The organism is Collimonas antrihumi (assembly GCF_018304965.1).
In the GTDB taxonomy this organism is placed as follows: domain Bacteria; phylum Pseudomonadota; class Gammaproteobacteria; order Burkholderiales; family Burkholderiaceae_D; genus Collimonas; species Collimonas antrihumi.
The window spans coordinates 1-114,135 of sequence record NZ_JAGQED010000001.1 but is presented as its reverse complement, the minus strand read 5'-3'; the positions used below and the strand labels follow the sequence as shown (position 1 = coordinate 114,135).

Here is a 114,135-nt window from a genome sequence, read left to right as displayed (position 1 = left end):
GAAAAGCGCGATGCGGCCATCTTTCAGCAATGCAAATGAACTCACATGTTTTGGCCGGTTGGCTTCGCGCTCTTTTTGTTCGGCGTCGATAATTTCCGCCAACGCATTTCGCTCGGCGTCGGTCAGCCATTTCGCGTCACGCGGGTGGGAATCGAGCCTGAACCAGACTACAAGGCACAAGACAATCGATGCCAGGCCTTCGATAATGAACATCCATTGCCACCCGTGAAATCCGCCGCCTTCGATCTGCAGCAGTGCACCGGACAGAGGACCGGAAATCACGGAAGCTAAAGCCGAGCCGCTCAGGAAAATCGCCATTGCTTTCCCGCGTTCGCCGTTCGGCAGCCACTGGGTGAAGTAATACACTACGCCAGGAAAGAAACCAGCTTCTGCGACTCCCAACAACAGGCGCATTACATAGAACGATGTTTCGCCGGTAATGAACGCCATGCCCGTAGCCACGACTCCCCACGTGAACATGATGCGCGTCAGCCAGGCTTTGGCCCCGAAACGCTGCTGCAGGATATTCGACGGTACCTCAAATATCGCATAGGCCACAAAAAACAGGCCGGCTCCAAGTCCGAATGCCGCGGCGCCTATGCCGAGATCGGTTTGCAAATGGGAGCGGACGAAGCCGATATTGACGCGATCTATGTAGTTTGCGATGAACATGACGACGAATAAAGGCAATATCCGCCATTTCACCTTACTGATCGCAACGTCCAATACGCTTCGGGCATTGCTGTTAGTTGCGGCGCCACCTTCAGCGCCGGTTGTTAGAAGTGTACTCATGCTGCTGTCTCCTTGAATTCGATTTGCCGGACCTGTTATTTTTTTAGCGGACCATGCACGGCATTTTGTTATTGAATTTCCAGCCTGGAATGAGATATTGCATCGCTATCGCATCGTCTCGCGCACCTAGTCCCATGTTTCGATAAAGTTGATGCGCTGCTTCGATCTCGACCATATCGATCTCGATCCCCAGGCCGGGCTTTTTAGGAACCTGAACCAGTCCGCCTTCTATCTTCAAAGGCTCTTTTGTCAGCCGCTGTCCGTCCTGCCAGATCCAGTGGGTGTCAATCGCGGTAATTTTTCCCGGTGCAGCTGCAGCGACATGGGTGAACATCGCCAGGGAAATGTCGAAGTGGTTATTCGAGTGAGAGCCCCATGTAAGGTCCCATTCGTTGCACATTTGCGCTACGCGTACAGAACCTTGCATGGTCCAGAAATGCGGATCAGCCAAAGGTATATCAACTGACTGCAGCTGAATCGCATGACGCATCTCGCGCCAGTCGGTGGCGATCATGTTTGTCGCCGTCAGCAGGCCGGTGGCCCGACGGAATTCCGCCATTACTTCGCGACCCGAATAGCCGTTTTCCGCTCCACACGGATCTTCTGCATAGGCCAGCACGTCGTGCTTGTCACGGCACAGGCGGATTGCATCTTTAAGCAACCAGCCGCCATTCGGATCCAGCGTAATGCGGGCTTCGGCGAACTCCTCCGACAGAGCGGTCGCGGCTTCCATTTCATCCTCACCGCGCAATACGCCGCCTTTCAGCTTGAAGTCGTTGAAACCGTATCGATCATGGGCGGCGCGCGCCAGCTCGACAATAGCCTCGGTATTCATTGCGGGCTCATGACGCAGGCGTAGCCAGTCATCAGGTTCGTCGCTGGCAGAGGCATACGGCAAGTCCGTGTTTTTGCGGTCACCGATATAGAACAGGTAGCCGAGCATTTCCACCGCGTCGCGCTGCTGCCCTTCGCCCAGCAGTGCTGCTACAGGTACCTTCAAGAATTTGCCCAGCAGGTCAAGTAACGCAGCTTCCAGTGCCGTGACCGCGTGTACCGCGATACGCAAGTCGAAAGTTTGCAAGCCGCGGCCGCCGGCATCTCTGCCCTGGAAAGCCTGGCGTGCCTGGTTAAGGATATTGTTGTAATCGCCGATAGACTGGCCGACAACCAGTTGTCTTGCATCTTCCAGTGCCTGCCTGATTTTCTCGCCGCCCGGTACTTCGCCAACGCCTGTCTCGCCAGAACTGTCGGTCAGGATGACGATGTTGCGCGTGAAGTAAGGGCCGTGAGCGCCGCTCAGGTTGAGCAGCATGCTGTCTCGGCCTGCGACCGGTATTACCTGCAAGGAAACGATACGCGGCGTTTCATTGACAGGTAGAGGATTGTTTATGTTCGACATGGTTGTCTCCACTTTCAAACGTTAGTGTTAAGCCTGGCGCTGAACTTGCGCGCCTGTCCGCTCTGTAGTCATTAAGCCGGTATGCGGCAAATCCTGATATATGCGGATGCGCGCCACGGCGCGGAACCGGGCGCGCAAATAATTCGAGTTATCGAAGAAACCTACTGCGGACCAAGGGATTTGATCAGCGCATCAAGCCGTTCGCATTCTTGTGGTGTCATATCCGTCAACGGCGTCCGCACCGGGCCAGCAGTGTGGCCGACCAAGGTTGCGCCGGCTTTCACGATACTGACGGCATAACCGTGCTTCCGGTTTCTGATTGCAAGGTAGGGCAAGAAGAAATCGTCGATCAGGCGGTTAGTCGTCGCGAAATCATCAGTGCGCAACGCTTCGTAAAAATCAATTGCCGTTTTCGGGATGAAATTGAACACTGCCGAGGAATATACCGGCACGCCTAATGCCTTATAGGCGGCGGCATACACTTCTGCGGTAGGCAAGCCGCCCAGGTAAGTGAAACGATCGCCGAGCTTGCGCCGGATCGTGACCATCAATTCGATTTCGCCGATGCCATCCTTAAAACCGATCAGGTTCGGACAACGGTCAGCCAGTTGCAGCAGCGAATCGGCATCCAGGCGGCAGACGTTGCGGTTGTACACAACCACCCCGAATTTAACGGATTTGCAGACTGCCTCGATGTGCGCTACCAAGCCGTCCTGGCTGGCTTCCGTAAGATAGTGCGGCATCAACAGTACGCCATGCGCCCCCAGCTTTTCCGCTTCTTGCGCATAGGCAATTGCGGTACGGGTCGGGCCGCCGGCGCCAGCCAGGATAGGCACTTTGCCGCGGCAAGTTTCAACCGCGACCTTTACAACCTTCGTGTAATCCTCCGGAGTCAGGGAGAAAAATTCACCTGTTCCACCGGCAACAAATAACGCGGTCGCACCATACGGCGCAAGCCATTCCAGACGATCTGCATACGGCTTGGCGACAAAATCGCCGCCTGCATCGAAGTCCGTAATCGGGAAAGAAAGCAAGCCGGACGAGAGGATTTGTTTCAGGTCTTGTGGTGTGAACATGATGGTTGCTGATGAAAGATTGATAAAAGCGGATTTTTCCTACGGCATTTAACTTTATTTGATGTCGGTCATCGTACAACTAAAAATATCGCTTCGCAAGATTTGTTTGAAAATATTCTTCAAAAAAATAAAGCCGGGCTGACTTCGTTGGTATCGCTAGCGCCAAATGAGCGACATGGATGCGTAACTTGTGGCTCCACCTGACTGCGTCGGGAGTCATTACACCATATTGTCTGTTGTCCTATAAGTTGCTTATTTGACTTTATATCGATAGCGGTGGTACTGGCACTTGCTGTATCAGTCTGATCCAAATACCATTGTCGGCCGGACATCCGGACCATCCTGATGTGCAAATGCCCATTTCGGTCAGCTTCATCTTAGCGGCCCGCCTCCACACAAAGAACCGCCATGCAACCCATCCATATCTTGCTAGCCTTGTTGACCGTTACGATCTGGGGTTTGAATTTTGTCGTGATCAAGATCGGCCTGGCAGGTTTGCCGCCACTGCTGTTTTCAGCGCTGCGCTTTGTGTTCGCCGCGCTGCCGCTGGTGTTTTTCATCAAGCGGCCGGCGATTCCCTGGCGCTACCTGATCGGTTTCGGCCTGTTCCAGTTCGCGCTGCAGTTTTCCCTGCTTTTCTCGGGCATGCAACTGGGCATCGGCGCAGGCCTGGCTTCGCTGGTGATCCAGCTCCAGGCGTTTTTCACTATCGGCCTGGCGGTGCTGCTGCTTGGCGAACGCCCGCTGATGACGCAATTACTTGGAGCGCTGGTGGCGCTGGCCGGGATTGTGCTGGTCGCAGCCCACCTGGAAGCGAAAGCCACCGTGATCGGTTTCCTGCTGGTCATCGGCGCCGGACTCAGCTGGGCCAGCGCCAATATCGTCACCAAGAGAATCGGCAAAGTCAATCCGCTGGCGCTGATGGCATGGGGTTCGCTGATTGCATCGCCGCCTTTGCTGCTGGCTTCAGCCATGTTCGAAGGCCCCGCCGCCTGGCACAGCGCCTTTACGCACTTTGGCTGGGTCTCGGTGGCCGCGGTGTTTTATCAATCCTATCCCAACACCATCATCGGCTACGGCATCTGGACCATCCTGATGCGCAAATACCCGGCCGCCACGGTGGCGCCTTTCTCGCTACTGGTGCCGCTGGTGGGCATGCTGAGCGCCGCCATCGTGCTGGATGAATCGCTGCAATGGTGGAAAATCGTTGCGGGGTTGCTGGTGCTGGGTGGGCTTGCTTTGAATTTGTTTGGCGGGCGGTTGTTGTTGGCGCTGAAGGCCAGAGCATGAGGCAACGCAAATTTGCACCAGAACCCTTTGTTGGACATTGACGTTCGCTTGACACATAGCGACTGGTCTATATACTGGTCTACTACTATTTGGCCGGAGCGAAATCATGAAGATCGAAATTGGGTCTTACGAAGCAAAAACAAAATTGCCGGAACTCTTGCGTGGAGTGCAATTGGGCAACCGTTACACGATCACGCTCAGAGGCGAAGCTATCGCCGACTTGATTCCAGCGGATACATCGCAAAAAACCGACATTGCAGCTGGGGTGGCCCACATGCAGCAGTTGATGGCATCGTACCCGCCATTGCTCGGAATTGACACCAAGGCGCTGATCGACGAAGGGCGCGACTAATGCGATTTGTTCTTGATAATTCTGTCACGATGCGCTGGTTGTTCGGCGATGGTTCGCCAAGTGACAAGGCGTACGCCAAACAGGTACTGGCCTCGATCTCTGAGGCCCGCGTATCTGTGCCGGGTGTTTGGAGCCTGGAAGTCGCCAACGTGATTACCAGAGCGGAAAAGAAATTCGGACTGACGGAAGCGCGGAGCGCGGAATTTGTGCATGCGCTACAGCAGATGCATATTCAGGTTGACCCGGAAACAAACACTCATGCTTTGGGAGATACCTTGCAATTGGCGCGGCGCTATAATTTATCGGCGTACGACGCTGCGTATCTGGAGCTCGCTCTGAGGGAAGGATTAGCGCTCGCCACGCTGGACGAAGGCTTGATAAAAGCTGTCAAGAAAGCCGGTGCCAAGCGATTTATTTCGAAATCTCAATAGCAGTGCATATCCGCAAAAAAAGCGCACCGAAGTGCTAATGCCGTTCAGTTAAGACGCCAGAGATATCTCCCTCATGCGTCGTTCCCGCGAACGCAGGAATCCATTTTCATTGTTTCACTCGGTAATTTGGATCCCCGCGTTCGCGGGGATGACGGAGCCGCCGTGGCGGCTGGCCACGTCATATCACTTAACTGAACAACATTGGCACCGAAGTGCGCTTTTTCACAAACCCGTGCAACCGTACCAATTACGCCGCAACGGATTTCTTGTAAGCCTCAACGCCTGCCAGGATTTCCTTGCGCGCTTCATCCGGACCGAACCAGCCGTCGATCTTGACCCATTTGCCCTTTTCCAGATCCTTGTAGTGCTCGAAGAAATGCTGGATCTGCTTCAGGCGCAGTTCATTCATGTCTTCCGGCTTTTGCCAGTGGGTGTAGATGCTCAGCACCTTGTCGACCGGTACCGCCAGCAACTTGGCGTCCTGGCCGGCTTCGTCCGACATCTTCAACACGCCGACCGGGCGGCAACGCACAACCACGCCTGGGAACAGCGGGAACGGGGTGATCACCAACACGTCGACCGGATCGCCGTCTTCCGACAAAGTTTGCGGGATATAACCGTAGTTGCAAGGGTAATGCATTGCAGTACCCATGAAGCGGTCAACAAAAATCGCGCCGGACTCCTTGTCGACTTCGTACTTGATCGGATCGGCATTCATCGGGATTTCGATGATGACGTTGAAATCGTTTGGCAAATCGCGCCCGGCCGATACTTGATTCAGACTCATGGTGTGCTCTCGTCAATAATTAAAAAATTTGCTGCGAAATCCTCTTAGCCCGAAATTATAACGGCTCAACGCCCTATCGTGCGATGCAACATCGACTTAGTTGCAGTTAAATCGCCCTTTTGCCACTACTTCAGTGCCACCTCCTTCCTGCTTCGTTACAGCGCGATCATCAATCCACCCGAATGAATAACCATAAAGCAACAATCTTGCATATATTCCTGTTTTAACTTATATTTCAGTAATTACTGAAAATTCAAAACATCATGCCAACTGCTCAAGTCCCCAATGCCCCAGGTGCAAGCGCCCCGCTTACCCCCCTCACACCGCTAACCCAGCGCTTCATCTCGCACTTCGGCGAAATGGGCAGCCGCTGGGGTATCAACCGCACGGTCGGCCAGATTTATGCCTTGCTGTATGTGCTTGGCCAGCCCTTGAACGCCGACCAGATTGCGGAGTACCTGACTTTTTCGCGCTCGAACGTCAGCATGGGCTTGAAAGAATTGCAATCCTGGCGCTTGGTCAAGCTATTGCACCAGCCAGGCGACCGCCGTGAATACTTCGAACCGCCCAAGGATATCTGGGATATTTTCAAGACTTTGCTTGAAGAGCGCCGCCGGCGCGAGATTGAGCCGACTTTGTCGATGCTGCGCGACGCCTTGCTGGAGAATCCCGCCAACGAGATCGATAAACAAGCGCAACAACGGATGCGCGAGATGTACAATCTGATCGAATTATCCAGTTCCTGGTTCGACGATGTGCAACGCTTGTCTCCGGAAACCTTGGCCTCTCTGATGAAAATGGGATCCAAGGTCAAGAAATTGCTGGACGTGCGCGACAAATTCCGCAGCACATCGAGCAGCAGCAAAACTCATGGCGATCACCCTGACGTGCAACTGACGGTCCAGCTAAAGGATTAGACGCATGCAGTCTTTCTCCGCAAAAAAAAGATTTACGCGATTACCGCTGGCGGTCGAGATCACACTGATCCTGATCGTCAAGATCGCCCTGCTGACGCTGCTGTGGAAAGCTTTCTTCTCCGAGCCGCAAACCAAGAAAATGCGTATGCCGACCGAACTGGTCGAGCAGCATTTCCTTAGCCAGCCTCCTGCAGCACTCCCTTCTCACCTTTCCCCTTCGGAGACCCGCCAATGATTCCCATTGATGAAGTCGTCGCCTTATCTCGCCTGCAGTTCGCAGCGACTGCGATGTTCCACTTCCTGTTCGTACCGCTCACGCTGGGGCTGGCATGGATCCTGGTCATCATGGAGTCGGTCTATGTGATGACCGGCAGCCCGATCTACAAAGACATGACCCGCTTCTGGGGTAAATTGTTCGGGATTAACTTCGCGATGGGAATCGCCACCGGTATCACGCTGGAGTTCCAGTTCGGCACCAACTGGTCTTACTACTCGCACTACGTCGGCGATATCTTCGGCACGCCGCTGGCGATCGAGGGGATGATGGCGTTCTTCCTCGAGTCGACTTTCGTCGGCCTGTTCTTCTTTGGCTGGGATCGCTTGTCGCGGGTCCAGCATTTGCTGATTACTTTCCTGGTAGCGCTGGGCTCCAGCCTGTCGGCGCTGTGGATCCTGATCGCCAACGGCTGGATGAACAATCCGGTCGGCGCCGAGTTCAATTATGAAACCATGCGCATGGAGCTGACCAGCATCGTCGATGTCATCTTCAATCCGGTGGCGCAGGTCAAATTCGTCCACACGCTGTCCGCCGGCTACGTCGCCGCCTCGATGTTCGTGCTTGGCATCTCCGCCTACTACCTGCTGAAAGGACGCGACACCGCGTTTGCCCTGCGTTCGTTTGCGATTGCCGCCGGCTTCGGCCTGGCGTCGACCTTGTCGGTGATCGTACTCGGCGACGAATCCGGTTACACCGCCGGTGAAGTCAACAAGGTCAAGATGGCGGCGATGGAAGCCGAATGGCATACCGAACCGGCGCCGGCCGGCATCACCGTGTTCGGCTGGCCGAACGACAAGGAGCAACGCACCGATTACGCCTTCAAGATCCCCTACGTGCTGGGCTTGATCGGCACGCGGTCGGCAGACAAGCAGATCACCGGCATCCACGATCTGAAAAAAGAGCATGAAGTACGCATCCGCAACGGCATGCTGGCGTATGCCGCTCTGACCCGCCTCAAAGGCGGCGATAAATCACCGGAAGCGATTGCCGATTTCGACAAGTTGAAACACGATCTCGGCTACGGACTGCTGTTGAAGAAATACACGCCGAATGTGGTCGACGCCACGCCCGAACAAATTGCGATGGCGGTCAATGACACCTTCCCGAAAATCGCACCGATGTTCTGGTCGTTCCGGCTGATGGTCGGGCTGGGAATCCTGTTCCTGTTCATATTCTCTTGTTCCTTCTACTTCCTGATCCGCAAGCAACTGGCGAAACAACGCTGGCTGCTGCGCCTGGCGGTATACAGCATCCCGTTGCCATGGGTGGCGATCGAACTGGGCTGGGTGCTGGCCGAATACGGCCGCCAACCGTGGACCATCTCGGGCGTGTTGCCAACGCACTTATCGGCATCGACCTTGCAACCTGGCAGCTTGTATTTCAGCCTGGCCGGATTCCTCGGTTTCTACACTTTCCTGTTCGTGATCGAAATGATTTTGATGGTGAAGTACGCCCGGCGCGGCCCGAGCAGCCTGCATACCGGCAAGTATCACTGGGAGCAACCGGACCAGCCAAGCGCCGGTCACCTCAGCCACGACAGCACAGCCAAGGCATAAGGAGAACGCCATGATCTTTGACTACGAAACATTAAAGGTAATCTGGTGGGGCTTCGTTGGCGTGCTGCTGATCGGCTTCGCGCTGACCGACGGCTTCGATTTCGGCGTCGGCATGCTGCTGCCGTTCATCGGGAAGACCGACGCCGAACGCCGCGTCATCATCAATTCGATAGGCAGCACCTGGGAAGGCAATCAAACCTGGTTCATCACCGCCGGCGGCGCGATTTTCGCCGCCTGGCCGCTCGTGTATGGCGCCGCGTTTTCCGGCTTTTATGTGGCGCTGATGTTGCTGCTGTTCTCGCTATTCTTCCGCCCGGTCGGCTTCGATTACCGCAGCAAGGTGGCCGATACCCGCTGGCGCAATGCCTGGGACTGGGGCCTGTTCGCCGGCGGTTTCGTGCCGCCGCTGATTTTCGGCGTGGCGTTCGGCAACCTGTTCCTCGGCGTGCCGTTCCATTATGACGACACCATGCGGGTTGAATATACCGGCAACTTCTTTCAGTTATTGAATCCGTTCGGGTTGCTGGCTGGTTTGCTCAGCGTCGCCATGCTGGTGATGCATGGCGCTGCTTACCTGCAAGTCAAGACCGATGCGCTGATCGCTCAACGCGCCCGCAGCGTGGCCAAGGTTGCAGGCCTGGTGACGATACTGCTATTCGTAGCTGGCGGTTTCTGGATTGCGCTTGGGATCCACGGCTATCGCATCACCGGCATGCCGGACCCGAACAGCGCCTTCATGCCGATCGTCAAAACCGTCGCCACGGTCAATGGCGCCTGGTTCGACAACTATGCGCGCTGGCCGGCCATCTGGGCCTTGCCGATCATTGCTATCGCCGGGGCCTTGCTGTGCGTGGTATTCAGTGCCGCCAACAAGGCAATGGCAGCATTCCTGTCCAGCGGCTTCAGCGTGACCGGCATCATCCTGACGGCGGGCGCCTCTTTGTTCCCGTTCATCATGCCCTCCTCGCTCGCTCCCAACAGCAGCCTCACCATCTGGGATGCGGTATCCAGCCACAAGACGTTGGGCATCATGTTCTGGGTGGTGGTCATCATGCTGCCGATCATCATGCTGTACACCACCTGGGTGTACCGGGTCATGCGCGGCAAGGTCACCTTGCAGCATATTGAAGACAACGAGCACACTGCTTACTAATTACTAATTACTAATAGATACAGATACATTAATCAGCACATTCGCCGAACAGGAGAAACTTATGTGGTATTTCGCATGGATATTGGGAGTCGGCCTGGCGCTGGCTTTCGGCATCATCAACGTCATGTGGCTGGAGGCGAATTACGCCTTCGGCAGCCGCGATGAAGAAACCACCCGCGAGCGCTTTGAAAGCGCCGCGGCCGAGCATGAAGCCAAAGCACGCAAGAAATGAACATTTAGGCGCTTTGCACTTCGCTTCCGACTTCAACTCCCGCCACCGCCATTGTCCCGTCAGCACGGCCGTCTTCACCGTCACCGGTGCTGATGGCAATGGCCACCTGCTCCAGCTTGGTAACCGCCACATTCAGCGAGTCATTAACCTGCGCCATAGTGTGCTGGGGCATGGTTTCCGCTATTTGCGCCACCGCTCCTGCCAAATCGATTACCGCCAGCGTCAGATTGGCAATCAGGTCGCGCTCATTAGTCATCGTTCAAGGTCCAGTATCATACGGGGACGGCATTATTACATTTCACGGCCGAATGCTAAACCGGTCGACCGTAGAAAAAAGCAAAAAAACTCATTACTGTTGGAATTTGAATCTTGAATCATCACAAAACACAAACATCGCTGGCATTGTTTTGCAAAGTCGTTGATAACTTTGGCGACATAGGTATCTGCTGGCGTCTGGCACGTCAACTGGAACAGGAACATGGCATCGCCGTGACTTTGTGGGTCGACGATTTGCGCAGCTTTCAGCGAATTTGCCCGGAAATCTCTGTCGACAGCGAGATACAACAGATTGGCACCGTGACGGTGCGCCACTGGCGCGATCAAGACGGTGCGTTTACGGCCGCCGACGTGGCCGACATCGTGATCGAGTTTTTTGCCTGCGACATACCGCCTGCTTATATTGCGGCGATGGCAGAGCGCACACCGCATCCGGTGTGGCTGAACCTGGAAGGTCTTAGCGCCGAAGAATGGGTGGAAGGTTGCCATGCGCTGCCGTCGCCGCAATCGCGATCTTTGACAAAATATTTCTTCTTTCCCGGCTTCACCGGCAAAACCGGCGGCTTGCTGCGTGAATCAGGGTTGGAGCAACAGCGTCAGGCGTTTCAACAAGATGCGACTGCGGTGGCATCTTTTCTCAGCCAGTTTGGCGTCACACCGGCAGAGATGGCGTCTCTAAAGGTCTCCTTGTTTTGCTATCCGCAAGCGCCGGTTTCGGCGCTATTTGATGTTTGGCAAAACGGTGGCAAAGCAATTACCTGCCTGGTGCCCGAAGGCGTCGCCGCCGAAGCCGTCGAAAAATTCCTCGGGCGAGCGGCGCAAGCCGGGGCAACCGCCAGCCGCGGCGCATTGACCGTGCGGGTGCTGCCTTTTATCCCTCAGCCCGACTACGACAAATTATTGTGGGCATGCGACCTCAATTTTGTACGAGGAGAAGACTCCTTCGTCCGCGCCCAATGGGCCGACAAGCCTTTTATCTGGCATATCTACCCGCAAGACGAAGACTTGCATCACGTTAAATTGAATGCGTTCCTGGAACGCTACACGGCTACAACAGAGAGCCTGAGCGAATTCTCGTTGAGCTGGAATGAAGCCACAAAACAGGCGGTGGACTGGGCCGCAATATGGGCGCTATTTGAAGCCGACATGCAAAAAATTGCCATCATGTCCACAGATTGGCAGCATCAAATGGGGGAAAATGGCGACTTGACCTCCAATTTACTGAAGTTTGCCGAAACAGTTCGGTAAGAGATATTCAAAAATGGGTTAAAATATACGGCTAATTTTTGATGCATTTAAAAATTCAATCATACGTGGGCTTGCGGCGCTTTTTGCCAGTGGGCTACAGATGATTTTTATGTAACCTACTTTTTTACCTATATTCGCTATGAAACCAGCAAAAGAAATTCGTGTCGGCAATATCATTATGGTTGACAGTAAGCCAATGATCGTTTTGCGCTCTGATGTCAACGGTTCGAGCCGCACGGGCTTCACCTACAAGTGGAAGATGAAGAATCTTCTGACAAACAGCCCACAGGAAAACGTGTTCCGTGGCGATGACAAGTTTGACGTAGTTGTACTCGACAAGAAGCCTGTTACCTATTCGTATTTCGCCGATCCGTTGTTCGTGTTCATGGATGCCGATTACGAACAGTATGAAATCGAAGAAGAAAACCTGGGTGATGCATTGCACTACCTGAAAGACGGCATGGAATGCGAAGCCGTGTTTTACGACGGCAAGGCAATTTCGGTCGAACTGCCAACCACTATCGTGCGCCAGGTTGTTTACTCGGAGCCAGCAGTTAAAGGCAACACTTCGGGCAACGTCCTGAAAGAAGCCAAGATCGAAAACGCGATTGAAGCAAATCAGCACATCGTCATGGTGCCGTTGTTTGTCAGCTCGGACGACTTGATCGAAATCGACACACGTACCAACGAGTTCAAGAAGCGCGGTTAATACGGGTTACTTACCCTTCCCGCTTACAAAAAAACGCTGCCGGTAATCGGCAGCGTTTTTTTTCGCCGGTCTTGTAGGGTGGGCATGTATGCCCACCCTTCGAACAGCGAGTTATTGGCTTAATATCTCGCCCAGCTTCTTGTTATTGAAGCCGAAACTGGAGATCACCGCCAGACCGGCCAGCGCCAGGGCGCCGCCTAGCCACAAGGTGGACGGGATGCCGAGCGAATCGACCACCACGCCGCCGGTGGATGAACCCACTGCGATCGCTACCTGCACAATGCTGACGAACAGCGCAGAACCGGCTTCCGGCAGATCCGGCGAAGACAGTTGCAGCCAGATGCTAAGGCATAACGGGATAGCGCCGAATGCAACGCCCCACGCCAATATCATCACCACTACCCCGGCTTGGGAAGAGTGCAACGACGGCAGTGCCAGCAGGGACACCATCAGTATCGCCACCACGGCAAACAAGGACAGCTGCAAATTGCGGCTGACGGTGGTCGAGATCACAAAATTCGACACGAAACCGACAAAGCCGAAGCCCAGCAATACCGTAGTAATCGCAGGCAGGCTGAATCCTGCGCTTTGCACCAGGAATGGCGTGACATAGGTGTAGGCCGAAAAGTGAGCGCCAAACACCAGCGCCACCATCAGCAAACTTTTACGGGTATTGGCGCGGCTTAGCAAAGCGCGCAGATCGCTCAAGCGTATCGCCGCTTTCGACGGCAACGATGGCAACAGCAGCGCCTGCGCAGCCAGCGCTACCGCAGCCAGCACGCCGGTGGCGACAAACGATGCGCGCCAGGAAGCCAGGGTACTGATGAAGGTTCCGAGCGGCACGCCAATCACCGTGGCGAAGGTAACCCCGGTCAGTATCATCGCGGTTGCCTTGGCCGCGTGCTGCTCCTGCACCAGCCGCGCTGAAGTCGCCAGCGCCAGCGTCCAGAAACCGCCAAGGGCCGCGCCCAGCAAGGCCCGTCCCAGCAACATCGTGCCGAAGCCGGGAGCCATCGCCGACACCAGGTTGGAAGCCAGCAGCAAGACCGACAAAGCCAGCAAGATCAAACGGCGGTTGATGCGCCCCGCTCCCAACATCAGAGTCGGAGCCGAGATCGCGGCGATAACCCCGGGCGTGGTCACCATCAAACCAGCCGTGCCGGGTGAGACGCCAAGATCGCGGGCGATTTGCGGCAGCAGGCCGACCGGCAGGAATTCTGTCGTCACAAAAGCGAAAGCGCCTATCGCCACCGCCACCACCGACAACCAGGAACGCAACGGCGATGGCGTGCTGTTGGCATGGATGCGCTGATCCGGCAGAGGCATGTCGAGAAGACTGTCGTTTTGCGCGCTGATCGCCGCTAGATTTTTTTCCATGTGAAACTCCTGTATTGTCTGGCCTCGATTAAACTGTATTATTTTTAACTACAGTTAAAAATATAAAAATGGGATCAAAATCGATCCCGCCACCGAATTAACTGTATAAATATTAAATACAGTTAATGATAAAAAAAACCACTACATTCCAGCTTGGGCCATCGCTTTAGTCTTGTCGGCGATCTTGTTGACCAGTTCGCACAATTTTCTGCCCTTCAAAATCTCCAGCATGGCGTCCTCCACTTCCGACACTACCGGATCAAGCACCATATCCATGCCGCAGCTAACCGGACAGCAAAGGTCTTTGGAGCGTGTATTGTGCTTCAGCACCGGCCCCTCCTCCACCGCCTGATAGATCTCGGCCAGGTTGATGGCCGAGGCCGGCCGCGCCAGCTGTACACCCCCGCCCTTGCCTTCCTTGGTCACCACCAGGCCGGCCTTGCTCAACTTGCGCAACAGCTCTCGCACAAAAACCGGATTAGTATTGACGCTGGCAGCAATGGCGGTGGAGGGGAAATACACTTCCCCACCCCTGGTAGCGTATTCAACGCTGACCAAAATATGTGCCGCCACGGCAAATCGACTGGATTTCATACTGTCACTATATTCAATACAGATAATCCGGTCAACTAATTTTGTTGCATAAGCTTATATGGATGTTGCGCCCGGACAATTCCATTACTGCGCATCGATAGCGCGGAAAGCCCTGCCGGTGTCACAATGCGTCGATAACTATTTACATCAACTCACATCAATTAAATTGACAGGGTAAAAATGCAATTGACCTGGCTTGAGGATTTTGTCGAGTTAGCTCGGACACGCAGTTTTTCCCGCGCTGCGGAAAACCGCTTTGTCACACATCCGGCCTTCGGCCGCCGCATCCACGCATTGGAGCAATGGGTGGGTGCGGAACTGGTTGCCCGCACCCAGCCGTTGTCCCTGACGCCAGCTGGTTTTCTGTTTCTCGATGCCGCAACGCATACGATCGACGTCTTGCACGCGGTCCGGGCGCAATTGCAAGATACGGCCCAGCATCCCGAGGAAGTCTTGCGTGTCGCCACCGGCCGTACCCTGGCACGCACCTTTTTCCCCGGCTGGTATGAAACGATCAACCAACGCTTCGGCCCCTTCCCCGTCTCCGTCAGCACGGGCGGCGCGCAAGAGGTCATCTTGCGCTTGTCGAGTGGCGATGTCGATTTGCTGGTGATCTATTCCAGCCCTACCACGCGCTTGTTGATCGATCCACAGCGTTACGAATCCGTCACACTGGCGCGCGAGGTGCTATTGCCGGTCAGTGCATCGGATGCCAAGGGACTTCCCAAATTCCGGTTGCCCGCCAGCGACACGACAACACCGATTCCCTGGCTGGCTTTTTCCCAGTCGCTGACGCTACGCGGCGTGCTCGCCAAGCACCTGGCCAGCTTGCCGCAAAAATTATCGCTACGCATGGTCTACCAGGCCGATTCCTATGAGTCGATTCTGGAAATGGCCAAGCGCGGCGCCGGCCTGGCATGGCTGCCGCAACGGCTGGTGCAGGAAGATTTGAAGCAGGGCAACCTGTTGCTGGTTGGCGATGCCGACATGCGCGTCAGTTTCGATATTTCTCTCTATCGCATGCGGGGTAACACCAATGCGCTAGTCAATGCGATCTGGGAAGGTGTTTCTGCAGATGTCATCGATGACGAATAGCAAGCTGCGCTCGCCGCTGTAGCAATGATGATGACAAGCACGATACCGCAATCAAAATAAAAAGCACAAACTTGTGCCGAAACGGCAATTGGTGCTGCGGCACGCTCCCTATACTTCCACAAATTTTCAAAAATAAAGCGTCCCGTCGTGCAATTTCTGCAACCGACGAAGCGCAATAACTACAATTCTGGAGCTATCGCATGTCATCACAACCACGAACATCGGGAGCACGCAGCTTGCCGATCAGCAAACCGCACAATCCCTGGAAAGAAATTTGCGCCGCCAGCATCGGCAACGCACTCGAATTTTATGATTTGCTGATCTATGGCTATTTCGCGATTGTGATCGGCAAGACGTTCTTCCCGGCGGCGAACGAAACCACTTCCTTGCTGCTGAGCGTCGGCACCTTCGGGATTTCATTCATCATGCGCCCTCTCGGCGCCATCATCCTTGGCTCGTATGCCGACCGGGCCGGACGCAAAGCATCGCTGACAGCGTCAATCTTCATCATGATGATCGGCACGGCAATGATTGTATTTGCCCCGACCTATGCACAAATCGGCATTGCGTCGCCGCTGATCGTGATCGTGGCCCGCATGCTGCAAGGCTTTTCCACCGGCGGCGAATTCGGCGCAGCGACCGCATTCATGGTCGAACATGCAGATGCCAAACGAAGGGGTTTCTTTGCCAGCTGGCAGTTATCGACACAGGGGCTGGCAACCGTATTTGCCGCCGGCGTCAGTGCGCTTTTAAGCTACACGCTGACAGATAGCCAAGTCAATGACTGGGGCTGGCGGATCGCATTCGGCATCGGTTTGTTGATCGGACCGGTCGGTATGTACATACGCAGCCAGATCGACGAGACCCCGGAGTTCAAGAAAATTGCTGCAGTCAAGCCTGAGAAATCGCCATTGAAAGTTGTGCTGGTGCGTGACCGCATCAATCTGCTGCTGGGCATAGGCGTTGTCTCGGGCGCGACCGCGTTCAACTACGTTCACAAATTGTACATGCCGACTTACGCACTGAAACAATTGCATATCCCGGCTACCTCTTCATTTCTCAGTGCGATGGTGACCGGGCTTGTCCTGATGGTCAGCGCGCCGGTGTTTGGTGCGCTGTCGGATCGCTACGGCCGTTTCCGCGTCCTGTCGATTGCGATGCTGACGATAGCTTGTACTTCCTATCCCTTGTTCCTGCTATTGATAACCTGGCCGTCGGTCGGTACCTTGATGTTGGTCCAGGGCCTGGTGGGTCTGCTGATTGCGGCATGCCTCGGACCGATCCCTGCGATGTTGTCGGACATCTTTCCGACCAGCACCCGCGGCACCGGACTCGCCCTCAGCTATAACTTTTCGGTCACCTTGTTTGGCGGCTTTGCACCGTTGATCGTCACCTGGATGATTGCCTTCAGCGGAAGCAAGCTGGCGCCTAGTTTTTATGTGATGGCAACGGCTTTGATCAGCATTGTGGCCGTACTGGCGCTCGGCCGCCGGATGGCGCGACGCGGTCCGGTCTGAACCTCCCCTCTTTCAATTCATGAAATCCATTTGGATTTTCGAACAGGAGCAACGTTAATGAAAACCCTGGAACAGATTCGTGCAAAGTTGCCGGAATATCCGATCGAGGTAAATTTTCCCGATATCGGAGAATGGCAAGCCGGAAACACGGGCGTCGATTACATCCACACCTTCGACAGCGGTGTGGCCGGCCCGCATGCCATGATCCTGGCGCTAACCCACGGCAACGAAGTGAGCGGCGCCATTACCGTGGACCGGTTCCTGCGATCGGGCATACGTCCGGTTAAAGGCCGCCTCACGCTTGGTTTCGCAAATGTAGAGGCCTATCGTCGTTTCGATAGCAGCAACCCGGATGCAAGCCGCTTCATCGATGAAGACATGAACCGCGTCTGGTCCGCAGCACGGCTGGATTGCAGCGACGACTCGCAGGAACTGCGCCGGGCACGCGCTTTACGGCCGATTATCGACAGTGTCGATTTCTTGTTGGACTTGCACTCCATGCACGAAGAAGCCCCGCCGCTGATGTTAAGCGGGCCATTGGCCAAAGGTATCCAGTTTGCTGTCGATGTCGGTGTCCCCGAACACGTGATCGTCGACGCCGGCCATGCAAACGGCACGCGGCTGCGCGACTATGGCGACTTCGGCGATGCGGCCAGCCCGAAGAACGCCTTGCTGATCGAGACCGGGCAGCATTTTTCACTTCGCAGCAAGGACGTCGCGCTGGATGCAGCATCTCGCTTCCTGATCACGACCGGTGTGGTCGCAGCAACAGATTTAACGGAGTTCATGAAGCAAGCAAAACCTGCGGCGCAACAGGTCCTGCAGGTAACGCAAGCGGTGCTGGCAGACACGATGGATCTCGAATTCACGCAGGATTTCCGGGGATTGGAACTGATTGAACGCGCCGGCACCGTCATCGCGCGTGATGGCGAGCGCGAAGTTGTAACGCCTTATGACGACTGCGTGATCATCATGCCGTCATTACGTCACCTCGGTCCGGGTGTAACCGTGATGCGCCTGGCTCGCGTACTGGACAGCTGGTAATGAAAAGCGCTGCGCCTTGCCGTGACAATCGCGTACGGCAGGGCGCAACGCCCGGTCAAAATTCAGCTCATTTGGCTTGCTCAGCCTTAGCCAGCATATTGAAAATACTGGAAAAATCCAGCCCGCCGGCGCCGCTCTTGCTGTGGATGTCGTACAGATTGCGAGCCAGTGCGCCTAGCGGCACGCTGCTGCCGGTGGACAGGGAATTTTCCACTGCCAGCCCCAAATCCTTCAACATCAGATCGACACCGAAACCGCCACTGTAACCCTTGGATGCCGGCGCATTTTCCATCACGCCGGGACAAGGGTTATACACCTCCAAAGCCCAGTTGCGGCCTGAGCTTTTCGCCATGATTTCCGACAATACCTTAGGATCCATGCCGTTCGCCATGCCCAGCCTGATCGCTTCGGATGTGCCGATCATCAGAATCCCCAGCAGCATGTTGTTGCATACCTTGACGGTTTGACCGCTGCCATTGTCGCCGGCATGGAAAATCGCCTTGCCCATCTTTTCCAGATAAGGCTTGGCCAATGCAAAACCTTCATCCGAGCCGCCGACCATGAAGGTCAGCGTGCCGGCTGCAGCGCCCGCAGTGCCGCCCGAAACCGGCGCATCGAGCATGACAAAGCCTTTATCGCGCGCCGCGGCCGCCACCTTGCGGGCAGCGTCGGGAGCGATAGTCGAGCAATCGATCAGCAAGGCATCCGGCGCAGCCTGCGCCAGGATGCCGCTGCCCCCCAGATAAGCCCCTTCGACATGACGGCTGGCCGGCAGCATCGTGATGATGACCTTGGCGGCGCCAAGTGCAGCCGCCAGATCGTTGCCGGTATTGCCGCCACCGGCGACGAACTGCTCGACGCTGGCGGCCACCAGATCATGGCCGCTGACCCGGCAGCCGGCTTTCACCAGATTCAGCGCCATCGGCAAACCCATATGGCCGAGGCCGATAAAAACGATTTCGCTACTCATATCAATATCTCCCGTGACTTACCTGTAATCCGATCTGCAACCCGATCTGCACCCCGGCATCACTTCATGGAAATCGTCGTGTTGATTTCGCCGCCATCCGCATCCGGTGCAAACCACCGCGCAGTCACGGTCTTGGTCTGGGTCCAGAATTGCACCGCCTGTTTGCCGTTAGGGCCGAGGTCGCCCAGCTTGGAGGCGCGCGAACCGGTAAAGCTGAAATACGCTACCGGTACCGGGATCGGCACATTGATGCCGACCTGGCCGACATCGATCTCGTTCTGGAACTTGCGTGCGGCCCAGCCAGACGAAGTGAAGATCGAAGTGCCGTTACCGTTCGGATTGGCGTTAATGAAAGCAATCGCCTCGTCCAGCGTTTCCAGCTCGACAACGCACATGGCCGGTCCGAAAATCTCTTGCTTATAGATATCCATTTCAGCGGTGACGCCGGCAAAAACGGTGGGGCCGACGAAATTGCCGTCGGGGTAACCGTCCACCTGGCAGTTGCGGCCATCCAGCAGCAACTGCGCGCCCTGCTCCACGCCGGTTCCGATCAGGCGCTCGGTACGTGTCTTGGCAGCCTTCGACACCATCGGCCCGAGGTCCGCCTTACGATCACTGCCCGGGCCGATTTTCAGGCCGCGTGAACGTTCGACGATTTCCGGCAGCCAAGAGCGCGCCTTACCGACCAGCAGCACCATCGAGTTAGCCATGCAGCGTTGGCCGGCCGCGCCAAACGCCGCGCCCAGCAAATTGTTGATCGCTTGATCCTTGTTAGCGTCAGGCAGCACGATGCAATGGTTTTTCGCTCCCATCATGCATTGCGCACGCTTGCCAGCCTCGCTGGCGCGGCGGTAAATATGGGTGCCGACGCCGGTCGAACCGATGAAGGAAATCGCCTTGATGTCAGGATGATCGCAGAGCATGTTGGCGACATCAGGGCCGCCATGCACCACGTTCAACACACCCGGTGGCAAGCCCGCCTGTTGCGCCAGTTCTACCAGGAACAGCGACGATGAAGGATCTTGTTCGGATGGCTTCAAGATGAACGTATTGCCGCAAGCTACCGCCACCGGGAACATGAAGCACGGCAGCATCACCGGGAAATTGAACGCCGTGATACCGGCGCCGACGCCGATCGGCTGGTTGATGGTGTAGACATCCACGCCGGTAGCCGCGTTTTCCGCCAGCTCGCCCAGTTGCAGCGAAGTGATGGAACAGGCGTGCTCGACTACTTCCAGGCCACGCATGACTTCGCCCTCGGCATCCGGCAAGGTCTTGCCGTGCTCACGGGTAATCAGCTCGGCCAGCGGCGCCATGTTCTCGCGCAACAGCTGCTGGAACTTGAGCATGATGCGCATGCGCTGCGCCAGCGATGTATTGCGCCAGCTGGCAAACGCTTGCTTGGCATTGGCCACCGCATGATCGACTTCTGCCTTGGTGGCGAACGGCACCCGCGCCACTACTTCCTGGGTTGCCGGATTGAGGACATCGCGCCATTCGGTGCTGGTGGACTGGACGGTTTTGCCGCCGATGTACAGAGGAACATTCGGAATATTAGTAGCTGACATGATGACTTCCTTCAACAATGACAATTGCAATTAAAAGATAAACGGTGTTCTTGCCGACTCTATTTACAGCATAGGACACCCTGCCGTGTTTGCCTTACTTAACCAAAGAACAGGAAGCATCCATCGGTTTGAAAGCCTGCTGCGCCGGAATCGTCGATAGCAGCTTCAGGTAATCCCAAGGCGCTTTCGATTCGGCCGGCGTTTTAACCTGGTACAGATACATGTCATGGATCACGCGGCCATCCGGACGGATAGAGGCATTGCGCATGACGGCGTCGTGGATAGGGATTTCACGCATTTTCTGAGTCACAACTTTCCAATCGTGCGATTTGGTAGCGGCCGCCGCTTTCAGGTAGTGATAGACGCTGGAATAGACGCCGGCATGCACCATGGTCGGCTTGTTGCCTTTATAGAGTGTTTCGAAACGCTTGGAAAAAGCGCGCGTATCGTTATCGTAATCCCAATAGAAACCATCGGTATAGACCAGGCCTTGCGCATCGTTCAGGCCGAGTGCATGCACATCCGACAAGAACACCAGCAACGCCGCCAGGCGCTGGTTCTTGGTACCGACGCCAAACGAACGTGCCTGCTTGATCGCATTGACAGTGTCCTGGCCGCCATTGGCCAGGCCGATTACTTGCGCCTTCGAACTCTGTGCCTGCAGCAGGAATGACGACAGATCGCTGGCGTTCAAGGGATGGCGAATCGATCCGACCACGGTACCGCCCAGGCTCTTGACGACATCGCCGGCATCTTTTTCCAGCGACTGGCCGAAGGCGTAATCGACGGTGACAAAGTACCAGGATTTCTGTCCCATCTTGGTCAATGCGGCTGCCGCCCCGGCTGCTTGCGAGTACGTATCGAACATCCAATGGAAGCCGCCAGGCGCGCATTCCGCATTGGTCAGCACGGTAGTTGCCGGGCCGCTGTACATGGCGATGCCGCCCTTGTCGCGGACTAGGCGTTGCACAGCAAGTGCCACTGAAGAATTGGTCAGGTCGGCGATGGCGTCGACCTTGTCGCGGTCGATCCATTCACGTGCCTTGGAGGCGCCGATGTCAGCCTTGTTTTGATGGTCTGCAGTAAGCAATTCGATTTTCATGCCCTTGCATTCTGCCTTCATGCAATCCTCGATCGCCATCTTGGCCGCCACCACCGAACCCGGCCCGCCCATCGCCGAATACGGCCCTGACATGTCGGTCAGGATGCCAACCTTGTAGACGTCGCTGTCTTGGGCCAAGGCATTGCCTCCAGCCAGCAAACCCATTAACGAAAAGATCACGGCAGAACATGGTGCAAGCAGCTGGTGGCGCCTTATCAACATCGTCGTCTCCTGTTTTGTAGGGTGGGCATGCGTGCCCACCCTACATCGATTTTTATGAAATTTCCTGTAGGGACATTCTGCATGTGCATTATTATTGGAACAATAGGTAATATTCCACAATAGCTTTGCATTTATGCACAGCATGGAGGCACAAATGAAATCGGTGAAATCGGCAAACGCCTTGCTGGATTGGGATAATCTGCGCGTCTTCCTGGAGCTGACGCGCAGCCAGGGGCTGGTCGAAGCGGCCAAAAAACTCGGCATCGACCACTCGACCGTCTCGCGCCGCATGCGCCGCTTTGAAGAACAAGTGGGCAGCCAGCTGTTCGAACGCAATAACCAGGGTTACACGCTGACCGCCGAGGGCCACCGCCTGATCGAATATGCGGAACGGGTTGAAAGTACGGTGTATGCCGCCGCTGAAGAACTGAGCGGCCACAACCGCCTGCTGTCGGGACAAGTCCGGCTCGGCGCCACCGAAGGTTTCGGCACTTTTGTGCTGGCGCCGCATCTGGCGCATTTTTGCGCACGGCATCCGCATATCACCGTCGACCTGCTGCCGGTGCCGCGCTTCGTCAACCTGTCCAAGCGCGAAGCAGACATCGGCGTCACCATCGAACGTCCGCAAAGCGGCAATTACGTGGTCACCAAACTGACTGATTATCTGCTGAAGCTGTACGCCACGCCGTCTTACCTGGCAAATCACGCGCCGATCAAGACGGTGCAGGATCTAAACAGCCATGCCTTCATCGGCTACGTTGACGATCTGGTGTTCAGCGAAGAACTGCGCTACAAGGACAATGTCGCGCCGGCGGCATTCCGCGCCTTTCGCAGCACCAGCGTGATTGCCCAATACACCGCCGCCCGCAGCGGCCGGGGGCTGGCGATCCTGCCCTGCTTTCTGGCCCAGCAAAGCGACGATCTGGTGCCAGTGCTGGATGGCCAGGTCGATATCCAACGTGCGTTCTGGCTGGTAGCCGCCACCGAAACCCGCAATGTAGCGCGGGTTGCTGCACTCTGGCGTTACCTGCGTGAAGTGATTGAACCTAACCGCGCGTTCTTGATGGGGGAGTCGCGGCAAATGATCTACTCGGATACATCAGATACTATTACCCACACTTGATTTCACGACGCCAGCTGCACGCTCGCCGGCTTCAGCGTGGCTTACACCAAATCGACATTTATCAAGTCTCGTTGATTTCTACCGCAATGCCCTCAGACTGCACTGTGATCGCACCGGGCTCAAAGGTCTTCCCGCTTAAACGCAGCTCGTCGCTGGTAAACGTATGGATCGGATAATCCTTCAATACCTGTTCCGCCACGGCGGCGCCGATCTGGCTCAGCTGCGGTTTGTATTGCGCGGGGATACCGTTGAAATCGATATTATCGACTGTCGGATTATCCAGCAGGATAGCGCGGGTCGCCTTGTCATATTTGAGGGCGCTACTCAAAGTAATAGTGCCATTCAACGGCGCGGCCAGCAGCAGCGGACTAACCACGCTGACATTCACCCGCGTGAGCACACGGTTTTGCGCCGGATTGAGGGTCAGGTGCGGATTCCTCAGGCCGACATTGAACACCTCCGCATAGCGCAGCTGTTGCGGAAATCTGCTGTCGATAGCGGTCTGCAGTTGCTTTTGCGAAAACGTATATTCATTGGACCAGATGTTGTAACCTGCCCAGGCGGTAGTTGCAACAACCAGCGCGCCAATGGCCAATAAGGATTTCATCAGTTTACGTCGTTTCATATGCTTTATTTCCTGTCGCTTGCAGGTTGTGGCTTACGGCGATGGCAGTTGCCCACAGACCAACAGCAGTTGTATTACTCAAGCTTGTAGTATAGATGGATATCTTCGGGTTCAAGCCGAATCAGCTCAGGATCAGGTTCATGCAGCAACTTGCAGCCAAGCCGCGAGTTGTTAAATCATTCTTCATCCGAGACGTTCAGATAATGGAGGCAATGGGCAACGCCTGCTCAACCTTTCATCTTCGCCGATGAGCAATGTTTTGGGGTTGCCAGCGAGTTGGCGGGTCAACGTCGATTATAGAAATTTCGAGCTATCAGTCTGCAGCCGTGCATCAGTTCCATCAATGTGATCCAGTCCCCAAGCCTTGATCTGAGCCATCAACTCACGGAGCGAACGTCCTTTCTCAGTCAATCGATACGCCTCCCTGCCGGCAATATCGCTGGACGAATAGCGTTCGACAAGACCGTTGGCAGAAAGCCGGGCAAGTCGCTCGGCCAGGATATTAGTCGCGATTCTCTCCGGTGACGCGAGGAAATCCTTGAAATGCGACTTGCCGTGCATCAAATCCCGAACTACAAGCAGAGTCCACTTGTCGCCAAAAAGGTCCAAGGTGCACGCGATCGGGCATACCGAGCGACGATTCTCGTTTTGATCCGAACTCGCGTTGTTTCGATGAGGGGTAGCACCCTGCTTAGCGCGCGGCACAGAAGCTCCTGCGTAACGGTGGTTGAGACGGCATCGGATTTTTGCTATTCATTCCTTGACTTTATCGAAAATACTTGCAAAATGCAAGTCTACACTTGCATTTTGCAAGTGAAAATTTGATTGGAGGTTTGTATGGAGCCCGTCAGAAACCTGGCAACGTTACTTCCCTTTGCGGCGAGCATTGCCTTCAGCTTGCTCGCGTGGGGAGCAGTTTTCCTTAACTATGTCTGGCCGCGCACACGCGAACTCCCGTTGCACGCGGCGGTACGTCCGATTCTGCATCTGCACTTGTTCCGGTTCATAGGTTTGGCGTTCACCGTGCCGGGCGTCGTCGGTCCAAGTCTTGCGGCGGGGTTCAGCGCCCCCGCGGCGTATGGCGATCTCGTCGCGATGGCGTTGGCGTGGGTGGCTTTGTTGATGGGATCAGGCCGCTATTCGCGCGTCGCGATCTGGGCGTTCAACTTGTGGGGGTTTGCCGACCTTTTGTTCGCGTTCTACCAAGGCGTGATCGGCGTGGGCATCGAACCGGGTTCGCTCGGCGCCGCCTGGTTTATCCCGACTGTCGGCGTTCCTCTCTTGCTCTGGAGCCATGTGTTGGTATTCGCGATCTTGCTGCGTACTTCCCGGTCCGCTAGTTTCCTGGCCCGTGCAGCATAGGTATCGTGGCGGAAAAAATAATTGTCGTATGCTGCCGCATGAGATTTTGCCAAACAATATGCTGCTATAGTGCCATGTTGCCATCATCGGCATGCCCCCGTCTTCAATCGACAATTCCAAATTCCACGAGAGACACATGAAGAAAAAATACCTGATATCGCTGGTTGCCGCCCTGTGCTGCACCACGTCCGCCGTTTCCTTTGCTCAAACCGCCCAGGCTGACCACGCCCTGCTGCAGGCCGCGCAAAAGCGCAAGGATGTCCTGGTCAAGGATCTGGCAACGCTGGTCAATATCGATTCCGGCACCGACGACGCCAAGGGGCTGGCGCAGGTCGAAGCCGTGCTGGCCCAGCGCCTGAAGGAAGTCGGCGCCAGCGTCGAGATCGTTGCCGCGCCGCCGGCTGCCGGCAAAATGGTGATCGGCAAGTTGCAAGGCACAGGCACCAAGAACATCATGCTGATGATCCATTACGATACCGTGTTCGGCATCGGCGAAGCTGCCAAGCGCCCGTTCAAGATCGTCGGCAACAGGGCCTTCGGTCCGGGCGTGGCCGATGCCAAGGGCGGCGCGCTGCTGATCGTCTATGCGCTGGATATCGCGCGCGAACGGGGCTTCAAGGATTACAAGACGCTCACCGTGCTGTTCAATCCGGACGAAGAAAAAAGCTCGCTCGGTTCGCGCGACATGATCGCCAAACTGTCGTCTGACCAAGACTACGTGTTGGTGTTTGAGCCGCCTGAAGCCGACGTGGTGACAGTGGCCACAAACGGCATCGCTTACGTCCACCTCGACGTCAAGGGCCGCGCATCGCATGCCGGTTCGGCGCCGGAAGCCGGCCGCAACGCCGCTGTCGAATTGTCCAACCAGATTATCCAGCTCAAGGATCTCGGCAGCGCGGCCAAGGGTACGACCGTCAACTGGACCGTGATCCAGTCAGGCGACCGCGTCAATATCATTCCTGAAAAAGCCAGCGCCACCGCCGACATGCGCATGTCCGACGTCAGCGAGATCCAGCGTGTGCAGGCCGATGCCGACAAGATTGTCCAGAAAAAACTGATCCCCGAAACAGAAGTCAGCGTCAAAGTGGAAAACCGCCGTCCGCCGTTCAGCAAGAACGCCGACAGCGACCATCTGGCAGCTACCGCCGATAGCATCTACAAGGAACTCGGCAAGTCGATCACACCGGTCTCCATGCGCTACGGCACCGACGCCGGCTTCGCCTACAATTCCAAGACCGGCAAGCCGGTGGTGCTGGACGGCATGGGCATCGTCGGCGACCGCATTCATTCGTCGGACGAATGGGCCGATCTGGACAGCGTGGTGCCACGCCTGTATCTGACGGTGCGGATGATGGAAGCGATGGCTAAAGGAAAATAAAGCTGAATAGATAGCCGGCAATGACGAAGGCGACTACGGCTAATGTACGCTTTAGTACGATTTGGTAAAATTTATCGTGCAATCTTCTGCAGTAGCATCGCCTTCACTTCCGGCCATTCGGAATCGATGATACCGAAGCGTACCGAGTTACGCTTCCGTCCATCCGGCATGATGCGCTCGTGCCGGACGATTCCTTCCTGTTTTGCGCCAATGCGTAGAATCGCAGCGCGCGATTTTTCGTTAAGTTCGTCCGTAGTGAATTGCACGCGGACAGCCTGCATGACCTCGCATGCGTAAGCCAAAAGAAGGTACTTCGCTTCAGTGTTAGTACCTGACCGCAGGGCAGAACTGCCCACGGATTAGCGAGAAGTAATAAACAGAATCACATTATTCAAATGACAATTCGCCCGCGCAATCTTTGCAGGCATGTCGATTCAGACGATCCCCGTTCGACTAGGTATCAAGTACTCCCTGAATCCTGCGGCTCGACGATATCTTCTTGTGGAGTCCATCATCTTTGGAAAGAGCAGATATGACTAACAATTCCATCGCCACCACAGCCGGAGATCGCGACGGACGCTGGCTGGCGCTGATCGTGCTGTGCCTGGGCGTGCTGATGATCGTGCTCGACACCACGATCGTGAATGTGGCGCTGCCATCGATCAAGACCGATCTGCGATTTTCCGATACCTCGCTGGCCTGGGTGGTGAACGCCTATATGCTGACTTTCGGCGGCTTCTTGCTGCTAGGCGGCCGGCTGGGGGATTTGTACGGACACCGGCGGCTGTTCCTGCTAGGTATCGCGCTATTTACATTGGCGTCTCTGGCCTGCGGATTGTCGACCACGCAAGGTTTTCTGCTGGTAGCACGTGCGGTACAAGGATTGGCCGGCGCCGTAGTGACGGCGGTGGCGTTGTCGCTGATCATGGATCTGTTCATCGAGCCGGGCGAGCGCGCCAAGGCAATGGGAGTCTACGGCTTTGTCTGCGCCGGCGGCGGCAGTCTCGGCGCGATGCTGGGCGGATTGCTGACCGACACCCTGAGCTGGCACTGGATTTTCCTGGTCAATCTGCCGATCGGCCTCGCCGTGATCGCGCTCTCGTTGCGATTGCTGCCAGCAGTGCACAGCCAGTTGCGATCCCGGCATCTGGATGTGTTCGGCGCGATCACTGTTACTGCCGCGCTGATGCTTGCCGTGTTTGCGATCGTGAATGGCAACGAAGCCGGCTGGACCTCGCCGCGCACGTTGAGCCAGTTCGCCGTGGCCGCCGGATTGCTGGCGGCGTTCCTGGTGATCGAGACACGGGTGCGAGTACCGCTGATGCCGTTGCGGCTGTTCCAGTTGCGTAATGTAGCGGTCGCCAATGTGGTGGGCGTATTGTGGGCTGCCGCGATGTTTGCCTGGTTCTTCCTCTCCGCGTTATATTTGCAATTGGTACTTGGCTACACGCCGCTGCAAGTCGGCCTGGCCTTCCTCCCGGCCAACCTGATCATGGCGGTCTTTTCGCTGGGGATCTCGGCCAGGCTGGTGATGCGCTTCGGGATCCGGCGGCCGCTGGCGGCTGGCTTGTTGCTGGCGGCATGCGGACTGCTGCTGTTTGCCCGCGCACCGGTCGACGGTAACTTTGTTGTCGATGTATTGCCCGGCATGATCCTGCTCGGCCTGGGCGCGGGGATTGCGTTCAACCCGGTGCTACTGGCCGCAATGAGCGATGTCGCGCCGTCCGAATCCGGGCTCGCATCGGGTGTGGTCAACACCTCTTTCATGATGGGCGGCGCGTTAGGTCTCGCGGTGCTTGCCAGCCTGGCGGCTTTGCACACCGAGAATCTGCTGGCCGCCGGCACGCAGCCGCTGGCCGCGCTCAACAACGGTTATCAGGCGGCTTTCCTGGTGGGAGCCTGCTTTGCCGGTTTGGGAGCCGCACTTGGCGCCCTGCTCTTGCGTACCAGGACGATGGAGGGCGCCGTACCTGCCTGACCACCCATTACCGTATAGTTATTTACTCTGTCGGGACAAGCCTATGTTTGAGAAGGAAATAGAGGACGAAGCATGGAAAGGACCAGATTCAGAACTGATCAGCGAGGCTGAGTACGATGCGATCGTGGCTGAATTCGACCTGCTATGGACTCGCACGACGACGCCGCAGGAACAGTCACGCATGGAGTGCATGATCCGGCTGATCGAGGCCTTTGAAAATAACCGGAATAGCCATCGCAAAAATTAATTTGCATTCAGGATTAGAATGCACGGCTAGGCACATACGTCACCTGCATTCATACTGATCGGACGGCTCATGCAAAATGTCATTTCCATAGTAAATCTTTCCAAGACCTACGCCTCCGGCTACCGGGCGCTCAACAACATCAATCTCGACATCCGCCGTGGCGAAATCCTGGCATTGCTAGGGCCGAACGGCGCCGGAAAAACCACCCTGATCAGCTGCATCTGCGGGATCCTGAACATTTCCGAGGGATCGGTACGGGTGGATGGCCACGACATCGTCAAGGATTTCCGCCCTGCCCGATCGCTGATCGGCCTGGTGCCGCAGGAACTGACCACCGATGCTTTCGAAACGGTATGGGCCACTGTATCTTTCAGCCGCGGGCTATTCGGCAAGCCGGCCAATCCTGCTTACATCGAGAAGGTGCTAAGGGATTTATCATTGTGGGACAAGAAGGACAACAAGATCATGACACTGTCCGGTGGCATGAAGCGTCGCGTGCTGATCGCCAAGGCTTTGTCGCATGAGCCGCAAATCCTGTTTCTCGACGAGCCGACCGCCGGTGTCGACGTCAACCTGCGGCACGACATGTGGGAACTGGTCCGCTCGTTAAGGGAAAGCGGCGTGACCATCATCCTGACCACCCACTACATCGACGAGGCTGAAGACATGGCCGACAGGATCGGCGTGATCAACAAGGGTGAGATCATCTTGATCGAAGAGAAAAAAGAACTGATGCGCAAGCTCGGCAAAAAATTGCTGACGCTGCAGCTGGAGAAACCGCTAGACCATGTTCCACCCGAGCTTGCGGCCTACAACCTGAGCTTGTCCAGCGACGGCAGCCAGCTGGTCCATACCTATGAGAATGATGGTGAGCGCATAACCATCATTTCGCTGCTGAACGCCCTGAGCGAAGAAGGCATCCAGTTCAAGGATATCCAGACCACGCAGAGTTCGCTTGAAAATATTTTCGTCAACCTGATCAAGGACGAGCAATGAATTTCCACGCAATCCGCGCAATTTACATGTTCGAAATGGCGCGCACCGGGCGCACCCTGCTGCAAAGCATCGTCGCCCCTGTGATCTCGACCTCACTGTATTTTGTCGTCTTCGGCGCCGCGATCGGTTCGCGCATCGCCCAGATCGACGGCGTCAGCTACGGCGCATTCATCGTCCCCGGACTGGTCATGCTGTCGCTGCTTACGCAAAGCATCTCGAACGCCTCGTTTGGCATCTACTTTCCCAAATTCACCGGCACGATTTATGAACTGCTGTCGGCGCCGGTTTCGTACAGGGAGATCGTGGTGAGTTATGTCGGCGCCGCTGCCACCAAGTCGATATTGCTGGGCCTGATCATCCTGGCCACGGCGGGATTGTTCGTGCCGCTGCATATCGCGCATCCGTTCTGGATGATCCTGTTCCTGGTGCTGACAGCTGTAACCTTCAGCCTGTTCGGTTTCATCATCGGTATCTGGGCCGATAATTTTGAAAAACTTCAGCTGGTGCCGTTGCTGATCATCACGCCGCTGACCTTTCTCGGCGGCAGCTTCTACTCCATCAAGATGCTGCCACCAGTCTGGCACACCATCAGCCTGTTCAATCCGGTGGTCTACCTGATCAGCGGCTTCCGCTGGAGCTTCTATGACAATGCCGATGTGAGCATCACCATCAGCCTGACGATGACCATCGTGTTTCTGGCTGTCTTCCTGGCAATCGTGGCCTGGATTTTCAAGACCGGGTATCGGCTCAAGTACTAGGCTCAAGTACTAGGCTCAAGTATTAAATTCAAGTATTAAATTCAAGGAAACGATCCATCAACTTTGAAAGCAATCATGCCTGCGGCAAGCCCTCTCTCTATAGTTCAAGCGCAGCTTGACGCCTACAACGCCAAAGACATCGACGTTCTGCTGATGACCTACGCAACAGATGCCGAGCAATACCAGCTGCATGGCGAAATGCTCGCACGCGGGCATGAACAAATACGAGCCCGGTTCCTGGTCCGATTCGCCGAACCGGATCTGCACGCCGCCCTGATTTCACGTACGATCATGGAGAATGTGGTGATTGACCATGAAGTCGTGACCCGCAATTTTCCTGATGGCGTGGGCAGCGTCGAAATACTTTGCGTTTACGAAACTGAGAATGGCCGCATCCAGAAAGCTTCGTTTGCTACTGGCAAGACCAAATTGAATGTGCCATTCCATGCCAAGGCTTAGGTGAAAGCAGGATCGAGGAAACTCCTACCCGATGAATTGACAGGATATGCGCAACAGACTTTCAAGCCTCCAGCTGTCCCTGTATGTGATCGCTGATGCCGTTCAGTTAAGACGCCAGAGATATCTCCCTCATGCGTCGTTCCCGCGAACGCGGGAATCCATTTTCATTGTTTCACTCGGTAATTTGGATCCCCGCGTTCGCGGGGATGACGGAGCCGCCGTAGCGGCTGGCCACGTCATATCACTTAACTGAACGGCATTGCCGGCTACGCTGGGTTATGATCGCTGTTATTTCCTGCAGAGTGAGCCATCCATGTACAGTCTATCTTCCCAGTCGCCCGAGCGGGACTGGTCGTCCTGGTGGAAACCAGCCTTGTTCGTACTGGTGGCCGTGGTTGGCCTCTACTACGTCAAATGGTCGCCCTACTACCTCAAATCCTTCCTGGCGGCGGACAAGCACAGCATCGGCGCCTCCATCCTCAACGATAACCAGGGATCGCCTCTCGCCGCAGCGCTGACCTATGCCAAGGTATATTTCCTGGCAATCTGGAAAGCCGCGGTACTGGCGGTGATCCTCGGTTCACTGCTGCAAGTGTTGATCCCGCGCGACTGGCTGCTGCGCCTGTTCGGCCGCGCCGGCTTTAGTTCAGTCTTGCGCGGCGGCTTGTTCGCGCTGCCTGGCATGATGTGTTCTTGCTGCGCCGCTCCGGTAGTCGCGGGGATGCGCCGCCAGCAAGTCTCGGTGGGCGCGGCACTCGCCTTCTGGATCGCCAATCCGGTGCTTAACCCGGCCACGCTGGTGTTCATGGGTTTCGTGTTGGGCTGGGGCTTCACCGCCCTGCGCCTGGTGGCTGGCCTGGTGCTGGTATTGGGTGTCTCGCTGATTGCGCAGCGCGTTTCGGGCCCAGAGAAAACTCCTGAGCCAGCGCAGGAAGCAGTTGCCGAGGCCGCCGCTCCTGATTCGCAAAACTTCCTGGGACGTTGGTCGCGCAGTTTATGGCAGCTGTTCTGGAGCACTATCCCGATCTATATCCTGGCGGTACTGGCGCTGGGAGCAGCCCGGGTCTGGCTATTCCCCCATGTCGACGGCGCCATGGGCAACAGCCTGCTCTGGCTGGTGCCCATGGCCATCGCCGGGACACTGTTCGTGATTCCCACGGCAGCCGAAATTCCTATAGTGCAAACCATGATGTCGCTGGGCCTGGGCACGGCGCCGGCAGTGGCATTGCTGATGACCTTGCCAAGCATCAGCCTGCCATCGCTGCTGATGCTGCGCAAGAGCTTCGACACCAGGGTATTGGTTACCGTCGCATTGCTGACGATACTGGTCGGCGTAGTCAGCGGGCTGGTGGGAACGTTGGTGCTATAAGCGCCGGCAATCCGTGATTGCATGCCGATCGGATCCTCACATCTGAACGTCTCCGATGAAGAGAGCAAAATGCGTTTGCGTCGCCGCAATGAAGACGGTTCGCATCGATTCACGACGATAGCGCATCGGCGTCACGCGGCGCAGGTGTGTACGGTGCGTGCGGCGCGAAAGTCGCTATCTCGATCATGAACGGAGTGCCGGCCGCCTGTCTGATGAAGCCTGCCGCCAGGTCGGAAAGGACGTCCGCCATCGAGCGTGTCCTTGGATGCAGATAGAAAGGGGCCGGCGAGAACGTATGCGGCCAGCCGGTTGCTAGCAGGAAATTTTCGGCTTGGTCAGTTGTTCGGGCCCCGAGTGAGGCATCACACAAGCCGGTCTCGCGGGAGCGTCTGGCGGCGAGCGTATCGCCTCCTGGTTCATTGGGCTACAATCATTCATCTGGCGCTTCCTGGTGCAAGTCATTACCTGGCTGAGCGTCGGCAATGAGCGTTGCATTGATAACCGTTCAGCCACGCTCCAGGCAGATATGCGGTGCACAATGGTCCGGTCGCAGCCGGCCATGGGTGACGGCACAGCAAAGGAGGATCGATGCGTTCGCAAGTGAGATCCGACGTGCGCTTGAAACGCAATGCCATCGCGGTTGCGGTTGTCGTCGTCGGCCTGATCGTCATCGGGCGCTTCACTGGCGTCCTGGTCGACTGGCTGTGGTTTTCTTCGATCGGCTATATCGACGTTTTTTGGACGGTCCTCTCCGCTCGGGCGTTCCTGTTTTGCGCCGTGTTCGCTGTCTCGGCGGGCGCTATATGGGTGTCGAGTTTCCTGGCGCATCGTTACGCGAGGAGAGTCGGTGCCTTGCACGCGGTAGCCGCCTCTTCGCGCGGCACGCCGCAGGTCATAAGCGACCTGGCCGGCCTGGTCGCGCCGCGCATTGCCTGGCGCTCCAGCATTGCTGGCGGCGCAGTCCTGTTGGGGTTGCTTTTCGCCGCCGTCGAAGTCTCGCGCTGGGACATGGCGCTTCGCTTCATTTATCAAGTACCCTTTGGCGAGCGCGATCCGATCTTCGGCAAGGACATCAGCTTCTATCTCTTCTCGTTGCCCGTCTATGTTGCGCTCAAGAATTGGCTGCTGCAGTTGCTCTTTTGCAGCGCAACCGTTGCCGGCGTTGTCTACGGCGTGCGCGGCGACATCGCGCTCGGGCCGTCGCCGCCGCCTGGGCTCTCACCCGCCGCCGTCGCGCATGGCTCGGCATTGCTCGGTTTGTTCTTTGTGCTGAAGGCCTGGTCCTACTGGCTCGACCGCTTTCTGCTGCTCTACGGCGACAACGGCGTCGTGGTCGGCGCCGGCTATACCGATATCCACGTCGAGCTGCCGGTCTTGTGGCTGCTGGTCTGCCTGGCCACTGCCGCAGCTGTCGCCTCGTGGGTCAATATGCGCCTGCGCAGCTATCGAATTCCTGCCGCCTCGGCGCTGCTGGTGTTAGGCGGTTCGCTTGTGTTGGCCTTGATCTACCCGGCGCTGTTCCAGCGCTTCTATGTCAAGCCGAGCGAGCTGAAGCTGGAGGCGCCCTATATCGAGCACAATATCGCGCTGACACGGCAGGCCTACGGCCTGAAGCAGATCGCGGTAAAACCGTTTCCGGCCGAACAGGGGCTGAATCTCGCCTCGCTCGAGGCCAATCGCGCCACCATCGACAACGTCCGCCTGTGGGATGTGCAGCCGCTGATGGATACCTACGCGCAGTTGCAGGAGATCAGGACCTACTACAAATTCCTCTCCGTGGACATCGACCGTTACCGGCTTGACGCCGGCTACCGGCAGGTGATGCTGTCGGCACGCGAACTGGAGCCGGCGATGCTGCCGGCGAATGCCCAGACCTGGGTAAATTTGCATCTCCTGTTTACCCACGGCAACGGCGTCGTGATGTCGCCGGTCACCGAGAAATCCACGGAAGGCTTGCCTTCCCTCTATCTGCAGGATATTCCGCCCTTCGCCAACGGCGGCCCGGCCATCCACGAACCGCGCCTCTATTTCGGTGCTGGCGGTCATGGCTACGTCATCGTCAAGGGCAGCGTACCCGAATTCGACTACCCCATGGGAAAGGACAACATCTACACCACTTACAGCGGGCGCGACGGCGTCGCCATCGGCAGCCTTGCGCGACGCGGCCTCTTCGCCTGGCAGTTCGACGATCCCAACATCCTGCTTACCAGCTATATCACGGACCAGAGCCGGATCCTGCTGCACCGAAACATTCAGGACCGGGTACGCACGATCGCCCCGTTCCTCAAGCTCGACCATGATCCCTATATCGTCGCCAGCGAAGGGCGTCTTTTCTGGATACAGGACGCCTATACCACCAGCCGCTGGTTCCCCTACGCCCAGCCGAGCATCGGCGACGGCGCCAATTACATCCGCAACGCGGTCAAGGTGGTGATCGATGCGTATAACGGCACGGTCGACTTCTATGTCAGCGATCCCGCCGATCCAATCTTGCGGACCTATCAGCGCATCTTCCCGGGCCTATTCAAGCCCTTGGAGGCGATGCCACAAGACCTGCAGCAGCATATCCGCTACCCCGAGGATCTGTTCCTGATCCAGGCGAAACTCTACCGCGCCTACCATATGGATGCGCCGGAAGTTTTCTACAATCGCGAGGATCTCTGGCAGTTCCCTCGGGGATCGGCCGGCATCGATGGCGGGAATGCCCCCGCTACTCCGATGACGCCTTACTACATGATCATGCGGCTCCCTGGAGAGCCGCGCGCCGAGTTCGTCCTCATGCTGCCGATGGTGCCCAGCCAGCGCGAGAATATGATCGCCTGGCTGGCAGCGCGTTGCGATCCGCCCGAGTATGGCAAGCTCATCGTCTACACTTTCCCCAAGGACAAGCTGGTCTTTGGGCCGTTCCAGATCGAGGCGCGCATCCAGCAGAATACCGAGATCTCGCAGCAGATTTCGCTGTGGAACCAGATGGGCTCGCGCGTCATCCGCGGCCATCTTCTGGTGGTGCCGATCGAGAACTCGATCCTTTACGTCTCCCCGCTCTACTTGCGCGCGGCGTCCGGTCAGTTGCCCGAGTTGAAGCGCGTGATCGCCGCCTATGGCGACCATGTGGTGATGGAGGAGACCTTGGGAGAAGCCTTGGCGGCGCTCTTCAAGGAGGCAGCCCAAGTGGCATCGCCACCTCGAGGCATGGCGGGTGCGCCCGCGCGCGAAGCACTCGCCCATTATGACCGCGCCATCGAGCGATTGAAGGCGGGGGATTGGAGCGGCTTCGGCTCGGAGCTCGATGCTCTCCGGCCGCTGCTCGAGACGCTCGGCGCCGACCGTCCCGAGGATCGGAGGTGAGTCGAGACTCCTAAAAGGAAGCATGTTTGAATGATTGCTCCCCCTGACCGAGATAACAGTTTCGGATCGAAACGTTCTGGCGATGCACGTCACCGATTTCGTGCAGGCAGAAATTGACCGTATCGTCTATTGTTCGTCCGACCTTTTCATTGTCAGCCTTGCCCAGCCGCCCCTTGGCAATACACCAATTCATGACCACGGTTTCTGGGCCGCAATCGGGATTGCAGAAGGCTGTGAGAAAAACGCGTTTTATGAACGCAGCGGCGCAGGATTGGTTGGTCAATCGAATCGGGTTCGCCAAATTCACTTACTTGCCGGACATGGGTTTCCTTATGCATAATGGCTGCTTGAATATTCGGTCCGCCTGATAACAGTCCGGCGTCATGCACGATCCCATCAAGAGGCCATTTTCCATGAGTGACATTCAAGAACGAATCGCAGTCAGCTTCAAATCGCAAGGCCTTATGGCCACCCTCGGCGCACAGCTTGTCTCGGTCGCAGAGCGCGAGGTCCAAATAGAGTTGCCATTTTCCGCGCAGCTCTCGCAACAGCACGGCTACATTCACGCCGGCGCAATAACGAGTGTTGTTGATAGTGCATGCGGGTACGCAGCGTTGACCAAGGCGCCACTCGAGAGCGATGTTGTCACAGCCGAGTTCAAGATCAACTTCGTGCGACCTGCGATTGGTGAACGATTCCTGGCAATCGGAAAGGTACAGACTTCGGGTAAGCTACTCACCGTCTGTACGGGAGAAGTCCGGGCCCTATCGGGAACCACCTGGAAAGTGGTTGCCATCATGCAGGCAACGATCGTCAATGTCCGTGCCTGACACCTGGCCGCGTCTCAATTTCCCGCACTCAGAATAATGAGCGATCTGAAAGCTGTATCAATTTCCCCGGATTCGAACGTCGACGACACTTCCGTCCGTCGCCGTTCCCTGATAGCGGCCTGCAGCGCCCACGCAGTACATGATGGCCTGACCGACGTCATCTATGTTCTGCTGCCTATCTGGGGGCGCGCATCGGCATGATGAAAACGGTGTGGATAACGGAGTCCGCCACATCGCTGTTGATCTTGCTGGCGGTGTGGTTACCGCTTGCCGGAATGATAGCGATGCTGCTGTTCACATTGCCATTGTCGTGGCTGGTACACAGTGAGTCAACTTTTATTTAATTGACGCGTGTTGCGGAGACTCTACGCATGGAAGCACTTGTTGGCTTTGTCTCATCGATTTTCAGGTATTTGATTTTTAGTTTCATTTTCTTTTGGTTCGGATATTTGGTTATCAAGATTGCGACATTTGGCCGCTATCCACGTACCATCAATCCAAAAAGAGCCGATTGCGCTGACTACCAGCTTGTATCTGCGCTTGGATTACTGACTGCAGTCGGTATGGTGATACTGGCTTTCAAAATCTGGCCATAGCCTAATGTCAGCAAACACCGATGACTCGATATTAGAGCGAGCACCAACCTTCGCTTTCGGTCGAAAGTCGACAATCCGCAATCGGCCAACATCAATCAGACATACAGCCACCATAAAACAACCAGCGGCACTCCCCAAAATTGTTCCAGTGTTATATTTCAGCATTCCGCTGTTCAGGCTTAATTCAAAAGGAATACGATCATGGCAAACATCGCTTTTCTCGGTACCGGGTTGCTCGGAAGTGCATTTGCGGAGGCCGCCTCAAAACGCGGCGATTCGGTCACTGCGTGGAATCGCTCACAGGACAAGGTTCTGGCCCTTGCGCAGTTCGGCGTGAAGGCGGCTTCGACACCTGCCGAAGCGGTGCGATCGGCCTCACGAGTGCATATCGTGCTGAAAGACGACGCAGTGGTCGAGGAAGTCATTGCGGCGGCGCGTGGCGGACTTTCCCCTGACGCGATCCTGATCGATCACACCACGACATTGCCGACGCTCACTGCCGAGCGCGCCGAACGGTTGCGTGCGGCCGGCGTGAAGTATCTGCACTGTCCCGTCTTTATGGGACCGGCGGCCGCTCGCAACGCTCAGGGTTCGATGATGGTCGCCGGGCCGAAGGCGCTGTTTGAATCGGTCCAGGCGGATCTCGCCAAAATGACAGGGCGTCTCGAATATATGGGTAATCGCACCGACCTTGCCGCGGCAAACAAATTGTTTGGAAATGCCATGATCATCGGCCTTTCCGCGGTGATGGCTGACATCCTTACCCTGGCGCAGGCGAGCGACGTTAGCGGTGAGGACGCCGTCAAGTTGCTTGGGCTGTTTGATTTGAATACGATGGTGGCGGGCCGAGGGCTGAACATGGCAAAGGGTAACTTCACCCCGAGCTTCGAGTTGGCGATGGCGCGCAAAGACGTGCGACTGATGTTGGAAACCACAGGTAATCGACCGATGGCGGCGTTGCCCTCAATCGCCGCCAGGATGGATCAGCTCATTTCTGCAGGACATGGCGCCGACGATGCCAGCATCATTGGTATCGACGCGGTGCCACGGCCTTGATTCCTTAAGCCCTTAGGATGTTCACGAAAATATGCGCAGCGGATTATTGTCCGCTGCGTGCCTCCGAAAGCGCAATCGTCAGGTGTTGCACCTTCTTTTTCAATTGATCGCGCTCTTCGGTGAGTTCAGCAAGCAATGATGTCAAACGGTGAATTTCGATTTGATCGGGTGTGGCGTCGCTCGGCAGTGGTTCCCGCTCGGGCTTGGGCGGCAGCCGGGCCTCACGCACCTGCCTCGCTGCCTGGCGCAATTCCTTCTTGCCGCCGGCAACAGCAGCTACCTGCTCCTCGCTAGGCAAGGAAGCTACGGCAGCGGCGGCATTGATGGAAATGATGCCCGACTTTACGGCGCCAACCAGTTCGGGCGCAGCCGTCTTCTGGATTTTTTCAATCTGCCCCAAGGTCGCACTGCTCATCCGTGCGGCACGCGCAACGGCCTCCCGAGTCCATGGGGGTTCACTCTCGGATTGAGCGGAGACATCGCTTCCCGCAGGCTCTGCGGGCGGACGCTGGGCTTGCGCCTGTGCCTGGCGCGCCGATACGATCTCTTTCTTGCGCAGTGCCAGCACGCCCCGCTGAAAGTCCGACACGCTGCGCCGCCCCAGGTGATTATCGATCATCCACAGGTGCACATCTTCCATGGATTGAAATGTCTGGTTCTGCATGGTCTTGAAAGGGATTTCGTGCTTCTGGCAGATGCCGTAACGGTTATGTCCGTCCACCAGGAGATCGCCCCACAACACCAGCGCATCGCGGCAGCCTTCTGACAGCAAGCTGCGTTCTAGCGCAAGGAATTCGTCTTCGGTCAACGGATCGATGTAGGCGCGGAGGTCTTCGTTGATAGTGATGGTGTTGGTCATTAATAAAAAAATAAAATGATGGCGCAGATAGTGTACGTACCGCTGCAATTCTACGCTACGCGGGTAGGGTGGGCTCGCTTTTGTGCCAACGCGAACTCACACCATGCACTTGCCGATTTCCGCGCCGTGGAGTCCCTTGCTCCGGTTATCGCGGTCACGCGTGGGCAAAAAACCTTGCCCGCCCTACGTCCTTCCTATTTTTACCGTTGTCGTTGTTTATCGGTAATCCGTGAAGAAGCATTTTTTTGCCTGTTAAAAGCTACCAGACAAAAGGCAGCAAACGATACCGGACCTTCCGGCAATAATCTGCATACCCTGCCAGTAGTCGATGGTCCCCGCGGACATGAAAAGAAGTGCCGCCATGGCGATGGCGCCAAGCAAGCTCGATCGAAATGCGCGAAAGTTCAGCCTGTTCATTCTGCAATAGTTCATTCCGGCCGGCCCCACTGGACAGAAGTATTATCGTTATGGATTATTCCGCAATGATATTCGACATACGAACTCACTACTGCAGCCGCTATCAAGGCGACGGCTATCGCGCTCCAAAGTGTAGACTTCATATCCGCCACTCTTTGGTCCTGCCGGAAATACCATATTACGCTTCTTGGTCAAATACGCGCAGCAGGTAGCAGTAAGCAACCATTCCCCTGCCCTGCAAATTTCAAAATTGCTTTGCGAAGCTATCCGTGGCACGATCCAACACGATCGACTTCGGGTATTGATGACTGCCCTCCTCTACAATTTATACAATTGATAGCCCGACAATCCGAATGACCATACCGACCACACGCCATGACTCGCAGCGAATGGGAATCCGGCCATGGACAGGCTTGAAGCGATGCGTCTGTTTACCCAGATCGTTGATCTGAGCAATTTCACCAAGGCCGCGGGATTGCTGGAGATGCCGCGGGCCGGCTAGAGCCGATGTCACACGCAGTATACTGTCTTATTTTTACGACTACTGCCATCCCGAAGGACGATATCATGAACGCTTTACCACCATGCCCGAAGTGCAGTTCCGAATTTACCTACGAAGACGGCGGCCTCTTCATCTGCCCGGAATGCGCCCATGAATGGTCGGCTCAGGCTGCCGCAGAATCAGGCACGGACGGCGCCAAGGTTTATCGCGACGCAGTGGGTAACATATTGCAGGATGGCGATACCATCACAGTGATCAAAGACCTGAAGTTGAAAGGTTCCGGCGGCGTGGTTAAAGTGGGCACAAAGGTAAAGAATATCCGCCTGGTCGACAGCGATCACGATATCGACTGCAAAATCGACGGCTTCGGTGCCATGAGCCTGAAATCGGAGTTCGTCAAGAAGGTATAGTTGTGCAGGGCCGGTAGCCCTGCCCCAAGAGATAATCGGGTTTTCGAGTCGTCTAACAAAGCGTCGCCTGCACACCCCATGCCCAGACAAAATCCAGCACTGCATCGCATACAAAAAGCCCCCATGACCGCGAAGCGCCTGCGGCTTCTCATCCTTGGCGCAGCAGTGTTGGTTGCGGCACTGGGCTGGGGCCTGGTGATCATGCTCAAACCCGCGATCCAGCGCACGATTGTCATCACCGCCGGCGCCGACAAAGGCATCTATAACAGTTTTGCATTGCGCTACGCGCCACTCTTGAAGCGCGAAGGCATTACCCTGGATATCCGTAGTTCCTCCGGCTCGGTGGAAAACTATCAACGCCTGAAAGACCCCGATAGCGAATACGAAGTAGGTTTTATCCAGTCCGGCACCACGACCCCGACGGAAAACGACCGGTTGCAGACCATCGCTGCCGTTTCATATGAACCGATCTGGGTGTTTTATCGCGGCGACGCCGTCATCACCCGGCTGGCGCAACTAAACGGAAAACGGATTTCCATCGGCGTGCCGGGCAGCGGCTTGCTGAAAGTCGCACGGGTTCTGCTGGGTCACAGCGGTATCAACGCCGATAACGCTACGCTGCTGGAGATGGATGCCTACAAGGCCTATCAGAATCTCGAAAGCGGCCAGCTGGACGCCGCATTTTTTATCGGCCGGCCGGACGCCGTCATGCAGCAGACGCTGCTGAACAGCGATTTGAAGTTAATGAGCTTTGCCCAGGCAGACGCCCTGGTGCTGAAATTCCCTTCGCTCTCCAAGATCATCTTCCCGCGCGCCTCGACCAGCGTTGCCAACGATTTACCGCAAGCCGACGTTACACTGCTGGCCGCCACTGCGCTGCTGGTTTCCAAGGATACCCTGCACCCTGCCCTGACTTACCTGTTGCTGGAGGCTGCAAATTCGGCCCATGCCCGTGAAGATTACTTTACCCCGCGGGGTTCGTTCCCCAACCTGAATTCGGATGATTTTCCGATTTCCGACGAGAGCATTCGTTATTTCAAATCCGGCCGTCCCTTCCTGCAACGTTACCTGCCGTTCTGGCTGGCCAGCTTCGTCGAAAGACGCTTGCTGATCCTGCTGCCTTTCATGGCACTGTTGTTCGGCCTGCTGCAGGCGTTGCCGCGCATGGTGGAAGCGCGCATGAAAAACCGTCTGGTGGTCTGGTATCGCGAGATCAAATCGCTGGAAGATGAAATATGGGCATCCAAAAATCCTACCAAGGAGCAAATTACCCAATGGCGCGATGACATCGAGAGCATTGACGCCAATGCCAGCCAGATACGCATTCCACAGCGCTATTTCCAGGATGTGTATGCGCTCAAACAAGCTATCCGGGTGGTGCGGGAGCGGATTATCCAGGTGGCTCAGCAGGTTGAGAAATAAGTTGAATAATAAGGCGAACGTTGCCGAAGGGAGCGGCCGGCCCTCGCTGATTTTACTTACTCCAACTTCCACACATACTGCATCCGTGTCGTAGACTGCACCGGCTGGCCATCAGCCATGGCAGGTGTGAAATGACAGAGGCTCCAGGCTTTCAAGGTTGCTCTGTCCAGCTCTTTGAAACCGCTGCTTTTTTCAATCGCAGCATCCACCACGCTGCCGTCGGCGCCGATGGTCAGTTTCACATTCACACTGCCCTGCTCCTCATTGCGCAAGGAAGTTCTCGGATATTCCGGTTTTTCGCAATTCCCGGCGACCCTGGCGCTGGTATGCGCCGGCGCGGCTGGCGCTTGCGTCACTGCGGCAGACGGCTGCGCTACAGACGTAGGCAGATCGTTGGTCGGCGGCTTGACATTGGTTACTGCCGCAATCACGTTTTCCTGAGGCTGCGGCTGTACCTTGACCTCCGGAGGCGGCACGTAGGGCGGCGGTGGCGCAGCGGTTTTCGGTGCTGGCGGAGTCGGTTTGTCTGGCGGCGGTGGGGGTGGCGGCGGCGGTTTGATTTCTTCGATGATCTTGGTGATCACCGGTTCCTGGATGACATCGACGACTTTCCGGGCCAAGCCGGTCACCAGTGCATACACAACCGCTATATGCATCAGAACAACGATACTGACGCCAACCCATTTCCTGCCAGGGTCGGCCCTTTCAAACGTGAAATCCATTTAAGGACTCCTGTCTATCCGTCCGCTCATTCGCTTTTACGGCAACCATCTTATCGGCGGCAACGCACTATCCGCCGACACGCTAATTTCTTATCGGATTGCCTAGTTTCATATTAGCAGCTTAGTGGCAACAGTAAAGATATCTGCTAAAAAACTTGCGGCCCGATACGTCGCTCAGTCGACCACGAACAGTTTCGCGCCGGTCGTGGTAAAAGACCTGTGCGGCTCGGCCTCGTCTGCAACCTGATAACTCATTCCAGCTTGCAGAAAAAACCTGCGGCCATCTTCCAGTTCGGTGTGCAGTTCGCCTTCAAGGCAAAACAGTATATGTCCCTTGGTGCACCAATGGTCGGCCAGATAACCTGCCGTGTACTCGACCATGCGAACCCGAATCCCGCCGAAGTGACAGGTGCGCCAATACGCCATCCCGGTTTCGCCCTTGTGCTCGGTGCGCTCAACCGTCTCCCAGTCCGTGGTGCCGAACGGAATATCAGTCATTTTCATGTTTTTCTCCTTGGCGCCTGGCTAATTTATCCCGCTACCCTGTCAATCAAGGCCGCTCGACCATCCGTAGATCACTGGCGCCGTTAGCACCGTTGGCACCAACAGCACAACTCGATGGCGACACAGTCACGCTGCCGCGATTGCGCAACATTACCAGTTCGGCCAGCACCGATACCGCAATCTCTGCCGGTGAACGGCTTAGGATAGACAAGCCTATCGGTGCATGCAAGCGTTCAATTTGCGCGGGGCTCAAATCCAGCGTCAGCAGCCGTTCCTTGCGCGCCTCGGTGCTTGCCATCGAACCGATTGCGCCGACATAGAAAGCGTCCGTCTTGAGCGCTTCCATCAGCGCCATATCGTCGACTTTCGGATCATGGCTGAGCGTGACGATCACGGTGCGGCGGTCGGGCTTGAAAGCCAGCACGGCGTCGTCCGGCATGCCATCCAGCCAGATCACGCCGTCGGCCTGCCAGTTGCGGCGCTGCTCTTCGCGCGGGTCGTTCAGATAGACTGAAAAATCCAGCGCAGGCGCCATCTGCGCCAGATATTCGGAGACCTGGCCGGCGCCGATGATCAGCAGGCGCCAGCGCGGGCCGAAGACCTGCACCAGTTCTTCTTCATCGAAACGCAATGCAAAATCGGCATCGCTGGCTTCGATGCTGGCCTGGCCGCTGCGCATGTTCAGGCGGCGCTGCACCAGGTGGCGCCCGGCCACGGCTTCGAGCAGCGGTGTCAGCGAGGCGGCGTCGGTCAGCGGCTCAATCACCAGCTCCAGCGTACCGCCACACGGCAGGCCGAAGCGGCGCATCTGCTCGGCGCTGATGCCGTAGCGGACTAGTTCGATCTGGTTCGGGAATGCTGCGGAAAAGCGCTGCATCAGGTCATCTTCGATGCAGCCGCCCGAGACCGAGCCGGTAAAATCGCCGTCATCCGTTATCGCAAACAGCGAACCAAGCGGACGCGGCGCAGAACCCCAGTTGCGCACTACTGTCACCATGGCTACCCGCTTCCCTTGCTGCAGCCAGCTGACAGCGCTTTTCAATACTTGATAATCGACTGCGTTCATGGCTTATTTGATCCTTGCCTGATTCTATTCGGATTTTTATCAGTGTAATGAAAAACAGGATCGGCCGCTTGCACGGTCGATCCTGCTCTGAAACTACTCTATGGCGCTTAATGCGCCGTCGTCAGACGCATCGCCTTGATACGGTCCGGCGTGATGTCGGCCGCCTGCCCACCCCAGGTAGCGCGCAGGAAATTGGTCAGTTGCGCCAGTTCCTTGTCGCTCAACTGACCGCTGAAAGCGGGCATGTCTTGCAGGCTTTCAGTGCCGGGGAATTTCTGCGCTTCAATCCCGTCCAGCATGGTTACGATCAAGTTGTGCGGATCGGCATTGCGTACCGTCGAATTACCCTTCATCGCCACCGCAACGTGTGCCTTGCCGTCGCCCTGGAAGCCATGGCAACCGGCACAGACCGCGGTGTACAAACGCTTGCCGGCATCCAGTTCAGTCGCATCGGCGGTGATGGTCTTGACTGGTTCCGGCGGTAGCGGCTTGTCGCCCATCAGATAAGTGATGACAGCGTTCAGATCGTCCTTGCTCAGGTATTGCGTACTCAGATGCACGACAGGGAACATCTCGCCGTAGGCAGATCCCTGAGGCGCGATACCGGTCGAGAAAAAGGTCTGCAAATCCGCGGCAGTCCAGCCCACCGCCGCCAAACCGGCAGGCGTGATATTCGGCGCGGCAACGCGGCCGAGGGCAGCTCCAGTCAGCGGCTTGGACAAATCAAGCTGGCCGAAAACGCCGCGCGGCGAATGACACTCTGCGCAGTGGCCGAGTGCATTGCTCAGATACTGACCACGCAACCAGGCCGGGGACTGGCCGGTTGAAGCATCAGTCAGCGAATTCTTCAGGAACGGCACATTCCAGAACATCATCCCGAAGCGCATGTTGTACGGGAATTTCAAGTCCGCCTCCTTGCTTGGCACGGCGACTGGCTTCTGCTGCATCAGGTAGGCGTAGATGGCGTCGCTATCCGCGCGCGTCATCGAGCGATACGAGGTGTACGGCATGGCCGGATACAGGTGTTTGTCCGGCGTTACGCCATCATGCAAAGCCTTGTAAAACTGGTCGGCGCTCCATTTGCCGATGCCGTGCTGCTTGTCCGGCGTGATGTTGGAACCGTAGAATTTGCCGAACGGCGAAGCCAACTCGACCCCGCCGGCGAACGCTGCACCAGTGGCGGTGGTGTGGCAGGCGGCGCAATCGGCAGCATTGGTCAGGTAACGCCCGAGGGCCAACTGATCGGCGCTGCCTGGCTTGACTGCGCTTTGGCTGGCGGCCTGGGCGGCTGAACTGCTGCTGCCATCGCAAGCCGCCAACAACGCGGCCGCCAGCAGCGGAGCCGCCGCAATGCGCAATGCATTGCGGAGATATCGGACCTTAGTCATCACTTGGCATCCTTTACCAGTCCAGGCGTTGTCAGCGCCACTTCCTTGACCGCTTCGAAGTAGCGCACGTAGCCGGTGCAACGGCAGATATGATCGTTCAATCCGTCAGTAATGGCTTGATCGAGCTGGTCCTTGCCGACCGGCTGGCGTTTCAGTTTTTCCAGCAACACCGTGGCGGCATTGACGAAGCCCGGGGTACAGTAGCCGCACTGGAAGCTGTAATGTTCAAGGAATTTTTGCTGGATCGGCGACAACGCTACCACTTCGCCCTGCTCGTTGCGCTGGGCGTGACCCTCCACGGTACGCACTTTCTTGCCTTCGAAAAAATGCGCGCCGGTGATGCAGGAACGCACTTCTTCGCTGGTGCCGTCCGGCTTGTCGAGAATCACCACGCAAGCGCGGCAAACACCCTGGCCGCAACCCAGGCGCGAGCCGGTCAGGTCCAGGTATTCGTGCAGGAAATCGATCATCATGATGCCGTCCGGCACCGGCACCGGGCCGACCGGCTTGCCGTTGATATGCATGGTGATGGGGTGGGTAGTCATGCTCATGCCAGAGCCTCCTGAATTTTTTGTTGAGTTACCGGCAGATCGGTGAAGCGATGGCCGATGGCGTGGGCGATGCCGTTGACGATGGCGCCAACTACCGGAATCATCACCACTTCGGCGATGCCCTTGGGCGGATCGGTCTCGGTCAGCGGCGGCAGCACCTCGCCGGTTTGGGTCCATACCGCGACATCCTTGGCGCGCGGCAGCTCATAGCGATTGAAGTTCCAGCTGCCGTTACCCGGTCCGTCTTCATAGAGCGGCAGATATTCGTGCAGGGCGTGGCCGATGCCCATCGCCAAACCGCCCTGCAGCTGCCCGGAAACCAGTTGCGGCGATAGCTGATTGCCGCATTCCATGATCGAGTGATGCGTCAGCAACTCGACCTTGCCGCTGGCTTCGTGCACCGCCAGTTCGACCAGTGTGCCGACTGCGCTGTAGTAAGTCACGGCAGCGTTATTGCGCTGGGTCGGCGGGATGAATACTTTCTTGCGATTGAGTACTTCGTAACCGCCGGCGGTGCTCATCTTGGCTTTGCGTGCCTTGTCGGCGCCGTCGCCATAATGCACCGATAAACCGTCAAGCGGGATCCGCACCACATTGCCGAGAATCTCGAACTCGGCTTCAGCCCATTGCCAGCGATTGAAGACATGCACGGTGGCGCCGGTCACCAGCCCAAGCTCATGGGCTTTCTTCACCAATTGGTCATAAGGCAACGCTTCCAGGCCGGCGGCGGACAACTTGCCGTCGACCCAGCGCGCATCTTCAACCCGCACTACCAGCGGTGCAGCCTGGCCACCGCCGATGCCGGTGCTCCAGATCGCCATCGCCGCCGGCCACAGGCCGTGCATGAAGACCACCCGCGCCGCTTCACGCGTGCTGTGGGTGAAGTAGAAAGCCGAATTGGTGGCGCTGGATGGCGAGACATACCCCGGCGACCAGCGCGGATTGGCGGCCAGCTTGTCTTGCTCGGCCTGGCTCATGATGTAGGGATCGCCGCTGGTGACCACCGGCAGATCGCCCCAGTCGGTCACAGAGGTACGCACTTCATGCGCCGGTTTGCCCAGCCACTTGGCGCAAGCGAGCGCTTGCGAAGTCGACATGCCGGTGCCGATTTCAGCACCGCTGTGCGACAGATGAATCTGGCCGTCGGCGCCGATTTCCACTTTGGCAAACGAGGTCTCGGCGCCGGTGCCGAAATCCTTCTGCACGCAGGCAAAGCCGACGCCGTAGCGATAGCCCGGATGGGCGGCTTCGTATTCCGTTTTTTTCTTGGCGCGATTGATCCACAAAGGATGGCTTTTGGCTTTCTGCAGCACTTCGTCAACCCGGATCGCGCCGGCAGGAATCGCTCCCTGGGTATTTTTCATGCCAGAGCGCAGCGCATTCGTCAGGCGGAAATCGATGGCGTCGAGACCGAGCTTTTCCGCCATTTCGTCGATCATCATCTCTGTCGCCGCCATACTTTGCAGCGTGCCGTAGCCACGCGCCGAACCGGCGTCAATCGCACGTGTAGCGATGGCGACAGCGGCCAGGTCGTTTTTCGGGAAATAATAAATCGATTGCGCCGCGGTAGCGCCCACCATCGCTACCGATGGCGAGAAGTTGGCGCGGCCGCCGCCATTGGCTTCGAACTCGCCTTTGAACGATTGCAGCAAACCGGTCTTGCGGTCGACCGCGATGCGGTAGTGCATCTTGAAGGCGTGACGCTTGATCGAAGTCTGGAACTGTTCGTAGCGGTCATTCGCCAGCCGCACCGGTTTACCGTCAGCATAGAGCGCGGTCACCAGGCCGTAGAACGGAAAATTGTAGTGATCCTTGGAGCCGTAACCGACCGTGTAGCAAGGATGGAGGAACAACTGCTTGAGCGGGAATTTGCCCTTCTTCATCATCTCGATGGCACTCGCCACCACTTCGCTTGGCGACTGGGTCGGCACCACCATGTGCAGGGCCTGGTTGGCGCTGTCGTACCAGCAATTGGCATTGTCTGGTTCCAGCGCCGCGGTATCTATCGACTGCGTGTTGTAGTCGCGCTCCATGACCAGCCAGTCGGCCGGCGGGTGATCCAGTTCCTCCTGGATCCGGGCCGCGTAAAACATGCCCTGCCCACCCAGCTTGCCATGTTCCTGGCCGTCCGGCCATACCGGCTGGTGCTTGCGCATCATGCTCGGGAATACCGGCGCATTCTTCAGGCTGGAAAAGACGTCATCGTCGAACGATGTCGCGCCGCCTACCCGCACGAAGCGGAAGGTGCCCCACGGATCGCGCTCCAGCGGGCCGGTCACCGGACCGTACTGGATGATTTCATCCTTGAACTGCAGCTTGTCTTTGGCAAAGCGGAAACGGGCGAAATCGTTATAGATCAGGATCGCTACGGCATGCCCCAGGTAGGCTGGCGTCTTACCGGCCGGCAGCAGCATGTCTTCGCCGTAAAACGCCGGGAACGCCACGCCGTCCCGCGCCAGGTCGGCGGCAGTGACTACCCGGTCCGGCTTCAGTTCGTCGCCGAGCAACCCCAGGTCAAAGCCGAGGAAATTGCGGTCGGCCTTGGTGGCGCGCAGGATGAATGCATGCGCCTGCTGGTTCGGCCAGTGCGGCATGTCGCGCGCGCGTACATCGCGCGCGAAGACCTTGGCGCCGGTCACCTTGGCAATACCATCGATACGGAATTTGACCTGGCCGTTGCTGCTATCCCACTGGATGGGCGTCAGGATTTTTTCTTCGAACAAGGCAGCAAATGCTTTGCCACCGATAGGCGCTACGTAAACCGACACACCGGCCACTACGCTAGCCTTCAAAAAACTGCGACGCGAAAGGTCGAGTTTTGTCATGTATTTCTCCTCAAAAGCCAAGGAGCAACCCAACCGTCGTTCGCTAGCGGTTGTTACAGATGCTCATCGGATCCATCAAAAGCCCCTGCCGGGCATTCATCTGGGGGTCGGCATTTTATAACGTTGGAGAACCAGCAACATAATCAAGATGACATGATGAGAATAGATGATTTGACGGCTTTCGTAATGTGTTTTGTATCTATTAAATGAAATAATTATTGGAATAATTGTTAAAAATGCACAGCGACAGCCGATTTTTTACTTGAAAGCAAATCATCGATCGGCAACCGATCGCTGCGCTACTCACAAGCGCTCGGTCTCGCCACTCTTGGGTTGCCACTTCATCAAACGTTTTTCGATCATCCCCACCACCGTATCGAGCACCAGCGCAAAGGCAGTCAGCACCAGAATCCCGGCAAACACGGTATTGATGTCGAACGCACCTTCGGCTTGCAAGATCAGGTAGCCGACACCTCGTGCCGAACCGAGGTATTCACCGACGATTACACCGACGAAAGCCAGCCCGACCGAGGTATGCAGACTGGAAAACACCCAGGAAGTGGCTGACGGCAGGTACACCGTGCGCAACAGCTGGCGCTGGTTGGCGCCTAGCATGCGGGCATTGGCGAGCACCACCGGGCTGACTTCCCTGACGCCTTGATAGACGTTGAAAAACACGATGAAAAATACCAGCGTCACCGCCAGCGCCACCTTGGACCAGATGCCGAGTCCGAACCACATCGCAAAAATCGGCGCCAGGATCACCCGCGGCATCGCGTTCGACGCTTTGATGTAAGGGTCCAGAATGGCCGACGTCAAAGGCGACAGGGCTAGCCATAAACCGACGCCAAGACCGAATATCGTGCCTATGCCAAATGCCAGCATGGTCTCGGTCAGGGTGATCAGCAGGTGCGAATAAATCTCCGCCGGGAACGTCAGCGTGAACCAGGTGTGGTCGCCGAAACCGACTTCGAGTGACCCGCTGCCGACAGTAAACCACTGCCAGACACGTTGCAGCACCTTGATCGGCTCGCCGAAGAAAAATGCCGTTTGCGGATTGCGCGTCGCCAGGTGCCAGATGAAGAAAAATATCACCAGTACCAAGACTTGATATACCCGCAGATTCTTATAATTCGGCTTGATGGCTTTCCACATGGTTCCGTTTTATCCTTGTTATTCCAGATCCCGTTGTTACAGCGACTTCTAAAAACTCCGTCATCCCCGCGAACGCGGGGATCCAAGTTACTAATTTAAAATAGATTCCCGCGTTCGCGGGAATGACGGGGTCGCCGAGACGTAATAGGGCTATTCGAGCTGCCCTTAAGCGACTTTCTTTTGCTGCTGATAACCCTTCAACACTTCGTCGCGCAGCACGCTCCAGATCTGCTGGTGCAGCTCGACAAAACGCGGCTCGTTACGGATTTCAGCCACATCGCGCGGGCGCGGCAAATCAATCACGAACTCGCCGATCGGATGGGTTCCCGGCCCGGCTGACAGCACCACCACCCGGTCCGACATGGCGATCGCCTCATCCAGATCGTGGGTAATGAACAGTACCGCCTTGCGTTTGGCGCTCCACAGGTCCAGCACTTCGTTTTCCATCAGTTGCCGGGTCTGGATATCCAATGCTGAAAACGGTTCATCCATCAGGATGATGTCGGGATCCAGAATCAAGGTCTGCGCCAGCGCCACCCGCTTGCGCATGCCGCCCGAGAGCTGATGCGGATAACGGTCGCCAAAGCCTTGCAAGCCGACTCGCGCCAGCCATTCCTCACCCAGCTGGCGCGCCTTGGCTTCATCGGTTTCCCGATACTGCAAGCCGGCGATGACATTTTGCAGCGCACTGCGCCACGGCATCAGCGCTTCAGCCTGGAACATATAACCGGCGCGGCGGTTGATGCCGAGCAGCGGCTCGCCAAACACCTTGACGCTGCCGGATGAAGGCTGCAGCAAACCGGCGCCGACATTCAGCAAGGTCGACTTACCGCAACCGGTCGGCCCGACCACGGAAACGAATTCGCCCGGTGCAATCGACAAATTGGTGTCAGCTACTGCGGTGTAACGCTGGGACCGATCGTCTTTGGAGATGAAGGTACAACTGACGTTGTCGAGATGGAGAGCTGGAATCATGGGAGTAGGGATTGACTTCTTGCTACTGACTGGTAGGGCGGGCAAGGTTTTTGCCCACGCGGTATCGACATAAGCATGGCGACGAATTTGAGGTCACGCGTGGGCAAAAACCTTGCCCACCCTACCCGTATCATTTGTACTTGGCGTTGGCCTTTTTTACAAACTCATTGGTATAAGTTTGCGACAGATCGATATTCTTGCCGGCCAGCTCAGGATCGAATGCTTCCAATGCGTGCAGCGCGACTTTCGGGCCGGCGTCAGGAATCGTACCGTCCGGTGACAGCGCCTCGCGCACTTTCATGAAAGCTTCGATGTACAAGGCACGGTCACCCAGCTGATAGTTCTCCGGCACCGCTTTGACGATGTCCGACGGTCCAGCTTTTTGCAGCCATTTCAGGGCGCGCACCATGGCGTTGGTCAGAGCTTGCGTGGTATTCGGGTATTTCTTGATGAAATCGGCGGAGGCGTACAAGGTGGCTGCCGGCATAGGGCCGCCAAACACGGCATTGGTATCTTTCAATGTGCGTGTGTCGGCAATGATCCTGATCTCATTATTGTGCTGCATCATGGTGATCAGCGGATCGAGATTGACGATCACGTCGATGGAACCGGTGCGCAGCGCCGACAATGCGCCGGCCGAGGCGCCCACGCCGATGTAAGAGACGTCGGTCGGTTTCAGGCCGCCCTTGGCCAAGACGAAGTTGGACATCATGCTGGTCGAGGAACCCGGCGCGGTAACGCCGATCTTCTTGCCTTTCAGATCGGCAATCGACTTATAGTTGGGCATGGTCTTGTTGGACACGCCCATAACGATTTGCGGCGCCCGGCCCTGCAGCACGAATGCGGTGATGTGCTGATTCTTGGCCTGCATGCTGATGGTGTGTTCGAACGCACCGGAGACCACGTCGGCGCTGCCGCCGATCAGCGCCTGCAGCGCTTTGGCGCCGCCGGCGAAATCGGAAATCGTCACATCCAGGCCTTCATCCTTGAAATAACCGAGCTGCTCGGCAATCGTCAGCGGCAGGTAATAGAACAGGTTTTTGCCACCCACCGCGATGGCCACTTTGGTTTTCTCCGGGGTCTGCGCAAACAATTTTCCATTGAATGTCAGGTATCCCGCCAAGAACAGGCAAAGGGCGATGCCAAACTGCTTCCAGCTGAACTTCATATTGTCTCCTCGTATATCCAGGGTTATTTCACTACTGCTAAATTTATGTTTATGTCAGTAATGGTTCTTTTCTTTGCCATCTTGATGTGGCTGTTCGGAAATTCAGTTACTTGCGGACTCTATGATAATACTGTCTGCCTGGAAATTAGTAGCCACTCGTCATTATGTTTTTTTGGCATGACAGATTGGCTTCGCCAACGGCCTCGCCAGCGTCCGTACCTGACACTAAGTGTCAGGTCGCGCGTCTGTCCAGCATCGCACGGGCGATGGTGCCGGCATCGACATACTCCAGCTCGCCTCCCACCGGCACGCCGCGCGCCAGGCGGCTGACTTGCAGGCCGCGAGCTTTCATGGTTTCGCTGATGTAGTGAGCGGTGGCTTCGCCTTCGTTAGTGAAATTGGTCGCCAGCACGACTTCCGTCACCACGCCGTCGGTGGCGCGGCCGATCAGTTTTTCCAACTGGATGTCTTTCGGGCCGATGCCGTCCAACGGCGACAAACGTCCCATCAGGACAAAATACAAGCCCTTGAAAGTCAGGGTCTGTTCAATCATCAACTGGTCGGTAGGCGTCTCCACCACGCACAGCAAGGTAGGATCGCGATCAGGATCGAGGCAGGTTTCGCAGACCTCGTTCTCGGTGAAGGTATTGCATAGCGCGCAGTGGCGGATCTGATCGACCGCCTGGGTCAGCGCCCGTCCCAGCAACGCTGCACCGTCACGGTCATGCTGCAACAAGTGATAAGCCATGCGCTGCGCCGATTTCGGACCGACACCGGGCAGATGACGCAAGGCTTCGGTGAGTAAGGTAAGACTGGAAGGAATTTTCACGTCAAGCCTTGAATCATGCGGTGCTCAAAAATGAGATTGGTCAGAATGGCAATTTGAAACCGGCTGGCATGCCGGCAGTCAGGCCGGACATTTTTTCGGCCGACAGCGCTTCAGCTTTACGCACCGCGTCGTTGAAAGCGGCGGCAACCAGATCTTCCAGCATGTCCTTGTCGTCGGCCAGCAAGGAAGCGTCGATCGCTACCCGCTTGACGGCGTTTTTACAAGTCATCACGACTTTCACCAGGCCGGCGCCCGATTCGCCTTCGACTTCGATCAAGGCCAATTGGTCTTGCATCTTCTTCATGTTGTCTTGCATTGCCTGGGCTTGTTTCATCAGCCCTGCTATTTGGCCCTTCATCATGATGCTTCTCCTATGAAAACAAAAAATTCATTACAAAAAATTTCATTACAAAAAAATTGATTACAAAAAAAGTTGATTACCCCAACGGCTTGATCGATCCCGGCACGATCGAAGCGCCGAATTCGCGCATCATGCTCTGAATGAACGGGTCGTTTTGCGCAGTCTGTTCTGCCAGGCGCTGCCGTTCTGCCTGTGCTGCCATGGCCTGGGCATTGGCGGTATGGCGGACCGGGCCAAGCTCGGTTTCCACTTTTACATTGCGACCGAAATGCTCGGTCAGCGCCACCTCCAACTTATCAACACTGCCGGCCGAGCGCAAGGTATCGAAAGGAATACGGAGATGGAATTGCACTGCCGCGCCGCTACTGTCGGATTTAATCAGTTCGCTCTGCTGCGCCAGCTGATGCGCCACACCGCGTACTGCCAGGTTGGCGGCCAGCAACGGCCAGTTGCCATCCCAGTTCAGGTTCGGATCGGGTTGCAGCACCAGCGGCGGTAAGGGCTCTACCGGAGCCGCAGGTTGCTGGACAACAGGTTCGGGGCGCGCGGCCTGGCGGTTATTGTTTGCAGCCCCGTTTGCAGCCACGTTTGCCGCCCCGCTCACGCCACCTGTGGCAGATGCGCGTGGGGGGGCGAATTGTGCGTACGATTCAGTTTTTTTTTCAGCCGCCGAACTGGAAAATTCGGTATCTGGCAAATCCGTGGGCAGAGGGATCTCTTCTTCCCAAGGCGGCACGGAAGAATTTTGCGGTGCTTGCTTCACATAAGCCGGCGCTGCAGGCTTGGCTTCCGCCACTGCTGGCTGGCTGGCTGGCGCCACCTGCGTCTGGCCCGGCTGCGGCCGCGCCGCGGCGCCACCCTTGCGCGAAGATGCAGCAGCGCGCGCCGCTTCCAGCGCGGCTCTCGCCGGACTCATGGCGCTCGTATCCGGGCGCGCCACCGGCGCGCTGGTGCTGACTGTCTGCGGTGCGCTGCTCAGGCGCGCTGCCGCTGGTGCTACCGATGCTGCTGCCGGAGCTTGCGTCGCGGCCGGCCTGGATGCAGGAGCCGGCTGCGTCGCTGGCGCTGCACTAACCTGAGGGCGCGGCCGGCTGACCGGCGGCGGCGCTACCGTGCTGCCGTCGGCTTGCGGCCGGAATGCCAGCATGCGCAGCAAGGTCATCGAGAAACCGGCATATTCGTCCGGCGCCAATCCCAGTTCATTACGGCCATGCACGGCGATCTGGTAAAACAGTTGTACTTCCTCGGCATCGAACAAGGCCGCCAGCCGGATCACTTCTTCACGTTCCGGCAAATCGTCGGCCAGGGCTGCGGGGACGCTTTGCGCCAAGGCTACCCGATGCAGCAAAGTGCCCAGGTCCTGCAGCGCAGCGTTATATGACAGGCTACGGCTGGCCATGTCGTCGGCGACTGCCAGCAAACCGGGACCGTCTTTTTGCGCCAGCGCATCGAGCACACGGATCAGATAAGACTGGTCGAGCGCGCCCAGCATGCCTTGCACAGCGTCCAATGTCACTTTGCCGGCGGCATAGGCGATCGCCTGATCGGTCAGCGAGAGCGCATCGCGCATCGAACCATGTGCGCCTTGCGCCAGCAAACGTAAAGCCGGGGTTTCGAATTCGATTTGTTCCTGGCCCAGGATATTATCCAGATGGGCGATGATATGGCCGGGCGGCATCTGCTTCAGGTTGAACTGCAGGCAGCGCGACAGCACCGTTACCGGGATTTTTTGCGGATCGGTGGTCGCCAGGATGAACTTGACGTGTTCCGGCGGCTCTTCCAGCGTCTTCAGCATCGAGTTGAAGGCATGGTTGGTCAGCATGTGCACTTCATCGATCATGTAGACCTTGAAGCGCGCGTTCGACGGCGCATAGACCGCTTGCTCAAGCAATTGCGCCATTTCGTCGACGCCGCGATTGGATGCCGCGTCCATCTCGATATAGTCGACGAAACGCCCGGCATCTATCGCCACGCAGACTTCGCATACACCGCACGGCGCTGCGGTAATGCCGCCGTTGCCGTCGGCGCCGATGCAATTCAGCGATTTCGCCAGAATCCGCGACAAAGTAGTCTTGCCGACACCGCGGGTGCCGGTGAACAGATAGGCATGGTGCAAACGCTGTTGCTCCAAGGCGTGCGTCAAGGCCCTAACGACGTGTTCCTGGCCGACCAGCGTATCGAAACTTCTGGGGCGATATTTACGGGCGAGAACTTGGTAGGACATAGGCGACGAATATGGGCTGCAGGTTGTGAAATACAAACAGCATTTTACCTGACAGACGAAGTTAACACGGTTTTTAAACTTGGCGGCCAAATCCGGCCTTTTCTGCAGGGTGGGCACCGTGTGCCCACGCAGCGCTCCGCCGTCTTATACTCCGGTTATCACGCAAACGCGTGGGCACACGGTGCCCACCCTACATATTCAAGTGACTCAGCACAACAATATCAGGAGATCAATCATGCAAGGGCTAACCCACGAAGTGACAAATCAGGTGCCTGAGCTGTATGGCAACAATCTATTCCTGGACGACACCGTCCTGCAAGCTGGGGTAAAGCGCCTGCAAGGGCAGTGGCATGCCGACCAGCTGACACGCTACGGCGCCGAGCTGGGCAGCAAGGAGACCTGGCAACTGGCCGAGCTGGCAAACCGTCATCAGCCCGAACTGAATACCTTCGATCGCCTCGGCAACCGCATCGATGCGGTCGATTTTCATCCGGCCTGGCATGCCTTGCTAGGCTTGCTGCGGCGCGAGGGTCTGCACGCCCTGCCTTGGATCAAGCCGCAAAGCGGCAGCCATGTGGCGCGGGCGGCCGGTTATTTCCTGCACGCCCAGGTGGAAGCCGGATCGCTTTGCCCTACCACCATGACATTTGCCTCGATTCCGGTATTGCAGCAAGAACCGGCGCTATTTGCCGCCTTGCAGGCAAAACTCTTGTCATGTGAACATGATGGCCGTGATCTGCCGCTGGATCACAAAAACTCGATCCTGATCGGCATGGGCATGACGGAAAAACAAGGTGGCTCCGATGTCCGCAGCAACACCACCGCGGCAACACCGCTTGCCGGCGGTGGCGGCCGCGGCGCCGGTTACCTGCTGACTGGCCATAAATGGTTTTTCTCGGCGCCCATGTGCGATGCGCACATGGTGCTGGCACGCACAGAAATGGGCTTGAGCTGCTTTTTCGTACCACGCTGGCGGCCGGATGGCAGTAAAAATCCGGTGCAGATACAGCGTTTGAAAGACAAACTCGGCAATCGCTCCAATTCCAGCAGCGAGGTGGAATTCCGGAATGCCTTCGGCATCATGGTCGGCGACGAAGGCCGTGGCATCCCCACCATTATCGAAATGGCCAACCACACGCGCCTCGATTGCGTCATTGGCTCCGCCGGCCTGATGCGCCAGGCATTGGTGCAAGCGCTGCACCATGCGCGCCACCGCAGCGCTTTCGGCCGCCACCTGGCAGAACAGCCGCTGATGCAAAACGTATTGTCCGACCTCGCCCTGGAAAGCGAAGCGGCAACGTTGCTGATGCTGCAGCTGGCGAGCGCTTTCGAACAACCCGACGATCCGCTGCAACGCGCCTGGCGCCGCATCGTCACACCCGCCGCCAAATTCTGGATTTGCAAGCGGACGCTGGAATTCACCGGCGAATGCATGGAAATCTGGGGTGGCAACGGCTACGTCGAAACCGCGCCAATGGCGCGCTTTTACCGGGAAGCACCGGTCAATTCGATCTGGGAAGGCTCCGGCAATGTGATGTGCCTGGACGTGCTGCGCGCGATTGAACGCGAGCCGGCTGGCTTTGGCTTGTTGCTGGCGCAGCTGGCTGAGGTGGCACACGAACATCCCGGCTTGCGCAGCATGCTGGATGATTTGCTGAAAGATCTGGCCACCCCGGCCGAACAGCGCGAGGTGCTGGGACGCCGCTTTGTGCAGCGTCTGATGCTGACCGTCCAGGGTGCCTTGATGTTGCAGCATGCGCCGGCGGCAATCGCGGAAGCGTTTATCGCCAGCCGCAGCGAGGCGATGGGCGGGCGCGTCTACGGCACCTTGGCGGCGGCGCATCTGCAGCAGCAGATTTTGCAGCGGACATGGCCGCAATAGAACAGTTACGAGTAGTTACGTTAGCTTGCGGCCTCCCCAAAAAAAGAAAAGCCGGCAATACGCTGATCGAGTATTGCCGGCTTGCTTACATCCAACCTCTGTAACGCCTTAATGGCCGCCAAATAGCTTGAGGATATTTTGCTTTTCATCCTCTTGCGGAGTGATCGGCGTCACAGGCCCGGGTACCGGTAAGCCATCAGGTCCGATTTCGACAGGGGCCGCAGCACCGGCGCCCAGCCCAAGCGAAGCGATGAAGCCATTGCCCGGCGTGAAATTATCGAAGTAAAACTCGTTGTTGATGGTGGTAACGCCATCAGGCATAGGCATTTGATAGCTCGGCACGCCGCGCAAGGCGCGCCCCATGTATTCGGTCCAGATCGGCAATGCCAGTTGCGCACCGAATTCGCGGCTGCCCAAACTCTTGGGCTGGTCGTAACCCATCCAGGCCACCGCCACCAGGCTGTTCTGGTACCCCGCAAACCAGCCGTCAAAGGCATCGTTGGTGGTACCGGTCTTGCCGGCCAGGTCGGTACGGTGCAGCACATTGGTGCCGGCGCCGGTGCCGCGTTGCGCTACCGATTGCAGCAGGCTGGTCATGATGTAGCTGTTGCGCGCATCCAGCACCCGCGCTGCATTCTGGCCGGCGATCTGCGGTTCGACCTTGGTCAATACGGCGCCGCGTGAATCGGTCACTTGCGCGATCAAATAAGGATTGACCTTGTAACCGCCATTCGCCAGCACCGCATAGGCGCCCACCAGTTGCAGCGGCGTGACTTGTCCCGCGCCCAAAGCCAACGGCAGATAGGGCGGAGTCTTGTCGATATCGAAACCGAAATGGCTGGTGACGAATTCCTGCGCATATTTGACACCGATCGCATCCAGCAAACGGATCGATATCAGATTCTTCGACCGTTGCAAGCCGGTACGCAGCGGCATCGGACCGTCTGGCTGATCGTCATCCTTCGGTTCCCAGGCGCCCTGCCCCGGTCCGCCGGGATAGGATACCGGCGCGTCGTTAATGATGGACGCCGGCCCGAAACCCTTTTCCAGCGCCGCCGAATAGATGAACGGCTTGAACGTCGAGCCGGGCTGGCGCCAGGCTTGGGTCACATGGTTGAATTTATTCTGGTTGAAATCGAAGCCGCCTACCAGTGCGCGGATAGCGCCGCTTTGCGGTGTCAGCGACACCAAAGTGGCTTCGACCTGCGGCAGCTGCGTGATTTGCCAGCCTTTTGCAGTATTGATGACGCGGATCACGGAGCCTTTTTGAATCCGCAGATTCTTGCCGGCTTTCGGGCTCAAGGCAGCCGCGGCAAGACGCAAACCCTCGCCGCTGATGGTGACCGTACTATCGTTGCGTAACATCACCTGCACCTGCTTGGCGTCGGCGCTCAACACCACCGCCGGCAGGATATCGTCATTGTCTGGCTTGTCCTGCAAGGCATCTTCGATCGCCTGGTCACGCTCGTCGCCAGAGGCCGGTAACTCGATGTTGGCCTCCGGACCGCGATAGCCGTGGCGCCTGTCGTAATCCATGACACCCTTGCGTACCGCGTCATACGCCGCCTGCTGGTCGGCTGCACTGAGAGTAGTGATGACGCTCAGGCCACGGGTGTACGTGTCTTCCTTGAATTGCGCGTACAACATCTGGCGCACCATTTCGATGGCGTACTCGGCATGGACGCTGTAGTTGTTACCCTTGGTCTTGACCTGGATGTCTTCCACCGCCGCCTGATCGAACTGTTCCTGGGTGATGAACTTGAGGTCGAGCATGCGCTTCAGGATATATTGCTGGCGCACGTGCGCGCGCTTCGGATTGACCACCGGATTGTAGGCCGAGGGTGCTTTCGGCAACCCGGCCAGCATCGCTGCCTGGGCCAGGGTGATGTCTTTCAAGTCCTTGCCGAAATAGGTACGTGCGGCAGCGGCAAAACCAAAAGAACGCTGGCCCAGGTAGATTTGATTCATGTAGACCTCAAGAATCTGATCCTTGCTCAACGCCGTCTCGATCTTGTAGGCCAGCAGAATTTCATAGATCTTGCGGGAATAGGTTTTTTCGCTCGACAAGAAAACGTTGCGGGCTACCTGCATGGTGATGGTGCTGGCGCCTTGCGAAGCGCCGCCATGCATGATGTCGGTCAATCCGGCACGCAGAATCCCGATGACGTCGATGCCGCCATGCTGATAAAAGCGTGCATCTTCAATCGCCAGCACCGCATTCTTCATGTCTGCAGGAATGTCATCCAGTTTGACCAGGCTGCGCCGTTCCTCGCCGAATTCGCCGATCAAGACATGGTCGGCAGTGTAAATGCGCAGCGGCACTTTGGGCCGGTAGTCGGTGATGGCGTCGAGCGCCGGCAATTGCGGCGTCATGACTACCAGCGCATACGTCAGCAGCAAGCCGCCGATGACCACGCCGGCCGCAAACAGGCCGCAAATGGTGAACAACAACGCGTGCGCCACGCTGCCCTTGCCGTTTTTTCCGATCTGGCCAGAACGGGATTTGTTTGTATCTTGCTTGGTTTTCTGTGTTGATGACATAGCAATATTCGATGGAAATAGCCCTGTATCCTACAACATGCCGGGCATCGGACCTCGAATGGCTACTAATTGTTACTAACTAATCAGTGACCCGGCTACCCGCGTAGCCACTTAATTTCTACCTAAGCGGCGCGAGAGCCCGACAGGGACTGGATCATCTGACGCGTGGTGGCTGCGGCTAGTTCCGGCGTTTCCATCGGGAAAAGGTGGCCGCCAGGGATCTGCCTGAAATATTTCCCTACCAGGCGCTTGGTCGCGTCCAGTCCGGCCTGCCGGCATTCGACCGAGTCGACGCCGCCGACAAAACCGATCGGCACCGGGAAACCACCTTTCAGCACGTTACCCATATCGTGCGGCAAGGTCCGGTAGACAGCGGTTTCAATGTCGCGCCGAAAGCGCAGGACCATATTGCCCTGGTCTTCCTCCAGCCCGTAAGTAATGTAATCGCGCAACACTTCCGGCGCCCAGTTGGCAAACACCTGCTTGCCGGCGAAGTGCTGATAGGCAGCCTCGGCGCTCGGCCAAAGATTGCGCCGTTTGGCCGAGAACCTGGCTTGCGAGACCCGGTTATCCAGTCCCAACGCTTTCGCGCCGCGCAACAAGCTGGCACGCCAGCCAACCACTACCGGCGTGTCGAGCATCACCACGCAACTGACCAGGTCAGGACGCTGGTGCGCCGCCAGCAAAGCCAGGCCGCCGCCCATCGAATGGCCGACCAGGATCACCGGTTCGGAATAACGCGCGGCCAGTTCATCAATCAATTCCTGCACCAGCGCCGGCCAGCCGTCAGTGACGGGATACTTTGGGTTATGGGCATGGATGTCGAGCGAGCGCACATCATAATCGTGCCCCAGGTACTCCAGGAACTGTCGATAAGTTCCTGACGGAAAGCTGTTGCCGTGAATGAAGTGCAAAATCGGATGCGTAACGGAGCTCATGTATTCCATGTATTTCATAAATAAAACAGCAAACCTGCCTTGATGGGGTCTCATTTAAAACCGAAAACAGCGATGTTCCAAAGGGAATTTTAGAGCTTGCGCTCAGAACCGGATTGGTACAGCTTGCACTGTCAACGACCATACCAATAGCGACGGCGCTGCTCACGATAGGTGTCGGCGGTAATGGAGGCGCCGAATTTCAGCATGATTGCACCGTCATGGTCATTGCGTAATGTCTCAATACCCAAAGCCTGGTAACGCTCCAGCACTTGCCGTTGGGGGTGGCGGAAGCGATTCCGGTAGCCGACCTGGAACATGGCGATTTGCGGATCGACTTCCGCCAGGAATGCGGCGGTCGACGAAGTGCCGCTACCATGATGAGGCACTAACAATACATCGGCCTTCAACTGTCCGGCCTGACTGGCGATCAACTTCCTTTCCTGTGCCGTTTCCAGATCTCCGGGCAATAGAACGACGTGTTTGCCGTGCGTGACCTTTAGAGTGCAGCTGTCGGCATTGGGATTATGTTTTTTCGACGCTGCCAGTGCCGCTTCCCGTACCGGATAGTGATCGAGATCGGGATACAGCATGTCAAATTTCATGCCGCCCCACTGCCAGCCTTGACCGTCATGGCAACGCCGGTGATCGGCTGCAGCCTTCACAATCGGGTGCTCCAGCGGCAGGGATGAATACACCGTGTTTACCTTGACGCTACTCATGATCGACAACGCACCGCCGGAATGATCATCGTGGTTGTGCGACACCACCAGCGCATCCAGCCCGGTGATGCCGCGCGCTCTCAGGTAAGGCACAATCGCGCGGCTGCCGGCATCCGATGCGGGCGAATAAGCGGGGCCGCTGTCGTACAGCAAACGATGATCGGCGGTTTCTATCAATACCGCCATTCCCTGGCCGACATCCAGCGCAGTAACCCACATTTCACCGGCGCCGGGACGGCTGCCGTTATCCAGTAGCAAAGGCAGCCAGCCGGCCAGCGCCAGCCAGCGCAACGGCCATCCGCGCGGCGCCAGCAACCATAAAGTAGCCAGCAGCGCCAATGCGAAAGTCCATGGCTGCGGCAGCGCCGCTTGCCATACGGCAAATGGCAAAGCGCTTAACCAGTTCAAAAATGCTGCCAGCTGTTCGATCAATGCATGCGCGCCACGCCACAGCCAGGTCGACAGCGGTGCCGGCAACACGCTGGCAAACAGCGTCAGCGGCGTGACCATCAGGCCGACCAGCGGAATCGCCAGGGCATTGGCGATCGGGCCGATCAAAGACACCCGGCCAAACAATAACGTCGTCAACGGCAGCAAGCCGATGGTCACCGCGTACTGGGTAGCGCCTGCCATTTTTAATACGCCTAAGAAGCGCGAGATAAGTGATTTCCCTTCTACAGCCACGGTCTGGCTGCGGCCGACGCTGGTGTACAGGATTACGCCGACGGCACTGAACGACAGCCAGAATCCCGGCCATAACAACGCCCACGGATCGACCAGCAAGACCACCGCCAGCGCCACGCACAACACATGTGAAACACTGGTGATGCGCCCACTCCACAAAGCCAGCGCGACAGCCAGCAACATGTATAAGGTGCGTTGCGCGGGTATGCCGAATCCCGCCAGCAGTACGTAGCACAGCGCTGCCAGCGCCCCGCTCAATGCTGCGACCTTTTGTGCCGGCAGCAGCAAAGGCAAGGCCGCTTTGGTGAAGAAGGAACGGCGCCACAGCGCTGCCATGATTGCTGCGAACATGCCGGCAATCATCGTGATATGCAGGCCGGAAATGGCGACCAGGTGGCTGATACCCGTGCGATTGAATACCTCCCAGTCGGATTGATCGATGGCGCGCTGATCGCCTACGGCAAGCGCCACCAGCACGCCGGCATAACGATGCTCTGGCAAGGCTTGCAAAATGCGCTCGCGCAAGCGGCTGCGCAGCACTTCAATCAGGTTGCCCGGGCTGAATACGAATGCCTGCAGTTGCCGGTTCTTTAACGCCAGTTTCTGATCAGAACGCACGTAGCCAGTGGCGCGCAGATTGCGCTCCAGCAGCCATGCTTCGTAATCAAACGCCGCAGGGTTAGCATTTCCGTGAGGACGCTTCAAGCGCACGGTCAGTTGCCAGCGCGCACCAGGCTGGACTTGAACCTGCAGCGGTTGGCCAGCGGCCTGGTACCAGGCCAGCGCCAGGCGCTTTGGAACGACAGGTGAAACGCCGTCCTGATCCAGCACTTTCTCCACGGCAAAATTAAAGCGGGCGCCCGATTCGAAATAAGACGGCAAGCTGTCAACTGTGCCAATCACGGTGATGTCGCGCCCTTCCCATGCCGGCGGCAATTCATGCTGTAGATAGTATTGAGCAAACAGTGCTGCCCAGACTATGCCGAACAATGCGCCGGCCAGCATGTTCGCGGCTGATTTGAAACATGGATGACGGATTTTGCAGGCGGCTACGGCCGGCCATGTCGCCAGCAGCAGCAATCCGCACAATAGCCAAACGGCTGGCAATGACGCTTGAGTTTGCAAAAAAGCAACCCCAAGCACAAACCCTATGACGGCGCTGCGCAGACAGGCCGCCTTGCGCTACTTAAGCCAAGGCCGCCAGACGCGGCAATGCAGCGCGGGCGTTGGCGGCAGTTGCCTGCGCAAGTTCAGGTATGGCCATCCCGCGCAATTCGGCCAGCACAGCGCCTATGCGGGGAATCTGTTGAGGCTGGTTGATGTCAGGATGGAGCCAGGCGGGCGACATGTCGGGGGCGTCGGTCTCCAGTACCAGTGCCTCCAATGGCAATTCGGCGGCCAATCGCCGGATTTGCAGCGCACGCGTAAATGTCATCGCGCCGCCAAAACCGAGCCGGAAGCCCAGGCCGATGAAAGCCTCCGCTTGCTGGAAACTGCCGTTGAATGCATGGGCGATACCGCCCTGCACTTTGATCCGGCGTAAATGTTTGAGAAGAATGTCTTGCGAGCGGCGCACATGCAGCAAGACCGGTAAATCGAATTCGCGCGCCAGTTTCAGCTGTTCGATGTAAAAATGTTCCTGCTTTTCACGCAAAGGACCGCTTTCCATGCCGGGAACAAAAAAATCGAGGCCGATTTCGCCGATCGCTACAAAACGCGGGTCTGCCAACGCCGCAGCGATCGTATCGCGCAATGCCAGCAAATCGGCTTCCTCGGCTTGCGGCACATACAAGGGATGGATACCCAGCGCATAGGTACAATTGGGCAGTTGCGCAGCCAGTGCGGCGACCGTAGCGAAATTGGCGCGTTCCACCGCCGGAATCACAATCCAGCTGACGTCCTGCTGCTGCGCCGCCGCCGCGACCAGCGTCTGTTCGCCGGCGAATTCAGCGGCGTCGAGATGACAGTGGGTATCTATCCACATCGGATGATCTTTTCAAAAATGGGAAGGGCAAATAATAAGAACCAAGCTTGATAGATTGTTATCGTAGCATGCGCCGAAAATGCGCTTATATAAGCATCAGGATAAACAATCCCCTCGCTCCGGCCCAGAGCCTGATAACATGATGCCAAAAAGTATTTGTTAGAAAGCAACGCAGATGTCCACAGCACACCAGCCGTCACCCCCGTTCGACCAGCGCGAATTCCGCAATGCCCTGGGCACCTTCACCACCGGCGTCACCATCGTTACCGCTTGCTCGCCCGATGGCAAACTGATTGGCGTCACTGCCAACAGCTTTAATTCGGTCTCGCTCGATCCACCGCTGGTATTGTGGAGCTTGTCAAAATCGTCCAACAGCCTGGCGGCCTTCGAAGCCGCCGAATATTGGGCGGTGCATATCCTGTCGCACGACCAGGACCAGCTGGCCACCCATTTCAGCAAACGCGCACACGACAAATTCGCTGGCCTCGATCTCGAAACCGGCATGGGCGGCGCGCCGCTGCTGGACGGTTGCACCACCCGCATGCAATGCAAAACCGCCTATCGCTACGATGGCGGCGACCATATCATCATGGTCGGCGAAGTCATGCATTTTGAACATTCCGACATCGCTCCCTTGGTTTACCAGCGCGGCAATTACGCGATCGCCACCCGCAAGGAACTGGCCGATGAAGCAGAAGCCTTGATCAAGGCCACCGCCGCTTCCGACAGCTTCGATGAAAATTCGATGAGTTACCTGCTCGGCAGCGCCTATTTCCATTTATATGGGAAGCTGCGCGAATTCGGCGCACTGCAGGGCCTGAACGATGCCGAATTTTTCGTGCTGAACACCCTGGCCGCGCGTAACGGCCGCAGCCTGGCGGAGTTGAACCGTCTGTTCGTCTACGCCGGCCACACGCCGCTGCTCAATGTACTGGACGACATGACGGCGCGCGGCTTGTTGCAAGTGGTGGTGGATCAAGGCGAACGCAACGAGCGCGGACTGTTTTACCTAACCGCCATCGGCCAGGCACTGGCGCAAGAAATTGCCAATGCCGGCAAGCAAACCGAGCTGGCATTGTTGAGCAGCCTGGGCACAGTCGATACCGTCGCCTTGCGCACGCTGCTGCGGCGTTTCATTACACTGACCGATGAAGGCAGACTGCCGGGTGAGTGAGCAAGAAGAATTAGCAAAAATCCGCCAAGAACGGCAATGCGCTACACTAAACTCTTATCCATGATCGCCTCTCGACAGCGCCGATGAATATCCGCTTCCTCGAAACCTTCGTTTGGCTGGCGAAATTGAAAAATTTCCGGCTGACGGCGGAAAAACTGCACACCACCCAGGCCGCGGTATCCAGCCGCATCGCCACGCTGGAGCAGGATTTCGGCGTGCGCCTGTTCGATCGCGGCGCGCGCGAAGTCGCATTAACTACCGATGGCAGCAAGGCGTTGGTGTATGCCGAGCGCATCGTCAAGCTGATGCGCGAAATGAAGGAAGACATGTCGGCCCGCGACAACTATTCGGGCGTGCTGCGGATAGGCGTGATCGAATCGATCGTGCATAGCTGGTTCCCGGATTTGATCGGCCGCATCCACAAACTGTTTCCGCAACTGGAAATCGAAATCGCCAGCGACACCACCATCCACTTGCGCGAGCAGTTCAGCAAGGGCGACCTCGACCTGGTGCTGCAGGCGGAACCGGTGATCGCGCCGAATATACGTAATCTCAAGCTGTGCGAATTGCCGATGCGCTGGGTTGGCAGCAGCAAGCTGGAGATCGGCAATGAAACCCTGACCCTGTCCGATCTGGCGGCCTTTCCGCTGGTCAGTTTTGCCCGCAATTCCGGGCCGCATACCATCATCGAGCAGCTGTTTTCCAACAGCGAACGCGGCTCGCTGCACATCAATTGCATTACTTCGGTGGCGACCATGATACGGCTGGTCAGTGATGGTTTCGGCGTCGCCGTGGTGCCGCCGGCAATTATCCAGCGCGAGCTCAACGACGGCAGTCTGCAATTGCTGCGGGTCGATGCCGATTTCCCGGCTTTGTTGCTGATGGCCTCATTTCGCAACGATCCGGAAAATGCCCTGACCGAAACGATTGCCAGCATCGCCCAGGAAACCGCCTCCGAATTCGCACTGAATTGGGGGCCTGAAATCGCCAGGCTGCCGTCCGGCCCGCTGGAACTGCCCTTTCCGCCTGTCTAAGCCGGCACGGCACCATTTGTGCGGCATGTCTGAGTCGCTTGAATTAAACGCCCCGCTTTTGCTCATAAGATTTTCCATTCAATCGCGCTGACAATTTCTTGTTGGACAGCTGCCAATCGGCTGCGCATACTCGATTCATCCGGTAGCCAAGTTTGTTTGCAATGAATTTGGCCGCCGGTGACGGTCGTCAAAGAAACGCCGCGCCATCCTTCGCCAATTGCTGCGGAGCAAATCCATTTTCGGGTGACATCAAATGAGCAACAACCTCAATAGTGCAGCGATCGCGCTGGAAGATACTTACAAAAAAATCGCCTGGCGGCTGATTCCATTCCTGGTATTCCTGTTCGTGCTGGCCTGGATAGACCGGGTCAATGTCGGCTTTGCCAAACTGCAAATGTTGCTGGATCTTCAATTCAGCGAAGCCATCTACGGCCTTGGCGCCGGCATATTCTTTATCGGCTACTTCCTGTTTGAAGTACCGAGCAACCTGCTGCTGGAGAAAATCGGCGCCCGGAAAACCCTGGCCCGCATCACCATCCTCTGGGGCCTGACCTCGATGGCGATGGTGTACGTTAAAACACCGGCCTCGTTCTACGTAATCCGCTTCTTCCTGGGTGTATTCGAAGCCGGCTTTTTCCCTGGCGTGGTGCTGTACCTGACCTACTGGTTCCCGGCCGCACGGCGGGCTCGCGTCAACGGCCTGTTCATGACCTCGTTCGCAATCGCCGGCGTGGTCGGCGGGCCGATTGCCGGTTTCATCATGAGCCGCATGGATGGCGTCGGCCATTTCGCCAATTGGCAATGGCTGTTCCTGCTGGAAGGCATTCCGTCGGTCCTGGCCGGTATCCTGGTGTTGCTTTACCTGCCGGAAAAGCCGCTCAACGCCAAATGGCTGAGCCAGACGGAGCAGCAAGCGGTGACCCGCGCTCTGGCTGCTGAAAACCATGATCATAAGCATGCTTCGTTGCGCGATGCCTGCCGCAATTACCGGGTCTGGATTTGCGCTGCGGTATATTTCTGCGTGGTCAGCGGCAATGCTACGATCGCCTTCTGGTCGCCATCCATCATCAAGGAAATCGGCGTCGTCGGCAATCTGCAGATTGGCTTGATCTCCGCGATCCCATTCCTCGCCGGCACCATCGCCATGATCTGGAACGGCATTCATTCCGACCGTAGCGGCGAACGTCGCCTGCACTGCGCATTGGCGACACTGGTAGCCAGCATCGGTCTGATACTGACCGGATTTTTCATCGGCAATGCGGTGCTGGCGCTGTGTGCGCTGACACTGGCTGCTATCGGGATCCTGGCTGCATTCCCGGTGTTCTGGTCGATTCCCGCCGCGTTCCTGACCGGCACCGCAGCCGCTGGCGGCATTGCGCTGATCAATTCGATCGGCAACCTGGCCGGTTTCGCCGCACCGTATCTGATCGGCTCATTGAAAACCACCACCGGCAGTGTCGCCTCCGGCCTCTACTTCGTAGCGGCGCTGGAGTTCTGCGCGACGATATTGGTTTTGCTGTTCATCAAAAAAGTCCGGTAGTTACATACCCATTCTTCATCCTTCATTCGTTTTAAACCCGCGCCGCCTGGCTTAAACGCCAGGCCGGTTGCCTCTTTATAGCTGGAATCATCATGCACATTTCTTTCCAAATCGATACCGAAGAAGGTCCGCAAAAAAGCTCACGGCGGCTGGACACCGACATCCACACCCTGATCGTAGCCGGCTGGGCCGGACGCGACCACGCCGCCATCGAACATCACATCGAAGAACTTGCCGCACTCGGCATTTCGCGTCCGAGCGCCGTCCCCTTGTATTACCGCATCGCCAGCAACCAGCTGACCCAGACGCCGCAGGTGCAGGTAGTCGGCCCAGATTCATCTGGCGAAGTGGAAACCTTTGTCTTTGCCGCGGACGGCGAACTGTATGTCAGCATCGCTTCCGACCACACCGACCGCAAGCTGGAAGCCCATAGCGTAGCGCTGTCGAAACAGGCATGCGTGAAACCGGTTGCCACCAGCGCCTGGCGCCTGGCCGAGGTGGCGGACTATTGGGACGAACTGGTGATCCGTTCTTACATCGAAGAAAATGGTGAGGAACTGCTGTATCAGGAAGGTCCGCTGGCGTCGCTGCGCACGCCGCAGGATTTGATTGCCGGCTACACCGGTGGCGCCGCCATGCTGCCAGCAGGCAGCGGCATGACCTGTGGCACTGTTGCTGCAATCGGTGGCATCCGCCCGGCGCAGTCATTTACAATGGAACTGTTCGATCCGCGCCGGCAACGCACCTTGCGTCATCACTACCAGGTTGAGGTATTGCCGGAAGTTGCTTAAGCCAGATTTCAGATTTCAGATGTCGGATTCCATTCATTTTTCCGAGGCCGCATGACTACCACGCCCCCTACCCTGCGCACCCTGTCTGAAGCCCTGCGCCAAAATAACGTCAGTTCGCTGGCTCTCACCGAAGCTGCACTGGAACGGGCGCTTTCGCCGTCCGGCGAAGGCAGCCGGGTGTTCACCGAAGTTTATGCCACGGCAGCGCGCGCCGCGGCGCAAGCGTCCGATCTGCTACGCGCCAGCGGCCAGGTACGCTCACCGATAGACGGCGTGCCGATTTCGGTCAAGGATCTGTTCGATGTCGCCGGCAGCACCACACGCGCCGGTTCGGTGGCTTTGCGCGATGCAGCGCCTGCCAGCGTTAGCGCGCTGGTGGTGCAGCGTCTGGTGGCAGCCGGCGCAGTCATCGTCGGCCGCACTAACATGACCGAATTTGCCTATTCCGGGCTCGGCATCAATCCCCATTACGGCACCCCGCGCAATCCCTGGGATCGAGCCAACGGCCGCATCCCGGGCGGTTCCTCGTCCGGCGCCGCTGTCTCGGTCAGCGACGCCATGGCGGTTGCCGCCATCGGTTCCGATACCGGCGGCTCGGTGCGGATTCCGGCCGCACTGTGCGGGCTGACCGGCTTCAAGCCGACTGCACGCCGGGTTTCGTTGCAGGGTGCATTGCCGCTGTCGACGCAACTGGATTCGATTGGCCCTATCGCAAACAGCGTCGCCTGCTGCGCCACGCTCGATGCGATCCTGGCCGGCGAACCGGTGCTGGAGCTGACGCCATATTCCCTGCGCGGTTTACGTCTTGCGCTGCCGACCACGCTGGTGCTGGATGGCATCGATAGCCACGTTGCAGCAGCGTTCGCCAATGCACGCCGGCGACTGCAGGCGGCTGGCGCACTGGTGGAAGAAATCGAAATACCTGAATTTGCTGCATTGGCTGCAATCAATTCGAAAGGCGGATTCACCGGCGCCGAAGCCTATGCCTGGCATCGGACGCTGATTGCGGAACGCGCTACCGCCTACGATCCACGTGTGATTTCACGCATCTTGCGCGGCAAGGATATCAGCGCCGCCGATCTGATTGATCTGTTTGCGACACGCAAACAATGGATAGCAGCAGTTGAATGCAGTATCTCCGGCTATGATGCATTGCTGATGCCAACCGTGCCTGTTGTAGCACCCACCATCGCGTCCCTGGAGGCCAGCGACGACGCATATTTCGCAGCCAACGGCTTGATCTTGCGCAATCCGTCGGTGATCAATTTTCTCGATGGTTGTGCGCTGTCGCTGCCTTGTCAAGCTGCTGGCGAGGCGCCGGTCGGATTGATGCTGGCTGGTGCCGGCGGCAACGATCGGAAAATCCTGGAAATCGGATTGGCGGTGGAAGCTGCGCTGGCACTTGCCTGAAGCAGGTTTGGTGTCAACAAAAAAACACCGGATCAAATAATTTGATCCGGCGTTTTTTTATCACAATTCAACAGCACGATCAGTGATCAACCGCCAGCCTTGCCACCTGCAACACTTCACCACTGCTCGCATTCTGAACAAAGGCGACAATACCGAAACGATCCGCACGGACATCCTTGCCGATACTGTCGAGCGCGATTTTTTCATTGATCTGCACCGCACCGTCTTTCAGCGCAAAAGGCCCCAGCCAGCGCCGCACAACATAGTCGTGATGCAGCGTCACGCCACCGTTCTCACCTGCCGCAACGTTGGATACCAGCTGGTTTTCGTAGACGGCGATGTAAGCATTGTGGCCATCCCTGGAGGGCTGCCGCAGCTTGACCCTGGTCGACAAATCAAAGGTGCGCGCTGCCGTACCTGACAATTTGATGGCAATGTCGGCCGGCGACGGTTGCTCTGCAATTTTTCCGGCCGCAGCGTCAAAGTCGCTTTTCATATTCCAATGCCGTAATTCGCGGCCGCCAACAAATATTTCCGGCGTATACACCACGCGGTTCTTGGCAAATGCCGCCAATTCCTGCTGCCGCGCGGTAAAGCGGTGATCGCCGAACCGATCCTTCCAGCCGAGGTTGTCCCAATAATCGACATGCAGGGCGAGTGGCACCACCTTGTCCGGCCTGGCCTGGGCGCCAAGTCTCGATAGCCATTGGTCGGCCGGCGGACAGCTGTTGCAGCCTTCGCTGGAATACAGCTCAACCAGCGCCACCCGGTAGGCCGGACTTTGCGCCATATAGTCCTGCGCCTGGGCGATACCAGAAATGCCGAGCGCAAGCGTAGTTAGCGCGAGCTTCTTTGACACATTGCTAAGGATTTGCACTTGAGCCTCCTGGCTGATCGTGTTTCATTGAGCTTGGTCGCACGGCCAACCAATTCCTTACAAACCCCTATGGCGCTCGATATAAATTAATCACGTCGCGCTCTACCCGCACCAGGTTTTGCCCTGCATCCACGACAAATTCAGCGCCGTTAAAAGATGGCCTGGTCAGCAACAATATGGCGTCGGCTATTTCCGTAATCGGGGCGATGTAACCGAGCGGCGTTGAACGAGCCGCAGAATATTCGAAATCGGCCTGGCTCTGATCGCCGCTGGTCGTCATCAACCCGGGGTACAGCGCATTGACGCGCAGCACCGGCGCAGCGGACATGGCCAGCATCGCGGTCAGGTTACCCAATGCCGCCTTGGCCACGGTGTAGCTGAAATCCTCGGGATGAAAATTGGCGCGCACCTTCTGGTCCACCACGTTGATCACCACTCCCTGCTGCGAGCGTTCCTTGGCTTGCTGGTGAAACGCCTGGGTCAGCAGCAGCGGCGCGCGGCAATTCACCTGCCACGAGCGCTCCAGATCGCCCAGCGCAAAATCGGCCAGCGTATCCGGGAAAAAAATGGCTGCGCAATTAACCAGTACATCCAGCCGGCCGAACCTGGCATAGATGGCTGTCATCATTGCCGCCAACTGATCCGGCGACTGCAGATCCGCTTGCCGGGCGACGGCAACGCCGCCGCCAGCTTCAATCGCCTGCACCGTATCCAGCGCGTCCTGTCGCGAATTGCCGTAATGCACCACTACGGCATAACCTGCCAGCGCAAACCGTTCGGCAATCACGCGGCCGACCCGCTTGGCGGCGCCGGTAATCAACACGACGGCTGGAGTTGCAACATCCTTTACGCCATTCGTCATGTCGGTCTTGGGCGGCTTCGCATGCTCATTCAATTTTTGACTCAATTTTTGACGGCAGCGCTTGCATGACGGTCCATGAATTGCGCCAGGCGCACATCAAGGTCGGTGACGCCATTCTTATCATGGGTAGTCAGCACCACCACCACGCGATTATAGACGTTCGACCACTCCGGATGGTGGTCCATCTTTTCTGCCAGCAAGGCCACCTGGGTCATGAAACCGAAGGCGGCGTTGAAATCGGCAAACTTGAAAGTCTTTTGAATCGCATCGCGGCCATCCACCGCAGTCCAGGTGGTGAGGCTTTGAATGGCGGCAGCAGCGCCGATATGGGTAGAGCTTGGCATTGAAGTATCCAGTGGTGAAAACTTCAATTCTATAACCGGAAGCGTCGGAACGAGTAAAAGATGCGCTGTGAAAGCTTACTCAGTTCGATTTGGGCAATTTTCGGTCAAAAAAATCGACAATTTCAGCATTTAATTTGGTGGAGCGCACGGCACTTGATCGATCCATTTGAAAGGTGAACAATTGTGTCGCCAGCGTCTTTCCATAAGGCGTTGTCAACCAGTTGCCCGACCCACTGCGTTAATGATCTGCGACAAGCCTCTTCATCTCTCAAAGGAAAAACCATGAACTCGAAAATCATCGCCGTAACGTTATGCGCGCTGGCACTGGCTGGTACGGCCGGCGGCGCCAATGCCAAGGGTTGCATAAAGGGTGCTGCGGTAGGTGCGGTAGCCGGCCACTACGCGGGGCATCACGCGGTGATCGGCGCGGTTGGCGGTTGTGTCGCGGGACGCCACCTGGCTAACAAGAAAGCCGCTGACCAGGCTGCAGCAGCGCACGCTGCCGCCCCTGCAACACAACCTGCTCCCGCGAAATAAGCAAGAAAATTCCAGGCCGGGCTTGATGCCGCTTGATACCGTATTTTGCCCTTGAACCAGCGCGCGCCTCGCCTCGCGCGGGTTTTCCATTTCGACCAAGACCGTTGCAGGAAACTAGCACTCCACCACATTGACCGCGAGGCCGCCAAGCGAGGTTTCCTTGTACTTCGATTTCATGTCTTCACCTGTCTGCATCATGGTCTTGATAACCGCATCAAGCGAGACATAGTGGCTACCGTCGCCGCGCAGCGCCATGCGGGCCGCGTTGATGGCCTTGACCGCCCCCATCGCGTTGCGTTCGATGCACGGGATCTGCACCATGCCGCCGACCGGGTCGCATGTGAGCCCCAAATTGTGTTCCATGCCGATTTCGGCCGCGTTCTCGACTTGCGCCGGCGTACCCCCCAACGCGGCGGCCAGCGCGCCGGCCGCCATTGAGCACGCTACGCCAACCTCACCCTGGCAGCCAACCTCCGCGCCCGAAATTGATGCGTTTGCCTTGTAGAGCATGCCGATGGCGCTCGCGGTCAGCAGGAAATCGACTATGCCGTCGTCCGAGGCGCCGGCAATGAAACGCTCGTAGTAGTGCATCACCGCTGGCACGACGCCTGCAGCGCCGTTGGTCGGCGCTGTGACGACGCGGCCGCCGGCGGCGTTCTCTTCGTTGACCGCCATCGCAAACGCGTTGACCCAGTCCATCACCGCCAACGGGTCCGCGCCGTCAGCGCTACTCGCGCGTGCGCAGAGTTCGCGGTGCAACTCAGGTGCGCGGCGGCGCACGCGGAGCAGGCCCGGCAGGCGATCTGCGGCTTGCGGGTTGCCAGCGCCGAAGCCGCGCTGCACGCATTGCCTCATCACCTGCCAGATGCGCAGCAGCCCTTGTCGCACCTCCTTCTCGGGACGCCACACGCATTCGTTTGCGAGCATCAGCGCGGCGATCGACAGACCACTGGCTTGTGCCTGCGCAAGCAGTTCGTCGCCAGTGCGGAACGGATATGGCCACGCCTGGACGGTGGTCCGCATGTCCGGCTCGGCGCCGCCGCCATTACCTTCGACGACGAAGCCGCCACCGACCGAGAAGTAGAACGCATCTGTCAGTGTCGCGCCATCGCCCGCCAGCGCTGTGAAGCGCATCGCATTGGGATGCTCGGGCAAGGATTCGTGGCCGAGGAAGGCGATGTCGCGCTCGCGGTTGAACGCTATCGGGTGCCGGCCGAGCAGCATCAGCTGCCCTGAACGGCGCAGCTGGTCCAGGCGGGGTTGCACGGTGTCGGGTTCGACAGTGTCGGGCGCATCGCCCAACAGGCCGAGGATCACGCCCTGGTCCGTTGCATGGCCGCGTCCGGTAGCACCAAGCGAACCGTAGAGATCGATCTGCACCCGTGCCGTGCCGGCCAGCATGCCATCACGCTCGAGTGCCTGCGCAAACATCAACGCAGCGCGCATCGGCCCCACCGTGTGCGAACTCGATGGTCCGATGCCGATCTTGAAAATATCGAAGGCTGAGAGCATCAAAGCGCTGGTCATGCCGCGAGCTGCTGCTTCACGAGCGCCACCCAATAGGCAGCGCCGAGTGGCAAGATCGCGTCGTTGAAATCGTAATACGGGTTGTGTAGCGGCGGGGGGTTCTCGCCCTCGCCTGCGCCGATGCCGATGTATGCTCCGGGGCGCTCTTGCAGCATGAAGGCGAAGTCCTCCGAACCCATCGCGGGCTTGATATCGGTATTGACTTGTTCGCTGCCGACCAGGCTCGCGGCGGCGGCCACCGCTGCAGCTGTCTCGCCCGGCGTGTTCACCACGCCGGGGTAGCCGCGCCGGTAGTCGAGCTCGATCTTGGCGCCGTTGGTCTGCGCAACGCCAGCGCAAATCTGCCCCATCATGGCTTCGACGTTATCCTGGATCGCAGCGTCAAGCGTGCGTACAGTGCCACGCAGCACGACGTTTTCGGGTACCACGTTCCAGGTGTCGCCGCCATGGATCTGCGTGACGCTGACCACCGCCGACTCGGTCGCGGAAGTACGGCGGCTCACAATAGTCTGCAGCGCATTGACGAGTTGCGCCGCAATCACCACCGAATCGATACCGGTTTCGGGCATCGCGCCGTGGCAGCCCTTGCCCGTGACGCGGATTTCGAAGGTGTCGAGGTAGGCGGTCATGGTGCCGGCCCGGATCATGAACTGTCCGCGCGGCACGCCCGGAAAATTGTGCATGCCGTATACGGCATCGGCCGGGAACAGATCAAACAGGCCTTCTTCGACCATCTTGCGGCCGCCGCCTTCGTTCTCCTCGGCCGGCTGGAAGACAAAATGCACCGTGCCCTTGAACGGCTTGTGGCGCGACAAGTGCTCTGCCGCACCTAACAGCATCGCGGTGTGGCCGTCGTGGCCGCAACCGTGCATCTTGCCGTTGCAGGTCGACTTGTGCTCGTGGTTGCCCAGCTCCTGCATGTTGAGCGCATCGAGATCTGCGCGCAAGGCGATGCTGGGGCCTTCGCCGTTCTTGAGCGAGCCGACCACGCCGGTGCCGCCCAGCCCGCGGTGCACGGAAATATCCATCAGCCCAAGGGCCTGCGCGACGATGTTCGCCGTGCGATGTTCCTCGAAAGCGGTTTCCGGATGGGCGTGGATATCACGGCGCCAGGCGAGCATGCGAGCGCGGGTATCTTCGGCGATTTCAGTTTCACGGTACATGAGGTTCTCCGTCAGCGATTTATTGGATTTGCGGGATTTGCGGGATCAATGGAACAGCTCGGCGATCAATGTCGCGCCAAGGAAAGTGCCAGCGGTTGCGGTCAGGGAAACTACTACGATGCGCCAGCCCAGTTGCCGGAAGATCGGCAGGTCTTTGGCGACCGAGAAGCCAGCGATGGCCAGCACCGGCGTCGTGAATGCGAGGAAATTCAGTTCGCTCGCCAAGGCGACGACAGTATCGGAGAATGGGAACAGACCTGGAACGCCAACCGCCGTAGCCACAAGCGACAGCACCAGGACCAGCGGCATCTTCGGGATCAAGCGCTTGGCGACTTCGACGATCGCTACCATTGCGACGATGATCGCCATGCCGGTCAGCGACTGCACCGGCGCCACTTTGAATGAGAGCCAGTTGCCGAGCGTCACGCCGGCGGCGATCAGCATCCACGATACGGCTTTATCGGCAAACGGCAGGTCCTTCATTTCGTCCCCGGCGCCGGCCAGTTCAGCCGTCTCGATCGGCTTGCGCTTCGAGAAGCGCCCCAGAATCGGTTCGAATTTGTCATAGAGCCAAGAGGTAGCCGGCAGCGACAGGAACAACGTGAAGTAAAAGCCAAACACCACGGTTATCAGATTCGCCGCTGCTGCAATGGCGGTCAACTGCGGCACCAATTCGGCCGGCTGCTGCGCGGCGATCGCGCCCATGGCGGCCGCCATCAGGCTGCCCGAGCCGACACCGGCGCCCATGGCCAGCGAGCGCGGATCGAAGATCTGCAGGCTGGTGATGAAGCCGGCGAACACGGCAATGAACAGCGCGCCCAGCACCGTGCCGGTGATGTATTCAGCCAGCACGCCACGGCCTTCGGGCGAGGCCATGCCGTATTTCTCGCCGATGATCACCAGGTTGCCTTCACGGCCGACCGAAAAGGTCGCGCCGACTGCTTCGCGCTTGATCCCGAGCAGCAGCGCCAGTGGCAACGCCAGCACGAGCGTGCCAAATGCGTGGCCGAATTCCTGGAACAGCAGCGCCCAGCCGGCCTGGCGAATCTCCGGTAACGCGCCGCCGACGGTCAGGCCAAGCTTCACGATGAACAACAGCAGGCCCGCATTGAGCAGGCCGCCGGCGTACGACTGCAGACCAGTCGTGATGCGCACGGGCGCCGGAACATATCGTTGCGCAATACCCCAGGTCGCCGCGATGAGCAGCGCCCAGAGCATCGGCAGCAGCACGACCTGGCCGGGGCCTAGCTTGAAACTGGCCTGGCCGATGGCTTCGGCAAGCCCGACCACGATCAACACCACGACGAAAAGTTTACATTTGCCAATACCGGTGACATCAGTAGAAGCAGAAGCGGTTGGCGCGGCAGGCAGGATGGCGGCAGTGTCGGCCATGGGTGTCTCCAAAAGAAAGTTTTGTATTCGACAGTCAAAAAACGATCGTCTGTGCATCGGCCCGGTGAGGGCTTCGAATAGATATTGATAATAATGTGCTAATAGTGTTAAATAAACAATCAATTGCGTCAATGATCGTATTAAGTGTTTTTTGATGCAAAAAAGGCTACACTCGATATGCCGAAAATCTGAGGAAATCGTATGGGCGACAAGCTGGAAACACGACGGATGCGTTACTTCATGAAGGTAATCGAGTGCGGGTCGGTGCGCGGCGCTGCCGATGAATTGAACATGGATCCATCTGCGCTGAGCCGCGCCATCGGAACTCTCGAGAAGGATTGCGGCGCCCGGCTACTGGATCGCCATGGCCGCGGCGTGGTGGCCACCGACGCCGGGGAACTGGTTGTCGCGCATTTCCGGCGCCAGGAAAACATGAATCAGCAACTGCTGACGCAACTGAACAGTTTGCAGAAAGGCGAAAGCGGACACATCGACATTGTCGCCGGAGAAGGCTTCGTGGACTGGTTGATGCGCGACGTGATGAAGGTATTCATTGCCGGACACCCCGAAGTCAGCGTGACCCTGGACATATGCAGCACCGACGAGATCGTGCGGCGGATCGCCGACGAGAGTGCCGACATCGGGCTACTGTTTCAGCCGCCGCGCGACGACCGGCTGCGTTCGCATGTTTCTCACCCCGGTCCGATCCAGGCCTATGTGCTGAAGGAACATCCGCTCGCATCGCATGCCGGGCCGCTCAAGCTCGCTGACCTGCTGCCGTACCGGGGCGCCACGCTGCACCGGACGTTCGGCGTCAGGCAGCACATCGAAGCAGCCGAGGTCAGCGAAGGGGTTCGGCTCAACACGATGCTAACCACAAACTCCTTCAGCGCACTGGGTCTTTTCGCAGCGATGGGGACCGGCTACGCGTTGACTCCGCACGTCGCTGTTCCGCAGAATCTCCGGGGCCAAATCCTCATCGGGCTGCCGATGAAGAATCCGCTGCTGAGCGAGGGACGGTCGCACGTCATATCCCGGCATGGAAAAACACTGTCGCGGGCGGCGCTCGAATTGCTCTCTCATATCACGCAGGCGATGGCGGCCTGGGCTACCACGGTGCCCGAAAGCTAAACGCCGGACGGCAGCGATACCGGCGTAGAGTTGGCGTTATCGGCTGATCACCAGCAAAGCCAGCGCGATGACTGCCGGCACTGCTTGAATGTACAGAATCTTGCGGCTGACGGTAAGTGCGCCGAAGATGCCGGCAACGATCACGCATGCCAGGAAAAAGACCTTGATCGAAAACCCCGGCGCTCCCATGCACAAACCCCAAGCCAGGCCCGCCGCCAGGAAGCCGTTATACAAACCTTGGTTGGCAGCCAGGGCTTTCGAGGCTGCGGCGAACTCCGGCGTAAGCCTGAAAGTCTTGATGCCGAAAGGTTTATCCCACAAGAACATTTCGAGAACCAGAAAATAAACGTGCAGTAAGGCGACCAAAGCAATCAACAGGTTGGCGACAGTATTCAAGGCAAACTCCGCTTTCTTAAAATTTTTGTTCGGCTGGTTGGCAAATGCTGCAAGGTGACTCGCTTTTTACGCTTTTGATTCAAGCTCTCTGGCATGCTGCGCGGCCAGTTCAGCTTCAAGCGCGGCGACGCGCTGCACTGCCGGCCGGGCATTGATCCTGTCGATATAAGCCTGGATCACCGGCGACATCGGCACCAGCTGGAAACCCGTGGTCCACTTTAATGCCGTGCCCCACAAGACATCGGCGGCGCTGAATTTCTCACCCAGGATATACGGGCCCTTCTCAAGCTGATCGGTCAAGGTCTTCAGCATGGTTTCGAAATCGCCATAGGGACAGGTCGATGGCGCGGCAGGCGGATGCTTTTGGGCGCGGTCGACCACTGCCGGCTCGAAGCAGGAGCCGTAATACACCATCCAGCGCAGATACGGGCCGCGCAACGGATCGTCCAGCGCCGGCGTCAGTCCGGCGTCCTGATACAAATCGGCCAGGTACAGGAAGACCGCGACCTGCTCGGTAATCAAGGCCTCGCCGTGCCGTACCGCAGGCACTTTGCCCATGGGGTTGATTGCCAGATATGCCTGCTTGCGTTGCTCTCCCGCTTTCATGTTGAGGGCGTGCAGCTCGTAGTCGGCTCCCAGTTCTTCGAGCAGGATGCGGGCGCCTGTGGAACGGGTATTAGGCGAATGGAAAAAAGTTACGCGGCGGCTCAGTGCCATGATGTCTCCTTGTTTTGTTGTTGGCTGCGCTTCAATTCAGTATTGATTCAGTAATATAGCCCAAGCGCTGCTGACACATTGGGAAACAAACAGATAATATTTTGTGCTTGCAGTAGTCGAAACCCTCCATTTCGACTGTGTAAAAACATGTTTCATTAATTTATTCGCAAGACTGCTCCTGTTGACGCGAGCATGCCGGAACCGTTATTAAACCAAAGTGGCTCATAGGAGAATTTCGCCGTGACGGTACTCCGCACGCGGTCGATATGGCGGAAAGAGGCTGTAAGGGGAATGTGAAAAGTGTAAGCAAATGCACGGGACACATTTTTGCTGCCCCTGCTTCGTACAATCGATAGCACTGAACACATTCAGGAGCGCAAATTGAAACACCCTCTCAGCATCGCAGCGATCATTGCCGGCCGCTTTTCATCTTTTATCCGCCCGCCGCAAAAAAACCAGGCCGACACCAACGTAACACTAAAAAATGCGCCGCCGGCGCCGAAGGAAGAAATCCAGCCCGGTCCACGTACCGGCCTGGTCTGGAGCCCTGGATTCTGGAATTATGTGGGTGGCTGGTATGTGTGGGAAGCCGGCCATTGGGAGCTGGAGCGGACCAACCAGCTTTACCTGAAACCGGGCTGGCAAAAGGTCATCCACGGCTGGCAGCTGCAGCGCGGTGAATGGCGCGTCACCTCGGTCAGCTTTATCAAGAAGGGTACCGCTGGCAAAGAGCAGGATAGCAACCCGGAACCGCATTACGATCCACTTGCGGCGTTTCGATAGAATCGATTACCGGAATAGCTATTTTCCGAATGGATTGATATTGACGGCATCCTGCGCTTTGCTCGACAACGCTGGCGACGGAGTCGATGATGGGACCGAACTGGTCACCATTGGGCTGGATAAAAAACTACTGTTGTCCTGCGCTGCAACCACATTCCGCGTCTTGGCTTGCGCTATCGAATCGTCCACCGGGCAAACGGCGTATATGCCGCCGGCACCCAAAACAAGAGCTGCAACAGTCCAGGCTAAATTCGTTTTATTCATGTCCGGTTCTCCGTACCGCTTCGTCGCCGCCACGGATCAATGCGATCCATAGCGGCGATTGCCGACAAATTAGCTATTAACGATCAGCTACAAATACCCCGGACGATTAACGCGCAAAGTCCGAAGTATTCTTGATGAAGGTATTGAGGTTGGCAATGTTCAGGCTACCGAAACCTGTAGTTGCGTCCCAACCTGCGGCAGCTTTGTAGCCGTAAGAACTGCTGGCGCCGTTAGTACCGGAGGTGACGTCATGCCGCAGCGAGGCGTTGGCGGCCAGCCGGAAATATTTGTAGAAGCTGGCTGCCGGGAACCCCAATGCATTGCTGTTGGCCGTTTGCAGGCGCGCCCAGACACCGGTGAAGATCGGCGCCGCAAGGCTGGTGCCGCCTACCGTGCCGGTCTGGCCGTTATAGTAGATGGTGGCGCCGCTGGCGCTGGCGGCATCGAACGCAATGTCCGGCAAGCCACGGGTGGTCTTGCCGGCGGCAATCACGCCCGACTGATAGGAAGGCGCCGCTTCGTACTTGCTGTAGCCGCCGCCGGTTGCCCACAGGCGCTTGGTGTAATCGTAGTCGCCTGCGGCGTCGTAGGTGCCGATCGCGCTCAAGCCTTCGTTCCAGACAGTTTCACTGCTGTAGGCGCCGGAATTCGTGTACAGGGTGGTGCCGCCGACAGCGATCACATAAGGTGAGCTAGCTGGTTCGCTGACGTCATAGGTCGATTTGCTTGCCGGTACGCCAGGAGCGCCGGAAATCGAACTGGTCTGGCAGTTATAGGCACCCGCATCTCCGGTCGAAATGGAGAAAGTCTGGCCTTGGGCCACAGCTTGTTTGAAGACATTGTCGTCGGCTGCCTGAGTCCCGTCGGCATGGGTATCCGATTCGCAACCGCCGAGCGAAACGTTGATGACTTTAGCCACATTGTCAGTCACAGCGCGGTTGTAGGCAGCGGTGATGCCGCTGAAGCTCATGTCGGGCGATGCGTAGAATATCAGTTGCTTGACGGCGCCGCCGGTAGTGCCGGTGATGGTCTGGCTGTCCAGGTTCCATTCGACCTGGCCGGAAGTGTCGCTGTAGTCGCTGCCGACAGGACCGGTTTGCACCACGGCGGTATTGACGGTAGCAAAACCTTTGGCTGAAGTGAATGCTTGCAGATCGGTAATCGTCGGGCTGATATCGCCTTCCGAAATAATGCCGACTACGGTATTGGAGGCAGTTGGCGTGGCGCCGGCGTTATAGATCGCAGGGAATTGCGACGGGCTATGCGGCGTGGCGATTGGCGTTGCATTAGTGCGAAGAACCTGTGCCTGCGAGGTTGCGGCGGCTTCAGTATTGGCCACCCAGCGATGATGGGTGTGGGCAATCGCCACGTTTTGCAAACCCAGCACCGAGCCGACAATACCGCTCAACGCCTGCGGTACTTGCGCTGCATCGGTATTGGCAAATACGTTGCGGCCGTCTTGCTGGAAGCGTTTCAGCGCGGTGCGGAAACCGGTTTGCACCGTCGCTGCCGTGCCGTCGGCTGTCACCAGTTGACGATTCGGAGCGACCCGGATGTTAACAAAGCCAGATTTGCTCAGATGCGCAACCACGGCCGCCACATCTTTTTCCGCAGGCGCATATTCTGCGGCGAATTGTGCCGGCGTCAGAAATTTTCCGTAGGAAGCGGTGCCTTGGGTATGCAGATCTTGCAGAAATTTATCGAGCTTGGCCTCGTTACGCAAATTCAAACTGAGCGTCACGTGAACCGGTTCGCCCTGCGCCAGTTGCACTGCCGATGCTGCCGGCGTGACCACGCTGGCATCGGCTGCCACGCTCTTTTGATTGGCTTGCACTTGCGGCAAAAACGCCTGGGTCCTGGTGGCGACCCAAGTGCTGTTGTCCACTGCGGCGGCGTGTGTGACGCCGGACAAAGATGCAAACACCAGGGACAGCGCCAATGACAATGCCGAAGCCTGGGGAATCGCAAAATTTCCTGCTGATACGTTCGATTTCATATCGCTAATTCCTCTTGAATGGAACAGATGAAAGACGCCGCCGCCCTGCACTGCGATCAGCAATGCAAAGTTGGCTTGGCGCTGGAGTCTGCATCACCGGTTGTGATGCAGTGCTTAACGGGACGTAGCGTCCGTTAACTTGATGGCCGCAGCATTAACGCTAGCGCTGGCAATGCCGGAAGATGGATGAAGCGGTGATGGGCTGCGTCTGATGCGCAGCGCGAAAGAATGAAAACTGGAATGAATCTGGCGCAAATCATGGGACTTCCCTCTTGAGGATTAACAACGGCATTGGTGACTCTTTTGGAGCGCATGCCGTGTAAAAAATCAACGCTTTACATCCGGTGTTTACTTCTCGTTGCACAATTCAAATTCATTCAAATTCATTTATTCGATGATTCAGGATAAATCAATTATTTCCACACGGCAATAGTAAAGACGCTGATATTTTCTTCTATCGAAACATGGTTTTCGTTGATTTTCGTTAGGACTTATTTAGGACTTATCTGGAATGCAGCTGCCGATAAAATCTGCGTGATTACTGACTAGAATCGGCGCCGACACCGATGACAGGCGCACTTTCCTGCTTGATGCTACGCGTCGAAAAAAACGCACCAAAATTAAACACCGAACGCGGCAAGGTCGCCCACAACGTAGCGCCGACAATCAGCGCGCCGCCGATCCAGGACAGCGTACCGAGTTTCTCGCCCAGCCAAAAGGAAGCAAATAGCGCACCGAATACCGGCTCGCTCCCCATCAACAGGGAAACCCGGGTGGGATTGCTGCGCCGGACACCATAGTTCTGCGCAAAAAAAGCAAAGATCGTGCAAAACAACACCAGATAAACCGTACTCACCCAGAAGCCGGGATCGCCGGGCAGAGGCGGCAGGCCGCCTTGCATGAACAGGCTGGCAACCAGCAAACAGCCAAACCCCACCACCCCGGACTGCACCGCGGTCAGGGTCAGGTTGGACATGTTTTTATTGACCGTCAGACGCTTGGTCATGACCATCATGAAGGCGCGCAACAAGGCCGCCGCCAGCATCAGGCCGTCGCCCAGATTGAAATTCAGATCGCTGCCGATGGTCAGCAGCCAGGTGCCGAAGAGCGAGATGAAAGCCACCACGAACGCGCTGGCCTTGGGACGTTGCGCCATCACCAGCCATTCGACGAACGGTGTAAAGACCACACACAGGCTGATCAGGAAAGCGGCATTCGAGGCCTGGGTCAAGGCCACGCCGAAGGTCTCGCAAATAAAGATGGCAAGCAGAATCAAACCCAAAGGCAATCCCGCCCGCAACGCTGCCCGACCTTCCGGCGTGGCCAGTTGACGCAAACTGGGTAACAACAATAAAAAAGTCATGCAAAAACGAATCGCCACAAAACCCAGCACCGGGTAAAACACCAACGCATCCTTGGCGACACCATAGCTGGTGCCCCACACTATCGCGACCAGCAATAACAGCAAATCGGCTAGCCAGAGACCTTTGGCGGAAGAATTGCCAGAGGATTTGGCAGAACCGCCGGCAGAGATATTTATCACTTCGTTTGTCACTTCGCTTTACTCCAGATAGCGCTAACAGCGCTATCAGTTAAGAAAAAAAACGTTCCGCCTAGGTGGAGGCTGAGCGGAACAAACGGCGGGAGCACCGAGGATATTGGTCAGGTCAGTCTGGTCTGTTGCATCAGGAAATTCTGGTGTAGGCAATCACCAGCACATCTCTGAATGCTTCACGTTTTTCTTCAAACGGCAACACCTTGGTCACGCCGTGCATGGTGCGGGCATCGTCGGCCAGCATCAGGTCCATCGGATCGGTCAAGGTATAGCGGCACATCAGTTTGCCGGCAACATCGGTAATATAGGTTTCACCGCCAGCCACATTGTGACGGCGCACCATCATGGTGACGATGTAATCGACACCATCGCGATGCAATCCTTCCGGCGTCGGATTACCGGGCGTATGGGAACTGGCGCGTATCCGGTAAGGATGCAGGCGGATATCCCATTTACCGCTGCAGCCATCAACCTGGTCAAACACCTGCGCCAGAGACAGCAGCAAGCCGGACAGGAAAGGATTATCGACAAAGTGCTGCTCCAGCGGCGCGAAATGACGCGCGATGTCACCATTGAGCTTATTGATGTAGCTCGGCTGCACGTAAGGTCCATGCGGCATTTGCTGCAGCACGCCGTCGGCCGCGTCCAGCTCGAATGCACCGTAACGGCGGAATCGATAGCTGCCGTTGTCGCCCATGTATTTATCTTGCGGCAGGTTGTTCCAGCAAGCCGCGAAATCGTTCCATGCCGCAAGATCGACGTCGCAGGCAGCTTGCACGGCGCGGCCGGAGAGGACAGTGAACAGCCGGCTGCGCAGCTCGCCGCTGAGATGGTCAATGATGAGCGGCGCAATCTTGATTGGCGCCGAAGCCTCGATTTCCATTTAATTTTCCTCGGCCAGCAGCTTGCTCGCGTCCAATACAGAATGCGAAGGCAATGACAGGTGGCGGCTGGAACGTTGTGCTGCAATTTCTTTTTCCCAGCTGTCGCGGTCGGTCAGGTACAGCGGCGCATCGGCCCGGATCGCGCAGACATCGGCGGCGCCGGCGCGCAAGCGGTAATTGACGGTGCCGCTGACATGCTGGGCGGCTTCGAGGATGAAGCGGTCTGTCGCTGCGCGCAACGGTGTGAACCAGCGGCCTTCGATCGCCTCGCGCACCCACAGCTGTTCCAGCTTAAGCTTTTCGCGCAGCAGTTCGGCATCCAGCACTGCTGTTTCCAGGTGTCGATAAGCTTCCAGCAAGGCCATGGCGGCCGGCGCTTCGCGTACTTCCAGCACCTTTTCGCCCTGCTCCAGATGTTCCAGGCCACAATAACGGCCGATACCGAATGCACCGACGCGCTGGTTAAGGCGCGCGATCAATTCCACCAACGGCAAAGCCTCGCCATCGATGGCGACCGGACGGCCTGCATCGAACCTGATCGAGATTTCGACACTGGCAGGCGCCGGATCGACCGCTGCGGTCCAGTCAAACAGCGATTCCGGCACCCAGAACGACTCCGGATTATCGAGCGAACCGGATTCGAATTCACGGCACCACAGATTGGCGTCGCCGCTGATGCCGCGTGCCTGGAAGTGCGGCAGGCCGGCGGCGCGCAAGGCTTCGATTTTTTCTTCGCGCGAAATAGCCGTGTATTCATAGGGTGTGCCGTAATAACCGGCATAGCCAAGTTGGGCGATCGCGCCATTCAAACGACGCAACGTGTTCTGCGACTGGTTGGCGGTATGGACGATGGCGTTGCAGCCCAGGCGCAATGCGGTTTCAACCGCGAAACGGGCAATGATGGGTCGCGACAGCGATGAACTGATCGGATAGATGCCCATATACTTGGCATTGGCGCGAATCGCTGGTAGCACGGCATCTTCGGCAAACGCCTGTTGGCCATCGATCACCAGCAATTCCGCGCCAAAATGCGCGGTGATCTGCTGCAGGTCGGCGGTGTTGACGCCCTCGCCCAGATCGACTGTCAGCGCCGTGACGCGGCAACCGCTGTCGACCAGGCATTTCAAGGCGTAAGTGCTATCCAGTCCGCCACTGAACAAAGTCAGGACATGCTCGCAATGGCCGGCGACCAGTTTCAGGTCGTCGATGCTGCGTATTCTTTTTAGCGGCTGAATCATAGGCGCTCCGGCACTGGATGGCATGAGTAAATTAATCAAGACACAAATAAAGACAAATACGAATAAAAACATCGTTATTGATAGTTATTATGTTTTATTCCGGCAAATACGATAATCTATCAATTCAGAACAACACTTGTGCGCGGCGGGAATAAATGGGAGCTAACCGATATATCAAGCTGATGCCTGACATGGCTGTGTTTGTGCGGGTAGTAGAAACCGGCAGCTTTTCGACGGCGGCCCTGGAGCTGGGAATGACGCCCTCGGCCGTCAGCCGCCAGGTATCACGTCTCGAGCAGGCATTATCGGTCAGGTTATTGGAGCGAACCACGCGCAAACTGCGCCTGAGCGAATCCGGCAGCGAGGCTTATCAGCGCTGCCTGGAGATGGTGAACGCGGCCAAGGCGGCGATGGACGTCGCCGATAAATTCGTGGCGGTGCCGCAGGGCCTGTTGCGGGTCGGCATGCCGAAAGCCTTCGGAAAATCGGTGGTTACTCCTCTGATACCCGGTTTCCTGGAAAAATATCCGCAAGTCGATGTGCAACTGATCCTGACCGATCGTCACGTCGATTTGATCAATGACGATGCCGACCTGGTGATCCGCATCACCAGCCAGCCAGCCGACGGCCTGGTGGCGCGGCCGCTGATGTCGATCGACCAGGTGCTGTGCGCCACTCCCAGCTATCTGGCCCGGCACGGCACCCCGAAACAGCCGCAAGACCTGTGCGGCCATAGTTGCCTTTACCTCGGCGAAACCCCGGGAGATTCCGACTGGCGCTTCATGCGCCAGGGTGAAACCACCATTATCAAGGTCAGCGGACGCTATGTCGTCAATCACAGTGAAGCGCGGCTGGAAGGCGTGCTGCAAAACCTGGGTATCGGCTGCCTGCCCTATTTCATCGTGCGCAACGCCCTTGAGCAAGGCTTGGTAAAAGCCGTGCTCACCGATTGGGAGTTCATCGCCGCGTATCAGGGCACGGCCTTCATACAATACCTGCCGACCCGTTATCTGGCGCCGAAAATGCGAGTATTCATCGATTATCTGGCCAGCCATATGGCGGCCGACCTGAAACCCCTGGACCGGCGGCGGCTGGCGGCCGGCAAATGAAACATCTGGTTCGCGGTAAACAGATCAGATGCTGGCATTGGCCGACCTGGTTTGCCTGTATGGCTTGCCGATCGCCGGCTGCGGTGGACAGCACTTGCAGCGAACGCGGCAAATCGTGGTGGATGCCCGCCATACCCTACCCTGACGACGTCTGTAAAAATTTGCCATTCACGCAAGGCTTGCAAAAATTACTTGATACGTGTTCAATCTGCCTATGAAAATTTCTCCTACACTCCCCATATGGTCCATTGCGGCTCCGATCGCCGGCTGGATATTTCTTGGCGGCGCAAGTTTTAATTTCGGCGGCGCTTATACAATATTGCTGGTGGCCGGCTTGCTCGGCAGCGTGCTGGCAGCGGTGTATCACGCCGAGGTAGTGGCGCACCGGGTTGGCGAACCTTACGGTACCCTGGTGCTGGCGCTGGCGGTGACACTGATTGAAGTCGCGCTGATCGTATCGCTGATGCTGGCCGGCGGCGAGGAAACCACCGGGCTGGCACGCGATACCGTGTTTGCCGCCATCATGATCATTCTCAACGGTATCGTCGGCATCTGCCTGCTGGTTGGCGCCAGCCACCATAAAGAACAAAGTTTCGGCTTGCTGGGCGTCAGCGCCTCGCTCGCCACGCTGGCGGCAATCGCGGTGCTGACCCTGGTATTACCCAACTACACCTCATCTGCGGTAGGGCCGTTCTACAGCCCCAGCCAGCTGGCGTTCATCGCCGTTATCTCATTGATACTCTACGGTACCTTCGTGTTGGTGCAAACCGTGCGCCACCGCGACTATTTCCTGCCGGAAGAAGCGATCAACGATGAAGATGTCCATGCAGCGCCGCCATCGAACAAGATAGCGCTAGTCAGCGGCGGCTTGCTGCTGGTTTGCCTGGGCGCGGTAGTTCTGCTGGCGAAGTCGCTGGCGCCGACCCTGGAAACCGCCGTCGCCAGCGTCGGTGCGCCCAAGACCCTGGTCGGCATCATCATTGCCGCAGTGGTGCTGCTGCCGGAAGGATTGGCCGCCGTGCGGGCAGCGCGCGCCAATCGCCTCCAGACCAGCCTCAACCTGGCGCTGGGCTCGGCGCTGGCCAGTATCGGCCTGACCATTCCGGCGGTGGCCATCGTTTCGCTGACTACCGGCTGGACCTTGTCGCTCGGCCTGGATATCAAATCCACGGTGCTGTTGCTGCTGTCGTTCATCGTCGCCGCTTTTTCACTCGGCACCGGACGTACCACTGTCATGCAAGGTACTGTCCACCTGGTGATTTTTGCTGTCTATTTGTTTACCACCATCGTTCCTTGATGTAATCGTAGGGTGGGCACGCTTTTGTGCCCACGCGTGAACTCGCTCCACGCACATACTTATTTCCGCGCCGCGAGGGTTTGCACTCCGGCTATCGCGGTCACGCGTGGGCATTCGTGCCACCCTACGCGATGCGCGACCACGGAAACATTTAATCAGGGCCGGTTTCGTTCGCAGTTTTTCTGCGAACGAAACCGGCTCTTTTTTTGCACTCCGCCCGGAACATTCAAATATGCTAATGTCTCCAACCTGTGCAAGTCGTTTTGTTGCAGCGGCCTTGTTTTTTTGTTTACTTAAACCAGGGCACACTAAACCAGGACACACTATGACAACCCCGATAACACCCTCGATTGCATATCGCATCCCGGGCCGCGCCCGCGATCTCGGCGAACTGGTGGTGCGCCGCGTACTGCCTGCGGGCCGCCATCAAAGCGTTGGGCCTTTCCTGTTTTTCGACCACATGGGACCAGTCGATTTTGCCAGCGGCCAAGGCATCGATGTCCGGCCCCATCCGCATATCGGCCTGGCAACCGTCACTTACCTGTTCGAAGGCGCAATCCGCCACCATGACAGCCTGGGTAACGATCAGGAAATCATTCCCGGCGACGTCAACTGGATGACAGCGGGACGCGGTATCGTCCACGCTGAACGCACGCCCGCAGCGCAACGCGCCAACGGCTGGCGCCTGCACGGGATCCAGACCTGGGTGGCGTTGCCACTGGCCGATGAAGAATGCGCGCCCGCCTTCGCCCACCACCCGGCGGCGAGCTTGCCTCTGATAAAAGGTGACGGTTACCAGCTGCGCGTCGTCGCCGGCCGCGCGTTTGGCCGGGAAGCGCCAGTCAAAATCAATTCGCCGACCCTGTATGTCGCCACCGAAATGCAGGCGGGAGCGCAGTTCACGCTTGAAGCGGAATACCCGCAGCAAGCCGTGTATGTCGCCAGCGGCAGCGTGACTATCGACGGTGAAGCGTTGGAAACGGGTGTGCTGGCTGTATTGCAAACGGATCGGGCAGTAAAGATTGCCGCCAGCGAAGCCGCCCTGGTCATGCTGTTGGGCGGCGCCCCTATCGACGGCCCGCGCACCATCTGGTGGAATTTCGTTGCCAGCGACCCGCAACTGATTGAAACCGCCAAAAACAATTGGCGCGAGCAGCGCTTCGATCGAGTGCCAGGCGACGACGAGTGGATTCCGCTGCCGGAAGCATGAGCGCAGATCTCATCAGCAGCAAATAAACATCATGGTTAACATTTAAGCAATCATAGTATAATGGCAATCATGGTAGTTAATGACTATCGATAATTTAATTAAAATTAATTTTATCTATTTAACGATATCGAGAATAATACAGACAAGACCTTCCCTCCCGTTCACTGAAAGGAATAGCATGAAAAAGCTTACTACCGCCGCCGGCGCCCCTGTCGTCGACAACCAGAACATCCAGACTGCCGGCCCACGCGGTCCGGCCTTGCTGCAAGATGTCTGGTTCCTCGAAAAACTGGCGCACTTCGACCGCGAGGTGATTCCTGAACGCCGCATGCACGCCAAGGGTTCCGGCGCGCACGGTACCTTTACCGTCACCCACGACATCAGCCAATACACCAAAGCCAAGATTTTTTCTGAAATCGGCAAGAAAACCGATCTGTTCGTACGTTTCTCAACCGTTGCCGGTGAACGCGGCGCGGCCGATGCGGAACGCGATATCCGTGGCTTCGCCATCAAGTTCTATACCGAAGAAGGCAACTGGGATCTGGTTGGCAACAATACGCCGGTATTTTTCCTGCGCGATCCGCTCAAATTCCCTGACCTGAATCGCGCAGTCAAGCGCGACCCGAAAACCAACCTGCGCAGCGCCGACAATAACTGGGATTTCTGGACCTTGCTGCCGGAAGCGCTGCATCAGGTCACCATCGTGATGAGCGACCGCGGCCTGCCGCGCTCGTACCGTCACATGCATGGTTTCGGCAGCCATACATTCAGCTTCATCAATGCAAAAAACGAGCGCAACTGGGTCAAATTCACCTTCAAGACCGAGCAAGGTATTGAAAACATCACCGATGCCGAAGCCGCTGCACTGGTCGGCAATGACCGTGAAAGCGCTCAACGCGATCTGTTCGACAGCATCGAAAAGAAAGATTTCCCACGCTGGAAACTGTTCATCCAGATCATGCCGGAGAAAGATGCAGGCTCCTACCACATCAATCCTTTCGACCTGACCAAGGTCTGGCCGCACAAAGACTATCCGCTGATTGAAGTCGGCGTGATGGAACTGAACCGCAATCCGGAAAATTACTTCGCCGAAGTCGAGCAGGCGGCCTTCTCGCCGGCCAACGTGGTGCCAGGCATCAGCTTCTCGCCTGACAAAATGCTGCAAGGACGTTTGTTTTCTTACGGCGATGCGCAACGTTACAGATTGGGCGTGAATCACCATCAGATCCCGGTGAATGCGCCGAAGTGTCCATTCCACAGCTACCATCGCGACGGCAGCATGCGTGTCGACAGCAACGCCGGCGCTGCGATTGGTTACGAGCCCAACAGCAAGGGTGAATGGCAGGAGCAGCCGGACTTTGCCGAACCGCCATTGGCGCTGGAAGGCACGGCGGATCACTGGAATCACCGGGTCGATGATGACTACTACTCGCAGCCAGGCGCTCTGTTCCGTTTGATGACGCCGGCCCAGCAACAAGCTTTGTTCGACAATACCGCACGCGCGGTCGGCGGAGCGTCCAGGGAAATCCAGGAACGCCACATCGCCAACTGCACCAAGGCCGATCCGGCATATGGCGCCGGGGTTGCCAAGGCGTTGAGCTTGCTGCGCTAAAACAGTCTTTGGCACGCAGGGCATTTACCTGCGTCCCGGCTGTCCGCCCCGTCCGCAAATGCGCACGGGGCGTTTTCCGTTTACAGCCAAAAATGCGAGGAAGGCGCACACTAACAGCAAAATTCAGTTCAATCGGATCTCATTGCATGGAGCGGTCCAAGCGACGCCGCCCATGGCTGTAATGGTCGCCCAATGGAACAGGAGAATGCGATATGGCAACTCAGCTCAATATAGTTTTGGTACACGGCGCGTGGGGCGACGGCTCTCATTGGCGCCACATAATTCCACCACTTCACGCAAGAGGATATCGCGTGAGGGCAGTTCAGAATCCGCTCACATCATTGGCCGAAGATATCGACCGCACCACCAAATTCGCCGCAGCGCAGAACGGGCCGACTCTGCTGGTCGGCCATTCCTATGGCGGCATGGTCATCACCGGTGCAGGCCATGCGCCGAATGTGGTTGGCCTGGTATACGTTGCAGCCTTTGCCCCGGATGAAGGCGAAACCCCGGGAGGTATTTTCGGCATGAGAGAAGCGCCGCCCGGCGCCGCCAGCATTGCACCGGACGACAATGGCTTCTTGTGGATCGACCCGGATAAATTTCGCGACAATTTTTGCCAGGACCTGGGTGAAACAGAAGCCTTGGTGATGGCATTGACGCAGAAACCGATCGCCGCCCGTTGCTTTGGTGACGCCTCCGGACCGCCTGCATGGAAGATCAAACCATCCTGGTATCAGGTCTCGAGCAATGATCGCATGATACCGCCCGCAACGGAACGCTGGTTCGCCGAACGAATGAAACCTCTGAAGACCATCGAGTTGGCGGCGAGCCATGCTTCCATGGCGTCGCACCCCGACGAAATAGTCGCCTTGATTGAAGAGGCGGCGCGCGCTTTGGCCTGAGCCGTTATCGACACGCCACAGCCGCCGGCTGCATATCGGCTGACTGTGGCGTAGTCGCGTTGTCGTTGCAGCGTTTGAATTCTTAGCTTGAACCGGGCCGCCGCCGTTTGCGATCGCATAGCCGATCTCCGGCCTGCAGCAGTTGCAATGGAAAATCTCAGCGTTCGATCATGCGGCTCCAGCGATCGTTCCAGGCGGCGCGCTCTTTGTTGATGACATCCCAATCGACCGTGTTGATGTTTTTCATCAGCTTGTCGACATTGCCGATCTTGGCCTGCACCGATTCCGGGATTTTGACATTCCTGTTGAGTGGAATTGCGTTAGCATATTCCACCGCCTTGGCTTGCGAGCTGGCGCTTAACAGGTACTCCGCCAATTTTTGCGAGAGATCCGGCTCCGAATTATTTTTCAGCGCACAAGCGCCGACCATCAACATCACCGCGCCCTCTTTCGGCGTGGCGAATTCGGCCGGGATGCCCTTGGCTTTCAAATTCGCAATCGCCGTCGGCGTCAGCGGGAAAATGGCAGTCTCACCGGTTTGCACCATTTCCGAGATTTTCGCCGAGCTGGACAGATATTCAAGGACGTTAGGACCGACGGTGCTACCCCATTTTTGAAAACCCGGTTCGACATTCTTGTCGGTGCCGCCGACCAACCGGTTAAACATCAGGAAGCTGTGCAGACCGAAGGTGCTGCTCTGAATCGACTGGAACACCACTTTTCCCTTGTATTTCGGATCGGCGAAATCCATCCAGGAAGTCGGCGCGGCCCAGCCCTTTTCATCAAACATTTTTTTGTTGTAGCCGATGCCTACCGTGCCGAGTTCGATCCCCACTGCCTGGTCGTTCGCCATGCGGGCAAAAGGGTAAATCTCCTTGAATACCGGAGCGTCTTTCAGTTTCTGGCACAAACCCATGCCGATCGCGCGATACATGACGCCATCGTCGAGAAACACCAGATGCATTTGCGGCTTGTCTTTTTGCGCGGACATCTTGGCCATGATGTCTGCCGAAGTACCTGGAACCACCACTATCTTGACGTTATTGGCTTTCTCGAACTCAGGAAATATATAACTGGTGTAGTTCTTTTCCATGCTGCCGCCATTCATGCCGACGTACAGCGTACGTGTCTCCGCGTTGCTGGCCGCAGCGACGCCTAATGCCGAAATGAATCCTGTTGCCAGGATAATGTGCTTGAATTTCATGTTTCCATCTCCTCAAAAATTAAACGCCCCGATGTTTCCGATACGTGCAATTGCCTATGTAACTACAAAGACATTGGTGTCAGCCTGCACTGGCCAATCTATCCACTGAATCTATCAACCCTGAAAGCCTGGATCGGGGTAGCCGTCGCCCCACGGACCACCAGGTCCGCCAGCACTTCTCCTACCGCCGGCGCTAACTGAAAGCCAGCGCCGGAAAAACCAAAAGCATGAAACAAACCAGGAGTTGTCGCGCTGGCTCCGAGCACTGGCTGATGATCCGGCAACATGCCCTCGACGCCTGTCCAGCTGCGGATCACCAAAGCGTTTTGCAATGCCGGAATGAATTCGCACGCCAATTTCATCGAGGCGAACATGGAGGCACTGGTGGGACGTGTAGAGGCAATCGCCAGTTGCCCCGTGCCGCGGCCGCCACCCAAGACGAAATTTCCCCGCGCTACCTGGCGGACATAGAAACCGCCGCCGACGATGCCGACATTGGGCTCGACCAGTTTCGGCATCGGCTCAGTCACCCACATATTCGGAAAAATAGGAAATTCCGGCACATGTTCACCGAACTGTTCAGCAAATGTGGCGCCCCATGCGCCGGCGCAGTTAAGCAAGAATTTTGCTTTTACTTCGAGTCCGTTGCTGGCGCGAACCGTAAACTGCTTGCCATCGAAGGTCGCAGTTTCTACTGTCGCGCCTTCGCGGATGTCTGCGCCATGGCGTTTTGCCGCCAGTGCAAAAGCAGCGGCCACCAACCGCGGATTGGCGTGGCCGTCACTTGCGCACAGAGAGCCGCCGGCAACCTTGTCACCCAGCCATGGATAACGCTGACGCAGCGCTGCCCGCCCCAGGATCTCAAGCTGCAGCCCAAATTTTTCAGCTTGCCCGCGGTACTCCTCCAGCGATGCCATTTCGGCATCGCTACGCGCCAGCTTCAGGTGACCTGAGACTGTATATTCGCAGTCACTGCCCACCAGCTCTGGCAAGCTCTGCCAGATTGCATGCGAACGCTGGGCTAGCGGCAGTTGTGTCTCAGGCCTGCCTTGGCGCCGCACTCCGCCGTAATTGACTCCGCTGGCTTGTGCGCCGCACCAGCCTTGCTCCACCAGCAGCACCGAGCAATTCATGCGGCGCAAGGCCAGCGCAGCCGAGCAACCCATCAAGCCGCCGCCGATGATGGCAACGTCTGCCGTCAGGTGCTCGCTCATGAAGCCTCCAGTTCAGCATTCTCCGCCACACTCTCCATCACCTGCGCCGCCACCCCGACCGCCACCGGAAACGGTTTGACCGGCGGTTGCCCGCGCAACCGCCCGACTTCTGCCAGCCGCTTGCCGGCGCTGCAAGCCAGTATTTCGGCGGCAGCGGCGCTGCAGACTCGTCCCTGGCAACGTCCCATGCCAACCCGGGTCAATGCTTTCAGGCGGTTAATTTCAACCGTGCCGTCATGATTCACGGACTGACGCAACTCGCCAGCCGTAATTTCTTCGCAACGGCAAATAATCTCGTCATCCGCACATTCGCGCGCCCATTCGACAGGGACGGGGAACGCGCATTCCAACCCGCGACGAAACCCTTGAATACGTTGCAACGCGCGATCAAGCCGCCGGCTCTCGCGCACATCGACGGTCTTTCCCACATCTTCAAGTAACGCCAGCGCAGCGCGCTTTCCCGCCATCTCGGCGGCATCTGCGCCGGCGATGCCAGCACCGTCGCCGGCAAGGTATACGCCTTTGGCGCTACTGCGTCCGGCCGGGTCGCGCTGCGGCAGCCATTGTTGATTAAGCTGGTCGAATTCGAATGCGCAACCGGCCAGATCGGCAAGTTGGGTTTCCGAGCGCAAACCGAAACCGCTAGCCACGGCATCGCACTCTATCGATTCTTCAACGCCGTTTTTATGCCATGAGATTGCTTGTACTTTTTGTTCGCCGGCGACGGCAATCTTTTGCACGCCTTCAACTATCTTGACGCCATGACAGCGTAGCCAAGTCAGAAAATACAAGCCTTTGCCCAACGTGAGCGGTTGCTTGGCCAGATCGAACGTCGCCCGCAACTTGCCGGAAAAGGTAGCGGTATCCAGCACCGCCGCAATTTCGGCCCCTGCCTTCGCATATTGATAGGCAAGCAGATAGAGCAAAGGGCCGCTGCCAACCAAAACGATGCTGTGGCCAATCACGCAACCCTGCGCTTTCAGTGCGACCTGCGCTGCACCCAGGGTATACACGCCGGGCAACAGCCAGCCGGGAAACGGCAAAATGCGATCGATGGCGCCGGTACATAGCATCAGATGCGAATACGGCAGCGACTGATGCCGACCACGTCCCAGCAGATCCAGTTGCCGACCATCGCAATTCCACACCAGGGTTTCAGGAAGATAGTCGACATGGCCGCGCAATTTGTCAAATGTGCGATGCAGTGCATCCGCCTTGGCCGACTCGAAACCGTATAGCTGTTTTTTTGAGCGCACCGAACCGCCAAACGCGGCAGGCGGCTGGCGATATATCTGGCCGCCGGCGCGCTGGTTCTCGTCGACAATCACGGGCCGCAAGCCAGCTGCCACCAGGATCTCGGCGGCCCGCACGCCAGCCGGCCCGGCGCCGACGATTACAATCCGGGGTTCGCTCTGCAGGTCACTCATCTGTGGCTCCCGGAACCGCGCTAAGCAGCCGCATGCCGCTTTGAATTTCCGCACTGCAGGCGCGCACCGGCTGTCCGTCCTCGGTGCGCATCCAGCAATCCTGGCAAGCGCCGATCAGGCAAAAGCCGGCGCGCGGCCGGCGGCTGAATTCGGACAATCGCAAGCTGTCTGCCTGCGTGAGGACTGCAGCCAATATGGTATCGCCCGCCAACGCTGTGACGACACGGCCGTCAAGCGAAAAAGCAACCGGCTCGCGTTGCGTCTCGGCGACTCTGGTAAATAAGGTCATCGCATGGTTTCCAATTCCGGGCATGGGTTCATCCCTGTTGGCCGATCAGTACTTTGTCCAGTCCGTAGACACGATCCAGAATCAGCATCGCCACCCCGGTAATCAGGATCATCAAAGCGGATACAGATGCCATCATCGGATCGATGGATTCAGTGGCATACATGTACATGCGTACCGGTAAAGTGACCGTAGCTGGCGTGGTGACGAAAATCGACATGGTCAACTCATCGAAACTATTGATAAATGCCAGCAGCCAGCCGCCGGTAATGCCGGGCAATATCATGGGCAGCGTGATGCGCCGGAATACGGTCCACGGTCCGGCGCCCAGAGACTGCGCTGCATGCTCGGCGCTTTTATCCATACCCGCCACAGCGGCCAGCACCAGCCGCAATACGTAGGGACTGATCACCACCACATGGGCGATCACCAGCCAACCGAACGAACCGCTAACGCCCATGCTGGCAAACAAGCGCATGAGCGCCACCCCCAGCACCAGGGTAGGAATAATCAGCGGCGACAGGAACAAGGCATTCAGGAAATCCCTGCCGGCAAAGCTCAGCCGCCCGATCGCCAGGCCGGCGGGCAAGGCCACACACAGCGAGAGCGTGGCCGACAGTAACGCCAGCAATAGACTGTTGTAGAACGATTGCACAAAATCGGGATGTTCAAAGATAGCCTTGAACCAGCGTAATGAAACACCGTGGGCCGGCAGGGACAGTGTGTCTTCCGGCGTAAACGCGACCAGGCATACGACCAGCAGCGGCGCCAGTACAAACGCCACTATCAACGCATGGAAGATCAATGAAACAGGACCATTGTTGCGCATGCTATCGGTTCTCCTATTAACCCGGTTAACCCAGTGTCCTGGAATATTTACGTTCCAGAACCCGGTTGTAACTCAACATGATGAGCAGATTCGCAAGCAGCAGGATGATGGCGATCGATGCTCCCAGCGGCCAGTTCAGGGAGCCGAGGAATTCGTCATAGACCGTGGTCGCCACCACTTTCAGGCGGCGTCCGCCAAGCAAGCCGGGAATGGCAAAGGCGCTCGCACTGAGACCGAACACGATCAGGCTGCCAGACAGAATGCCGGGCAACACCTGCGGCAGTACAATCCGCCGCAGCACGGTTGCGGGCGATGCATTCAGCGACAACGCTGCTTGGGCGACTGTAGGATCGAGTCTTTGCAAAGAGGTCCACACCGGGATGACCATGAACGGCAGCATCACATGCACCAGGGCGACCACGATTGCCCCTGTGGTGTAGAGTAATTTGAGCGGCGCAAAACCAAACCAGACCAGAGTCGAATTGATTAATCCATTGGCGCTAAGCAGCATGCTCCAGCCGAAAGCGCGTACCACCACCGACACCAGCAACGGGCCGAGAATGACGATCAGGAAAATCGACCGCCATGGTTTTGCCATGCGGCTCAGCACATAAGCCTCCGGCGCGCCAAGCAATATGCAGATGAGCGTGGTTAGCCCTGCCACCCAAAATGTACGCAGGAAAATCGAATGAAAATATTCATCGCTAAAAACCAGCCAGTAATTGCTCAGGCTAAAACCAGCCTTGATGCCGGTAATGGCGTCGAAGCCGTAAAAGGACAAGAGCAAGGTTAACAACAATGGCACGAGCACCATCGTAAAAAAAAGGATCGCGCCAGGCGTAGTCAGCAGATACGGCAGCGATACCGAAGATAGCGCATTCGGCTTAGCCATGCTGCGCCTCTTGATGTTCGCGCTTGACGATGTGCAGCGCATCGGCCGGCCACCGCAATGAAACCTCTTCGCCGTTACTGCATGCGGCATTGCCGCAGTTCTGCCAGGTAGCCAGCAAATCTCCCAGGCCGGTGTCGATGTGATACAGCCATTGGTTCCCGAGAAACATGCCCGAACGCACGCGACCTCGGATGATTTCATCTTGCGGACTGCAGCGTTCCAATTTTTCCGGACGCAAGCAAAGTGTGACCCGTTCGCCGATCTGCAGCGTCGGGTCACAGGTAGTCAGCAACTGACCATGCACATTCAGCGCCGACCCTTGCCGATTGACGGATGCGACCAGCCCTTCAAACAAGTTGGCCTTGCCGACGAATTGCGATACGAACTGATTCACCGGATTTTCATAGGCATCGAACGGTTTGGCGATCTGTATCGCGCAGCCGGCATCCATGACGACCACGCGATCGCTCATCGATAGCGCTTCCGACTGGTCATGCGTGACCATGATGGTGGTGGTGCCGACCTTGCGCTGGATCTCGCGCAGTTCGACCTGCATGTCTTCGCGCAATTTGGCGTCGAGATTAGACATCGGCTCATCCAGCAGCAAGACCGGCGGTTCAATCACCAAGGCGCGCGCCAGTGCTACACGTTGACGCTGACCGCCGGACAACTCGCGCGGATAGCGATGGCCGAATTTGTCCAGATGCACCAGCGCGAGCGCCTTGCGTACCCGTTCCGCACGTTCGGCTGGCGCAATCTGCCGCATTTCCAGGCCGAAGCTGACATTAGCGCTCACTGTCATGTGCGGAAACAAGGCGTAGCTCTGGAACACGATGCCCAGGCCGCGCCGGTTGGGTTTCTCGTGGGTGATGTCGCGCCCGTCCAGGATCACACGCCCTGCACTCGCGTCGACAAAGCCGGCGATCATTTGCAGCGTAGTGGTCTTGCCGCAACCTGAAGGTCCGAGCAGGGAAACGAATTCACCCTTCTCAACCGTCAAGTTCAGTTTTTCAACCGCGGTGAAGTCACCGTAATGTTTGGACAGGTTTTCCAGCTGTAGAAACGACATCGACTTGTCTCCTATGACGGTCGGTTTTGATCCCAATACGCTTACCGCAACACTATCAAGCTATTTCCGCAATATAGTGAAAAGAAAAATCACGGTCAACGAAATATTCCATATAGCAGACTAATTATTTGATATATTCCATTTAATGGATCATTATTAAATATATAGATAAATTAATTTCATTAGGAGGAAATAATGAAAGATCAAGATGCCTCGGCAGGAACCAGCCTTCAGCGCGGCTTTGCGATTATCCGGGCGCTGGCGACAACCAATGGCGACGGCGCCAAGCTGACGCACATTGCTAACGCAACCGGCCTGGCCCAACCCACGGCTCACCGCATTCTTCGCGCGCTGACCGGCGAAGGCATCGTGGAACAGGACGAACGCAGCAAAGCCTATCGCTTGAGCGTTGAATTTTTTGCTTTGGCTGCGCGCGCCGGGCATCGCGGCAATTTGCGCGATATCTGCCGGCCGATCTTGTTGCGCCTGTCGGCGGCATTGGGCGACACCATGTTCTTGCTGGTGCGTAGCGGCTACGACGCCATGTGCCTGGACCGTAGCGAGGGCCCGTTCCCGATCCGCTCGTTCACGGGTGATATTGGCGGCAGAGTCGCGCTCGGGGTTGGCCAGGGGGCGCTGGTGATTCTGGCATTCTTGCCCGAAGCAGAGCGCGAAGAAATCATCCGCTTCAACCTGCCGCGCTTGCTGGATCTGGGCTTGTACGACGAAGTGTATTTGCGGACTGAAATCAAACGCTCACTGGAACTTGGCTACGCAGCCAGTCATGGGGTGGGCTTGTTGCCCGGCATGGCCGGCATTGCGGTACCGGTGCTGGACCGGCAGGGCCGTGCGGTCGCGGCCTTGAGTGTCGCCACGCTGGCGGAAAGATTAAACGCAGACCGTCTGCCGACGGTAGTGCAGATACTCAAGAAAGAAGCTGCGATCGTCAGCGCGCAGATCAATCCGTTCGATCCGGTGTTGCGCCGACCCGCTCAAATACTCGGCGGCCTGCCGATTGAAGCACCCAAATGAACTATCCCGTTATTTTGCCCGAGCGAATAGCAAAACGACCCGGTCGCAAGATGCGAACGAGTCGTTGAATAAAGCCTGGCATATACGAAGTGATGAGGTAACGCGGTCATACATTCTAAACATGCGCTCGATGACCGCATGTTTACCGATAAAGAAGAAGACTCTCGGAGCCCAGTCCTAATTTTTTACTGAAACGGCAAGGAAGATTTAATCATCTTTCTTACCTGGAATTTGGAGCGGGAGAAGAGTCTCGAACTCTCGACCTCAACCTTGGCAAGGTTGCGCTCTACCAACTGAGCTACTCCCGCGTATGGAGTGTTTGCGGCAAGGAGCATCAACATGACCCCTTGCATCGCTAGAGAAATAATTTCTTATTTCGTAAAACAGGCAAGATTCTAGCACGGTTTTTTAAAATTGCAAACGAAAGCCTGCATTTTCTTTCGTGAATCCTGGCTTATTCGATTTTCTTCCGCGTTATCAGTGGCGAATACAACACACTGCCGCCGCCCCTCTGGCAGAAATTTGCTCATGCACTTTATTCCTTCTCAATAACCCGGCAATCCGGTTTGCAAAGACTATGCATAGCTGATCCAGCCCGATTGCTGAAGATCGAGCGATGGCCAGGTCAATCCTTATGGGGAGCATTCCGAGGAAATCTTAGTACTTCTACCCAATGACCCGCGTTCCCGGACAAGCTATTTTTAATTCATAGGCTGACAAATAACGCAGCATTGCGAATCAAAAAACAGGGGAGATTCACAATGAAAAACATACACACGTTTTTAAAACGCGTAGCAGCCTTTGTATGGCTGATTTTTCTTTTTGGTTTCATGTCCAATGCTGACGCCAATCCTCTTTTTGCGAGGCAAACCAGCCTGAAATGCTCGTCGTGTCACACCATCTATCCTGAGCTCACGCCGTTTGGACGAAAATTCAAACTGGGCGGATACACCTTGGGAGAACGCGAGAAGATCCCGCTGGCTTTCATGGCAATCGTTTCACGCAATTCAATCAACAACGCAACCGACAAATCCAGCGGCGACCTGCTTTTCGCGAAGAACCGCGAACTGGTGGTCGAGGCCGCCAGTCTGTTTACGGGCGGGAAATTCACCGATTACGCCGGCGGCTTTGTGCAATGGACCTACAACAACATCAGCACCACGGACAATCTGAGATATGTTGGGCACGGCGCGCTGGATAACACCGATCTGCGGTTGGTGAAAATGACGGGATCGGAAGAAAAACCAACGTTTTTCGGTCTGACTTTGCACAACAATCCTACCGTTCAAGACATCTGGAATACTACCCCGGCCTGGAGCTTTCCGTACTACAGCCCGACTATCGCAGGCCCGGGCCGCGGCGTGCCGACCTTCCTTGAGTCGGGCGCGCGGGTGGCTGGCCTCGGCGCTTACACGTATCTGTTCGATTCGCTCTACCTGGAGGCAGCCTCGTATCAGACCGCCAAAGGTCCGCTGTCGGCTTTACGCTGGGGCACACCCGACGCTCAAAGAGTAACGCTGGCGGGCTCCAATCCTTACTTGCGCATGACCTACACCTTCGGCAGCGACCATCAGAATTTCACCATCGGCGCTACCGCCGCCAGAGTCGCCATGGCCGCGCCAGATGCGACTCCCCAGGGCGATCGCTTCACCGACCTGGGATTCGACGCCACGTATCAGTTTTTCAGCAAAGACGATCACCATATCGTCACAGCCATGGCGTCCACAATCCACGAGAAAGCCGATTGGCGGGGCGGCTTCCCGAATGGGAACAATGATAATCCGACTTCGAATTTGCGCTCGACCCGAGCCAAGCTCAGCTATCTTTACGACCGTACTTACGGCATTACGGGCGCCGTGTTCAAGCTCACCGGTGACGCTGACTTCGCACGATTCGGCACCAACAATGGCAAACCGGATACCTCAGGCTATATCGTCGAACTGAATTATTGGCCGCACTATATTTTTTCCTGGGACCCGCAGGCGAACGTCCGTTTTGGACTGCAATACACCGGCTATACGAAATTCAATGGCAGCAAGACGAATTACGACGGGACGCTCAGAGACGCCAAGGACAACAACACGCTTTACCTCTACGCCTGGTTCATGTTCTAACGGCAGGTTCTAACGGCAGGTTCTGACAACAGTCAGGTGTTTTCCCGAGTCGCGGCGCGAGCGTAATGGATTGATGCGGACGATCCAGGTCGGATTATTTCACTCGGAGGAGAATCGCCATGAATCAAGAAAAAAAAACATCGCGCCGGAGTATGCTACGCCGTAGCAGCGCCGTGCTGGGCGCGATCATTCTTACTCCCCTCGTGACCCCGTCGCAGCCTGTCAAGGCAGGCTCCATGACTAAAGGCATGCTCCATTACCAAGACAGTCCCAAGGAAGGAAAAATGTGCGCCGACTGCGCTGCGTACACTCCGCCACCCGCGCCGGAGGCAGGCACCGGCACTTGCAAGATTGTGGCCGGACAGGTCAATCCTCAAGGTTGGTGCATGGCTTATTCGCACCGCTAAAGGATCATGATGAATTTTCGTCGAACAGGTGACAAAGGCCGTATCCCGATATAGCCTGGCGGCGTTCGCAAATCTCGCAAATCCCGCGACTCCCGCCTTCGATTCACCGGTCCCTGTCACTCCAACGACATTACCGGGCCGTCAGGAGGTTTTTTGGAAGGCATGTCTGAAGCCAAGACCGGGCCATCGGCCGCTCCGTTGACGGCGTTCGATGTATTACCGGCGCGCTCGATCAAACCCATGTCCAGCGCCATGAGGATAAGTTCTGCCGCATTGCGCAAACCAAGCTTGTGCATCAAATTAGCGCGATGTTTTTCGACAGTCTTGGCGCTAATGTTGAGAAATTCACCGGTCTTGCGATTCGTACGTCCCTCCGCAACCAGTTTAAGGATGCTGCGTTCACGCGCAGTCAACTTGTTCCAGGGTGTTGCGGCCTTCTTGGGATCGCCTCGACGCAGGAAATCATTGATCAAGTGCATCGACACATCGGGGCAGATATATTTTTTCCACCGGCGACCGTCTGAATCGCCGTCACAAATTCATCGTAGGAAGCATCTTTCAATACATAACCGTCCGCCCCTACCCGCAGCGCTTCTGTCACATATTCGTCGGTCTTGTAGACGGTCAGCACAAGAATGTGAATATCTGGCATACGCCTCTTGATCTGAGCCGTGGCTTCAATTCCATTCATGCCGGGCAGGGACAAATCCATGAGGATCATATCCGGATGCAATGAAAGCGCTTCGCGAATCGCCTCTTTACCTTCCCGCGCCTCGCCCACCACTTCGTAGCCAGGCAGCGCCGTAATCATCGACCGTAGCCCGTGCCGGAGTAGGTTGTGGTCCTCGACTATCAAAATTCGGTAGGTCATGACGTTCCTCCGATGACTACAGGTTGGCGCGACGATGGCAACGGCGATTTTCGGCCGGGTCTTCCCGAAACGGGCGGGCTAAACAAGAATCTCCACTGATTGTAGGTCTCAACCCCTTCGAATGCACTATCTGCTCGAGAAAAGCCGCTGCGCTTGATAGTCGACTTGGCGGAACTGCTGACTACGCCGCTGATCTGTTCGCCAGTACGCAGCAATTCAAATGCCTCGCCGGTGACCGGATCGGCATAGGCACGGCGCAAATGCCGTACAGGCACCGGAAAACGCTGATCTTCAACCAAATCGCCAATACTCGCCGGCAGCATCTTGCCAGCCCCGGGAGTAGCGTAATAGTAGTGCTCAATAGCCAACCGGTACTGGTCGCCGACGTACAACAGATCCGCTTCGGTTTCGCGCTGCCGCTCGACCGACCATACTTCGACCGCCCCCATCAGCGCCACGGCCATCAGCGCCAGGGTCAACAGCAACGCCAGCAATACTATGCCGCGCGAGGGACGTTTAGTTTTTGGTAGCGGTATCATCCCCTACTCCCTTACTCTTTGCCGCGCTTTGGATATCATAGACCCCGCTCAGAGAGGTATCAAGGGGGGCGATAACGATCCAGTCAGGACTTTCTGTAATCGGATCTACGGGAACACTGCGCAGATACCGCTTCTGTACCAGTTCGTCGAGCGTTTCCGGATAGCGGCCCTGATCGCCGAAGAATTTGTCGAGCGCATCCCGCACCGTTGCAAGGTTTTGCTGCTGCACCTTGACCTTGCCATTGTCGAGTGCGACGAAATAGCGCGGCACGGCAAGCGTCAGCAGCAGGCCGATCACGGCCATGACGATCACCATTTCAATCAATGTGAACCCGTTTTTCCTGGAACACCTGCTGCAAAACAGTGAGAAGGATGAGAACGGTCGTAACATGGCTACCACTCCTTGTAGGCGATGCCATTCATGCCCCTGGCGGCCGAGAGCGAAGCGACGTCATACACATCGTTGCCCGGCATCGGGTCGCTGGGCGGGCTGCCGTAGCTGCGCAAAGCCCAGGTTTGTTCTGCCGGCTGGGCAAGATCGGGGTAAAACGGGTCGCGCGGCACATGGCGCAGAAATACCAGCCGGGAATGATTGATATCTTTCGCATTTTCGACGCCGGTGACCAACACTTCCAGCGAGGGCGGATAGCCGGAATCGCCGGCTTCCCTTGTAATCAGGCCGGTATCGGCCGCAATCTTGTAATTATCCAATGCGGTGCGGATCTGGCGCAGGGCAAGTTTCAGCTCGGTTTCCTTCAGACGCGTTGCCGAAATTTCATAGAGCGGCAACGCGACCATCGCCACCAGGCCTACCAGGGCCAGTGTAATGATCAGCTCTATGAGCGTAAATCCGTGCGTTTTCATGGCTCGATCGTCAGTTTCAGCGGCTGTGGCCGGGATATGTTGCGCAAAGCACCGCCGCCGCTAATGCCAAGCTGCGCCAGCTGCATTTCCACTTGTGTCTGCTTGCTGGATATCTTGGCTGCGAATGTCAGGTTCATCAGCGCCCCCGAACCGGCAAAGAATTTACCGGCGTCGGCGTCCAGTGTCATATTGACGCGGCCGGCGGTATCGTTGATGACCGGATCGATGTTACTGACGCCGACCCGGCTGCTGACCACCCCCGGGCTGGCGCCGACAAAGGACAACACCCGCGGGTCGTAGAGGATATAGAACGGCAGTGAATGAATGCCATCGAAGCTGGAAGCGTTAAGAGTGATCTTGAACTGATCTCCGGCCCTGACACTTTCAGGCTTGCCCCAGGTGATCTGCGGTCTGCCATTGGAAATGTTAGCGCCGCCGTTGCCAGTGCTTGCAGTCGGGGTCGGGCTGACTGCGGGACTTGCCGATTGAGCACTCTTGTCCGCAGCACCTGCCACCATTGCCGCCGCTGCCGCTGCCGGGACAGTAGCGGCGGCCACGACCGGCGCCGCATTTGCGGGCGTAGCGGCGGCGACGGCTGCAGGTATCCCTGCGGCCGATTCACTGACCGGCATGGCCGCCGGTGTGGCCGCTGGCGCAGCAGTTGCCAGCACCTTGTCAGATGGCAGCGCCGCTGATTGATCCGTCGGCGCCGGCGTGGCAGACTCCGGTACCGGCACAGGCGCCGGCGGCGGCATGGGAGCAGGCACAGGCGCAGGTGGAGCTTGGTAGCCGCCGGACGGGGCCGGACTGACGGCGTCGAATCCTTGCGGCTGCGTCGCCGACGGCGCCGGTGCATCTGGCACCACGCCGTTCAGGATGGCCGGGGTGGCTGGCGGAGTCTGCGGCGTGGCTACAACAACAGGCGGCGCAGGCAGTATTACCGGGGCTGCCGGTACCGGCGCCGCATCGGCGCGCGGCACGCTGTTGCCGCTTACGCCATTACTGGTGCCAGACACGCTAGAGATCGGATCAAGACGGAACTGACCGGAGTGAATCGTGGTTTCCGTGCCAGACCAGACATCCCGCATTGTGTCTTCGGCAATACCCTGGGCACGTATGATGCGGGGTGTGATCGATAGCACGATCTCGGTCTTTGTATGGTCGCCGTTATGTTCCGAGAACAATCGTCCAATGACCGGCAATTGACCGAGGCCGGGAACCTTGGCAGCGGCATTGCGATCGGAATCGCTGATCAAGCCGCCAAGCACCTGGGTTTCACCGTCGCGCAAACGCAAGCTTGTCGTTGCGCTGCGGGTCCCGATCTGATAGGCGAGCGAGCCGGAAGGCCCTGAGATTTCCTTGACTATATTGCTGACTTCCAGATTCAGCTTGATGCCGACCTCGCCCTCCGGATAGACATGCGGTTCAGCCTCAAGCTTGATACCGACATCGATATACTGGATCGAACCGGTGACCACCGAGGCGCCGGTTTGTATCGGTGTCACGGTATTGGTGATGATAGGTACTTTGTCGCCGATCAGGATCTTCGCCTTTTCGTGATCGCGCACGCGGATACGCGGACTAGCCAGCAGATTGGCGTCGGTATCCTGGAGCTTGAAACCTATGCCCAGCGAGAACGGTGTCACTTGCAACTGGCCGCGCGTCAAATCACCGAGAGCGCCAAGAGTCAGGGAGCCGGCCGTCCCTGTCGGGGTCGATATCGTGGCACTGTTCGGCCAGCTTATGCCAAGGTCGGTCAAGCGATCGCGGGAAATTTCCAGCACCTCGACTTCCAGCATCACTTCAGCATCCGCCAGATCGTGGGCCGCAATCACTTTGGCAGCTACGTCCAGTGCCTCCGGCGTATCCCGCAAGACTAGCGTATTGGTGCGTTCGTCGACCAATGCATCCTTGATCTTGAGCACCGACTTGAGCACTGTCAGGATGTATTTCGCATCGCCATTCGAAATATGGAAAGTGCGCACTTTCAACTCTTGGTATTCTTTTTGTTTAGCCGCCGTCGCCGGATAAATGAACATCGTATTGACGTTGAGTACTTTCTTTTCGAGCTGGTTCTGCAACAGAATCAGATTGACGGTATCTTCGACCGAGCCTTCATGCACAAAGATGGTGGTTTTAAGATCGGGGCGCACGTCGCGGTCGAAGATCACGTTAAGGCCGGTGGTGCGGGACAACGCTTCGAACACCATGCGCAGATTGGCATCGCGGAACTGCAGCGTGACCGGTTTCTTCATTACCGACTGGGAAGCGGTCAACGCTTCTTTGGCGCGATGCTGGGTGTCGATCTCGTTATTAATCTTGCGTAACAACAGCTGCGCATTGGGGTTGGCGGGATTCTCCAGTATCACCACCATCGTGCGTTCCCGTGCCATATCCCATTTGCCGGCGGCGTCCATCTTTTCGGCTTCAGCCAGGATGTCCCTATGCCGTATGTCCATGTCTATATCAGACACCCCGCGCCGGGCTCGTTCGTTCGAACTGTCAAGTTGCAGCGCCTCCAGATAAGAATTGCGCGCTTCCTTGGTATCGCCGGCCGAACGCTGCTCATCGCCTTGCTGAATCAATTTTTTCGTTTCTTCGTCGAGGCGTTTGATGTAATCGAGCTTGTACGGCAGATTGCCCGGATCCTGCCGCACGGCTTCGCGCATGTTGGCGAGTCCCTCCGCGACATGACCTTCTTTAATCTGACGCTGGCCGTCCGTGTGAAGTTGCTGTGCCGCGCACCCGGCCAGCGCACCAACGATCAGCAGCACCGCAGCTGGACGCCGCCAGCTTTTTGACGTGTATTGGATAAGGCGCATTACAGCCCCCCAGAGATCGAAATGGATTGCCGCTGGTTGAGCGGAAGGTAGGTCAGGATAATTTCTTTGGCGCTGACAGAATCGATATGATAGGTACCCTCCACGGTATCTCCCGTCGTCACCAGCAACAACTGGTCGTCTTTCGCCAGAAAAGCGGTAGGCTTGGCTTGATCCTGCAGCAGCCCGACGAAATTGAAAGGTATAGGAGGCGCGGTCGGCGGTGGTGGCGGTGGTGGCGGCAACTCCTTCGGTGGCGGTGGCGGCGGCGGCGTCCAGCTGTTGGATGCGAATAAATTGTTTGTGCCGGTCTGATCCAGGTTGGCTCGTTCCGGCGGGGCTATCGTTTTTGGCAAGGTAGCAGCAACATCGGCAGCGGCGGCGCCCGGCTTGGCGCTTCCCGTTTGATGATTGCTTGCGGTCCGAGTCACAGGTTCAACCAGCCCGGATTCGGCAGAGCCGCCCGAAAACACCAAGGCGCCGCAGGAAACCAGCACACCGGCTACCAGCACCAATCCTATTTGCCGCCGTGAGAATCGGTTGCGCATGTCAGGCTCCGCGGTAGACAAAAGTGAAATGGATTCGCGCATCCTGAATAGTGCTGTTCACCGCGGCCCGTTCGATATGCAGTTCGGCCAGCGACGCATTCGGTATGGCATTGAGCACTCCGGCAATAAAGCTGCGTAAGGTGTCGTAGCTGGCTTTCACCGGCAGCACTACCTCATAGCTCACGAAAGCTGCGCCCTGCGCATCCGAGATGCGATACTCTCCCTTCACCAGATCGAGCTTGGCTAGTTGCGCCTGTTCCATCAGCTGGCGCAGATCGCCTACGTTGTGGTCAATCGTCGGGAACCAGGCCGTAAAGCGCACCAGTTGCTCGCTGGTCTTTGGCTGGATCCGATGTTCAAGCCGGGCACGATTAAGGTCGATCAACGCGGCGCCGGTCTGCAACTTGATCTCGCCGGCGTTTTTTTCCAAACGCGGCGCAACCGCCAAGGCGGCGAACAAAGTGAATCCGAGCATGCAAATGCCCACCAGGCCCGGCCAGCCGACGCGGCGGGCAAGCGCATAACGCAACATCAGCGCCATTGAGCTCATGCGGTTCATTTCTCCTCCCAATGCGCCTGGATCTGGAAACGGACCGGCGCGCCTGGCTGCGTCTGTATCTGGTGCGAAGTCAAGATGACACGTTGCAGGCCGGGCTGGCTCTGGAGATAGGACAGGTAATCCAGCATCGTGGCAAAGTCTTTCGCCTCACCGACCAGATGCAATTGCCGACGCGATGCGACTGGTTCTACCGACAGCAACGCCACGTGCTCCATCGGCGCCGATTCGAGTACTTTCAGCAAACGATCCCAAGGTGTATTCAACTGGCCTGCAATCTGCGCTGCATTCTTGAAATTCTGCAGTTCGGCGGGCGTGATTTTGGCGCCATCCTGATCGGCATGCCTTACCGTATGGAGACGCGATACCAAGGCGTCATAGACCGTTTGCTGGGCCTTGCGAGCGTTATAGGCAGACGATAATTCGACGCCTGCGTAGATGCTGGCTGCAGCACCGGCGAGCAGGATAGCCAATCCGAACGGCGGCAATTTGCGACGCTGGGAGGAAAAATCGAAATCGAGTTTTTGAAGGGAGGCCATGATATTTGGCTCCTACGCAACGTTCGAGGCGAAATCGGGCACTGCACCGGCAGCGGCCGCCATTTCCGGTTGCGGCGCCAGGCGCTGCCAGCGGTTGCGTGCTGCTGTTGGAATGTCGGCTATATCGGCTATGTCGGCGTCGAAATATATCGGCAATCCAGAGTGATCCGGTACGCAGAGACGGCGGCAAAATGCATCGCAGCTATCGCTCAAGGCAGCCCAGTCATTTCTCGATAAGCGCTCGGTGGCAAGCGCCTGCCATTTTCCATCTTGCAGCCAACCGAGCATTAAAGAACTACCGCGCAAACGCGCCAGCAGCGCGCTGCTGTTTTTGCTATGCGCAAAGCTGCCATTCCAGAATGCCGCAAATGCCGGCTCCAGACGATTCAGCCGGCATCCAGCATCATCGCTCGCCAGTTTAATGGCATCGGACAGAGCCGCCGGCATGCCGCAAACGACCGCGCTGAGCCCATCCAGCTGGACCGAACAACGCATCACCAGCGAACTGGAATCGATGCCCAAGGTATCCGCCATGCCAAGCGCAGCCAGATGATCCAGCTCGGCCGGCGGCAAACGACGCGCGTCAACCTTCAGGACATCGTAATGAACCAAGGTATCGGCTACTTCGACATTCAGCCGGCAGGTTCCATACGCGGAGCGCTCCGCCCTGCTGGTCAAGAGCGGCAAGATATCGCGAATCGCCTGGCCGATACCGTCGTATGCGCCGGCAGCGCCTTCAGGTTTGGTGACTGGCACGATGACGTCATCTTGCCGTTGCCCGGCTTTTAGCATCAACGCCGTCACTTGATGCGGCTCGACCACCATTTGCACCGGCTTATTCCACAGGCGTAACACGATTGATCTCCTCAAGAGTGGTCATACCCGCAGCCACCAGGGCTACCGCCGCTTCACGCAGCGTTTTCAGGCCGTTTTGGCGGGCTGCGTGCTTGATCTTGGAAATGGCGGCGCGCTCTACCATCAAATCGCGCAAAGTGTCATTCAGCGAAAGCGTCTCCGCAATCGCGCGCCGGCCCTTGAAACCGCTACCGCGGCAATGCGCGCACCCTACCCCGTGTTTAAAATTAAAACTCGACAGGGCTAAGGTGGAAGTGCCAAGGCCAGAGCGCACCATCAGTTCTTTATCAGGTTTGTCGTCGGTCACGCACATCGGGCAATTGACGCGCACCAGCCGCTGCGCCAGGATGCCGTTGAGGGCGGAGACGAAACTGTAGGAATCAACACCCATGTTGGTGAAACGCCCGATCACGTCGAACACATTGTTGGCATGCACGGTGGTAAACACTTGATGACCCGTAAGCGCCGCCTGAACTGCGATTTGCGCAGTTTCCGGATCGCGTATTTCGCCCACCATGATCTTGTCCGGATCGTGACGCAGTATCGACCGCAGTCCACGGGCGAAGGTCAATCCCTTCTTTTCATTGACAGGGATTTGCAGCACGCCCGCCAATTGATATTCAACCGGATCCTCGATCGTCACGATCTTGTCGAGGCCGGTATTGATTTCCGTAATTGCCGCATAGATGGTGGTGGTCTTGCCGCTACCCGTAGGTCCGGTCACCAGCAGCAAGCCATAGGGAAGTTGCGATAGCCGGCGCACGAATTCCTTGGCCGGCTCGGCGAATCCCAGGGTTTCCAGGCTTAAGGTTTGCAGCTCGCCCGCCAAATGATAGCGGTCCAGCACCCGCAGCACTGCATCCTCGCCGAACAGATTGGGCATGATCGAGACGCGCAGATCGATTTCACGACCTTCGGCCAGCACTTTGAAGCGGCCATCCTGAGGAATCCGGCGTTCAGCAATGTCGAGTTCGGAAATCACCTTGATGCGCGACAGTACCTGGTTCGCCAGATCGCTGCCATCCAGCCGTTTGATCATGCTCAGAACGCCATCCAGCCGATATTTGATGTTCAAGCCTTGCGGCTGGGTTTCGAGATGGATATCGCTGGCGCCGGCACGCAATGCGTCATAGATCGTCGAATTGACCAAACGCACGATGGTGCTCTCGGTGCTGCTGATGTCTTCAATCGAGATCGACAGCGCGCTGTGGTCAATCGCGTTGACGGTGTCGGCAATGCCTACCGAATCCATCGCCCGGACCGATTTCTCGATGACAGCCAGATAGGAACGCACGTCACCGGTAGTGGCGATGCCCCAAGTCACCGGCTGCTCGGTACGAGTGCGCAAACGCGCGTTGATCCAGGTGCGGGTCCGCACATCCAGAGGATCCGCCGTCACCAGCAGCAGCTCGCCTGAAGGCTCTACAAACGCAACGCACAGTCGTTTGCCGGCTTCGATGAACGACAGCAGTTCAAAATCCGGTTTGAGCTGCCGCATCATGACCATCGTCACCGGCTGCATCCTGAAGTAGGCTGCGGCAGCCAGAAGGTAAGCGGCGGTATCGTCGCCAAAGCCCTCCGCTATCCGTTCGATCGTTTGCAGGGTAGAACCGGCCTGCTCCTGCACCGCGCGGATGGACTCTGCATCCAGAGTCTTCCTGGCGGGGCTGAAAACGTGCGTGTAGACGTTGTCCATGGCGGTCATTGAATACTGGATGCAAGGTCGAAAATCGGCAAATACATGAGTACCACGATGGCGCCGATAATGAGGCCGATGCACAACATCAGCACCGGTTCGAACAAGCGTGTCGCCACATCGATGGCACGGCTCAGAGTTGCCTCCTGGAAAGCGGCGATACGCGCCAATATCTCGGCCAATTTGCCGGTACGTTGCGCCACCATCAGCATGCGCAGGGCCACCGGATCGGCCAGGCCGACAACCTGCAACGCCGGGCCGATTGCAGCGCCCTCTCGAATCGACGCCACCGCACGCGCCAGCTTGCGGCTGTCTTCCGGCGTTAGCAGCGAGCCGCACATATCGAACGCACGGACCGCTGGAATGCCGCCTTCGATCAACATGCCGCTAGTGCGATAAAACTGTGCGTGGCGAAAAATCCGTATCAGCGGCCCCACGATGGGCAAACGTTGCAGCACCGGCAGGTTCCATCCCGCACGCGAAGCATGGCGAATCGCCCAGATCAGCGACAGGAAAGTACCGATAAACAAGGCTGCGACCAATTGCGGGTGGGCATGGATGGTTTTGCCGAGCTGGATCAGGATCTGGGATGCAAACGGAATCTCACCTCGGGTCGATTCAATCAAAGTGGAGAATTTCGGCACCACCACTGCCAGCAGGAACAATACAACCAGCGAACCCACCCCCAGCAGCATCAGCGGGTATACCGCGGCCCCCAAAGCCTTGGAGCGGATGGTGCGCAGAGTTTCAAAATTGGCGGAATATCGACGCAACGCCGCCGCCATGTCGCCGGTCTGCTCGCTGGCGGATATGCTTGCGACCAGCAGTTGCGGGAACACATCCGGCCGGTCGCTCATCACCCCCGAGAAATTGCGGCCCTCCTTCAAGGATTGCACTATTTTTTCGAACATGCGCCGGGTTTCGGACAAACGTTCTTTTTCGGCCAGCGTTTCGATGGCATCGATGATCCCCAGCCCTGCGTCCAGCAGTGATGCCAGCTCGTGGGCGAACAGTGCTATATCAAGGCGGGTACGGACTGCAGCAATGCGACCTCGTCCCCCCCACGCGAAGCTGCGCCGGCGAGGTACGCAAGACAGGACGCGCAGCCCCTCCCTTTCGGCGAGCCGGGTTGCCGCCGCCGCGTCGACGGCGGCTAATCGCAGCGAGCGCATCGCCCCCGCCCGGGCTTTAGCCACAATGTCGAATTCGATGACGTGGGTGACAGGCGCATTGTTCATGGCGGGCACCTAGTTAGACATCCAGTTGCCGACATCGGCGTTCTCACCGGTACCGCCAGGCTGACCGTCGGCGCCCAGTGTGCTCAGGTCCAGTTCGCCATGATCGCCAGGCGATTTGTAAATATAGGGACGGCCCCAAGGGTCCATCGGCACGGCCTTCTTCAGATACGGCCCCTGCCATTTTTCCTCGTTGTTCGGCTTCACGAAAAGACTGTCGAGGCCCTCGTCGGTAGTGGGGTAATGTCCTACGTCGAGCCGGTATTGATCGAGCGCCTTCTCCAGCGAGACAATCTGGGCGCGCGAGATTTTGGTATTGGATTTGCCGATCTGATCGAAATAACGTGGAGCAACCATGCCGGCGAGAAGGCCGATGATCACAATAACGACGAGCAGTTCAAGCAGCGTGAAACCTGCGCGCCGTTGGTTAGGGGCCGGCGCAGGATGCTCCAGACTGGCGGCAGCGAGACGCGTCATTATTATTCTCCCTAGGCCGGCACGTGATATTTTTTCGACGGCTCTTCTGTGCTTGAATTCTTAGAAGACCCTGCGGGACCGACCCCTATGATTTGTAGAATACTACTGCTTGTCTAAAAAGCTACTGGGTATATTCCCTCCATTTGGGGGTGTATGGGTAGCCCCCCGTGCCAGAATAGATGTCGCCTCGATAGGAAATTAATCAACGGGGGCGCAAAGGAAATGAAGTGGCAAGATACAGTGAAGCATTTAAGAACAGAGCAGTAGCCAGATTGTTACCACCTGAGGCAGCTTTGCCTGAGGTCGTTGCCAGAGAAACTGGTATTGGTGTTGGTACGCTACTGCGCTGGCAAGGGAGTTCGCCGGCAGTGTCCGCCCGAGGGCGGACACTGCCGGCGGCGGCGCGGTTTGATGCCATCATGGCCACTGCCGGGATGGACGAATCGAGCAAGAATGCCTGGTGTCGTGAGCATGGTGTGTACCCTGGCGAATTGGCGCAGTGGCTCGCCAGTGCAGCAGCTGCACTGGCGGATCCTGAACCAATGCGTACCAGCAGTCAACAGACCCGGCAAGACAAGAAACGCATCAAGGAACTCGAACGCGACGTCAATCGCAAGAACGCTGCGTTGGCAGAGACGACTGCTTTGCTGGTACTAGCAAAAAAGCTCTCGGTGATTTT

109 protein-coding genes, 1 tRNA gene and 3 pseudogenes (1 of these 113 only partly in view) are annotated in these 114,135 nt (G+C 57.3%); 48 read left to right on the top strand and 65 right to left on the bottom strand.

The window, feature by feature from the left end; all coding sequences use genetic code 11:
• From KHU29_RS00565 to kdgD, 3 genes are all read right to left on the bottom strand, one after another.
• Window positions 1-792, bottom strand: partial view of an MFS transporter gene (locus KHU29_RS00565; RefSeq protein ID WP_211450763.1) — the 5' portion only. The gene continues 546 nt to the left of window position 1, outside the view; only the first 792 of its 1,338 coding nucleotides appear in the window; it begins with the start codon at window positions 790-792; the stop codon falls past the left edge of the window.
• 43 nt (window positions 793-835) lie between these two features.
• Window positions 836-2,191: a glucarate dehydratase gene (gudD, locus tag KHU29_RS00560; protein ID WP_211450762.1), complete on the bottom strand. Its 1,356-nt coding sequence runs from the start codon at window positions 2,189-2,191 to the stop codon at window positions 836-838.
• Window positions 2,192-2,352: 161 nt separating this feature from the next.
• Complete coding sequence (gene kdgD, locus KHU29_RS00555) at window positions 2,353-3,267, bottom strand: 5-dehydro-4-deoxyglucarate dehydratase (RefSeq protein ID WP_211450761.1); 915 nt, start codon at window positions 3,265-3,267, stop codon at window positions 2,353-2,355.
• 408 nt (window positions 3,268-3,675) lie between these two features.
• Here kdgD and KHU29_RS00550 point away from each other — a divergent pair, with 408 nt between their 5' ends.
• The 3 genes from KHU29_RS00550 (at window position 3,676) to KHU29_RS00540 (ending at window position 5,340) form a co-directional block, all read left to right on the top strand.
• On the top strand, window positions 3,676-4,557 hold the full coding sequence (locus tag KHU29_RS00550; protein WP_211450760.1) for an EamA family transporter: 882 nt from the start codon (window positions 3,676-3,678) through the stop codon (window positions 4,555-4,557).
• Between the two features lie 106 nt (window positions 4,558-4,663).
• Window positions 4,664-4,909 carry a type II toxin-antitoxin system Phd/YefM family antitoxin gene (locus KHU29_RS00545; RefSeq protein ID WP_211450759.1) on the top strand — a complete coding sequence of 82 codons (246 nt, stop codon included), beginning with the start codon at window positions 4,664-4,666 and terminating at the stop codon, window positions 4,907-4,909.
• Window positions 4,909-5,340 (top strand): type II toxin-antitoxin system VapC family toxin, encoded by a 432-nt coding sequence (locus tag KHU29_RS00540; RefSeq protein ID WP_211450758.1) that lies wholly within the window; start codon window positions 4,909-4,911, stop codon window positions 5,338-5,340. The genes KHU29_RS00545 and KHU29_RS00540 overlap by 1 nt, the downstream gene beginning before the upstream one ends.
• Window positions 5,341-5,587: 247 nt before the next feature.
• Here KHU29_RS00540 and ppa read toward each other — a convergent pair whose 3' ends face one another.
• A complete protein-coding gene (ppa, locus tag KHU29_RS00535; protein WP_211450757.1) occupies window positions 5,588-6,127 on the bottom strand; it encodes an inorganic diphosphatase in 540 nt (179 codons plus the stop codon).
• Window positions 6,128-6,390: 263 nt separating this feature from the next.
• Here ppa and KHU29_RS00530 point away from each other — a divergent pair, with 263 nt between their 5' ends.
• The 5 genes from KHU29_RS00530 (at window position 6,391) to cydX (ending at window position 10,262) form a co-directional block, all read left to right on the top strand.
• Window positions 6,391-7,044: a GbsR/MarR family transcriptional regulator gene (locus KHU29_RS00530; RefSeq protein ID WP_211450756.1), complete on the top strand. Its 654-nt coding sequence runs from the start codon at window positions 6,391-6,393 to the stop codon at window positions 7,042-7,044.
• A 4-nt stretch (window positions 7,045-7,048) separates the two neighbouring features.
• Entirely contained in the window at window positions 7,049-7,279 is a 231-nt protein-coding gene (cydP, locus tag KHU29_RS00525; RefSeq protein ID WP_211450755.1) for a cytochrome oxidase putative small subunit CydP, read from the top strand.
• Window positions 7,276-8,877, top strand: a complete 1,602-nt coding sequence (locus KHU29_RS00520; protein WP_211450754.1) for a cytochrome ubiquinol oxidase subunit I — start codon at window positions 7,276-7,278, stop codon at window positions 8,875-8,877. Before cydP ends, KHU29_RS00520 begins: the two co-directional genes overlap by 4 nt.
• 10 nt (window positions 8,878-8,887) lie before the next feature.
• Entirely contained in the window at window positions 8,888-10,030 is a 1,143-nt protein-coding gene (gene cydB, locus KHU29_RS00515) for a cytochrome d ubiquinol oxidase subunit II (protein ID WP_211450753.1), read from the top strand.
• Window positions 10,031-10,091: 61 nt separating this feature from the next.
• On the top strand, window positions 10,092-10,262 hold the full coding sequence (gene cydX, locus KHU29_RS00510) for a cytochrome bd-I oxidase subunit CydX (protein ID WP_041742083.1): 171 nt from the start codon (window positions 10,092-10,094) through the stop codon (window positions 10,260-10,262).
• 4 nt (window positions 10,263-10,266) lie between these two features.
• Here the strand turns inward: cydX and KHU29_RS00505 are convergent, their stop codons facing one another.
• Window positions 10,267-10,518 carry a hypothetical protein gene (locus KHU29_RS00505; RefSeq protein WP_211450752.1) on the bottom strand — a complete coding sequence of 84 codons (252 nt, stop codon included), beginning with the start codon at window positions 10,516-10,518 and terminating at the stop codon, window positions 10,267-10,269.
• Between the two features lie 113 nt (window positions 10,519-10,631).
• On the opposite strand from KHU29_RS00505, the gene earP reads away from it, so the two are divergent.
• Window positions 10,632-11,786, top strand: a complete 1,155-nt coding sequence (gene earP, locus KHU29_RS00500; protein WP_211450751.1) for an elongation factor P maturation arginine rhamnosyltransferase EarP — start codon at window positions 10,632-10,634, stop codon at window positions 11,784-11,786.
• A 139-nt stretch (window positions 11,787-11,925) separates the two neighbouring features.
• Window positions 11,926-12,495, top strand: a complete 570-nt coding sequence (locus tag KHU29_RS00495; protein ID WP_092356481.1) for an elongation factor P — start codon at window positions 11,926-11,928, stop codon at window positions 12,493-12,495.
• Between the two features lie 111 nt (window positions 12,496-12,606).
• On the opposite strand, the gene KHU29_RS00490 is transcribed toward KHU29_RS00495, so the two are convergent.
• Window positions 12,607-13,872: an MFS transporter gene (locus KHU29_RS00490; protein WP_425514429.1), complete on the bottom strand. Its 1,266-nt coding sequence runs from the start codon at window positions 13,870-13,872 to the stop codon at window positions 12,607-12,609.
• Between the two features lie 141 nt (window positions 13,873-14,013).
• Window positions 14,014-14,466: an Rrf2 family transcriptional regulator gene (locus tag KHU29_RS00485; RefSeq protein WP_211450750.1), complete on the bottom strand. Its 453-nt coding sequence runs from the start codon at window positions 14,464-14,466 to the stop codon at window positions 14,014-14,016.
• A gap of 180 nt (window positions 14,467-14,646) precedes the next feature.
• On the opposite strand from KHU29_RS00485, the gene KHU29_RS00480 reads away from it, so the two are divergent.
• The 3 genes from KHU29_RS00480 (at window position 14,647) to KHU29_RS00470 (ending at window position 18,122) form a co-directional block, all read left to right on the top strand.
• Window positions 14,647-15,561: a LysR family transcriptional regulator gene (locus tag KHU29_RS00480; RefSeq protein ID WP_211450749.1), complete on the top strand. Its 915-nt coding sequence runs from the start codon at window positions 14,647-14,649 to the stop codon at window positions 15,559-15,561.
• A gap of 200 nt (window positions 15,562-15,761) precedes the next feature.
• Window positions 15,762-17,078, top strand: a complete 1,317-nt coding sequence (locus KHU29_RS00475; protein ID WP_211450748.1) for an MFS transporter — start codon at window positions 15,762-15,764, stop codon at window positions 17,076-17,078.
• Window positions 17,079-17,135: 57 nt separating this feature from the next.
• The gene (locus KHU29_RS00470) at window positions 17,136-18,122 is read left to right on the top strand and encodes a M14 family metallopeptidase (protein WP_211450747.1); all 987 of its coding nucleotides are present in this window, start codon (window positions 17,136-17,138) and stop codon (window positions 18,120-18,122) included.
• 67 nt (window positions 18,123-18,189) lie between these two features.
• On the opposite strand, the gene mmsB is transcribed toward KHU29_RS00470, so the two are convergent.
• The 3 genes from mmsB to KHU29_RS00455 all read right to left on the bottom strand — a co-directional run bounded on the left by mmsB (window position 18,190) and on the right by KHU29_RS00455 (window position 21,927).
• Entirely contained in the window at window positions 18,190-19,092 is a 903-nt protein-coding gene (mmsB, locus tag KHU29_RS00465) for a 3-hydroxyisobutyrate dehydrogenase (RefSeq protein ID WP_211450746.1), read from the bottom strand.
• Between the two features lie 59 nt (window positions 19,093-19,151).
• Window positions 19,152-20,660 carry a CoA-acylating methylmalonate-semialdehyde dehydrogenase gene (locus tag KHU29_RS00460; RefSeq protein ID WP_211450745.1) on the bottom strand — a complete coding sequence of 503 codons (1,509 nt, stop codon included), beginning with the start codon at window positions 20,658-20,660 and terminating at the stop codon, window positions 19,152-19,154.
• 94 nt (window positions 20,661-20,754) lie between these two features.
• Window positions 20,755-21,927: an ABC transporter substrate-binding protein gene (locus KHU29_RS00455; RefSeq protein WP_211451113.1), complete on the bottom strand. Its 1,173-nt coding sequence runs from the start codon at window positions 21,925-21,927 to the stop codon at window positions 20,755-20,757.
• A 238-nt stretch (window positions 21,928-22,165) separates the two neighbouring features.
• On the opposite strand from KHU29_RS00455, the gene KHU29_RS00450 reads away from it, so the two are divergent.
• Entirely contained in the window at window positions 22,166-23,107 is a 942-nt protein-coding gene (locus KHU29_RS00450) for a LysR family transcriptional regulator (protein ID WP_211451112.1), read from the top strand.
• A 61-nt stretch (window positions 23,108-23,168) separates the two neighbouring features.
• Here the strand turns inward: KHU29_RS00450 and KHU29_RS00445 are convergent, their stop codons facing one another.
• The gene (locus KHU29_RS00445; RefSeq protein ID WP_211450744.1) at window positions 23,169-23,732 is read right to left on the bottom strand and encodes a DUF1439 domain-containing protein; all 564 of its coding nucleotides are present in this window, start codon (window positions 23,730-23,732) and stop codon (window positions 23,169-23,171) included.
• Window positions 23,733-24,026: 294 nt separating this feature from the next.
• Window positions 24,027-24,437, bottom strand: coding sequence for a winged helix-turn-helix transcriptional regulator (locus KHU29_RS00440; RefSeq protein WP_343216012.1), 411 nt, complete (start codon window positions 24,435-24,437; stop codon window positions 24,027-24,029).
• A gap of 288 nt (window positions 24,438-24,725) precedes the next feature.
• On the opposite strand from KHU29_RS00440, the gene KHU29_RS00435 reads away from it, so the two are divergent.
• The gene (locus KHU29_RS00435) at window positions 24,726-25,094 is read left to right on the top strand and encodes a hypothetical protein (protein WP_211450743.1); all 369 of its coding nucleotides are present in this window, start codon (window positions 24,726-24,728) and stop codon (window positions 25,092-25,094) included.
• Window positions 25,095-25,230: 136 nt separating this feature from the next.
• On the top strand, window positions 25,231-26,472 hold the full coding sequence (locus KHU29_RS00430) for a glutamate carboxypeptidase (RefSeq protein WP_211450742.1): 1,242 nt from the start codon (window positions 25,231-25,233) through the stop codon (window positions 26,470-26,472).
• A 71-nt stretch (window positions 26,473-26,543) separates the two neighbouring features.
• Here the strand turns inward: KHU29_RS00430 and KHU29_RS00425 are convergent.
• A pseudogene (locus KHU29_RS00425) lies at window positions 26,544-26,828 on the bottom strand (GNAT family N-acetyltransferase); the annotation flags it as partial.
• Window positions 26,829-27,004: 176 nt separating this feature from the next.
• Here KHU29_RS00425 and KHU29_RS00420 point away from each other — a divergent pair.
• The 6 genes from KHU29_RS00420 to KHU29_RS00395 all read left to right on the top strand — a co-directional run bounded on the left by KHU29_RS00420 (window position 27,005) and on the right by KHU29_RS00395 (window position 32,279).
• A complete protein-coding gene (locus KHU29_RS00420) occupies window positions 27,005-28,450 on the top strand; it encodes a DHA2 family efflux MFS transporter permease subunit (protein WP_211450741.1) in 1,446 nt (481 codons plus the stop codon).
• Between the two features lie 43 nt (window positions 28,451-28,493).
• Window positions 28,494-28,697: a hypothetical protein gene (locus KHU29_RS00415; RefSeq protein WP_211450740.1), complete on the top strand. Its 204-nt coding sequence runs from the start codon at window positions 28,494-28,496 to the stop codon at window positions 28,695-28,697.
• 69 nt (window positions 28,698-28,766) lie between these two features.
• Window positions 28,767-29,693, top strand: a complete 927-nt coding sequence (locus KHU29_RS00410) for an ABC transporter ATP-binding protein (RefSeq protein ID WP_211450739.1) — start codon at window positions 28,767-28,769, stop codon at window positions 29,691-29,693.
• Window positions 29,690-30,451, top strand: a complete 762-nt coding sequence (locus tag KHU29_RS00405) for an ABC transporter permease (protein WP_211450738.1) — start codon at window positions 29,690-29,692, stop codon at window positions 30,449-30,451. Before KHU29_RS00410 ends, KHU29_RS00405 begins: the two co-directional genes overlap by 4 nt.
• Before the next feature lie 63 nt (window positions 30,452-30,514).
• Window positions 30,515-30,910: a nuclear transport factor 2 family protein gene (locus tag KHU29_RS00400; RefSeq protein ID WP_246541312.1), complete on the top strand. Its 396-nt coding sequence runs from the start codon at window positions 30,515-30,517 to the stop codon at window positions 30,908-30,910.
• Window positions 30,911-31,223: 313 nt separating this feature from the next.
• Window positions 31,224-32,279: a permease gene (locus KHU29_RS00395; RefSeq protein WP_211450737.1), complete on the top strand. Its 1,056-nt coding sequence runs from the start codon at window positions 31,224-31,226 to the stop codon at window positions 32,277-32,279.
• 109 nt (window positions 32,280-32,388) lie between these two features.
• On the opposite strand, the gene KHU29_RS00390 is transcribed toward KHU29_RS00395, so the two are convergent.
• The gene (locus KHU29_RS00390) at window positions 32,389-32,529 is read right to left on the bottom strand and encodes a hypothetical protein (RefSeq protein WP_211450736.1); all 141 of its coding nucleotides are present in this window, start codon (window positions 32,527-32,529) and stop codon (window positions 32,389-32,391) included.
• Between the two features lie 338 nt (window positions 32,530-32,867).
• Between KHU29_RS00390 and KHU29_RS00385 the strand changes: the two genes are divergently transcribed.
• The 6 genes and pseudogenes from KHU29_RS00385 (at window position 32,868) to KHU29_RS00360 (ending at window position 38,109) form a co-directional block, all read left to right on the top strand.
• A complete protein-coding gene (locus tag KHU29_RS00385) occupies window positions 32,868-35,627 on the top strand; it encodes a UPF0182 family membrane protein (RefSeq protein WP_211450735.1) in 2,760 nt (919 codons plus the stop codon).
• Between the two features lie 34 nt (window positions 35,628-35,661).
• Window positions 35,662-35,967 carry a hypothetical protein gene (locus KHU29_RS00380; protein WP_211450734.1) on the top strand — a complete coding sequence of 102 codons (306 nt, stop codon included), beginning with the start codon at window positions 35,662-35,664 and terminating at the stop codon, window positions 35,965-35,967.
• A gap of 73 nt (window positions 35,968-36,040) precedes the next feature.
• The gene (locus tag KHU29_RS00375; protein ID WP_211450733.1) at window positions 36,041-36,457 is read left to right on the top strand and encodes a PaaI family thioesterase; all 417 of its coding nucleotides are present in this window, start codon (window positions 36,041-36,043) and stop codon (window positions 36,455-36,457) included.
• Between the two features lie 36 nt (window positions 36,458-36,493).
• Window positions 36,494-36,640 (top strand): annotated as a pseudogene (locus KHU29_RS00370) (MFS transporter); the annotation flags it as partial.
• A gap of 188 nt (window positions 36,641-36,828) precedes the next feature.
• Window positions 36,829-37,053, top strand: a complete 225-nt coding sequence (locus tag KHU29_RS00365) for a hypothetical protein (protein ID WP_211450732.1) — start codon at window positions 36,829-36,831, stop codon at window positions 37,051-37,053.
• 201 nt (window positions 37,054-37,254) lie between these two features.
• Window positions 37,255-38,109, top strand: coding sequence for an NAD(P)-dependent oxidoreductase (locus tag KHU29_RS00360; protein ID WP_211450731.1), 855 nt, complete (start codon window positions 37,255-37,257; stop codon window positions 38,107-38,109).
• Between the two features lie 43 nt (window positions 38,110-38,152).
• On the opposite strand, the gene KHU29_RS00355 is transcribed toward KHU29_RS00360, so the two are convergent.
• A complete protein-coding gene (locus KHU29_RS00355) occupies window positions 38,153-38,968 on the bottom strand; it encodes a ParB N-terminal domain-containing protein (RefSeq protein ID WP_211450730.1) in 816 nt (271 codons plus the stop codon).
• Window positions 38,969-39,952: 984 nt separating this feature from the next.
• Between KHU29_RS00355 and KHU29_RS00350 the strand changes: the two genes are divergently transcribed.
• Both KHU29_RS00350 and KHU29_RS00345 read left to right on the top strand, forming a co-directional pair.
• Entirely contained in the window at window positions 39,953-40,297 is a 345-nt protein-coding gene (locus KHU29_RS00350) for a zinc ribbon domain-containing protein YjdM (RefSeq protein WP_211450729.1), read from the top strand.
• A gap of 123 nt (window positions 40,298-40,420) precedes the next feature.
• A complete protein-coding gene (locus tag KHU29_RS00345; RefSeq protein ID WP_211450728.1) occupies window positions 40,421-41,719 on the top strand; it encodes a TAXI family TRAP transporter solute-binding subunit in 1,299 nt (432 codons plus the stop codon).
• A 56-nt stretch (window positions 41,720-41,775) separates the two neighbouring features.
• Here KHU29_RS00345 and KHU29_RS00340 read toward each other — a convergent pair whose 3' ends face one another.
• The 12 genes from KHU29_RS00340 to KHU29_RS00285 form a co-directional block, all read right to left on the bottom strand.
• Entirely contained in the window at window positions 41,776-42,441 is a 666-nt protein-coding gene (locus KHU29_RS00340; protein WP_211450727.1) for an energy transducer TonB, read from the bottom strand.
• 174 nt (window positions 42,442-42,615) lie between these two features.
• Window positions 42,616-42,945 (bottom strand): DHCW motif cupin fold protein, encoded by a 330-nt coding sequence (locus KHU29_RS00335; RefSeq protein WP_211450726.1) that lies wholly within the window; start codon window positions 42,943-42,945, stop codon window positions 42,616-42,618.
• A gap of 46 nt (window positions 42,946-42,991) precedes the next feature.
• Window positions 42,992-44,011 carry an XdhC family protein gene (locus tag KHU29_RS00330; protein WP_211450725.1) on the bottom strand — a complete coding sequence of 340 codons (1,020 nt, stop codon included), beginning with the start codon at window positions 44,009-44,011 and terminating at the stop codon, window positions 42,992-42,994.
• Window positions 44,012-44,118: 107 nt separating this feature from the next.
• Complete coding sequence (locus KHU29_RS00325) at window positions 44,119-45,399, bottom strand: c-type cytochrome (RefSeq protein WP_211450724.1); 1,281 nt, start codon at window positions 45,397-45,399, stop codon at window positions 44,119-44,121.
• On the bottom strand, window positions 45,399-45,950 hold the full coding sequence (locus tag KHU29_RS00320) for a (2Fe-2S)-binding protein (protein WP_211450723.1): 552 nt from the start codon (window positions 45,948-45,950) through the stop codon (window positions 45,399-45,401). Before KHU29_RS00320 ends, KHU29_RS00325 begins: the two co-directional genes overlap by 1 nt.
• A complete protein-coding gene (locus KHU29_RS00315; RefSeq protein WP_211450722.1) occupies window positions 45,947-48,775 on the bottom strand; it encodes a xanthine dehydrogenase family protein molybdopterin-binding subunit in 2,829 nt (942 codons plus the stop codon). The genes KHU29_RS00320 and KHU29_RS00315 overlap by 4 nt, the downstream gene beginning before the upstream one ends.
• Window positions 48,776-49,078: 303 nt before the next feature.
• A complete protein-coding gene (locus KHU29_RS00310; RefSeq protein WP_211450721.1) occupies window positions 49,079-49,930 on the bottom strand; it encodes an ABC transporter permease in 852 nt (283 codons plus the stop codon).
• A 165-nt stretch (window positions 49,931-50,095) separates the two neighbouring features.
• Entirely contained in the window at window positions 50,096-50,905 is an 810-nt protein-coding gene (locus KHU29_RS00305; RefSeq protein ID WP_211450720.1) for an ABC transporter ATP-binding protein, read from the bottom strand.
• Between the two features lie 130 nt (window positions 50,906-51,035).
• The gene (locus KHU29_RS00300) at window positions 51,036-52,073 is read right to left on the bottom strand and encodes an ABC transporter substrate-binding protein (protein WP_211450719.1); all 1,038 of its coding nucleotides are present in this window, start codon (window positions 52,071-52,073) and stop codon (window positions 51,036-51,038) included.
• Window positions 52,074-52,305: 232 nt separating this feature from the next.
• Entirely contained in the window at window positions 52,306-52,902 is a 597-nt protein-coding gene (gene recR, locus KHU29_RS00295; RefSeq protein WP_175511255.1) for a recombination mediator RecR, read from the bottom strand.
• A gap of 40 nt (window positions 52,903-52,942) precedes the next feature.
• Entirely contained in the window at window positions 52,943-53,263 is a 321-nt protein-coding gene (locus KHU29_RS00290) for a YbaB/EbfC family nucleoid-associated protein (RefSeq protein ID WP_092356624.1), read from the bottom strand.
• Window positions 53,264-53,339: 76 nt separating this feature from the next.
• Complete coding sequence (locus tag KHU29_RS00285) at window positions 53,340-55,487, bottom strand: DNA polymerase III subunit gamma/tau (protein WP_211450718.1); 2,148 nt, start codon at window positions 55,485-55,487, stop codon at window positions 53,340-53,342.
• 235 nt (window positions 55,488-55,722) lie between these two features.
• Here KHU29_RS00285 and KHU29_RS00280 point away from each other — a divergent pair, with 235 nt between their 5' ends.
• A complete protein-coding gene (locus KHU29_RS00280; protein ID WP_211450717.1) occupies window positions 55,723-57,369 on the top strand; it encodes an isovaleryl-CoA dehydrogenase in 1,647 nt (548 codons plus the stop codon).
• Window positions 57,370-57,477: 108 nt separating this feature from the next.
• Here the strand turns inward: KHU29_RS00280 and KHU29_RS00275 are convergent, their stop codons facing one another.
• The 4 genes from KHU29_RS00275 to KHU29_RS00260 all read right to left on the bottom strand — a co-directional run bounded on the left by KHU29_RS00275 (window position 57,478) and on the right by KHU29_RS00260 (window position 64,235).
• The gene (locus tag KHU29_RS00275; RefSeq protein ID WP_211450716.1) at window positions 57,478-59,910 is read right to left on the bottom strand and encodes a penicillin-binding protein 1A; all 2,433 of its coding nucleotides are present in this window, start codon (window positions 59,908-59,910) and stop codon (window positions 57,478-57,480) included.
• A gap of 122 nt (window positions 59,911-60,032) precedes the next feature.
• Window positions 60,033-60,857 (bottom strand): alpha/beta fold hydrolase, encoded by an 825-nt coding sequence (locus tag KHU29_RS00270; RefSeq protein WP_211450715.1) that lies wholly within the window; start codon window positions 60,855-60,857, stop codon window positions 60,033-60,035.
• Window positions 60,858-60,979: 122 nt separating this feature from the next.
• Complete coding sequence (locus KHU29_RS00265) at window positions 60,980-63,418, bottom strand: DNA internalization-related competence protein ComEC/Rec2 (protein WP_211451109.1); 2,439 nt, start codon at window positions 63,416-63,418, stop codon at window positions 60,980-60,982.
• 19 nt (window positions 63,419-63,437) lie between these two features.
• Window positions 63,438-64,235 carry a TatD family hydrolase gene (locus KHU29_RS00260; RefSeq protein ID WP_211450714.1) on the bottom strand — a complete coding sequence of 266 codons (798 nt, stop codon included), beginning with the start codon at window positions 64,233-64,235 and terminating at the stop codon, window positions 63,438-63,440.
• A gap of 175 nt (window positions 64,236-64,410) precedes the next feature.
• On the opposite strand from KHU29_RS00260, the gene KHU29_RS00255 reads away from it, so the two are divergent.
• From KHU29_RS00255 to KHU29_RS00235, 5 genes are all read left to right on the top strand, one after another.
• Window positions 64,411-65,409 carry a flavin reductase gene (locus tag KHU29_RS00255; protein WP_211450713.1) on the top strand — a complete coding sequence of 333 codons (999 nt, stop codon included), beginning with the start codon at window positions 64,411-64,413 and terminating at the stop codon, window positions 65,407-65,409.
• Between the two features lie 83 nt (window positions 65,410-65,492).
• A complete protein-coding gene (locus KHU29_RS00250; RefSeq protein ID WP_211450712.1) occupies window positions 65,493-66,443 on the top strand; it encodes a LysR family transcriptional regulator in 951 nt (316 codons plus the stop codon).
• A gap of 253 nt (window positions 66,444-66,696) precedes the next feature.
• Complete coding sequence (locus KHU29_RS00245; RefSeq protein ID WP_211450711.1) at window positions 66,697-67,983, top strand: MFS transporter; 1,287 nt, start codon at window positions 66,697-66,699, stop codon at window positions 67,981-67,983.
• Between the two features lie 92 nt (window positions 67,984-68,075).
• Window positions 68,076-68,774, top strand: a complete 699-nt coding sequence (locus KHU29_RS00240) for a DUF2848 domain-containing protein (protein WP_211450710.1) — start codon at window positions 68,076-68,078, stop codon at window positions 68,772-68,774.
• A gap of 51 nt (window positions 68,775-68,825) precedes the next feature.
• A complete protein-coding gene (locus tag KHU29_RS00235) occupies window positions 68,826-70,184 on the top strand; it encodes an amidase (RefSeq protein ID WP_211450709.1) in 1,359 nt (452 codons plus the stop codon).
• Window positions 70,185-70,263: 79 nt separating this feature from the next.
• On the opposite strand, the gene KHU29_RS00230 is transcribed toward KHU29_RS00235, so the two are convergent.
• The 3 genes from KHU29_RS00230 to KHU29_RS00220 all read right to left on the bottom strand — a co-directional run bounded on the left by KHU29_RS00230 (window position 70,264) and on the right by KHU29_RS00220 (window position 72,267).
• Window positions 70,264-71,061 (bottom strand): DUF1223 domain-containing protein, encoded by a 798-nt coding sequence (locus KHU29_RS00230; RefSeq protein WP_343216009.1) that lies wholly within the window; start codon window positions 71,059-71,061, stop codon window positions 70,264-70,266.
• Between the two features lie 67 nt (window positions 71,062-71,128).
• Window positions 71,129-71,923, bottom strand: coding sequence for an SDR family oxidoreductase (locus KHU29_RS00225; RefSeq protein ID WP_211451107.1), 795 nt, complete (start codon window positions 71,921-71,923; stop codon window positions 71,129-71,131).
• Between the two features lie 41 nt (window positions 71,924-71,964).
• Window positions 71,965-72,267, bottom strand: a complete 303-nt coding sequence (locus tag KHU29_RS00220) for a 4a-hydroxytetrahydrobiopterin dehydratase (RefSeq protein ID WP_211450708.1) — start codon at window positions 72,265-72,267, stop codon at window positions 71,965-71,967.
• A 282-nt stretch (window positions 72,268-72,549) separates the two neighbouring features.
• On the opposite strand from KHU29_RS00220, the gene KHU29_RS00215 reads away from it, so the two are divergent.
• On the top strand, window positions 72,550-72,804 hold the full coding sequence (locus KHU29_RS00215) for a hypothetical protein (protein WP_092414772.1): 255 nt from the start codon (window positions 72,550-72,552) through the stop codon (window positions 72,802-72,804).
• A gap of 114 nt (window positions 72,805-72,918) precedes the next feature.
• Here the strand turns inward: KHU29_RS00215 and KHU29_RS00210 are convergent, their stop codons facing one another.
• From KHU29_RS00210 to KHU29_RS00200, 3 genes are read right to left on the bottom strand one after another with little or no spacing between them, the layout of a single operon-like run.
• Window positions 72,919-74,319 (bottom strand): L-serine ammonia-lyase, encoded by a 1,401-nt coding sequence (locus KHU29_RS00210; protein ID WP_211451106.1) that lies wholly within the window; start codon window positions 74,317-74,319, stop codon window positions 72,919-72,921.
• A gap of 8 nt (window positions 74,320-74,327) precedes the next feature.
• On the bottom strand, window positions 74,328-75,494 hold the full coding sequence (locus KHU29_RS00205) for a M20 aminoacylase family protein (RefSeq protein ID WP_211450707.1): 1,167 nt from the start codon (window positions 75,492-75,494) through the stop codon (window positions 74,328-74,330).
• A 45-nt stretch (window positions 75,495-75,539) separates the two neighbouring features.
• Window positions 75,540-76,886, bottom strand: coding sequence for a DUF3100 domain-containing protein (locus KHU29_RS00200; protein WP_211450706.1), 1,347 nt, complete (start codon window positions 76,884-76,886; stop codon window positions 75,540-75,542).
• Window positions 76,887-77,087: 201 nt separating this feature from the next.
• On the opposite strand from KHU29_RS00200, the gene KHU29_RS00195 reads away from it, so the two are divergent.
• Window positions 77,088-78,017 (top strand): LysR family transcriptional regulator, encoded by a 930-nt coding sequence (locus KHU29_RS00195; RefSeq protein WP_211450705.1) that lies wholly within the window; start codon window positions 77,088-77,090, stop codon window positions 78,015-78,017.
• A gap of 36 nt (window positions 78,018-78,053) precedes the next feature.
• On the opposite strand, the gene KHU29_RS00190 is transcribed toward KHU29_RS00195, so the two are convergent.
• Entirely contained in the window at window positions 78,054-78,413 is a 360-nt protein-coding gene (locus KHU29_RS00190; RefSeq protein WP_211450704.1) for a DUF1304 domain-containing protein, read from the bottom strand.
• Between the two features lie 66 nt (window positions 78,414-78,479).
• On the bottom strand, window positions 78,480-79,130 hold the full coding sequence (locus tag KHU29_RS00185; protein WP_211450703.1) for a glutathione S-transferase family protein: 651 nt from the start codon (window positions 79,128-79,130) through the stop codon (window positions 78,480-78,482).
• Window positions 79,131-79,511: 381 nt separating this feature from the next.
• Here KHU29_RS00185 and KHU29_RS00180 point away from each other — a divergent pair, with 381 nt between their 5' ends.
• Window positions 79,512-79,913: a hypothetical protein gene (locus KHU29_RS00180; RefSeq protein WP_211450702.1), complete on the top strand. Its 402-nt coding sequence runs from the start codon at window positions 79,512-79,514 to the stop codon at window positions 79,911-79,913.
• Between the two features lie 18 nt (window positions 79,914-79,931).
• On the opposite strand, the gene KHU29_RS00175 is transcribed toward KHU29_RS00180, so the two are convergent.
• The 5 genes from KHU29_RS00175 to KHU29_RS00155 form a co-directional block, all read right to left on the bottom strand.
• Window positions 79,932-80,177, bottom strand: a complete 246-nt coding sequence (locus KHU29_RS00175; RefSeq protein ID WP_211450701.1) for a hypothetical protein — start codon at window positions 80,175-80,177, stop codon at window positions 79,932-79,934.
• A 106-nt stretch (window positions 80,178-80,283) separates the two neighbouring features.
• On the bottom strand, window positions 80,284-82,173 hold the full coding sequence (locus KHU29_RS00170; protein ID WP_211450700.1) for a S53 family peptidase: 1,890 nt from the start codon (window positions 82,171-82,173) through the stop codon (window positions 80,284-80,286).
• A gap of 538 nt (window positions 82,174-82,711) precedes the next feature.
• Complete coding sequence (locus KHU29_RS00165; protein ID WP_343216007.1) at window positions 82,712-83,728, bottom strand: DMT family transporter; 1,017 nt, start codon at window positions 83,726-83,728, stop codon at window positions 82,712-82,714.
• A gap of 130 nt (window positions 83,729-83,858) precedes the next feature.
• Complete coding sequence (locus KHU29_RS00160; RefSeq protein WP_211450699.1) at window positions 83,859-84,611, bottom strand: 2OG-Fe dioxygenase family protein; 753 nt, start codon at window positions 84,609-84,611, stop codon at window positions 83,859-83,861.
• Entirely contained in the window at window positions 84,612-85,850 is a 1,239-nt protein-coding gene (locus tag KHU29_RS00155; RefSeq protein ID WP_246541309.1) for an argininosuccinate synthase-related protein, read from the bottom strand.
• Window positions 85,851-86,005: 155 nt separating this feature from the next.
• Here KHU29_RS00155 and KHU29_RS00150 point away from each other — a divergent pair, with 155 nt between their 5' ends.
• From KHU29_RS00150 to KHU29_RS00130, 5 genes are all read left to right on the top strand, one after another.
• Window positions 86,006-86,959: a LysR family transcriptional regulator gene (locus tag KHU29_RS00150; RefSeq protein ID WP_211450698.1), complete on the top strand. Its 954-nt coding sequence runs from the start codon at window positions 86,006-86,008 to the stop codon at window positions 86,957-86,959.
• A gap of 214 nt (window positions 86,960-87,173) precedes the next feature.
• Complete coding sequence (locus KHU29_RS00145; RefSeq protein WP_211450697.1) at window positions 87,174-88,256, top strand: calcium:cation antiporter; 1,083 nt, start codon at window positions 87,174-87,176, stop codon at window positions 88,254-88,256.
• Between the two features lie 337 nt (window positions 88,257-88,593).
• On the top strand, window positions 88,594-89,466 hold the full coding sequence (locus tag KHU29_RS00140; protein WP_425514438.1) for a pirin family protein: 873 nt from the start codon (window positions 88,594-88,596) through the stop codon (window positions 89,464-89,466).
• A 178-nt stretch (window positions 89,467-89,644) separates the two neighbouring features.
• A complete protein-coding gene (locus KHU29_RS00135; RefSeq protein WP_211450695.1) occupies window positions 89,645-91,078 on the top strand; it encodes a catalase in 1,434 nt (477 codons plus the stop codon).
• A gap of 212 nt (window positions 91,079-91,290) precedes the next feature.
• The gene (locus KHU29_RS00130; RefSeq protein WP_211450694.1) at window positions 91,291-91,983 is read left to right on the top strand and encodes an alpha/beta fold hydrolase; all 693 of its coding nucleotides are present in this window, start codon (window positions 91,291-91,293) and stop codon (window positions 91,981-91,983) included.
• Between the two features lie 157 nt (window positions 91,984-92,140).
• Here KHU29_RS00130 and KHU29_RS00125 read toward each other — a convergent pair whose 3' ends face one another.
• The 7 genes from KHU29_RS00125 to KHU29_RS00095 form a co-directional block, all read right to left on the bottom strand.
• Window positions 92,141-93,187: an ABC transporter substrate-binding protein gene (locus KHU29_RS00125; RefSeq protein WP_211450693.1), complete on the bottom strand. Its 1,047-nt coding sequence runs from the start codon at window positions 93,185-93,187 to the stop codon at window positions 92,141-92,143.
• Between the two features lie 98 nt (window positions 93,188-93,285).
• Window positions 93,286-94,401, bottom strand: a complete 1,116-nt coding sequence (locus KHU29_RS00120; RefSeq protein WP_211450692.1) for an NAD(P)/FAD-dependent oxidoreductase — start codon at window positions 94,399-94,401, stop codon at window positions 93,286-93,288.
• Entirely contained in the window at window positions 94,398-95,828 is a 1,431-nt protein-coding gene (locus KHU29_RS00115; protein WP_211450691.1) for an FAD/NAD(P)-dependent oxidoreductase, read from the bottom strand. Before KHU29_RS00115 ends, KHU29_RS00120 begins: the two co-directional genes overlap by 4 nt.
• Window positions 95,821-96,117: a (2Fe-2S)-binding protein gene (locus tag KHU29_RS00110; RefSeq protein WP_211450690.1), complete on the bottom strand. Its 297-nt coding sequence runs from the start codon at window positions 96,115-96,117 to the stop codon at window positions 95,821-95,823. Before KHU29_RS00110 ends, KHU29_RS00115 begins: the two co-directional genes overlap by 8 nt.
• A 28-nt stretch (window positions 96,118-96,145) precedes the next feature.
• Entirely contained in the window at window positions 96,146-96,943 is a 798-nt protein-coding gene (locus KHU29_RS00105; RefSeq protein WP_211450689.1) for an ABC transporter permease, read from the bottom strand.
• Window positions 96,944-96,968: 25 nt separating this feature from the next.
• Complete coding sequence (locus KHU29_RS00100; protein WP_211450688.1) at window positions 96,969-97,835, bottom strand: ABC transporter permease; 867 nt, start codon at window positions 97,833-97,835, stop codon at window positions 96,969-96,971.
• Entirely contained in the window at window positions 97,828-98,904 is a 1,077-nt protein-coding gene (locus tag KHU29_RS00095; protein ID WP_211450687.1) for an ABC transporter ATP-binding protein, read from the bottom strand. The genes KHU29_RS00100 and KHU29_RS00095 overlap by 8 nt, the downstream gene beginning before the upstream one ends.
• Window positions 98,905-99,099: 195 nt before the next feature.
• Here KHU29_RS00095 and KHU29_RS00090 point away from each other — a divergent pair, with 195 nt between their 5' ends.
• Window positions 99,100-99,936 (top strand): IclR family transcriptional regulator, encoded by an 837-nt coding sequence (locus tag KHU29_RS00090; protein WP_211450686.1) that lies wholly within the window; start codon window positions 99,100-99,102, stop codon window positions 99,934-99,936.
• A gap of 232 nt (window positions 99,937-100,168) precedes the next feature.
• Here KHU29_RS00090 and KHU29_RS00085 read toward each other — a convergent pair.
• Window positions 100,169-100,244: transfer RNA gene (locus tag KHU29_RS00085), tRNA-Gly, on the bottom strand.
• A 453-nt stretch (window positions 100,245-100,697) separates the two neighbouring features.
• Between KHU29_RS00085 and KHU29_RS00080 the strand changes: the two genes are divergently transcribed.
• Entirely contained in the window at window positions 100,698-102,050 is a 1,353-nt protein-coding gene (locus KHU29_RS00080; RefSeq protein WP_211450685.1) for a cytochrome C, read from the top strand.
• A gap of 119 nt (window positions 102,051-102,169) precedes the next feature.
• Window positions 102,170-102,457 (top strand): high-potential iron-sulfur protein, encoded by a 288-nt coding sequence (locus KHU29_RS00075; protein WP_211450684.1) that lies wholly within the window; start codon window positions 102,170-102,172, stop codon window positions 102,455-102,457.
• A 116-nt stretch (window positions 102,458-102,573) separates the two neighbouring features.
• Here the strand turns inward: KHU29_RS00075 and KHU29_RS00070 are convergent, their stop codons facing one another.
• Genes KHU29_RS00070 through gspG form a run of 13 tightly spaced genes read right to left on the bottom strand, consistent with a single transcriptional unit; the run spans window position 102,574 to window position 113,456 of the window.
• A complete protein-coding gene (locus KHU29_RS00070; RefSeq protein ID WP_211450683.1) occupies window positions 102,574-102,936 on the bottom strand; it encodes a response regulator transcription factor in 363 nt (120 codons plus the stop codon).
• Entirely contained in the window at window positions 102,927-103,328 is a 402-nt protein-coding gene (locus KHU29_RS00065; protein ID WP_211450682.1) for a response regulator, read from the bottom strand. The genes KHU29_RS00070 and KHU29_RS00065 overlap by 10 nt, the downstream gene beginning before the upstream one ends.
• Window positions 103,325-103,867, bottom strand: a complete 543-nt coding sequence (locus tag KHU29_RS00060; protein WP_211450681.1) for a type II secretion system protein — start codon at window positions 103,865-103,867, stop codon at window positions 103,325-103,327. Before KHU29_RS00060 ends, KHU29_RS00065 begins: the two co-directional genes overlap by 4 nt.
• The gene (locus KHU29_RS00055; RefSeq protein WP_211450680.1) at window positions 103,845-104,258 is read right to left on the bottom strand and encodes a type II secretion system protein; all 414 of its coding nucleotides are present in this window, start codon (window positions 104,256-104,258) and stop codon (window positions 103,845-103,847) included. The genes KHU29_RS00060 and KHU29_RS00055 overlap by 23 nt, the downstream gene beginning before the upstream one ends.
• Window positions 104,259-104,260: 2 nt before the next feature.
• Window positions 104,261-104,731: a type II secretion system protein gene (locus tag KHU29_RS00050; protein WP_211450679.1), complete on the bottom strand. Its 471-nt coding sequence runs from the start codon at window positions 104,729-104,731 to the stop codon at window positions 104,261-104,263.
• The gene (locus tag KHU29_RS00045) at window positions 104,728-107,553 is read right to left on the bottom strand and encodes a cohesin domain-containing protein (protein WP_211450678.1); all 2,826 of its coding nucleotides are present in this window, start codon (window positions 107,551-107,553) and stop codon (window positions 104,728-104,730) included. The genes KHU29_RS00050 and KHU29_RS00045 overlap by 4 nt, the downstream gene beginning before the upstream one ends.
• Complete coding sequence (locus KHU29_RS00040; protein ID WP_211450677.1) at window positions 107,553-108,098, bottom strand: hypothetical protein; 546 nt, start codon at window positions 108,096-108,098, stop codon at window positions 107,553-107,555. The genes KHU29_RS00045 and KHU29_RS00040 overlap by 1 nt, the downstream gene beginning before the upstream one ends.
• A gap of 1 nt (window position 108,099) precedes the next feature.
• The gene (locus KHU29_RS00035) at window positions 108,100-108,648 is read right to left on the bottom strand and encodes a hypothetical protein (RefSeq protein WP_211450676.1); all 549 of its coding nucleotides are present in this window, start codon (window positions 108,646-108,648) and stop codon (window positions 108,100-108,102) included.
• A 5-nt stretch (window positions 108,649-108,653) separates the two neighbouring features.
• A complete protein-coding gene (locus KHU29_RS00030) occupies window positions 108,654-109,193 on the bottom strand; it encodes a PilN domain-containing protein (RefSeq protein WP_211450675.1) in 540 nt (179 codons plus the stop codon).
• Between the two features lie 12 nt (window positions 109,194-109,205).
• Window positions 109,206-110,048 (bottom strand): hypothetical protein, encoded by an 843-nt coding sequence (locus KHU29_RS00025; protein ID WP_211450674.1) that lies wholly within the window; start codon window positions 110,046-110,048, stop codon window positions 109,206-109,208.
• Complete coding sequence (locus KHU29_RS00020) at window positions 110,029-111,744, bottom strand: GspE/PulE family protein (protein ID WP_211451103.1); 1,716 nt, start codon at window positions 111,742-111,744, stop codon at window positions 110,029-110,031. Before KHU29_RS00020 ends, KHU29_RS00025 begins: the two co-directional genes overlap by 20 nt.
• Before the next feature lie 5 nt (window positions 111,745-111,749).
• The gene (locus KHU29_RS00015) at window positions 111,750-112,982 is read right to left on the bottom strand and encodes a type II secretion system F family protein (RefSeq protein ID WP_211450673.1); all 1,233 of its coding nucleotides are present in this window, start codon (window positions 112,980-112,982) and stop codon (window positions 111,750-111,752) included.
• Window positions 112,983-112,991: 9 nt separating this feature from the next.
• Window positions 112,992-113,456, bottom strand: coding sequence for a type II secretion system major pseudopilin GspG (gene gspG / locus KHU29_RS00010; RefSeq protein ID WP_211450672.1), 465 nt, complete (start codon window positions 113,454-113,456; stop codon window positions 112,992-112,994).
• A gap of 368 nt (window positions 113,457-113,824) precedes the next feature.
• Here gspG and KHU29_RS00005 point away from each other — a divergent pair.
• Window positions 113,825-114,135, top strand: a pseudogene (locus KHU29_RS00005) (IS3-like element ISAzo10 family transposase); the annotation flags it as partial.

What these genes read in the sequence shown, in the direction of transcription:
- gudD (WP_211450762.1), bottom strand. Translation starts at nt 2,191, where the DNA reads ATGTCGAACATAAACAATCCTCTACCTGTCAATGAAACGCCGCGTATC.
- kdgD (WP_211450761.1), bottom strand. Translation starts at nt 3,267, where the DNA reads ATGTTCACACCACAAGACCTGAAACAAATCCTCTCGTCCGGCTTGCTT.
- KHU29_RS00550 (WP_211450760.1), top strand. Translation starts at nt 3,676, where the DNA reads ATGCAACCCATCCATATCTTGCTAGCCTTGTTGACCGTTACGATCTGG.
- KHU29_RS00545 (WP_211450759.1), top strand. Translation starts at nt 4,664, where the DNA reads ATGAAGATCGAAATTGGGTCTTACGAAGCAAAAACAAAATTGCCGGAA.
- KHU29_RS00540 (WP_211450758.1), top strand. Translation starts at nt 4,909, where the DNA reads ATGCGATTTGTTCTTGATAATTCTGTCACGATGCGCTGGTTGTTCGGC.
- ppa (WP_211450757.1), bottom strand. Translation starts at nt 6,127, where the DNA reads ATGAGTCTGAATCAAGTATCGGCCGGGCGCGATTTGCCAAACGATTTC.
- KHU29_RS00530 (WP_211450756.1), top strand. Translation starts at nt 6,391, where the DNA reads ATGCCAACTGCTCAAGTCCCCAATGCCCCAGGTGCAAGCGCCCCGCTT.
- cydP (WP_211450755.1), top strand. Translation starts at nt 7,049, where the DNA reads ATGCAGTCTTTCTCCGCAAAAAAAAGATTTACGCGATTACCGCTGGCG.
- KHU29_RS00520 (WP_211450754.1), top strand. Translation starts at nt 7,276, where the DNA reads ATGATTCCCATTGATGAAGTCGTCGCCTTATCTCGCCTGCAGTTCGCA.
- cydB (WP_211450753.1), top strand. Translation starts at nt 8,888, where the DNA reads ATGATCTTTGACTACGAAACATTAAAGGTAATCTGGTGGGGCTTCGTT.
- cydX (WP_041742083.1), top strand. Translation starts at nt 10,092, where the DNA reads ATGTGGTATTTCGCATGGATATTGGGAGTCGGCCTGGCGCTGGCTTTC.
- KHU29_RS00505 (WP_211450752.1), bottom strand. Translation starts at nt 10,518, where the DNA reads ATGACTAATGAGCGCGACCTGATTGCCAATCTGACGCTGGCGGTAATC.
- KHU29_RS00495 (WP_092356481.1), top strand. Translation starts at nt 11,926, where the DNA reads ATGAAACCAGCAAAAGAAATTCGTGTCGGCAATATCATTATGGTTGAC.
- KHU29_RS00490 (WP_425514429.1), bottom strand. Translation starts at nt 13,872, where the DNA reads ATGGAAAAAAATCTAGCGGCGATCAGCGCGCAAAACGACAGTCTTCTC.
- KHU29_RS00485 (WP_211450750.1), bottom strand. Translation starts at nt 14,466, where the DNA reads ATGAAATCCAGTCGATTTGCCGTGGCGGCACATATTTTGGTCAGCGTT.
- KHU29_RS00480 (WP_211450749.1), top strand. Translation starts at nt 14,647, where the DNA reads ATGCAATTGACCTGGCTTGAGGATTTTGTCGAGTTAGCTCGGACACGC.
- KHU29_RS00475 (WP_211450748.1), top strand. Translation starts at nt 15,762, where the DNA reads ATGTCATCACAACCACGAACATCGGGAGCACGCAGCTTGCCGATCAGC.
- KHU29_RS00470 (WP_211450747.1), top strand. Translation starts at nt 17,136, where the DNA reads ATGAAAACCCTGGAACAGATTCGTGCAAAGTTGCCGGAATATCCGATC.
- mmsB (WP_211450746.1), bottom strand. Translation starts at nt 19,092, where the DNA reads ATGAGTAGCGAAATCGTTTTTATCGGCCTCGGCCATATGGGTTTGCCG.
- KHU29_RS00460 (WP_211450745.1), bottom strand. Translation starts at nt 20,660, where the DNA reads ATGTCAGCTACTAATATTCCGAATGTTCCTCTGTACATCGGCGGCAAA.
- KHU29_RS00455 (WP_211451113.1), bottom strand. Translation starts at nt 21,927, where the DNA reads ATGGGTTTGCTGGCTGGAGGCAATGCCTTGGCCCAAGACAGCGACGTC.
- KHU29_RS00445 (WP_211450744.1), bottom strand. Translation starts at nt 23,732, where the DNA reads ATGAAACGACGTAAACTGATGAAATCCTTATTGGCCATTGGCGCGCTG.
- KHU29_RS00430 (WP_211450742.1), top strand. Translation starts at nt 25,231, where the DNA reads ATGAAGAAAAAATACCTGATATCGCTGGTTGCCGCCCTGTGCTGCACC.
- KHU29_RS00420 (WP_211450741.1), top strand. Translation starts at nt 27,005, where the DNA reads ATGACTAACAATTCCATCGCCACCACAGCCGGAGATCGCGACGGACGC.
- KHU29_RS00415 (WP_211450740.1), top strand. Translation starts at nt 28,494, where the DNA reads ATGTTTGAGAAGGAAATAGAGGACGAAGCATGGAAAGGACCAGATTCA.
- KHU29_RS00410 (WP_211450739.1), top strand. Translation starts at nt 28,767, where the DNA reads ATGCAAAATGTCATTTCCATAGTAAATCTTTCCAAGACCTACGCCTCC.
- KHU29_RS00405 (WP_211450738.1), top strand. Translation starts at nt 29,690, where the DNA reads ATGAATTTCCACGCAATCCGCGCAATTTACATGTTCGAAATGGCGCGC.
- KHU29_RS00395 (WP_211450737.1), top strand. Translation starts at nt 31,224, where the DNA reads ATGTACAGTCTATCTTCCCAGTCGCCCGAGCGGGACTGGTCGTCCTGG.
- KHU29_RS00390 (WP_211450736.1), bottom strand. Translation starts at nt 32,529, where the DNA reads ATGGCGGACGTCCTTTCCGACCTGGCGGCAGGCTTCATCAGACAGGCG.
- KHU29_RS00385 (WP_211450735.1), top strand. Translation starts at nt 32,868, where the DNA reads ATGCGTTCGCAAGTGAGATCCGACGTGCGCTTGAAACGCAATGCCATC.
- KHU29_RS00375 (WP_211450733.1), top strand. Translation starts at nt 36,041, where the DNA reads ATGAGTGACATTCAAGAACGAATCGCAGTCAGCTTCAAATCGCAAGGC.
- KHU29_RS00365 (WP_211450732.1), top strand. Translation starts at nt 36,829, where the DNA reads ATGGAAGCACTTGTTGGCTTTGTCTCATCGATTTTCAGGTATTTGATT.
- KHU29_RS00360 (WP_211450731.1), top strand. Translation starts at nt 37,255, where the DNA reads ATGGCAAACATCGCTTTTCTCGGTACCGGGTTGCTCGGAAGTGCATTT.
- KHU29_RS00355 (WP_211450730.1), bottom strand. Translation starts at nt 38,968, where the DNA reads ATGACCAACACCATCACTATCAACGAAGACCTCCGCGCCTACATCGAT.
- KHU29_RS00350 (WP_211450729.1), top strand. Translation starts at nt 39,953, where the DNA reads ATGAACGCTTTACCACCATGCCCGAAGTGCAGTTCCGAATTTACCTAC.
- KHU29_RS00345 (WP_211450728.1), top strand. Translation starts at nt 40,421, where the DNA reads ATGACCGCGAAGCGCCTGCGGCTTCTCATCCTTGGCGCAGCAGTGTTG.
- KHU29_RS00340 (WP_211450727.1), bottom strand. Translation starts at nt 42,441, where the DNA reads ATGGATTTCACGTTTGAAAGGGCCGACCCTGGCAGGAAATGGGTTGGC.
- KHU29_RS00335 (WP_211450726.1), bottom strand. Translation starts at nt 42,945, where the DNA reads ATGAAAATGACTGATATTCCGTTCGGCACCACGGACTGGGAGACGGTT.
- KHU29_RS00330 (WP_211450725.1), bottom strand. Translation starts at nt 44,011, where the DNA reads ATGAACGCAGTCGATTATCAAGTATTGAAAAGCGCTGTCAGCTGGCTG.
- KHU29_RS00325 (WP_211450724.1), bottom strand. Translation starts at nt 45,399, where the DNA reads ATGACTAAGGTCCGATATCTCCGCAATGCATTGCGCATTGCGGCGGCT.
- KHU29_RS00320 (WP_211450723.1), bottom strand. Translation starts at nt 45,950, where the DNA reads ATGAGCATGACTACCCACCCCATCACCATGCATATCAACGGCAAGCCG.
- KHU29_RS00315 (WP_211450722.1), bottom strand. Translation starts at nt 48,775, where the DNA reads ATGACAAAACTCGACCTTTCGCGTCGCAGTTTTTTGAAGGCTAGCGTA.
- KHU29_RS00310 (WP_211450721.1), bottom strand. Translation starts at nt 49,930, where the DNA reads ATGTGGAAAGCCATCAAGCCGAATTATAAGAATCTGCGGGTATATCAA.
- KHU29_RS00305 (WP_211450720.1), bottom strand. Translation starts at nt 50,905, where the DNA reads ATGATTCCAGCTCTCCATCTCGACAACGTCAGTTGTACCTTCATCTCC.
- KHU29_RS00300 (WP_211450719.1), bottom strand. Translation starts at nt 52,073, where the DNA reads ATGAAGTTCAGCTGGAAGCAGTTTGGCATCGCCCTTTGCCTGTTCTTG.
- KHU29_RS00290 (WP_092356624.1), bottom strand. Translation starts at nt 53,263, where the DNA reads ATGATGAAGGGCCAAATAGCAGGGCTGATGAAACAAGCCCAGGCAATG.
- KHU29_RS00285 (WP_211450718.1), bottom strand. Translation starts at nt 55,487, where the DNA reads ATGTCCTACCAAGTTCTCGCCCGTAAATATCGCCCCAGAAGTTTCGAT.
- KHU29_RS00280 (WP_211450717.1), top strand. Translation starts at nt 55,723, where the DNA reads ATGCAAGGGCTAACCCACGAAGTGACAAATCAGGTGCCTGAGCTGTAT.
- KHU29_RS00275 (WP_211450716.1), bottom strand. Translation starts at nt 59,910, where the DNA reads ATGTCATCAACACAGAAAACCAAGCAAGATACAAACAAATCCCGTTCT.
- KHU29_RS00270 (WP_211450715.1), bottom strand. Translation starts at nt 60,857, where the DNA reads ATGGAATACATGAGCTCCGTTACGCATCCGATTTTGCACTTCATTCAC.
- KHU29_RS00260 (WP_211450714.1), bottom strand. Translation starts at nt 64,235, where the DNA reads ATGTGGATAGATACCCACTGTCATCTCGACGCCGCTGAATTCGCCGGC.
- KHU29_RS00255 (WP_211450713.1), top strand. Translation starts at nt 64,411, where the DNA reads ATGTCCACAGCACACCAGCCGTCACCCCCGTTCGACCAGCGCGAATTC.
- KHU29_RS00250 (WP_211450712.1), top strand. Translation starts at nt 65,493, where the DNA reads ATGAATATCCGCTTCCTCGAAACCTTCGTTTGGCTGGCGAAATTGAAA.
- KHU29_RS00245 (WP_211450711.1), top strand. Translation starts at nt 66,697, where the DNA reads ATGAGCAACAACCTCAATAGTGCAGCGATCGCGCTGGAAGATACTTAC.
- KHU29_RS00240 (WP_211450710.1), top strand. Translation starts at nt 68,076, where the DNA reads ATGCACATTTCTTTCCAAATCGATACCGAAGAAGGTCCGCAAAAAAGC.
- KHU29_RS00235 (WP_211450709.1), top strand. Translation starts at nt 68,826, where the DNA reads ATGACTACCACGCCCCCTACCCTGCGCACCCTGTCTGAAGCCCTGCGC.
- KHU29_RS00225 (WP_211451107.1), bottom strand. Translation starts at nt 71,923, where the DNA reads ATGACGAATGGCGTAAAGGATGTTGCAACTCCAGCCGTCGTGTTGATT.
- KHU29_RS00220 (WP_211450708.1), bottom strand. Translation starts at nt 72,267, where the DNA reads ATGCCAAGCTCTACCCATATCGGCGCTGCTGCCGCCATTCAAAGCCTC.
- KHU29_RS00215 (WP_092414772.1), top strand. Translation starts at nt 72,550, where the DNA reads ATGAACTCGAAAATCATCGCCGTAACGTTATGCGCGCTGGCACTGGCT.
- KHU29_RS00205 (WP_211450707.1), bottom strand. Translation starts at nt 75,494, where the DNA reads ATGTACCGTGAAACTGAAATCGCCGAAGATACCCGCGCTCGCATGCTC.
- KHU29_RS00200 (WP_211450706.1), bottom strand. Translation starts at nt 76,886, where the DNA reads ATGGCCGACACTGCCGCCATCCTGCCTGCCGCGCCAACCGCTTCTGCT.
- KHU29_RS00195 (WP_211450705.1), top strand. Translation starts at nt 77,088, where the DNA reads ATGGGCGACAAGCTGGAAACACGACGGATGCGTTACTTCATGAAGGTA.
- KHU29_RS00185 (WP_211450703.1), bottom strand. Translation starts at nt 79,130, where the DNA reads ATGGCACTGAGCCGCCGCGTAACTTTTTTCCATTCGCCTAATACCCGT.
- KHU29_RS00175 (WP_211450701.1), bottom strand. Translation starts at nt 80,177, where the DNA reads ATGAATAAAACGAATTTAGCCTGGACTGTTGCAGCTCTTGTTTTGGGT.
- KHU29_RS00170 (WP_211450700.1), bottom strand. Translation starts at nt 82,173, where the DNA reads ATGAAATCGAACGTATCAGCAGGAAATTTTGCGATTCCCCAGGCTTCG.
- KHU29_RS00160 (WP_211450699.1), bottom strand. Translation starts at nt 84,611, where the DNA reads ATGGAAATCGAGGCTTCGGCGCCAATCAAGATTGCGCCGCTCATCATT.
- KHU29_RS00155 (WP_246541309.1), bottom strand. Translation starts at nt 85,850, where the DNA reads ATGATTCAGCCGCTAAAAAGAATACGCAGCATCGACGACCTGAAACTG.
- KHU29_RS00150 (WP_211450698.1), top strand. Translation starts at nt 86,006, where the DNA reads ATGGGAGCTAACCGATATATCAAGCTGATGCCTGACATGGCTGTGTTT.
- KHU29_RS00145 (WP_211450697.1), top strand. Translation starts at nt 87,174, where the DNA reads ATGAAAATTTCTCCTACACTCCCCATATGGTCCATTGCGGCTCCGATC.
- KHU29_RS00135 (WP_211450695.1), top strand. Translation starts at nt 89,645, where the DNA reads ATGAAAAAGCTTACTACCGCCGCCGGCGCCCCTGTCGTCGACAACCAG.
- KHU29_RS00130 (WP_211450694.1), top strand. Translation starts at nt 91,291, where the DNA reads ATGGCAACTCAGCTCAATATAGTTTTGGTACACGGCGCGTGGGGCGAC.
- KHU29_RS00125 (WP_211450693.1), bottom strand. Translation starts at nt 93,187, where the DNA reads ATGAAATTCAAGCACATTATCCTGGCAACAGGATTCATTTCGGCATTA.
- KHU29_RS00120 (WP_211450692.1), bottom strand. Translation starts at nt 94,401, where the DNA reads ATGAGCGAGCACCTGACGGCAGACGTTGCCATCATCGGCGGCGGCTTG.
- KHU29_RS00115 (WP_211450691.1), bottom strand. Translation starts at nt 95,828, where the DNA reads ATGAGTGACCTGCAGAGCGAACCCCGGATTGTAATCGTCGGCGCCGGG.
- KHU29_RS00110 (WP_211450690.1), bottom strand. Translation starts at nt 96,117, where the DNA reads ATGACCTTATTTACCAGAGTCGCCGAGACGCAACGCGAGCCGGTTGCT.
- KHU29_RS00105 (WP_211450689.1), bottom strand. Translation starts at nt 96,943, where the DNA reads ATGCGCAACAATGGTCCTGTTTCATTGATCTTCCATGCGTTGATAGTG.
- KHU29_RS00100 (WP_211450688.1), bottom strand. Translation starts at nt 97,835, where the DNA reads ATGGCTAAGCCGAATGCGCTATCTTCGGTATCGCTGCCGTATCTGCTG.
- KHU29_RS00095 (WP_211450687.1), bottom strand. Translation starts at nt 98,904, where the DNA reads ATGTCGTTTCTACAGCTGGAAAACCTGTCCAAACATTACGGTGACTTC.
- KHU29_RS00090 (WP_211450686.1), top strand. Translation starts at nt 99,100, where the DNA reads ATGAAAGATCAAGATGCCTCGGCAGGAACCAGCCTTCAGCGCGGCTTT.
- KHU29_RS00080 (WP_211450685.1), top strand. Translation starts at nt 100,698, where the DNA reads ATGAAAAACATACACACGTTTTTAAAACGCGTAGCAGCCTTTGTATGG.
- KHU29_RS00075 (WP_211450684.1), top strand. Translation starts at nt 102,170, where the DNA reads ATGAATCAAGAAAAAAAAACATCGCGCCGGAGTATGCTACGCCGTAGC.
- KHU29_RS00070 (WP_211450683.1), bottom strand. Translation starts at nt 102,936, where the DNA reads ATGCACTTGATCAATGATTTCCTGCGTCGAGGCGATCCCAAGAAGGCC.
- KHU29_RS00065 (WP_211450682.1), bottom strand. Translation starts at nt 103,328, where the DNA reads ATGACCTACCGAATTTTGATAGTCGAGGACCACAACCTACTCCGGCAC.
- KHU29_RS00060 (WP_211450681.1), bottom strand. Translation starts at nt 103,867, where the DNA reads ATGATACCGCTACCAAAAACTAAACGTCCCTCGCGCGGCATAGTATTG.
- KHU29_RS00055 (WP_211450680.1), bottom strand. Translation starts at nt 104,258, where the DNA reads ATGTTACGACCGTTCTCATCCTTCTCACTGTTTTGCAGCAGGTGTTCC.
- KHU29_RS00050 (WP_211450679.1), bottom strand. Translation starts at nt 104,731, where the DNA reads ATGAAAACGCACGGATTTACGCTCATAGAGCTGATCATTACACTGGCC.
- KHU29_RS00045 (WP_211450678.1), bottom strand. Translation starts at nt 107,553, where the DNA reads ATGCGCCTTATCCAATACACGTCAAAAAGCTGGCGGCGTCCAGCTGCG.
- KHU29_RS00040 (WP_211450677.1), bottom strand. Translation starts at nt 108,098, where the DNA reads ATGCGCAACCGATTCTCACGGCGGCAAATAGGATTGGTGCTGGTAGCC.
- KHU29_RS00035 (WP_211450676.1), bottom strand. Translation starts at nt 108,648, where the DNA reads ATGAGCTCAATGGCGCTGATGTTGCGTTATGCGCTTGCCCGCCGCGTC.
- KHU29_RS00030 (WP_211450675.1), bottom strand. Translation starts at nt 109,193, where the DNA reads ATGGCCTCCCTTCAAAAACTCGATTTCGATTTTTCCTCCCAGCGTCGC.
- KHU29_RS00020 (WP_211451103.1), bottom strand. Translation starts at nt 111,744, where the DNA reads ATGGACAACGTCTACACGCACGTTTTCAGCCCCGCCAGGAAGACTCTG.
- KHU29_RS00015 (WP_211450673.1), bottom strand. Translation starts at nt 112,982, where the DNA reads ATGAACAATGCGCCTGTCACCCACGTCATCGAATTCGACATTGTGGCT.
- gspG (WP_211450672.1), bottom strand. Translation starts at nt 113,456, where the DNA reads ATGACGCGTCTCGCTGCCGCCAGTCTGGAGCATCCTGCGCCGGCCCCT.